The sequence below is a fragment of the Roseateles sp. PN1 genome (assembly GCF_038419725.1).
Taxonomy (GTDB): Bacteria; Pseudomonadota; Gammaproteobacteria; order Burkholderiales; family Burkholderiaceae_C; genus Paucibacter_A.
The window spans coordinates 112922-227458 of sequence record NZ_JBCARA010000004.1 but is presented as its reverse complement, the minus strand read 5'-3'; the positions used below and the strand labels follow the sequence as shown (position 1 = coordinate 227458).

Below are 114537 nucleotides of genomic sequence, written 5' to 3'. Positions count from 1 at the left end.
TGTGCCATAGGGCACCGATGGCTTCGTATTGTGGCGGCGTCGAACCGCAGAGTTGGCAATATTGTTGCGATCCTGCTACAGCCGCAGGCCTTTAGAATCACGGCTTCCGTCTCTAACGATGCAGGCTCACCTGATGGGTGCGGCCGCGCACAAGCGCATGACCCAGTTCGCCAAGGAAACATTGCCCATCAGCCTCGAAGAGGAAATGCGGCGCTCATACCTCGACTACGCCATGAGCGTGATCGTTGGCCGTGCACTCCCCGATGCTCGCGACGGCTTGAAGCCGGTGCACCGCCGCGTTTTGTTCGCGATGCACGAGTTGAACAACGATTGGAATCGGGCGTATAAAAAATCGGCTCGTATCGTTGGCGACGTGATTGGTAAATATCACCCACACGGGGATACCGCCGTCTACGACACCATCGTGCGTATGGCGCAGGATTTTTCCTTGCGCCATATGTTGGTTGATGGTCAGGGCAATTTCGGTTCGGTGGACGGCGATAACGCTGCAGCCATGCGATATACCGAAATCCGCTTGGCCAAAATCGCCCACGAAATGCTGGCCGATATTGACAAGGAAACCGTCAATTTCGGACCCAACTACGACGGCTCGGAAAAAGAGCCGCTGGTCTTGCCGGCCCGACTGCCCAACTTGCTGATCAACGGCTCCACCGGCATTGCCGTGGGCATGGCCACCAACATCCCGCCGCACAACCTCAACGAGGTGGTGGATGCTTGCCTGCACTCGCTGAAGAACCCGGATTGCACCGTCGATGAGTTGATGGAAATCATCCCGGCGCCAGACTTCCCGACCGCCGGCATCATCTACGGCCTGTCCGGTGCCCGTGACGGCTACCGCACCGGCCGCGGCAAGGTGGTGATGCGCGCCAAGGTCCACTTCGAGGACATCGACCGCGGCAATCGCCAGGCCATCATCGTTGACGAGATTCCATATCAAGTTAACAAGAAGACCCTGCTCGAGCGCATTGCCGAGCTGGTGCACGAAAAGAAGATCGAAGGCATCAGCCACATCCAGGACGAGAGCGACAAGTCCGGTATGCGCGTGGTGATCGAGTTGAAGCGTGGCGAAGTGCCCGAAGTGGTGCTGAACAATCTGTACAAACAGACCCAGCTGCAAGACACCTTCGGCATGAATATGGTGGCGCTGATCGACGGTCAGCCCAAGCTTTGCAATCTGAAAGACCTGATCACGGTCTTCCTGGAGCATCGCCGTGAAGTGGTCACGCGCCGGACGATTTTCGAGCTGCGCAAAGCGCGCGATCGCGGCCATGTGCTGGAAGGCCTGGCCGTGGCCATGGCCAATATCGACGAGTTCATCGCCACCATCAAGAACTCGCCCACACCGCCCGTCGCCAAGGCCGCCTTGATGGCCAAGAGCTGGGATTCCTCGCTGGTGCGCGAGATGCTGGTGCGCGCCGAGGGCGACACGCCTGGCGGCCGCAATGCCTTCCGCCCCGAAGGCTTGGAGCCGGTGTTCGGCATGCAGTCCGACGGCCTCTATCGCCTGTCTGACGACCAAGCCAGCGAAATCCTGCAGATGCGCTTGCAGCGCTTGACCGGCCTGGAGCAGGACAAGATCGTCAGCGAGTACAAGGAAGTGATGTCGCAGATCGCCGACTTGCTGGACATCCTGGCCAAGCCCGCCCGCGTCACCGCCATCATTGGCGAAGAACTGGTGCAAGTGCGCCAGGAATTCGGCCAGACCAAGATCGGCGCACGCCGCAGCGCGATTGAACATAACGCCCAGGAACTAGGCACCGAAGACCTGATTACGCCCACCGATATGGTGGTGACGCTCTCGCACACCGGCTACATCAAGAGCCAGGCGCTGAGCGAATACCGCGCGCAAAAACGTGGCGGCCGCGGCAAGCAAGCCACGCAGACCAAGGACGACGACTGGGTCGACCAACTCTTCATCGCCAACACCCACGACTGGATTCTTTGCTTCAGCAATCGCGGCCGTGTCTACTGGCTGAAAGTGTGGGAAGTGCCGCAGGGTTCGCGCAATTCGCGCGGCAAGCCCATCGTCAATATGTTCCCGCTCCAGCAAGACGAGAAGATCACCGTCGTGCTGCCTTTGACCGGTGAGTTCCGCAGCTTCCCAGAAGGTCACTTCATCTTCATGGCCACTGCCCTCGGCACGGTCAAGAAAACCTCGCTGGAAGACTTCTCCAACCCCCGCAAGGCCGGCATCATCTCCATCGCACTGGACGAAGGCGACCATCTGATCGGCGCAGCGCTGACCGACGGCAAGCATGACGTGATGCTGTTCAGCGATGGCGGCAAGGCCGTGCGCTTTGACGAAGACGATGTGCGTCCGCTGGGCCGCACCGCCCGCGGCGTGCGCGGCATGATGCTCGAGCCCGAGCAGCGCCTGATCGCCATGCTGGTGGCAGAGGACGAAACGCAAAGCGTGCTGACCGCCACCGAAAACGGCTATGGCAAGCGCACCTCCATCACCGAGTACACCCGCCACGGCCGTGGCACCAAGGGCATGATCGCCATCCAGCAGACCGAGCGCAACGGTCGCGTGGTGGCCGCCACCCTGGTGCGCGCTGAAGACGAGATCATGCTGATCACCGACCGCGGCGTGCTGGTGCGCACCCGTGTTTCGGAAATCCGTGAACTGGGCCGCGCCACGCAAGGCGTCACCCTGATTGCGCTGGATGATGGCTCTAAGCTCTCGGGCTTGCAGCGCATCGTCGAGAACGACGCCAACGAAGGCAATGCCGCTGAAGCCAGCGACGCTGCTGACGCCTCCAACGAACCAGCCAACCCGACCGACGACGCTGGCGACGACACCACCAAGGAATAAGCTTGAACATGACCACCAAGTCCATGAAGATCATCGCCGCCACCGCCTTGGCTCTGTGCGCCAATCTGAGCTTTGCGCAGTCCGCCACCTCGACCGCCTCGCCGGCCAAGAAGGAAATCATCGCCAAGCTGCTGTCCCTGCAAGCGCAGAGTTATGAACAGCTGGCCCGTGGTGTGCTGCAACAGCCACTGGGCAACCTGATGCAGGGCGCGGGTGCGGCCTTGCAGCAAGTGCCAGCCGAGAAGCGCGAGGCCACGGCCAAGGCGATCGAGGCCGACATCAAGAAATTCGTCGAAGACAACACGCCGATGATTCGCGACAAGGCCGTCAAGCTGGCCCCGTCCACCGTCGGCGCAGTGCTGGACGAGCGCTTCAGCGAGGATGAGCTCAAGCAATTGCTGAACTGGCTGGAGTCGCCGGTCAACAAGAAGTTCGGCCAAGCCAGCGGCGAGATGCAGAAGTCTTTGATGGACAAGCTGATGGCCGAGACCGGTCCCACGCTGGAGACCCGCTTCAAGACACTGCAGCAGTCGATTGGCAAGCAACTGGGCATCCAACCGGCCGCGTCAGCACCGGCCTCGGCCGCCAAGCCCGCAGTCAAGAAGTAAGCCCGCTTAGGCTTGCGACACAAGGCACCCAGCCAAGCTCGGTGCCTTGATTCGCGAAAGCACCCCTCATCTGCCGCCCTCGCCCCAAGTCCATGACCCAGCGCCCTTTCAATTTCTCCGCCGGCCCGGCCGCTCTGCCTGAAGAAGTCTTGAGCCAGGTGGCCGCCGAGATGCTGGACTGGCATGGCAGTGGCATGAGCGTGATGGAGATGAGCCACCGGGGCCCCGAGTTCACGGCGATCTGCGCGACGGCAGAGCGCGATCTGCGCGAGTTGCTGCAGGTGCCGAGCAATTTCCACATCCTGTTCATGCAAGGCGGCGGCTTGGCGGAGAACGCCATCGTGCCGCTGAACTTGTCGCGTGGCGGCGAAGTCGATGTGGTGGTCACCGGATCCTGGTCCAAAAAAAGCGCCGAGGAAGCGCGGCGTTATGCCGACGTTGGCATTGCCGCCGATGGTGCACCGGCCAAGTACAGCGCCATTCCCTCACCGGCCAGTTGGCAGCTGCGCAAGAACGCGGCCTATGTGCACATCTGTAGCAATGAAACCATCGACGGCGTCGAATTTCACCAACTGCCCGATCTGAAGGCGTTGGGCAGCGATGCACCCTTGGTGATCGACTGCTCGTCACACCAGCTCTCGCGCTCGATTGACTGGTCCAAAGTCGGCCTGGCCTTCGGCGGGGCGCAAAAGAATATCGGCCCTGCCGGCCTGACCCTGGTGTTTGTGCGCGAGGACCTGCTGGACCGCGCCCTGGCCATCTGCCCTTCGGCCTTTGAGTTCAAGACCGTGGCCGCAGCCCAGTCCATGTACAACACCCCGCCGACCTTTTCGATTTACGTGGCAGGCCTGGTGTTCCAGTGGCTCAAACGGTTTAGCTATGCCGGCAAGACCGGCGTGGCCGCCATCGAGCAGCGCAATATCGACAAAGCCGCCCTGCTCTACGGCGCGCTGGACGCTTCGAATTTGTTTGAGAACCGTGTGGCGGCCGATTGCCGCTCACGCATGAACATCCCTTTTTATCTGCGCGGCGAGTACAACACGCCGGCGCTGAACGCGGCCTTCCTGGATGGCGCGAAAGCACGACAACTGCTGCAACTCAAAGGCCACAAGTCGGTGGGCGGCATGCGTGCATCGATCTATAACGCCATGCCACTGGAGGGCGTGCAAGCCCTGGTGGCATACCTGAAGGATTTTGAGGCACAACATGGCTGACACTCCGGCTGGCAGCGAAGGCACGAACGCCGCGCCAGCAAGCGAATTACTGGCATTGCGCGATCAGATTGACGCGCTGGACAAGACACTCCTCGATGTATTGAACCGCCGCGCCAAGGTGGCCGAGTTGGTGGGCGAGGTCAAGCGCCGCGAAGGCACGCCCTTCTTCCGCCCCGACCGCGTGGCGCAAGTGATCGAGAAAATCAAGGCCGCCAACCCCGGCCCGCTGCAAGGCGAGCATGTGGCCGCCATTTGGCGCGAAATCATGTCGGCCTGCCTGGCACTCGAGTCGCCACAGCGCGTCGCCGTGCTGGGCCCGGTGGGCACCTTCTGCGAGCAAGCGGCGATCGAGTATTTCGGCGGCGCCGCCGATCTAATTTACTGCGCCAACTTTGACGAAGTCTTCCACGCCACCGCCAGCGGCAGCGCCCAATATGGCGTGGTGGGCGTTGAGAATATGACCGAGGGCGTGGTGACTCGCTCGCTGGACTTGTTCCTGCACACACCCACCCATGTGGTCGGTGAAGTCAGCCTGCTGATCCGCCACAACCTGATGTGCAAGGAAAATTCCTTGGCTGGCATCAAGGCCGTGCTGGCGCATCCGCAAGCCCTCGCGCAATGCCAGAACTGGCTCAATAAACATTTACCCGACGCCGAACGCCGGGCCGTCAGCAGCAATGCTGAGGGCGCCCGTCTGGCAGCCAGCAACCCCGAGTGGGCGGCCATTGCCGGCGAGCGCGCCTCCACCATTTTCGGTCTGCACATCGTCGCCCACGCGGTGCAGGACGAGGCTTACAACCGCACCCGCTTCGCCGTCATCTGCCTGCCGCAAACCATGGCCACGCCACCGGCCACGGGCCGCGACTGCACCAGCCTGATCGTCTCGGTGCCGAACCGACCTGGCGCTATGCATGATCTGCTCGTGCCACTGAAGACCCATGGCGTGTCGATGACGCGCCTGGAATCGCGCCCAGCACGCACCGGCCAGTGGGATTACTATTTCTACATTGATCTGGACGGCCACCCGACGCAGCCCCATGTAGCGGCAGCCTTGGCGGAGTTGCGTGAGTTGTGCGCCTTCTTCAAGATCATTGGCGCTTACCCAGTGAAAGCCTAAGTGCCTAAGCAAGGCCCGAAAACCCGAAGCAGTATGTACAAGCAACTTGGCGTGATTGGCTGTGGCCTGATGGGCGGATCGTTTGCCCTGGCGATGAAGAAGGCCGGCCTGCTCAAGCGCGTCATCGGCTATAGCAAATCCCCCTCCACCACCGAGACCGCCAAGCGCCTCGGTGTGATCGACGTTGCCGCTGAATCAGCCCTGCTGGCCGTGGCCGGCTCGGACATCGTGCTGGTGGCCGTTCCCGTGTCCGCCACCGAAGCGACCTTGAAGTCGATTCGCGACCTGATCACGCCGCAGATGCTGGTGATGGATGTCGGCTCCACCAAGTGCGATGTCAGCGATGCCGCCCGCGCCGCCCTGGGTGACCGCCTGCCCAGCTTTGTGCCGGCCCACCCGATTGCCGGCAAGGAAAGCGGCGGCGTTCAACATGCCGAGGCCACGCTTTACCAAGGCCGACAAGTCATCCTCACGCCCTTGCCCGAGACCAGCCCGCTCGCAGTGCAAAAAGCCACCGATGTGTGGTCTAAGCTCGGCGCGCAGGTGTTGAAGATGACGCCCAAGAATCACGACGCAGCCTTTGCGGCGGTCAGTCATTTGCCTCATCTGCTGGCCTTCGCCTATTTCCAGTCGGTAGCGACCCAGGCCTCCGGGCGCGATTTTTTGAGCCTGGCCGGCCCCGGCTTTCGCGACTTCACCCGCATCGCCGCCAGTGACCCGGCGGTCTGGCGCGATATCTTGATGGCCAACAAGGCCGAAGTTCTGGTGCAGGCCCAACGTTTTCGCCAGACCCTGGATGCGCTGGAAGCCTTGATCAAGGCCGACGACGCCGCCGCGCTGGAGGCACGCATCCGTTTGATCTCCGAAGCGCGCGCGCAATGGCAAATGGGCGCGCCGCGTTTGCTCAAGTAGCCGCCAGCTATTTCCGCACCGCTTTTCGCCGCCCGCCCAGCAGCAGACGCCGCAGCCGACACCGCCGTAGATAAAACCACGTGAACCACCTGGTTTGCGCCCCAACTGTTCACGCCCATGTTCAAGACTCCTTTCCTCGACCTCCCTCCGCTGCGCAGCGCCGCCGGCACCGTGCGTTTGCCGGGTTCCAAGAGCATTTCCAACCGCGTGCTGCTGCTGGCGGGCCTGTCGGAAGGCCGCACCGCCGTGCACGACCTGCTGGATTCGGACGACACCGCCGTGATGCTGGCTTCGCTGAAAGAGCTGGGCTGCGTGCTGGACACCGGTCACGACGGCGTGCTGCATGTCACCGGCATCGGCGCGCAACTGCGCCAGCGCGAAGCCAAGCTTTTCCTCGGCAACGCCGGCACCGCCATGCGCCCGCTCACCGCGGCACTGGCCCTGCTGGCCGCAACCCAAGGCGCCAGCTTCGAGCTCAGCGGCGTGCCGCGCATGCACGAGCGGCCCATCGGTGATTTGGTGGACGCCCTGCGCCTGCTGGGCTGCCACATCGACTGCCTGGGCAATGAGGGCTACCCACCGCTGCGGCTGAGCGGCCCCTCCGCGCTCAAGCTGGATCAGCCCGTGCGCGTGCGCGGCGACGTGTCCAGCCAATTCCTCACCGCCCTGCTGCTGGCACTGCCCTTGGTGGCGACCGAGCAAGCCGTGGTAGTCGAGGTGACGGGCGAGCTGATCTCCAAGCCCTATGTTCACATCACCCTGGCCCTGCTGGAGCGCTTCGGCATCCAGGTGCAGCGCGAGGGCTGGCAACGCTTCACCATCCCGGCCGGCAGCCGCTACCGCTCGCCCGGTGATATTCACGTCGAGGGCGACGCCTCCTCGGCCTCCTACTTCGTTGCTTTGGGCGCCATCGCGGCCAATGACGAGGCGCTGCGCATCGAGGGCGTGGGCCACGCCAGCCTGCAGGGCGATGTGCGCTTTGTCGAAGCCGCCCAGTCCATGGGCGCGCAAGTTGAGATGGGGCCGAACTGGCTGGAAGTGCGGCGCGGCGCCTGGCCGCTGCGCGGCATCGAGCTGGACTGCAACCACATCCCCGACGCCGCCATGACCCTGGCCGTGATGGCCTTGTACGCGGATAGCCCGACAACCTTGCGCAATATCGCCAGCTGGCGGGTCAAGGAAACCGACCGCATCGCCGCCATGGCCACCGAGCTGCGCAAGCTGGGCGCGGAGGTGGAAGAAGGCAGCGACTGGCTACGCGTTCACCCGCTGCGCGAATGGCAGCCTGCCGCCATCCACACCTACGACGATCACCGCGTGGCGATGTGCTTCTCCTTGGCGGCCTTCAACGGCTTGCTGGCGGATCGCGCCCCGGAGCGCATCAAAAACGACCCGCAGCAAGCGCTCAAGCGCGGTGCAGGTGGCGAGCAACAGGGTGAGCCCGACGCCGCCGTGCCGGTGCGCATCCTCGACCCGCAGTGCGTGGCCAAGACCTTCCCGGACTATTTTGAAACCCTGTTCTCGGTGGTCGAGGCGCGCGCGCAAGACATCCCGGTCATCACCATCGACGGCCCCACTGCGTCCGGCAAAGGCACACTCGCCGACCAAGTCGCCCACGCCCTGGGTTACATCATTCTCGATTCCGGCTCGCTCTATCGCGCTTGCGCGCTAGCGGCTGACCGGGGCGAGGTCGACCTCAATGATGGCGCGGCCGTCGCGGCCGTGGCCGGTGAGCTGAATCTGAGCTTCAAGAATGGCCGCGTCTGGCTGGACGAGGAAGACATCACCGACGAGCTGCGCCGCGAAGCCACCGGACTGATGGCCTCCCAGGTAGCCGCACACCCGGCAGTGCGCACCGCGCTGAACCAATTGCAGCTCAATTTCCGCCGTTTGCCGGGCTTGGTGGCTGACGGGCGCGATATGGGCACCGCCGTCTTCCCTGACGCCCAGCTCAAGGTATTTCTCACAGCCAGCGCCGCAACGCGCGCCGAGCGGCGGTATAAGCAATTGATTTCCAAGGGGTTTTCGGCTAATATCGTGGGCTTGCGTGAAGATTTGGAGAGTCGGGACGCACGGGATAAAAACCGCGCCGCATCGCCTCTTCTAGCTGCCGCAGACGCACAAATGCTCGACAACTCGGCCCAAACGATTGAGGAATCACTCGATTTGGTGTTGGATTGGTGGGCACAAAAAAGGCCATTTGCCGTTCAGCGTTGAACGACAAATGACCCGGCCAAGGCCTTAAAAACCGAAGCCAAAACGTCGCCAGGGCTCCAGTGCCCCGGCGCTGTCAACAACCTAACCCGTAAAGCCCTCACAGGCCTTGCACCCACCGCCTGCGAACAAACGCTTGTTGCAGCAGGTCCAGGAAACCTCATGTCCCAAACCCAAACCGCAGCTTTCGCTCCTGACTCTTTTGCCGCCATGTTCGAGGAGTCGCTGCAGCGCTCCGACCTGCGCGCCGGTGAAGTGATCTCGGCCGAAGTCGTGCGCGTTGAGCACAGCTTTGTGGTTGTGAACGCCGGCCTCAAGTCTGAAGCCTACGTGCCAATCGAAGAATTCAAGAACGACCAGGGCGAGCTGGAAGTTCAAATCGGCGACTTCGTTTCCGTGGCGATCGACGCCATCGAAAACGGCTACGGCGACACCATCCTGTCGCGCGACAAGGCCAAGCGTCTGGCCTCGTGGCTGTCGCTGGAAACCGCACTGGAGTCGGGCGACTTCGTGACCGGTACCGTGTCGGGCAAGGTCAAGGGCGGCCTGACCGTTCTGGTCAATGGCATCCGCGCTTTCCTGCCGGGTTCCCTGCTGGACACACGTCCGGTCAAGGACATGAGCCCGTACGAAGGCAAGACCATGGAGTTCAAGGTCATCAAGCTGGACCGCAAGCGCAACAACGTCGTGTTGTCGCGTCGTGCTGTGGTTGAAGCTTCGATGGGCGAAGAGCGCGCCAAGCTGCTGGAAACGCTGGCCGAAGGCGCCATCGTTCAAGGCGTGGTCAAGAACATCACCGAATACGGTGCGTTCGTGGACCTGGGCGGTATCGACGGCCTGCTGCACATCACCGACATGGCATGGCGCCGTGTCCGTCACCCGAGCGAAGTGGTCACGGTTGGTCAGGAACTGACCGCCAAGATCCTGAAGTTCGATGCTGAGAAGAACCGCGTTTCGCTGGGTCTGAAGCAGCTGGGCGACGATCCTTGGTTCGGCGTTGCTCGTCGTTACCCCACCAGCACCCGCCTGTTCGGCAAGATCACCAACATCGCTGACTACGGCGCATTCGTTGAAATCGAGCCGGGCATCGAAGGTCTGGTGCACGTGTCCGAAATGGACTGGACCAACAAGAACGTTGCTCCTTCCAAGCTGGTCACCCTGGGCGACGAAGTCGAAGTCATGGTCCTGGAAATCGACGAAGACAAGCGTCGCATCTCCCTGGGCATGAAGCAGTGCAAGGCCAATCCTTGGGAAGATTTCGCTGAAACCGTCAAGCGCGGCGACCGCGTCAAGGGCCCCGTCAAGTCGATCACCGACTTCGGCGTGTTCGTTGGCCTGGCTCAAGGCATCGACGGCCTGGTGCACCTGTCCGACCTGTCGTGGAACGAAACCGGCGAAGCTGCTGTGCGCAACTTCAAGAAGGGCCAAGAAGTCGAAGCCCTGGTTCTGGCTGTGGACGTCGAGCGCGAGCGCATCTCCCTGGGCATCAAGCAGCTGGACAGCGACCCGTTCACCACCTACACCACGGTCAATGACCGCGGCATGACGGTGACCGGCAAGGTCAAGACTGTTGACGCTCGTGGCGCCGAGATCGAACTGGCCGACGAAGTGCTGGGCTACCTGCGCGCTTCCGAAATCAGCCGTGACCGCGTTGAAGACGCACGCAATGTGCTGAAGGAAGGCGACGAAGTCTCCGCCCTGATCGTGAATGTGGATCGCAAGACCCGCAACATTCAACTGTCGATCAAGGCCAAGGACAACGCCGACAACCAAGAAGCCATGCAGCGCCTGAGCGCCACTGCTGAGCGCGAAAGCGCCGGCACGACCAGCCTGGGCGCCCTGCTGCGCGCCAAGCTGGACAACCAAGGCTGAGACCGGACATAAATCCCGGAAGGGATTTATGCCTGTCGAAGGCTCAAACGCGATACGCGCGTTTGAGCCGGGCAAGCAAGGGTGAGATCAGTGCGCTGTGCTAATCTCGCCTCGCTCAAAAAAGGGCTCGTCACTTCCAAGTGCGAGCCCTTTTCAATCCTGTAGCCCCAGGTTTTGCGCAAGAGCTTCTGCCATTGATTTCTTGCGCAAGTCCTCGGACCCTCCATCGACCGTTTCAGACAACACCACAATGACTCGCTCCGACTTGGTTGCTCTGCTGTCAGAGCGCTTTGGCCAATTGGCCCAGCGCGACACCGAATTTGCCGTCAAGACGATTCTGGACGCCATGTCCGACGCCCTGGCGCGCGGCCATCGCATCGAAATTCGCGGCTTTGGCAGCTTCACCGTCAATCGCCGCCCGCCGCGCAAGGGCCGCAATCCACGCAGCGGCGAACAGGTCTTGATCCCTGAAAAACTGGTGCCTCACTTCAAGCCCGGCAAAGCCTTGCGTGAAGGCGTGGACGCCAAAAGCTCGCTCGAAGCCAGCGCGCCTTAAAGTCGGATCAGCGCCGACAGAGGCTTTGCGCGGAGGTGTGCCGCGGCACCCGTAGAATGCCTACTCCATGCGCATCTTCATCTGGCTTTTCAGAGCCTTCCTCTTCTTCACGCTCTTCGCCTTCGCGCTGAACAACAGCCACGAAGTCGTGGTGCGTTGGTTCTTTGGCCATGAGTGGCATGCCCCCTTGGTCATCATCGTGCTGACGGCCTTCGGTCTGGGCTGCGGCTTTGGCGTACTGGCCATGGTGCCGGCCTGGTGGCATCACCGCCGGGTTGCCAAACGCGCGCCGCTTGAAGACAACGCGGCGGCCACGCCAACCGCCACCGATCCCCTGCCCCCTACCGCGATCCACGATGGAATTTGACCTGCGCTGGCTGCTGTTCGCGCTGCCGGCGGCGTTTGCGCTGGGCTGGTTAGCCTCTAAGCTCGATGCCCGCCAGTGGAAGCGCGAACAGCGCGATGCCCCCAAAGCCTATTTCAAAGGACTGAACCTGTTGCTCAACGAGCAGCAGGACAAAGCCATCGACGCTTTCATTGAAGCCGTCCAGAACGACCCCGACACCTCCGAACTGCACTTCGCGCTAGGCAATCTGTTTCGCCGCCGCGGCGAATATGAGCGCGCCGTGCGGGTGCACCAACATCTACTGGCCCGCGGCGATCTGCCGCGCGCCGAGCGCGATCGCGCCCAACATGCACTGGCGCAAGACTTCTTCAAAGCCGGCCTGTTTGACCGTGCCGAGGAAGCCTATGCTGCACTGCGCGGCAGCGCTTTCGAGAACGAGGCGGAACTGGCTTTGCTGAGCCTGTTTGAGCGCTCGCGCGAATGGCGCAAGGCGGTCGAGGTCGCACGACATTTGGAGCAAGCCGGTACGGCATCTTTTGCCACCCGCATCGCCCACTATTTGTGCGAACTGGCGCTGGAAGCGCTGGCGCGTGAGCAGATCGACGAAGCCAAGGGTCTGCTGCAAGAGGCCCGCAAGGCTGCGCCCCAAGCCGCCCGTGCCCATGTGTTGACCGGCCAAATGCTGGCCCGCCGCGGCCATGCCGAAGCCGCCATGGCCGCTTACGCCGAGCTGCTGGCCTTGAACCCCGAGGCCTTCAATCTGGTCGCCAAGGATTACGCCGAGGCTGCCTTGGCTTGCGGCAGCGGCAGCGCTGAACGCGCGTTGGCCACCCTCAGCGCCCAATACCAGCGCACGCCGGGCTTACATCTGCTGGGCGCCATCGCCAAGCTCGAGCCCGCCGCCGCACAGCAACGCCAGCGCCTCACCGAACACTTGCGCGAGCAGCCCAGCTTGAGCGCAGCGCGCAGCCTGCTGGCTGTCAGCGCCTCCAAGCTCAGCGAAGAGGAAGCGCCCCTGGTCGGCGTGGCCCTGGACCGCGCCGCCCGCCCGCTGCAACGCTATCGCTGCGCTGCCTGTGGCTTTGAAGCCCAGCACTATTTCTGGCAATGCCCCGGTTGTTTGAACTGGGACACCTATCCGCCCCGTCACGTCGAAGAACTATGACCCACCCCCGAAGCGCTACCGCGCGTCCCCCTCAAGGGGGCGGCGCCAGCAGCCCGGCAAAGCCGGTTCTGCGGCCCCTACTTGGCTTGGACATGAGTTCCGCGAAAGATTGAAATGAGCGCTACACGAGTCATCCTCTGCATGAAATGGGGCACCAAGTACGGCCCCGAATATGTGAACCGGCTCTACGCCATGGTGCGCCGGCACCTCGTGGGCGAATTCAAATTCGTCTGCCTGACCGACCGCACCGAAGGCATCCGCGCCGAGGTGCAGTGCTTCCCCATCCCCGAACTGACCTTGCCTAACGGTGAGCCCGAGCGGGGCTGGAAAAAGCTGACCACCTTCAGCCCCGACCTGGGCCAGCGCTACGGCCTGCAAGGCACGGCCTTGTTCCTGGACTTGGATGTGGTGATCGTGGACGACATCACGCCCTTCTTTGAAGTGCCGGGCGAGTTTTTGATCATTCACGACTGGAAGCGCCCTTGGCGCATCACCGGCAATTCCTCGGTCTACCGCTTCGAGCTGGGCGCGCACGATGACGTGCTGACGCAGTTTTGCGCCAACCAAGCCCAGGCCAAGGCCGATTTCCGCAACGAGCAGGCCTTTTTGACCGATGTCTTGCACAAGCAAGGCAAGGTGAAGTACTGGGAGTCCAGCTGGTGCGCCAGCTACAAATACCACTGCTTACCCGTCTGGCCGACCAGTTACTGGCGCGAGCCCTTCATCCCCAAGGGCGCGCGCATCCTGATCTTCCACGGCGTGATGAACCCGCCCGATGCCCTGGCCGGCCGTAACAACGGCAACTGGCGCCATGCGCGCCCGGCGCCCTGGATCGCCCAGCACTGGTGCGAGTGAAAGTAGAAGGCGTGTTGGTATGACGGTCTGGGCAGTTCTGCTGGGCGTGCTGCAACTGCTTGCGGCCGTGTTGCTGCTGGTATTGGGCTGGGAAGTGTTGCGGGTCTTGCGCGCCCGGGTGCCGGCGAATGCGCAACAAGTAGCCATCGGCAAGGTCCCGCAGCAAGCACCTGCCGCCATCCCCAAAATCATCTGGGCCTATTGGCATGAAAGTCCACCGCCGGCCTTCATTCAGCAATGCCAAGCCAATTGGCGCCGCTTTGCACCCGACCATGAATTGCGCCTGCTGCACCAGGGCAATTTCCGCCAGTGGCTGAAGGACGAGGACGGCGACCTACTGAGCCGGCTTGATGCCCTGCCGCATTACCGCCAGGCCGATTGGCTGCGCCTGCAATTGCTGGCGCTCCATGGTGGCCTGTGGGTCGATGCCTCGATCTTGCTGTGTCAAAGCCTGGACTGGGTGCATCAAGCCCAGCGCGAGCACAAGGCCGAATTCGTCGGTTTTTATATTGACCGCTTCACGACCCGGCCCGATCAGCCCATCGTTGAAAACTGGTTCATGGCGGCCCCGCCCGAGAGCCCGTTTGTCAGCGCGCTGGCCGCAGAGTTCGAACTGGCCATCAGCTTGGGCGAAGCGGCCTATCTGGACCGCTTGCGAGAGCAAGGCAAGCTCGCCCGCGTGGTTCAGGGTCTGGGCCCCAAGGACCAGCAATACCTCATCATGCATGTGGCTGCCGCCGTGATTCTGGATGCGGGTGAACAGGCCTATCGCCTCGCCCTGACCCGCGCGGAAGACTCCGCCTTCGCCTTTCACAAGGCCCTGGGCTGGCGCAAGCGGCATTTGTTTGCGCGTCTGGCCTGGACGCCCTGCCCCAACCGCCTGCCGGTGTTGATCAAGCTGCGTGGCGGCGACCGGCGCGTCTTTGAGCGCGGCGTGGCCAAGGGTCAGGTCTTGCCAGGCAGCGCACTGGCCAAACTGCTGCAGCGCTGATGGGTCAAACGCCCACGCCCTGGCTCAGCATTCTGCTGCCGGTCTACCGGGTCGAAGCCTATCTGCTGGCCTGCGCTGACTCGATTCTTCAGCAGGCCGATGCCGGTGTGGAGCTGGTTTTCGTGGACGACGCCTCACCCGATGGCTCGGGCGCCTTGCTGGCCCAACTCCAACAAGCCCACCCGCGCCACGTGCGCGTGCTGACGCAAAGCCATAACCAAGGGGTCAGCGCGGCTCGCAACCGCTTGCTCGACGAAGCGCGTGGCGACTACCTCTGGTTCATTGACCCGGACGATTTGGTCGAGCCCGGCGTGATCCCCAAGCTCAAGGCCTTGATTGAGGCCGAGGGGCCGGATCTGATCATGTGTGACTTTCGCGCCTTCGAGGATGAGAGCGGCCGCGTACGCAAGCCGCGCCTGGCCCATGTCAGCACTTTTGAGGACCAAGCCGGCAGCACAGGCCATTTGTGCCATGACCGGAATCCCTTGATTCAGGGCCTGTTCAAGGCGGGGCAACTGCACCCCTGGTCCAAGATCATCCGCCGCGCCATCTGGCCGGCCGAGCTGCGTTTCCCCCTGGGCCGCATCTTCGAAGATCTGGCCGTGTTGCCGCGCCTGGCTTTGCAGGTCAACAGCTACCACCACGTGCCCGAGGTCTGGGTCGGCTATCGCCAACGTCCCGGCAGCGCGCTGGCTAATTTGTCGGCAGCCCGCATCGATGACTGGATGCAGGCCCTGCTGGGTTACGGCGCAGCTATGAAGGCGAGCGGCACACCCTTCCATGCACAAACCGAGTTTGAAGTGGCCCATTTCAGTGCCCGCACCTTGTTGCGGGCCTGCAAGCGGCGGCGGGCGCTCGGCAACACCGATGCCAACAGCGATGCCGCAGGCGACCTGAAGCGATTTATTCAGGAGTGGCGCCTCTCTTCGCCGCTGACGACAGACCAACTGCTGCAAGCCTATCTGCGCCGTGGCATGGTGCTGCGCGCCCTGCAGTTCTGGCTGTGCCTGCGCCACGCGGCTTAGAGCGAGAGCAACAAGTCCTCGTAGCGCTGGGTCATCAAGGCCACGCCATGTTCACGAAGAGCCTGCTCGCGCGCTGCCGCGCCCAAGGCGGCGGCGAACCGCGGATCGCGTAGCAAACGCGCCAAAGCCTCAGCCAAAGCCGCAGCATCGCCTTCGGGCACCAGCAAGCCGGTTCTCTCGGCGTCCAACAAGCCCTCTACCCCCGGCACCAGGCTGGCCACGCAGGCACAGCCGGCCGCCATGCCCTCCACCAAGGCCAAGGGCATGCCCTCGTAATGGGTGGATAGCACGCATATCTGCTGGCTCATCAGCAGCTGCGGCATCTGCGCGTAATGGCCAAGAAATTCCACCTGGGCGCCCAGGCCCAACTCGCTTACCAGCCGCTCTGCGGCCTGCCGGTAGCTGGCCTTGCCCGCGCCAGCCAGAAAGAGCTTGGGGCGCAGGCCTTGCTGGCCCAGCAGGTGCAAAGCGCGAATCAAGGTGAGATGGTCCTTCTGGCGCGCAAAGCGGGCCGACATCACCAACCCCGGCGCGCGTTGCGTAAAGTCTTGCTGCGCAGCGGCCTCAAAGCGCTCCAGCTTGACGCCATTGGGAATGGCCAGGGTCTTGGCCTCAGGCAAGCCCATCTGCACCAGGCGCCGCCGCACGCCTTCGGATACGCCCACCAGCTTGGCCGTGTAGCGGCTCAGCCAGCGCGACTGCGCGGCACGCCAGACGCTGTAGCGTTCGCGGCTGTTGTGCTCCACCTGCGCTAATGCCGGCACCTTGGCCCACAGCCCGGCCCAGCGGCCGATCAAATGCTCGGGGAAGCCATGCGCCATCAACACGGCAGGCCGCCACTCCACACACAAGCGTCGCAAAGCCCAGATCGTGGCCAGATGCGACCAGCCCGGCAGCACCACCACCCGCAAGCCGCGCTCGCGCAGCGCCTGCACGCGGGCGGCATCGGTATTGCGTTTGCGGCGCAGCACCAGCATGGGCTCGATGCGCGAGCCGGCCAGCGAGGCCAAGCACAAATCAACGGCCACTTGGGTGGCACCGGAAAACCCACCGGTCACGAAGTGCAGCACACGCACACGATGCGTCGGCGCGACGCTTGAATTCTCTGGAACGCTCATGCCGGGCAGTATAGAAACAGCGGCGACAATGGCCGGCTATGAGTGAAGATTCTTCCGACCTGCGACCCATCGCACGGCGCTTGTCCGTCTACGTCAAGCCTTACAAATGGGGCGTTGTGCTGACCGTCTTGGCCTATCTGGGCCTGGCGGCGACCGAGCCGCTGATCCCCGCGCTGATCAAGAACGTGTTTGGCGATGGCTTTGCCAAGCAGTCCTTTTCGGTCTGGTGGGTGCCGGTCGTTTTGATCACCCTGTTCGCCCTGCGCGGCCTGTTTGGCTTTCTGGGCCAGTACCTGCTGAACTGGACGGTCACGCGTTCGGTGATGGATTTCCGCGCCGCCTTGTTCGACGCCCTGGTCCGTGCCGACGCCCGCGTCTTCACCAGCTTGCAGCCGGGCACCGCAGTGACCAAGGTGGTCAACGACCCGCAGCAAATCATGTCCATGCTCAGCGGCCCGATGCTGAGCATCTTGCGCGACGGCTTGCCTGCCCTGGCCATGCTGGGCTATCTGTTCTTCTTGAACTGGCAGCTGACCCTGATGTCGCTCGTGACGACGCCGGCCATGGCCTGGGTCGTGCAGCAAGTTAACAAACGCATCCGCCGCATGGGCAGCAAGACCTATGACGCGCAATTGCACTTGGTCAACAAGGTCGACGATGTGACCCGCGCCTGGCGCGTGGTGCGCAGCTTCGATGCCGCCGACCATGAGCGCGCGGCCTTCAAGGGCTTGGCCGAGGAAGTGCAGCGCAATGCCTTGAAGACGGCCGCCGCCGGCGCGCTGAGTCAGCCGCTCTCGCAGCTGATTGCCAGCGTGGGCCTGTCGGTCATCATCTGCCTGGCCTTGCTGCAAGCGCGCCAGGCCAATACCGGCGTGGGCGAGTTTGCCGCCTTCATCACCGCCCTGCTCTTGCTGACCTCGCGCCTGCGCCACCTCAGCGACTTGATGCCCCCCATCACCAACGCCTTGGTGATCGCGCGCGGCTGCCTGAGCATCATGGACATGCCGGCCGAGCCTGACCACGGCCAGCGCACGCTGAGTAAGGTGCGTGGCGAGCTGGCCTTGCAAGACGTGCGTCTGCAATACCCCGGCGCCGAGCGCCCGGCCTTGAACGGCCTGACTATGCACTTCAAGGCCGGCCAGACCACAGCCCTGGTTGGCAGCTCAGGCGCGGGTAAAAGCTCCATCATCCACCTGCTGCTGGCCTTCGGTGAGCCGGATCAGGGTCAGGTCTTGCTGGACGGCGTGCCCATCAACGAATTGAAGAAGGGCAATCTGCGCCAGCAGTTTGCGGTGGTCTCGCAAGACATCGTGCTGTTTGACGCCTCGGTGGCCGACAACATCGCCTACGCCCAGCCGCGCGACGACGCCAAGCTGGAGCAAGCCCTGCGCGCTGCCCATCTGTGGGACTTTGTGCAAAAAGAGCTGCCGCAAGGCCTAGACACCCTGGTCGGTGCCAACGGCAGCAAGCTCTCAGGCGGCCAGCGCCAGCGTCTGGCGATTGCCCGGGCGCTGTATCGCGACGCGCCGATCTGGGTCTTCGACGAAGCCACCTCGGCGCTGGACACCGAGAGCGAGCGCGCCGTGCAACAAGCCCTGGAGCAATGGCAGGGCCGCAAGACCCTGATCGTGATTGCACACCGCCTGTCCACCATCCGCGCGGCGGACACCATTCAGGTGATGAGCCAGGGCCGCGTCACCGAAAGCGGCACCCACACCGAACTGCTGGCCCGCGACGGCGCCTATGCCGCGATGGTGCGAGCGCAAAACGGCGAGTGAATAGCTGGGTGAATTGAACCTGGTTTGCCGAGCAAGGCGAGCAGGTATTGCGGCTACACCCGTGCCGGCTCGCTCGCCAAGCCGGCCGCTTCCACAAAGCCGCCGCGCCGGCGGCGCATGGCCGCCGCATCGATCTGCGGCGGCTGGGTCGGCCAGCCAAAGAAGCGTTGAACTTCGGTTCGCCGGGCCAGCGTGTCGCTCATGCCCAGATTGATCAGCTCATTGGTGAAGGGCGGCTCGAACAGCAAATAGCTGGTCAGCGCCGAGCCGCTGGCGCCTTTGCCCTCACCGGCCACACCCACACTGCGAAGCAGGCCTTTGATGGCGGGCGGCAAAGCGCCCTGATGCTCGGCCGCCAACTCATCCAGGCGGCGGCTGGGCGCGATCACCATCACATCAATCGGCCGCAACGGCGTGTTTTCGCGCGCACTGGCGGGCAACAGAGATAGCGTGTTGTTGATGCGCTGCAGGCGCTCAACGTCCACTGCCAGCGCATCCAAAAAGATGTTCGATAAAGCGTGCCCAGCAATTTGCGCCATGCTGGGCGCGCCCTCCACCAGGGTGCGGCGCTCTTCCTCGCCTTCGGGCTCATTCATGCGGCCGGCACCAATCACCAGCACCCGTTCGGCCCCCAGATGCACGGCGGGCGAAATGGGCGCGCTCTGGCGCATCGAGCCATCGCCAAACCACTCCATCTTTTTACCCAGCGTCAGCGGCTGGGCTGGAAAGATGAAGGGAATGGCCGAGGACGCCAGCAGATGCTCCACCGAGATCTTGGTGGGCGTGGCAATGCGTTGCGAGCGAAACCAGGGCGTGACCGCCTCTCTGGCTTGATAAAAGGTCACATGGTGGCCCGAGGTGTAGCTCGAACCGCTGATCGCCAAGGCCCGCATATGGCCGTCAGCCAGCATCTGCTCGACCCGGTCCATCTTGATCCACTTGTGCAGCAGTTCACCCAGCGGTGAGTTGTCCAGCAAGCTTCGTGGCCGGGTGCGGCGCCAGCGCGCCACCGCCCAGCCCAGGCTCATCATGGTCATCCAGCGCGCGCCGGTGCGAATCACACCAAAGGCATCTGCGCAGTAAATGTCTTCCACATGCAGGTTCTGCCACAGATGCACCAAGCCATCCACGGCGGAATCAAAGTCGTCGGCATAGCAGGCCAAGGTGCCGGCATTGATGGCACCGGCCGAGGTGCCGGCCACGATGGGGAACGGCGTTGGGCCGGCCAAACCCGCATCACGCCGAAGCTGCGCCAGAGCAGCCAGCACGCCGACCTGATAGGCCGCACGCGCGCCGCCGCCGGTCAGGATCAGACCGGTGGCGGGTGTTGTCCGAGCAGTCGGAGCGGAGTCGGGGCTTGGCGTGTTCTGCACAGGGTGGATGAATGGCTATGCAAGCCATCATCGCTGAATTTGCGCGCCAATCGCCCGGAAAAGCAGGGTAAGCCGGGCCCTTGTTCTAGGTCACGCAGCTTCACCCAAGCAATTTATCGAGTCAGGCCAGCAGGCGAAAGAACTGAGGGTGCGGCGCATTTGACGCCGGCTCAGCGCGCCCGCCATCAAATGCTTTCGCGCGCTTACTCGTAGGCAATCTGCGCTGGCGGCATGGCCGCAGCGGGCGCCTGCTTAGCCGCCGCTGCAGCAGCGCTGCTACTGAGTTGCGCCAAGCGGGCCAGCGCCTCATCACAAGGCCAGAAGCGGCTTTCTTCGCCGAGATCAATCCTGAACTCGGCGCCCTCTTGCTCGCCGGTCAAGAAGTGATGGGTGACGATCTTCAAGCCCTGGATCAAGGTGCCGGCCTCGGTTTCCACCCGCTTGGCCGGCCATTGTTTAACGACGTCTTGCAGCGGCGGCAGGGCCGTGCGCACCGGCACATAGAAATGCTTGCCATTGCGGGCGCGTGCGCTGGCCAGGTCCATCACCTCCAGCACATTCATGCGGAAGCCGCCCGAGAAGCGGTCCATCTGCACCTTGCCGCGCATGATCAGCAGCTCGTCATCCACCAGCAACTCCTTGGCGCTGTTGAGCAGCTCTTCATTGGCCACGCATTCGATGGAGTCGCTCTTGTCGTCGAGCTTGAACAGCGCCACCCGGCCGCGGTTGCCGTTGATGATGCGCAGATCGCTGACGATGCCGGCCACCTGCACCGGTTCGCGGATCTCGGTGCAGTTGGCAATGCGCAGGCGCACCATGCGGCGGACTTCTTCGCCGCTCTGGTCGAACAAATGGCCGCTGAGGTAGAAGCCGATGGCGGTCTTCTCCAGCGTCAGCCGTTCCTTGATGCTCCAGCTCGGCACATCCACCAAATCGGGCTCGGCGGTACTGGAAGCATGGCTATCGCCAAAGTCGAACAAGCCGCCCTGGTCGGCATTGGCCTCCAAGGTTTCGGCATGGGTGTAGCCACGCGCCACGCTGGCCAGCAAGCGGGCGCGGTCGGGCTCCAGGCTGTCAAAGGCGCCGGCCTTGATGAGGGCTTCGACCACCCGCTTATTGCAGGCCTTGCGGTCGATGCGCGAACAGAAGTCGAAGAAGCTCTTGAACGGCCCGCCTTCGGTGCGCTTGGCAACGATGGAATCGATCGCCCCCTTGCCGGTGCCCTTGATGGCGCCCAGGCCATAGTTGATGCGCTTGGGCCGCGCACTGCTGACGGTGGGTTGCGCCCAGTTCGGGAACACGCCGTCGCCGGGCATGATGGGCTCAAAGCGGTGCACACCCAGATTGACGTTAGGCGGCTCGAAGTCGATGCCGAACAGCTTGGCGTCATTCAACAAGACCTTGAGCTTGTCGGTGTCGTCCATTTCGATGGTCATATTCGCGGCGAAGAACTCCGCCGTGTAATGCACCTTCAGCCAGCCGGTGTGATAGGCCAGCAGTGAGTAAGCAGCAGCGTGCGACTTGTTGAAGCCGTAGCCCGCGAACTTTTCCATCAGGTCGAACACATCGTCGGCCTGCTTCTCATCCAAGCCGTTGACGGCCGCGCCCTTGCGGAAGATGGCGCGGTGCTCGGCCATCTCCTCGGCCTTTTTCTTACCCATGGCGCGGCGCAACATGTCGGCGCCGCCAAGGCTGTAGCCGCCCAGCACCTGGGCGGTCTGCATCACCTGCTCCTGATAGACCATGATGCCGTAGGTCTCGGCCAGCACCGGCTCGGTCAGCGGGTGCGGATACTCCACCACCTCCTTGCCATGCTTACGCGCGACGAAGGTGGGGATCAGGTCCATAGGGCCGGGTCGATACAGCGCATTCAGCGCAATCAGGTCTTCCAGGCGCGAAGGCTTGGCATCCTTCAACATGCGCTGCATGCCGGGGGATTCAAACTGGAACACGCTTTCCGTCAAGCCGTCGGAGAAGAGCTTGTAGGTGCGGCGGTCATCCAGCGGGATGGTCTCAAACGCAAAGCTCTTCTGATCGGGGTAGCGGGCAACGATGAAATCCTTGGCCAGCTCCAAAATGGTCAGCGTGGCCAGGCCCAAAAAGTCGAACTTGACCAGGCCGATCGCTTCAACGTCGTCCTTGTCGTACTGGCTCACCGCGCTGGTGCTGCCGGGCTGTTGATACTGCGGGCAGAAGTCGGTGATCTTGCCCGGCGCAATCAGCACGCCCCCAGCGTGCATGCCGATATTGCGCACCATGCCTTCGACGCGAGCGGCCAGCTTGAGCAGCTCGGCCACTTCTTCCTCTTGGGCCTCGCGCTCATTGATCTCGGGCGCCTCGTGGCGGGCGTATATGACTTTTTCTTTGTCCGGGTCGAAGTTCTCGGGCAGCTTGGCCAGTGTGACCGTCTTGCCCGGAGGCGCCGGAATCAGCTTGGCGATGCCGTCCACCTGGCCGTAACCCATGCCCAGCACGCGGCCGATGTCGCGCAGCGCCGCCTTGGCCGCCATGGTTCCGAAGGTGGCAATCTGGCTCACCGCCGGCAGGCCGTATTTGCGCTTGACGTAATCGATCACCCGGTCGCGATTGCCCTGGCAGAAGTCGATGTCGAAGTCGGGCATGGAAACCCGCTCAGGGTTCAAGAAGCGCTCGAACAGCAGGTTGTACTGCAGCGGGTCCAGGTCGGTAATCAAGAGCACATAGGCCACCAGCGAACCGGCACCCGAACCCCGGCCCGGCCCCACCGGGCAGCCATTGAGCTTGGCCCACTTAATGAAGTCACCCACGATCAGGAAGTAGCCGGGGAAGCCCATCTTGATGATGGTGCCCAGCTCGAATTCCAGCCGCTCGACATAGCGCGCGCGCTGCGCCTCGCGCTTGGCCTCGTCCGGGTAAAGCATCTTCAGCCGATCTTCCAGGCCCTCGTAGGAGAGCTGGCGGAAGTACTGCTCCATCGGCATCGGCGTGACGCCGTCTTCCAGCAGCGGCGTCGGGAAGTTGGGCAGCTGCGGCTTGCCCAGCACCAGGCTGATGGAGCAGCGGCGGGCAATCTCCAACGTGTTGGCGATGGCCGAGGGAATGTCGGCAAACAGCGCCTCCATATCGGCCTGGCTGCGGAAATACTGGCCCGGCAGGAAGCGCTTGATGCGCTTGGGGTTGGCCAGGGTTTCGCCTTCGGCCACGCACACGCGCGCCTCATGGGCCTCGAAATCGTCCTCGCCCAGGAATTGGATCGGGTGGGTGGCCACCACCGGCAATTGCAGCTCGGCGGCGAAAGGCACGCTGGCTTGCACCAAGGCCTCTTGGCCGGCCAGGCCGGCGCGTTGCAACTCGATGTAGAAGCGATTCGGGAAAATCTCGGTGAAGCGCCGCGCCCATTCCAGAGCGCGCGGCTTGTCACCCGCCAGCAGCGCCGCACCCAGACCGCCAAACTGCGCACCCGAGAGGCAAATCAAGCCCTCGTTCAACTCACGCAGCCACTCCCATTTCAAGCAGGCCTGATTGCGCTGCACGTTCTGAATCCAGCCGCGCGAGAGCAACTCGCACAAGTTCAGATAGCCCTGTTTGTTCTGCACCAGCAACAGCAAGCGGGAGGGGTTCTTGTCCGAGCCTTCGGGCTCCAGCCAGCAGTCGGCGCCCAGAATCGGCTTGACGCCCTTCTTGCGGCAGGCGTTGTAAAACTTGATGCCGCCGAACATATTGGCCAGGTCAGCAATGGCCAGCGCCACTTGCCCGTCTTTGGCCGCGGCAGCCGCCGCATCATCGGTTCTAAGGGTGCCGTCAACGACGGAAAATTCGGTGTGCGTGCGCAGATGTACAAAAGCCATAGAGCATTGTAGGCAATGGGCCAGTCCGTAACGCCTGAGCAAGGTCCTGGCCGGCGCCCACGCGCGGCGCTAGACGGTGCCAACCGAGCTTGCAGCTGCCGCCAAGATGACAGGCGAGCGACGCGTCCATCAAGGGCTCAGACACAGATGGAAGGACTGGCACATCCAAAACTGAAGGTCCTCGCGCAAGGACTTCTGTTCGGACTTCATCGCTATCGCGCCACTGAACGCAAATGCCTCGCATTTCCTTCATCGAACCGAAGGTTTTTACCCCCCCTCAATCACGGGGTATCAAGGTGATTTCTTGCTTTGTGCGATTGCCGGATCGCTTTTGAAGTCGCACGATGGCTGCGCTGTCGCTGCGGTCGCAGTTGCGGTTCGAAATACGTAGGAGTTCGCCATGGAATTTCAGTTCGTCCGCCCCTTGAGCCAGCGCGCTCGTCAGGCCGCGGCCTTAACTCTTGTTTGCCTGCCGCTGCTGTGTTCGGCGCAAGGCATTGCGATTGCCAAAGCCCCCGCCCCCAGCTTGGCCGGACCATCGCTGGTGCAGGCCGCCAAGGGCGCGGTTTTTGAAGGCCGCGGTTACCCGCCGAACACCGCGGTGTCGATCGCCATGCAGGCACCCAATGGCGTCGAGTCCCAGTTTTCGGTCATGGTCACCCCGGCGGGCACGCTCAGCTACCGGATCCCCGCCAGCATGGCCGGGCCCCACAAGCTGAGTGTTCTGGACAGCTCGGGCAAGGCCTTGGCCAGCACCAATTTCATCGTGACTCAGTGAGGCCGCGATGATGCAGTCTTGGCGAACGCAACTCTTGAGCTGGCAGCCTCGAAATCGACTCAACCGAGTGGCTACTGCAGCTGCCTTGCTAGCAGGCGCGACGCTTGGCCAAGCGAGTGAGCCCGCGAGCGGCGCTGTTGCCGGTGCAGCGGGTGTCGCTGGCGCATCGATGGCGAGTGTGGCCTATGTGTCCCTGCGCGGTGGCGACCCGCAAATCTGGATCCAAAACAGCCAGGGGCGTGAGCAGGTCCTCACCCAAGGCAAGTCGCTCTATGCCCAACCCGCTTTGGCCAGCGATGGTCGTTTGGCCTTTGTGGCGCGAGAAGCGGGCCGCCCCGTGGTTTACACCATGAACGGCGACGGCTCCGCACAGCAGCGTATCTCCACGGGAGCGGATGCTGAGATGGCGCCCAGCTGGTCGCCGGATGGCCGATCACTGGCGTTCTTTGCCTTGGATTTGCAAAGCGGTAAATCTGTGCTGCGCCTGGTCAATCTCCAAACCCGCACAAGCACCACCGTCGCGGGCCCTAGCACGTCCATGGGACCAGCGCCAGCAAGCTGGTCTGCCGACGGCAAACGGCTGTGTTTTCTGGGCCAAGATGCCAAAGGTCGCACCCAGGCATTCGTCGTCCAGCATGACGGCAGTGGCTTGAAGGAGCTGAGCAGCAAATTCGCGCCACGCGGCGCGGCTTGGGCTGAGTTGTCCCCCGATGGCAAGAAGGTCGTTTGGGTTGCCGATCTACGCGAGAAGCGCTCACACCTGATCGTCACCGATGTCGACACGGCTCAATCCACCGACCTCACTGCCGACGTCGTGGCCTCGCACGAATCACCCCGCTGGTCAGCCGACAGCCAGTACCTGGTTTTCTCCAGCACCCGTGATGACCCCGCCGGCACGCGCACCGACATTCACACCATGAAGCTCGACGGCAGCGAGTTGCGCAACCTCAGCCACCACCCTGCAGAGGATTTCGATCCGAAATGGAGCAGCGACGGGCGCCACATCATCTTTGCCAGCTTGCGCAGTGGCACCTCGCTGCTCTACCAAGTGGACCTGCAAGGCAACAAGACCGAGGCACTGGCGCAGCATGCCTCGCATGACATGGAACATTCGGTGCGGCCTGTGGCCCTGCTGGCGCGCTGATCAGGCTGAGCTTTAAACCAACCCAGCCAGGCCGCTTTCACGAGCGAGTCCGGCGACGACAAGGATCTCACCATGAACACCACTGCTTCAAGGCCCACAAGCCGCCAGATTCGCAGCGCCACCCGTGACGCCTCACTGGCCATCGGGCTGCTCACGGCGCTCAGCCTTTGTACTGGCGCCAATGCCGCATCCAAGACCTACACGCTGGACGCTGATTTCGATCTGGGCATTCTGTCCGGCGTCAATCACACCGCACCCAACAACAATCAACTGCAACTGAACACCACGGGGACAACGTTTCCTGTGATGTGGATCGCCAATGCCGGCGAAGACACCGTGAGCAAGTTCGACACCAATGCCAACGTCGAACTGGCCCGCTACCGCACTTGGTTCGGGCCGGCCGGTCAAGCAGGCCATATCAACCATCTGGGCGACGCCTACTCGGGCCCCGCACCATCGCGCACCGCGGTGGACATCAACGGCAATGCCTATGTGCTGAACCGCTGGTTTGCCAACCGCAAGCCGGTGCTGCTGAAGCTGCTGAGCGAAGGCTTTATCGACCGCAATGGCAACGGCATCATGGACACCTCGACCGGTGCGGTACCGCTGCCCATGGCCGACACCAACGGCAACGGCCAAATCGATGACAACGAAATCACCGATGAGCGCATCGCCTGGGCCGTGCAGGTCGGCGATCAGAATGGCCTCGGCCGGGCCTTGTGCATTGGCACCGATGGCAATCTGTGGGTAGGCATGTTCAATACACAGCGCTATTACAAATACAGCTCTGCCGATGGCAGCGTGTTGGCCGGGCCGGTGCAGACCACACCGACGGCGGGTCAGCCGAGCTCTGGCTCGTGGCAGCCCTATGGCTGCTTGATCGACAAGAACGGTGTGCTCTGGAGTGCCTCGCTGGGCGGCCCCCTGGGCAAGATCAGCAACACCGCTAGCAACACCGGCCCCTATACCGTCGCCTCTTTCCCGGGCGGCATGTACGGCATTGCTTTGGGCAATGACAAGGTCTATACCGGCAGCAACAACCGCGTTTTTGACCCCGCTACCAATACCTCCGCAGCGATCGGCGGGCTAGGCGTGAGCTCAGCAGGCATCGTCGTTGATGGTTCCGGCAACATCATTGCCGGAACCAACACCGTGCAGAAGGTCTCGCCAGCAGGGGTCACCTTGTGGACAGCGCCACTGCAAGCTGGCGGCGCCTACTCCGTCGGCATCCAGGTAGACGCCAACAATGACATCTTCCAGATCGGCTACGGCTCCAACCGGGTACACAAATACCGTGGCAGTGACGGTGCACCACTCGGTACCTTCCCCGTCGGCAGCGTGCCTTACACCTATAGCGATGCCGCCGGATTTGCCGCACGCAACTCCACCACGCCCACAGGAACCTGGACGGTGACCCATGACGGCGGCGCTGCTGGCGCCGCTTGGGATCGCATCAACTGGACCGATTCAGTTCCCGCAGGTGGCGCCGTCATCGTCCAGTACCGCAGCGCCGATCTAGCGGCCAACCTGCCCGCGTTGCCCTATCAGACCGCCAGCAAGAATGTGCCCTTCACGGCCAGCGGCCGCTTCATTCAGGTCTTGACCCGTTTGAATGCCAACACCAGCAACGACTCGCCCCTGCTGTACGACCTGACCATCAGCGCCAAGATCAGCGCCTGCGATGTGGATTCAGACGGCGATGTGGACACCATCGACCTGGCCCTGATCCGCGCCGGCATCGGCCAAACGCCTACCGCCGGCGATACCCGCGATGGCAATGGCGACGGCCGCATCGATGCACGCGATGTGCGCGCCTGCACCTTCAAATGCACTCGTAGCAACTGCGCAGCGAACTAACCCTCCATCCACATGTGAGTCACTTGCGACTTGAATCAAGCTGTTACCTCAAGGAGTTTGAAATGAAGATGAAAACACTTGCCATCGCCGCTAGTGCGCTGGTCTTGCTGGTCTCGGGTGCGCAGGCGGCACCGGTGCTCAGCCTCAGCCCTGTCGTGTCCTCCCAACTGGTGGGCAACACCTTCTCCTTGGACGTCAAGATCACCGGCCTGGGCAGCGAGATTGTTTCGGTGTTCGATCTGAACATCTACTTCAACCCGGCCCAACTCCAAGCCGTCAGCTACAGCCTGGGTGCTGGCCTAGGCGGCCCCTGGACAGACATTCCGGCGGTACCAGGGTCACCCAACTCGTTCGATCTGTTCGCATTCTCTAACCTGGTCGACCCAGATAACCCGCTGACCGACGATGACTTGGCTGCGGTGCAAACAGACGACAGCTTCGTCCTGCTGACCCTGAACTTTCAGGCTGTTGGCGCCGGTGTCTCACAAGTCTGGTTCGGAGCCGGCGCCAATGAGCGAGACCTGGTGGGCCGCAATGCGGAGTTCCTAAGCGGCGTGCAATTCCAAGATGCCTGCGTTGCCGTTAACAGCCCCACCGGCGGCAACAATAGCTGCAATCAGATTCCCGAGCCCAATAGCTATGCCCTGCTGGGTCTGGGCCTTTTTGCGGCCTTTGCGCCGACTCTGACACGGCGGCGCAAGGCGGACTGATTTCGCTGAAGCCGATCGACCACAACAAAACCGCGGTACAGTCCGCGGTTTTTTTTCGACAGCACAGGCCTGCGCGTCGTGGACTCGGGCATCTCCATGCCCGTTCAACAGACTGCGGTTCGCGTCCTTTGTGCAAGCCAGGCATTCGGCCATTGCCGGCGCGCTGGCGCAGCGACGCTAGGCGTATCAAGCAACTGGTGCCGCACGGCCGCAGCACGTATGCTGCGGCCCCAAAGGAGAACCGCCGTCATGCCCAAGACCCACGCCGCGTTTCAACCGGCACCCTTCTGCTTACGAGCCATTCACACAGCAGCGTTGAGCGCAGCCGCCGCAGCCGCCCTGCTCTTGGCCATCACGGCGCCAAGCCCGGCGCAGGCCGCGACGGACAAGAGCGCCTCGCTGACAAAGCACAACGCAAAGACCAAATCAAAGTCTCCCAGCACCAACAAGGCCAAGCCACTGAGCAGCAGCGAAGTGATCAGCCAGTCGCCCGACAGTGATTGGCGCGATCTGGATCCGCAGAACACCGTGGCGATGACCTTGCCCCAGGGTCAGGTCTTGATCGAGCTGGCGCCGCGCTTTGCGCCGCGCCATGTGGCCAATATCCGCAGCCTGGCGCAGCAAGGCTATTACGACGGCCTGGCCATCGTGCGGGTGCAAGACAACTTCGTCACTCAGTGGGGCGACCCGGACGGCGATGACCCAGCCAAGGCCCGAAGCCTGGGTGCAGCCAGCGCCAAGATTCCGGCCGAGTTCAGTGTTCCTTATCGTGGCCTGCCCTTGACCCGCATGGCCGAGGCCGATGGCTGGGCGCCGGTCACGGGTTTTGTGGACGGCTTCCCCGTGGCCGCTGCGCCCAAGCAAAACAAGGCCTGGCTGGCGCACTGCTACGGCATGGTGGGGGCTGGCCGCAATGAGGCGGCAGACTCCAGCACCGGCGCGGAGCTTTACGCCATCATCGGCCACGCCCCGCGCGCCCTGGACCTCAACATCACCGTGGTGGGCCGCGTGCTCAAGGGCATGGACTTGCTGGCCAGCCTGCCGCGTGGCAGTGCCGCCATGGGCTTTTACGACAAGCCCGAGCAGCGTGTCGCCATCCAATCAGCACGCTTATTGGCCGACATGCCAGGTTCTGAGCGCCCTGCCCTGCAAGTGATGCGCAGCGACAGCAAGAGCTGGGCGCAGCTGCTGGACGCACGCCGCAAGCGCGGTGGCTGGTATGTGCACAACCCCGGCCGCACCGAGCTTTGCGGTGGCCTGCCACCAACGCGACCGGCCAAGGTGGCCGGGTGATTGGGCGGCTTCAGTCGAAGATCTAAGTCAGTGGATGGAGGCGGCCGCTCACAACGGCCGCCCAAAACACCCAGAACATGCGCCGAGCTGGTTCAGTATTCAGAGTCCGAGCCTCAGGCCAGCGCCTTACGCAGCCGATCACTCGCCGCATCCACCAACAAAACCAGAATCAGCATCGCGCCCACCAGCGTGGCCGTCTTCCCCATCTGGAACAGGCTCAGATGGAAAGACAACATCTGCCCCAGGCCGCCCGCCCCCACCACGCCCAGCACGGCGGCGGCGCGGATATTGTTTTCCCAGCGATAGAGGCTGTAGCTGATCAGCTGCGGCAAGACCTCCGGCAGGCTGGCGTAGCAAAACACCTTCAAGCCGCCCAGGCCTTGGTTGCGCAAAGCGCGGGCGGAGTCGGCCGGCGCGTTCTCCAGCGCGTCAGCAAACAAGCGCCCCAAGACGCCCGAGGTGTGCGCCGCCAGCGCCAAGGTGCCGGCCATGGGCCCCAAGCCAGCCGCAATCAACAGCAAGCTGGCCCACACCAGCTCAGGAATGGCACGCAAGGCGTTCAGCAGCCAGCGCAGCGGGCGGCGCAGCCATTGGGAGGGCTGACCCGCCAACTCGGGCGGATGCGCGGCGCCCAGGGCCAAGACCAGACCCGCCAATACGGCCAGCAATGTGCCCAGGGCCGACATGGCCAAGGTCTCCACCCCGGCCCACAGCACGCGGCGCAAAAAGTCCGGGCTCAAGTCGGGCGGGAAAAACTCGCCTACAAAGCGCCCCATGCTTTGGGCCGAGCCGGCCGAAAACATCTGGCCCCACTGCAAGTCCAGCGACCAAAAACTGGCCAGCACCAAGACCAGCAGCGCCAGCACCAGCAGCATGGCTTGGCGGCGTGCGCGCCGAAGTGCCGCGGGCATGGTCAATAGCGCTTGATTCATGCTCATGCCAAGCTCCGCCGCAGCCACACACCCAGGCCATCGGCCAGGGCCACCAGCAGCACAAACACCAGCAGAATGGCCGACACCTCGCCACCGCTGAACATCTTCATGGCCGAATCCAGCTGCTGACCCAAGCCACCCGCACCCACCATGCCCAAAACGACGGAGGAGCGGATCGCGCATTCCCAGCGGTAGACGGTGTAGGAACTCAGCTCCGCCGCGTTCTGCGGCAGCAAGGCAAAGAAGAAGGCCTGCAAGCGGCCGCTGCCATTGCGCAGCAAGGCCTGGGTGGGCGTGGCGTCACCGCTTTCCAGCACCTCGGCGTAGACCTTGCCAAGCATGCCGGCGTAGCTCAGCGCAATCGCCAGCACCCCGGCAGTCGGCCCCAAGCCCACCACGCGCACGAAGATCAAGGCCCACACCAGCTCAGGCACGCTGCGCAGCAGCACCAGCAAGCCACGCACCGCTTGGCGCAGCAACGCACTGCCCCAAGCCATGCGCCCGCTCAAGGCCGAGACCGACAGCACCCGTGTCGCCAGCAGCGCCAGCGGCACGGCCAAGAGCAGGCCCAGGGCCAAGCCGGCAGTGGCCATGGCCACGGTGCGCCAGGCCTCGCGGGCCAGCATCAGCAAAAACTCTGGGCTGTGGGCGGGCGGGAAAAAGTCGGCCAGAAAGCGCCCGGTGACCCGCAAGTTGTCGGCGTCCAGCAGTGTCCAGGGCTTGAACTCGCTCAGCTGCAGCATCGGCCAGAGCAGCAAGGCCGCAAAGGCCAGACCCAGCAAGCGGCCGCGCCAGGCGGGATCCTGCAAGGGCAGTGTCGAAGCCCCGACAGGCGGCTGGCGCAGACTCAACGGCATGGGTAGACCACCTGGGTGGCGGCGCCCTGCGCCAGCGCGTCCACCGGCTGCAGCGAAGGCAAGGCTGCGGCCGGCGCCAGCAACTCATCCTCATGCTGAGCGTAAAGCTCGCGCAGCAAGGCCGGGCTGACTTCGGCCGCAGGCAGGTCGAACAAGACCTGACCCTCGCGCAAGCCCACCACACGCGGGAAATGCGCCAGCGCCAGCTCCACATGGTGCAAAGAGGCCAGCAGGCTAACGCCACGCTCGCGCGCCTCATCGCTCAATGCCTGCAAGGCTTGCTTGGCACGTTGCGGGTCCAGGGCCGACAGCGGCTCGTCCAGCAACCACAGCCGCGCCGGGCTCACCAAGACGCGGGCCAGCGCCACCCGCTGGCGCTCACCGCCAGAGAGGCGATCCACCCGCTCAAACAACTTGTCGGCCAGATCAAAGCGGGCCAGGGCCGCATGCGCGGCCGGCAAATCGCGCGGAGCGAAAAGCGAGATCAGGCTGGCAGCCAAGCTCCAGCTGGGCAGGCGCCCGGCCAGCACGGCTGTGACCACCCGCTGGCGCGGCGGCAAGGGTGGCGTCTGCGGAGCCAGGATCAGCTGGCCCCGCAAGGCCTTCAAGGCCTTCGACGTCAAAGCCCAAGGATCCTGGCCTGCGACACGCAGCTGACCACCCCGCGGCGGCAAAGCTGCGGCCAGCAATTGCAGCAAGGTGGTCTTGCCAGCGCCCGAGGGGCCGATTAGAGCCAGTTGCTCGCCCGGCTCCACGCGCAGGTTCAGCCCGCGCAGCACGTCAGCCTGTGAGGCCGTCCGCCCCTGCGGGCTGGCCTGCACGCCCTGCAGATCCAATATCGGCATCGCCATCCTCAACGCTGCATCATCACAGCAGATTGGCGCTGCGGGCAGCGGCCTCGATGCCCTTGTAGTTTTCGGCTTGCGTAGGAATGAAACGGCTGGCGCGTTGCAAGTCCAGAATCTCCTTGCCTTCGGCCGTGTCGGGGCTGAGCTTCAGGAAAGCCGCCTTGAGCTTTTCGCGCTGGGCGGCGGGCATATCGGCATGCACGGTCCAGTTGTAATCAAAGTAAGCGGGCGTGGTGTAGAAAACCTTGACACGCTCGGTATCGACCTTCTTCTCGGCCACAAACTTGTCCCACACCGAGATGTTCAAGGCACCGGCCTGCACCTTGCCGGCGGCCACTGCGGCGATGGTTGCGTCATGCGCGCCGCTGAAGGCCACACGGCGGAAGTCGCGCTCCGGGCTCAGGCCGGCTTGCAAGATGAAGCTGCGCGGCATCAGATGGCCGGAGGTGGAGCTGGCGGAGCCGAAGGACACATCCTTGCCCTTCAAATCGGCCAGGCTCTTGATACCGGGCTCGGCGGTGATGAAGACCGAGCGGAACTTGGTGTCTTCCTCGCGCTGCACCAGCGGAATCACTTTGCCACCCGAGCGGGTGTTGGCCTGCACAAAAGTGAAGCCGCCGAACCAAGCCAGATCCACCTTTTTATTGACCAGGGCTTCAACCGCCGCCGCGTAGTCGCTGACCGGGGTGAACTCGACCTTGACGCCGAGTTGCTGCTCCAGATAACGCACCAAGGGTGCGGCCTTGCGGGCCAACTCGGTGGGCGATTCATCGGGAATGGCGGTCACGCGGAACACCGTCGTCTGAGCCATCGCCGGCAAAGCCAGCACCGTGCTGGCCAGCAGGGCTTGGAGAAGGCTGCGGCGCAGGGAAGAAGTCGATGTCATGGGAATCCTCGTTTGAGTAAATTTCGCTGGAAGCCCGGTATTGGAACTCATCTGGCAGGCCTTCGCTGGGCACTGCTACATTTTGGGCAATAGCTTTTTGCGCCCCTACCCCATGACTGAGTCCAATCACAAAACCGAACCCCGCCTCACCTCCTTGTCGCACGGCGGCGGCTGCGGTTGCAAGATCGCGCCGGGCGTCTTGTCCGAGATCCTGCGCGGCACCACGGCCATGCCGGTACCACCTGAGCTGCTGGTGGGCATTGAAACGGCCGATGACGCCGCCGTCTACCGCCTCAACGACGAGCAAGCGCTGATCGCCACGACCGACTTCTTCATGCCCATCGTCGACGACCCCTTCGACTTTGGCCGCATTGCTGCCACCAATGCCATCAGCGATGTCTATGCCATGGGCGGGCGGCCCATCATGGCACTGGCCCTGGTGGGCATGCCCATCAATGTGCTGTCAACCGCCACCATCGGCCGCATTCTGGAAGGCGGCGCCAGCGTCTGCCGCGCCGCGGGCATCCCGATTGCCGGCGGCCACACCATCGACTCGGTGGAACCGATTTACGGCCTGGTCGCCATGGGTCTGATTCACCCTGGCAAGGTCAAGCGCAATGCCGATGCGCGGCCGGGCGATGTGCTGGTGCTGGGCAAGCCGTTGGGCGTGGGCATCATGTCCGCGGCGCTGAAAAAGGAGGCCCTCTCTTCAGAAGGCTATGCCTTGATGATGGCCACCACGACGCAGCTCAACACCCCCGGGCCGGACCTCGCGGCCTTGGACGGCGTGCATGCGCTGACCGACGTCACCGGCTTCGGCCTGGCCGGCCATGCGCTGGAGCTGGCGCGCGGCTCGGGCCTGCAAGTGCAGATCGATTGGCCGCAAGTGCCGCTGTTGTCTGGCGTGGCCGATCTGGCCAGCCAGGGCTTTGTCACCGGTGCCTCCGGTCGCAACTGGGCCGCTTATGGCCACGAGATCGAGCTAGCGCCTGAGTTGAGCGGCATCCCGCAAGCCCTGCTGAGCGACCCGCAAACCAGCGGCGGCCTGCTGGTGTCTTGCGACCCAGCTTGCCTGCCCGAGGTGCTGGCCATCTTCGCCCGCCACGGCTTTGCCCAGGCCACGGTGCTGGGTCAGGTGCAAGAGCGTGCGGAAGGGGCCAAGCCCTTGCTGGTCAAGGCTTGATACCGGCTTAAGCAAGCAGCCAAGCCAGCTGCAAGAAAAGAAAAAGCCGCCCGAGGGTGGCTTTTTTGTTCCTGGCTGCGAGTCGACTGCATGCACGGCCAACTCGACAGCGAGAAAGCTCAACACTCAGTCGATCAAACGGATTTCCACACGGCGGGCTTGCTCGGCCGGGCCGTCAGCCAAAGTCGACTCAGGCTTGCGCAACAGCACGCGAGCAGATTCCACGCCGGCATCCTTCAAGGCATTGCGGGCTGCCACAGCGCGGGCCTTGGCCAGTGCCACGTTCTTGGCTGGGTCACCGCTGGCGTCATGGAAGCCGGCGATCACGATCTTGCGGCCAGGCGCAGCCAGCAGCACTTCGATGGCCTTGGCCAGATCGGCAGCGGCCTCGGCCGGCACGCTGTACTCGGCGGTGGCGAAGAACACGGTGCCGACCAAATCGCCGTTCAACGGGATGTCGATCAGCTCAACTTCTTCGACTTGCGCCACAGCGGCGGGCGCGGCCGAGCCACGATGCATTTGATTGAACACGATGCGACCCAGCAGCACCAGCAGCACTGCAGCCACCACCAGGCCGACGATCCACAGAGCGGCGCGTTGACTGTCGTCTTGTTGTTCAGATGCCATGAAAACTCCCATAAAAAGTGAATGAAAACCGGTGAAAAACTCGAATTCAAATCTGATTCTAGAGGCCCGGCCAAGTTAGGCCGTGGCCTAGAACAAGGTCAGAGCCACATCCCGGCCCCGCAACGCTTTATTGCCTGAAAAATCCTGAGCGTAGATGCGCAAGATGTAGTCCCCCGGAGGCAAGTCGCGGGTCAACCAGCGCCCTGTTGAGACCTGACCCCCGATGGCCGTGTTCGTCGCCACATAACGGAAGCGGGTCACGGCTGCGCCATGCACGGTGATGCCGCTGCTGGGTGCATAAATCAGCTTCACTGCCTCGTCGTCCACCGGCATGCGGTCGAAGTTCTGCGTCATGCGGGGCTGCTCAAAACCGGGCGCAGGCAGGCCATCGGGCAACAGGACTTGATAGCCCAGGCTGTGCAGGCCTAAGCGGCGGCGCGGCTCGTTGTCGTCCACCTGATCCCAGGCTTCCACCACGATCTGCAGCCCCGCCTCGTCTCGCTGAACTTGCAAACGAGCGGGTAGTTTGGCCTGGGCCTGGGCCTGGGCCTGGGCCTGGGCCTGGGCCTGGGCCTGGGCCTGTGCTTGCGCTTTGTTGCTACCCTTGCCAGGCTTAGCGGGCTTGGCGGGTTTTGGCTCAGGCGCGCCCAGCTTGCGACCCGAGGCGTCGTAAAGCGCCACCGCCTCGATCACAGGTGCCACCGTGTCCCGCATACCCGCAAAGCCCAGCTGAAGGGGATTGAGCTGGTAGCCACCGACACCCAAAGCCAGATGCACATGGGCCATGCTGTTGATGCTGCCGAGCTTGTCGCCCGCCGCGAAACGGGTGCCGCGCCGCACCCGCATGCGCTCAGGCTTGCCCGCCTCGTTGACTTGCAGCAGGAAGCGCGTTGGATCGAAGACCCGGCCCTTGGCGTCACGCCCCACCTTCATATGGATATAGCTCAAGCGGTCCAGGGCCAAGCCCTCACCCTGGGCGCCAAAGGCCCAGGTCGCCAGCGGGCTGGCCACTTTGGCGTCGGCAATTGCCAGCACCTCACTGCCCACATCGCCGCGCACATCCAGGCCTTCGTGCAGATGGTCGCGGCTCTCGCCGCGGTAATTGCCGCGCACCTCGCCGGGCGTGCCTACCACCTCATGCCAGCCCAGCTGCGGCCGCACGGGCCAACGCTGCGCGGTGGCCGGCAAGGCCAGATCACTGGCCGGGCCGATGCCAGCAACGGCACCCGCACCGGCCGCCAACGTCGAGTTCGGCAATTCCGCCGAGGGCATTTGCGGCAAGAGGCGGTGCACCCGGTAGCTGGCAGCGTCTGCCAAATAGACCGGCCCGGCCGGGTCCAGCGCCAAGCCGGTGATGCGGCTAAAGCGAACGCTGGGGCCACGGCTCAATACATGTACCTCACCGGCCGGCGACACCTGCAGCAAGGCGCCGTTTCTTTGCACGCCCACATACAAAAAGCCGTCATGCGCCACCGCAATACTCATCGGCCGCCACAAGGGTTTGTCTTGATCGGCAGGCAAGTCAGGGTCGGTGCGCAGCAAGGTACTGACCTGGCCCTCGGGCGTGATGCGGCGCAGGGCGTTATTACGCGCATCGCTCACCCACAACTGGCCCTGCGCATCCAGCGCCAAGGCGGTGGGCATATCGAAGCGGGCTTGCTCGCCCTGCCCGTCCTGATAACCAGGCATGCCACCGGCCAGGGTGCTGACCTGGCCCTGCGGTGAGATGACGCGAATGCGGTCGTTATAGCTGTCCGCCACGTAGACGCGGCCTTGGCCGTCCACCGCCACACCTAGTGGGCCATTGAAGCGGGCCTGATTGGCCGGGCCGTCGCGCCAGCCGGCTTGGCCATCACCGGCCAGAGTGCTGACCACACCTTCGGGCGTGATTTTGCGAATCAGGTGATTGCCGGTATCCGCGACGAAGAGATTGCCCTGGCGGTCCAGCGCCAAGCCGCTGGGGGTGTGGAACGCCGCTTGCGCGGCCGGGCCGTCCCGCCAGCCCTCCACCCCGCTGCCGGCCCAGTTGCTGACCTCACCACTGGGCAAGACGCGGCGGATGCTGTTGTTGTCGCCACCATCGGCGACAAACAACACGCCCGTTGCGCTCAGAGCCAGACCGTAGGGGTCAGAAAAGCGCGCAGAGCTGGCTGACCCCGCGCTCCGGTCAAGCTTGCCGCTGTGGCCGTCACCGGCCAGCAGGCCCATGGACGCAACCCCACCGAAGGGCGTGGGCACGACCAGGGGCAGCACCTTTTTGAATATCGGCTTGGCGGCCTGTTCAGGATTGTGGCCAAGCCAGATTCGCCACGCCAGCCCGACGGCCAGCAGCAGCGTGAGGATCAGTGCGAGGGGAATAAGCCAGGGTGAACGTGAGCGTGAGCGACTGCGGGAACTCGAAGCAAACGGGGCCAAAGCCATGTCCTCACTTGCCCTTTTTTCTGGCCTTGGGATCGATCTGGCCCAGCGCGTCCATCGAACGGGCGCGGCGTTGCGCCTTTTTTTCGTCCATTTGGCGCATGGCATTGCGCTGGGTCAAACCGCTGGCGTCGGCAAAGGTCCACCATGCCGCGGCCAAAGCGAAGGGGATGCACAAGGCCCACCAGCTCCAGTCGGCCACCGGCGACACATCAAAAATCTTCAGCGCCAACAAGACCACACCGATCAATACAAACCACATGATTTCCGCTCTCCAAGCCGCTTGACCGCGCCAGGTCAAAACAAGTTCCGCTGCCGCCCCTCATGGGCGCACACCGCGCAGTCCAAACACAATGCAACTCGCCGGCCACACTACACTGAGGCCGGCATCGCCGTGTTGAACTAATTGGCACAAGACTGTAGTCCACATCTCCTCGAACCCGTTTTTTGCTGTGCCTTTTGAAAGGAAAAAAATGAAACTGTCCACGTTCTCCCGCACCCTGTCGCTGGCCTGTGCCGGTCTGAGCATTGGCCTGGTGGCCGGCCCGGCCTTGGCCAATGCCGAACTGGCGCAAAAGAAGAACTGCATGGCCTGCCATGCAGTCGACAAGAAGCTGGTCGGCCCGGCCTACAAGGATGTAGCGGCCAAGTACGCCAAGGACAAGAATGCTGTGGCGACCTTGTCGGCCAAAATCATCAAGGGCGGTTCCGGCGTCTGGGGTCCCGTGCCCATGCCTGCCAATGCCCAGGTCAATGAGGCCGAAGCCAAGCAATTGGCCACCTGGGTGCTGTCGCTCAAGTAAAGCTCATGCGAGCGGCGCCGCTTGGGCGCCGATTCAGCAGCCAGACAAGTAAAAGGCCCGCCGGAGTGATCCGGCGGGCCTTTTTTCTGGCCTAGCAAGAGCGATTGGTTCGCCCTGCCTATTCAGTCAATCAGTAAGCCTGGCCGAGTTGATCGAGGATGGCCGGATTCTCCAAAGTGCTGGTGTCCTGGGTGACGGACTCGCCCTTGGCGACCGAGCGCAGCAGGCGGCGCATGATCTTGCCGCTGCGGGTCTTGGGCAAGTTGTCGCCAAAGCGGATGTCCTTGGGCTTGGCGATGGGGCCAATCTCCTTGGCCACCCAGTCGCGCAATTGCTTGGCGATGGCTTTGGCTTCTTCGCCTTCAGGACGAGCGCGCTTGAGCACCACGAAGGCGCAGATGGCCTCGCCGGTGGTGTCGTCCGGGCGGCCGACCACGGCGGCTTCGGCCACCAAGTCGGTGCAGCTCACCAAGGCCGATTCGATTTCCATCGTGCCCATGCGGTGGCCGGACACGTTCAGCACATCGTCGATGCGGCCGGTGATGGTGAAGTAGCCCGTCTCGGCGTCGCGGATGGCGCCGTCGCCGGCCAGGTAGTAGCCTTTCAGCTCTGCCGGGTAGTAGCTGCTCTTGAAACGCTCGGGGTCGTTCCAGATGGTGCGGATCATCGACGGCCAGGGCTTCTTCACCACCAGAATGCCGCCGGTGCCGTTGGGCACATCATTGCCCATTTCATCCACGATGGCGGTGGTGATGCCCGGGAAGGGCAAGGTGCAGCTGCCCGGCACCAGCGGGGTAGCACCCGGCAGCGGCGTGATCATGTGGCCGCCGGTTTCGGTCTGCCAGAAGGTGTCGACGATGGGGCAACGGCCGCCGCCGACATGCTTGTGATACCACTCCCAGGCAGCGGGGTTGATGGGCTCGCCCACCGAACCCAGCAAGCGCAGGCTGCTGAGGTCATAACGATCAGGGTGAACGGCGGCATTGCCTTCGGCGGCCTTGATCAGCGAGCGGATGGCGGTCGGCGCGGTGTAGAAGACGGTGACCTTGTGCTTCTCGATCATCTGCCAGAAGCGGCCGGCATCGGGGTAAGTGGGCACGCCTTCGAAGACGATCTCGGTGCCGCCCAGGGCCAGGGGGCCGTAGGTGATGTAGCTGTGGCCGGTGACCCAGCCGATGTCAGCGGTGCACCAGAACACATCGGAATCCTTCAGGTCGAAGGTCCATTTGGTGGTCAGCGCAGCGAACAGCAAGTAGCCGCCGGTGGAATGCTGCACGCCCTTGGGCTTGCCGGTGGAGCCGGAGGTGTAGAGCAGGAACAGCGGATGCTCTGCCTCCACCCACTCGGGCTCGCACACCGAGGCCTGGCCTTGCAGCACATCGTGCAGCCAGAGGTCGCGGCCTTCCACCCAATTGATCTTGCCGCCGGTGCGCTTGTAAACAATCACGTCGCGCAGGGTCGGGCAGACGCCGCCTTCGAGGGCTTCGTCCACAATGGCCTTCAAAGGCAAAGCCTTGCCGCCACGGGCTTGCTCATCGGCGGTGATCACCATCACGGCGCCGGCGTCCTGGATGCGGTCACGCAAGCTCTGGGCCGAGAAGCCACCGAACACCACCGAGTGGGTGGCGCCGATGCGGGCGCAAGCCTGCATGGCGGCCACGCCTTCGATGGACATGGACATATAGATGACCACGCGGTCACCCTTTTTGACGCCTCGCGCCTTCAGCGCATTGGCCAACTGGGCCACGCGTCCGAGCAGTTCGCTGTAAGTGACCTTGGTCACGGCGCCATCGTCGGCTTCAAAAATCAGCGCGGTCTTGTCGCCCTTGCCGGCCTCGATATGACGGTCCAGGCAGTTGTAGGACACATTGAGCTTGCCGTCTTCAAACCACTTGAAGAAGGGGGCTTCGCTGCTGTTGAGCGTCTTGGTGAAAGGGGTTTGCCAGCTGACGAACTCACGCGCCAGACGGGCCCAATAGCCTTCGTAGTCCTTCTCGGCCTCGTCAACCAGGGCTTGGTAGCCCGCCATGCCCTTGACGTGGGCGTTCGCCTGCCATTCGGCGCTGGGCAGATATTGGGCGTTCTGAGTCATGAGCTTGTCTCCTCTGAGGGGTTAATCTGCGATCCGTGCTCGCGCTGAATGTCATTCAATTCGCAAGGCATTGACGCGACTGTGCATCGCATCTCTGACGAAGCGCTTACTCAAATCGACACAATGCTGACCCAGCGAACTTCTCCGTCAATGGCCGCGCACGGCAGTTGACGGACAAGTTCTTAGAATCGCTCACCCCAAAGACTCGAGGAATCCATGTCCACGCCCCCCACCCACCTGCGCCCACTCCCTAATTTGATCTTCGCCAGCCGCTGGTTGCAGCTGCCGCTCTATCTGGGCCTGATCTTGGCGCAAGCCGTGTATGTGTTCCAGTTCTGGACCGAGTTGGTGCATCTGATTGAGTCCGCTTTTGGCAACCAAGAGGCCTTGGCCACGCTGGTGAAAAGCATTGGCTACAAGGCCACGGCGATCAAGGATATGTCCGGCGCGGTGATTGGCTACGAGCCCATCGCCAAGCTCAACGAGACGATTTTGATGCTGGTCGTGCTGGGCCTGATCGACGTGGTGATGATCTCCAACCTGCTGATCATGGTGATCGTGGGTGGCTACGAGACCTTTGTGTCGCGCATGAATCTGGACGGCCACCCGGATCAGCCGGAATGGCTCAGCCATGTCAATGCCTCGGTGCTCAAGGTCAAGCTGGCCACCGCCATCATCGGCATTTCCTCTATCCACCTGCTCAAGACCTTCATCAACGCCGACAACTACAGCGAGAAGACGCTGATGTGGCAGACCTTGATCCACGTCGCCTTCCTGGCCTCGGCGTTGGCGATTGCCTACACCGACAAGCTGCTCAGCAGCGGCCACCCGCCGGCCGAGCACTGAGCTGGTTCAGGAGGCTTGATTGGCGGCCTTGTGCAAGATCCAGGCGCCAATCACACCGGCGAGCAGCGAGCCACCCAGGACACCGAGCTTGACCTGAGTTTCAAACTCCGGCCCCAGGCCCTCAAAAGCCAGGCCGCCGATGAACAAGCTCATGGTGAAGCCGATGCCGCAGAGCACGCAGACGCCAAAGAACTGCGTCCAGCTGGCACCCGAGGGGCGGCTCGCCGCCCCGAACTTGATCAGCAGCCAGGAGCTGCCAAACACCCCCACCGCCTTGCCGACCAGCAAGCCCATGGCAATGCCCATGGGCAGCGGCTGCAAAAGTGCCGCCGGGCTCATGCCGGCAAACGACACGCCGGCATTCGCAAACGCAAACATCGGCAGGATCATGTAGGACACCCAGGGGTGCAGGCCATGCTCCAGCGTTTCAAGCGGCGAACCGCCGTGCTTGTCATGCATGGGGATGAACATCGCCGTGGCCACCCCGGCCAGCGTGGCATGCACGCCCGACTTCAACACGCACAGCCACAACAGCAGGCCGACGGCCAGATAGACATCGCTGCGCGTCACGCCGGAAAAATTCAGCGCCCACAGCAAGAACAAGCAGCCGCCCGCCGCCGCCATCATCGGCAGTGAGAGCTGCTGGGTGTAGAAGAGCGCGATCACGACGATGGCGCCAAGGTCGTCGATGATGGCCACCGCGGTCAGAAAGATCTTCAGCGAACTCGGCACCCGCGAGCCCAAGAGCATCAAGATGCCGATGGCGAAAGCAATATCCGTGGCCGCCGGAATCGCCCAGCCGCGCAAGGCCTGCGCATCGCTCCAGTTAAAGCCCACATAGATCAGAGCCGGCACCACCATGCCGCCCAGGGCAGCCACCGCCGGCAGAATTGCCTGCTTCAGGCTGGCCAGCTCGCCGGCCACGAACTCGCGCTTGATCTCCAGGCCCACCAGCAAGAAGAACACCGCCATCCACAAGTCATTGACCCAGACGATCAGCGGCTTTTTCAACACCAGGGCATCGGCGCCGACACGCACTTCGCCGCTGATCTGGGTGAAGCCTTGGTAGAGATGGCTCAGGGGGCTGTTGCTGATGATCAAGGCCAAAATTGCCGCCAAAGCCAGCACGATGCCGCTGCTGGATTCGCTGGCAAAAAACTTTCGTAGTGACTGTGTCATCAGCATAGGTCTCTCCAGGCGCACCGACCAAGGGCGCGGTATTCAGTAAACTGGCGGGCAGTGTCTCAGAGTTTTTTGTCAGCGCGACCCAGGCTTTGGCTCGCGCGGACACGGTCTCCCCTAAGCCCAGCGCACCTATGACTACCTCAAGCTCCACCCCCATCCGCTACGCCGACCTGGTTGAAAGCGTGGCCGCCGCCCTGCAGTACATCAGCTACTACCACCCGGCCGACTACATCGCCCATTTGGCGCGCGCCTACGAGCGCGAGCAAAGCCCGGCCGCCAAGGACGCGATCGCGCAAATCCTCACCAACTCGAAGATGTGCGCCGAAGGCCGCCGCCCGATCTGCCAGGACACCGGCATCGTCAATGTCTTCCTCAAGGTCGGCATGAATGTGCGCTGGGAAGGCTTCCCCGGCTCGCTGGAAGACGCCGTCAACGAAGGCGTGCGCCAGGCTTACAACAACGCCGACAACAAGCTGCGCGCCTCGGTGCTGAACGACCCGATCTTTGAGCGCAAGAACACCAAGGACAACACCCCCGCCGTCATCAGCGTCAGCATCGTGCCCGGCAACACGGTGGACGTGATGGTGGCCGCCAAGGGTGGCGGCAGCGAGAACAAGAGCAAGTTCATCATGATGAACCCGGGCGACAACCTGGTGGACTGGGTGCTCAAAACCGTGCCTCTGATGGGCGCCGGCTGGTGCCCGCCGGGCATGCTGGGCATTGGCGTCGGCGGCACCGCCGAGAAGGCCATGCTGCTGGCCAAAGAGTCGCTGATGGAAGACATCGACATGTTCGATCTGCTGGCCCGCGGCCCGCAGAACAAGCTCGAAGAGCTGCGCATCGAGCTGTACGAGAAGGTCAACGCCTTGGGCATTGGCGCCCAAGGCCTGGGCGGCCTGACCACGGTGCTGGACATCAAGATCAAGACCTACCCCACCCACGCGGCCAGCAAGCCCGTGGCCATGATCCCCAACTGCGCCGCCACCCGCCACGGCCACTTCGTGCTGGACGGCTCCGGCCCCGCCTTCATGACCCCGCCCAGCCTGGACCTGTGGCCCGATGTGCAGTGGGCGCCCGACTACAACAAGAGCCGCCGCGTTGACTTGAACAAGCTCGACAAGGCCGAAGTTGCCAGCTGGAAAGCCGGCGACACCCTGCTGCTGAACGGCAAGATGCTGACCGGCCGCGACGCCGCCCACAAGCGCATTGCCGACATGCTGGCCAAGGGCGAGCCGCTGCCGGTGGACTTTGCCAACCGGGTGATTTACTACGTCGGCCCGGTTGACCCGGTGCGTGAAGAAGTGGTTGGCCCCGCCGGCCCCACCACCGCCACCCGCATGGACGGCTTCACCCGCATGATGCTGGAGAAGACCGGCCTGATCGCCATGGTCGGCAAGGCCGAGCGCGGCCCCGTCGCCATCGAAGCGATCAAGGACAACGGCAGTGCTTATCTGATGGCCGTGGGCGGCGCCGCCTACCTGGTGAGCAAGGCCATCAAGGCCGCGCCGGTGGTGGGCTTTGCCGACCTGGGCATGGAAGCGATTTACGAGTTCGACGTGGTGGACATGCCGGTCACCGTGGCGGTGGACGCCAGCGGCACCAATGCCCACAGCACTGGCCCGGCCGAGTGGAAAGAGCGCATTGCCAGCGGCAAGAGCGTCAACATCCCCATCGCCAGCGCTTAAGCGCATTCAGCGCATTGAGCGCATTCAGCCGGCTCTGAATTGAGCCGCTGCCAAGGGCAGGAGGCATCGCGATCCGCGAGGCCTCCTGCCTTTTTTTTATTCGCCCTAGCCGGCCGATTTATTTGAACTTGTGTGTTTGAACGTGCGAACTTGGGCGTTTGAACTCGATCGTCTTGGCGCAAATTGCCCCGTAACTCACTCAAGCGGCGCAGAATCTTCCCTGCACCCTTTCGTGCCACACACGCCCCTTCCAGCATGGAACTCCCCTCAAGCGATGACTTGGCCCGCCACCTGATGGCGCTGCATGAGGACAGCCCGGCGCCTACGGCGCTGTTCGATCAGGACGATGTGCTGCGCTATGCCAACCCGGCCTTTTGCCAAGCCTTTGACACCCGGCCGGACGGCCGCACCCGCTGGATCGACCTGATGCGCGCCAATCTGGCCAAAGGCCGCGGCAATGTGGTGTCTTCACTTGATCAGGAAACCTGGTTGGCGGCGGCCGCGTCGCGGCGGGGCAAGCAAGCGTTTCGAGCTTTCGAGGCCGATTTGCACGATGGGCGCTGGATTTGGATGAGCGAGACCACCCACGCCAATGGCTGGATGCTATGCAGCGCCTGCGACATCAGCGCGCTGAAGGTTGATGACCGGGCCTTGCGGCAAGAGCGCGACAAGGCCTTGCGCGCCGCGCAGAGCGACCCCTTGACCGGCATCAGCAATCGTCGCCATGTGCTGCAGCAGTTGGAGCAGCATGTGACCGCACTGAACGACAACGCGACGCCCCTGGCCCTGGCCGTTCTGGACCTTGATCACTTCAAATCCATCAATGACAGTCTTGGCCATGACGCCGGCGATGCGGTGATTCGCGACTTCTCCCGCCTGCTGCAGCAAAGCAGCCGGCGCGGTGACGGCTGCGGCCGCATCGGCGGCGAAGAGTTCATGCTGGTGATGGGCGATGTCGATGAAACCCAGGCCCTGGCCATTCTTGATCGCCTGCATGCCGCGGTGAGCCAGTCACGGCCATTGACCGCGCAGCCAGAGCAGGGCTACACCTACTCGGTCGGGCTGGCCCTGGCACGCCCCGGCGAGTCAATCACACAGCTGTGCAAACGCGCTGATCTGGCGCTCTACCAGGCCAAGGCCGAGGGCCGCGATCGCTGCTGCCTGAGCCCTTGAAGCAGCGCCTGCGACGAAGCAGGCACAGAAGAGAAACAGGACCAAAGCACCAGGCCGTTGCTTGAGAACGCCGACGCAGCCAAGCCGGGGAAACACCCAGAGCGCAAACGCCGGCTTGATCTATGCGATCAGGCAGGCCCGCCCTATCATGGCCCGACCGCCTCGTCTGCCGGAGCCAGCCATGCTGAAGACCATCAAGTCCCGCTTGATTGCGGCCTGTATCGGTATCGTGTTTGTCGCCATCGCCCTGGCCACAGCGATCAGCTATCACACGGTGAAAGCCACTGTGCTGCAGCAGATTGAGGAAGAGCTGAGCGAGCAGGGCCGCACCCATGCGGACATGATCTCGATCTGGGTGCGCTCGCAGAAGAACATCGTCGCCTCCCTGGCGCCCGCGATGCAGGCCAGCGACCCCGCCCCAGCCTTGCAACAAGCGCTGAGCGCCGGCGTGCTGGATCTGGCCTATCTGGGCGGAGCCGACAAACGCATGGTGTCGGTGCCCGACCGCAAACGCGCCGCCGACTACGACCCCACCGGCCGCCCCTGGTACAAGCTGGCCGCCGGCTCCGACAAGCCGGTGCTGACCTCGCCCTATATCGCCGCCTCCACCAAAAAGCTGGTGGTGACTTTCGCCGCGCCGATCCGCGAGGGCGGCGAACTCAAAGGCGTGGCTGGCTCGGATGTGCCCTTGGATGAAGTGGTGGCCGATCTGGCCAAGGTCAAACCCACACCCAGCGGCTTTGCCTTCTTGATCGACAAAAGCGGCAAGGTCGTCGCCCACCCCAAGGCCGAGCTGGCTCTGAAACCCGCCAACGAGGTGGCGCCCGGCATCGAGGCTTTGATGGCGGGCAAGGCCCAGGCCGACGCCCTGCCCGTCCTGCGCATTGGCGAGCAGGACTTCTTTTTGAAGTTCTCACCGGTCAGCGACACCGACTGGACCTTGGTCACCGCGGCCGAACACACGGAAGCCTTGAAGGCGCTCTCACATTTGCTGCGCAATGCCAGCATCGGCCTGATTCTGGTGGTGGCAGCGGCGGCGGTTTTGGCCACCCTGATGGTCAGAGCGCTGCTATCTCGCTTGGTCAGTGTGCGCAATGCCATGGATCAGATTGGTTCGGGCTCCGGTGATTTAACCCAGCGCCTGGGCACCGAAGGCGAAGATGAGCTGACCGAGATCTCCCGCGCCTTCAACCAGTTTGTCGGCCAGATCGAGGATGTGATGCGCGATGTGCGTCACACCGCCGAATCCATCGCCGTGGCTTCACGGGAAATTGCCGTCGGCGCCCAGGATCTGAGCGCGCGCACCGAGCAGACCGCCAGCAATCTGGAGCAAACGGCCTCGGCCATGGAAAGCCTGACCGAGACGGTGCACCGCAGCACCGACAGCGCCAACGCTGCCAGCGGGCACGCCAGCTCCTCGGCAGACATTGCCAATCGTGGCGGCGTCGCAGTGGGCCGGGTGGTGACCACCATGAACGACATCAGCAATAGCTCCAAGCGCATTGCCGACATCATCGGCACCATCGACGGCATTGCCTTCCAAACAAACATTCTGGCCTTGAATGCCGCCGTTGAAGCGGCCCGGGCCGGGGAGCAAGGGCGAGGATTTGCCGTGGTGGCGTCTGAAGTGCGCTCGCTGGCTCAGCGCAGCGCGGAGGCGGCCAAAGAAATCAAAGGCTTGATCGGCACCAGTGTGGAACGGGTGGAGGACGGCGCCCGGCAGGTCGCGCAAGCGGGCAGCACCATGGACGAGATCGTCGGCAGCGTTGCCAGCGTCACCACCATCATTGCCGACATCAGTGCCGCGGCAGCCGAGCAGAGCCGGGGCATCGATGAAATCAATCTGGCCGTGTCACAGCTGGACCAGATGACGCAGCAAAACGCCGCGCTGGTGGAGCAATCGGCCGCGGCCGCGGAGAGCCTGAAGGATCAAGCCGCCCATCTCAGCGATGTGGTGAGCAGCTTCAAGATCAGCTGAACGCGGCGACCTGCGCCATACGCCCAGGTGAATGGAAAGGCTTTGCCGCTCTCCTGGCAAGGCCTGTCTGACGCCTACATCTCTTTGAACAGAGACAAATAGCTGCGACTCACCGGCAGGCGCTCGCTGCGGCCCTTGAGCTCGATGTCGGCAGTCTCGTTCTCGCCCCGGGTGACGCGGCGTATTGAGCGCAGATTGACCACCACCGATCGGTGCACCTGGGTGAAATGGTGTGGATCCAGTTGGCCGAGCAAATCCTTCAGCGGCATGCGGATCAAGGCCTCGGCCACCTGCCCCTCGTCACGGTAGGCGACCAAGGTGTATTTGCTATCGCTCTTCAAGTAGTCGATGTCATCGACCGGAATCATGCGCAGTGAGGCGCCGACGCTGGCGCGCACCCAGCGCAGCGCCTCGGGTTTGTCGAGCTTGAGCCGCTCGGCCAGTTGCGTCAGCAAGGCTTCCGAATGCACGGCGGGCTGGGCCTGCTGCAGGCGGGCCTTCAGGCGCTCCACCGTTTCGCTCAAGCGCGCCGCGGTGACCGGCTTGACCAAGTAGTCCAGCACGCCATGCTCAAAAGCCTCCAAGGCATATTGGTCAAAGGCGGTGACGAAGACCAGGTGCGCGCGTTTGCCAATGTGGCGGGCCACTTCCACGCCACTCAGGCCCGGCATGTGCACATCCAAAAAACAGATCGTCGGCTGATGCTGTTCGAACATCTCGATCGCCTGGCGGCCATTGCGGGCCTGCGCGACGATTTGCAGCTCCGGCCAGGCAGCGGCCAGGCGCGCCTCGAGGATCTCGCGCAGCAGCGGTTCGTCGTCGGCAATCAGGGCAGTCAAGTTCATGGCTTGGGCTCGCTAAATTCAATCGTCACTTGCACACCATGAGGCGCCACCTCGCACAGTTCCAAACTGGCCGTGCCTCCGTAGGCCCAGTGCAGGCGTTCACGCAGCGCCGCCAGGCCGGTGCCCAGACCACCGCCGGTGGCCTGCAGGCCCACGCCGGTGTCCACCACGCGCAGGCGGCAGCGGCCAGCTTCCAGCAGCTCCGCATATACATCGATACGGCCGCCCTCTTCGCTCGGGTCAATGCCGTGCTGCACGGCATTCTCCACCAGGGTCAACAAGCTCATCGGCGGGCAGCGCAGCAGATGCACACCGGCGCCGATATGCAGCGCAAAAGCCAGCCGGTCCGGCATGCGCATCTGCATCAGCTCCAGATAGGCCCGCACCAGTTCCAGTTCCTGACCCAGCGTATTGGCCGAGCCGTCCAGGCGCGGTACGGCGGCGCGCAAATAGTCCGTTAGGCTTTGCAGCAGCTGCGGCGCGCGCGGCGAACCAGCCTCGACCAAAGCCTGCACATTGGCCAGGGTGTTGAACAAAAAATGCGGCTGGGCCTGGGCCGTCAACAAGCGCATGCGGGCGTCGAGCGCCTGACGGGCCAATTCGCTGCGTTCCAGCTCAAAATCGACGGCTTGCTTTTCCACTTTGGCCTCACGTTGGCGCAGCAAGGCGGTCAGGGCCACCCAGGGTGCCAGCAACATGCCGGAGAACGCCAGCGTCATGAAACCGTTCAGCCGCTTCTCGTCCGCCCAAAACACCGGAGCCCCCGCAGGCGTGCCCCATGTGTAAAAAAAGAAAACGGTGACGGGTACCACCGCGCCGACGGCGACCACCTGCAGCACCCAGCGCGCCAGCCATTTCGGCAGCCGCCTTGGCCACTGCTCAAACACGCCGAAGGCCAGCAGCACCATCAAGCCAACACCGAACACCCGCATCGCCAGAAGGTGATAGCTCTTGACGTTCCAGTTGATGCTGAACAGCAAAGTCAGCAAGAAGCAGGTGATGGCGACGGTGCGCACGCGGCGCCAGCCGAACAGCGACCGCCAATGGAAGGCCGGTGATAGCGGCGCTGCTTCGATGGGAGTGGTGGGTGACATCACGGCAGAATACTCGAGTGATTGGCTGGAAGGCTTGAGCGTCAAAAGCGCGCGGCCATCAACGCCAGCGCTGCGCCGGCTTGCGAAAGTAGTGGTGCACGATATAGCGCCAGGGCAGCACCAGCGGTGTCAGCACCAGGCCCATCAAGCAGGCGAAAGCAGACTCCTGCACATTCGGCGTCATCGCCCCATCCAGCCACAGCGGGTAAGCAATGAGCAGCAGCCAAATGCTCTTCCAGAGCAGCTCGAAAATCAGCAGCGGCAACATCTGCAAGGGGTAGCGCAGGCCCCAGACACAGAGGATGGCCAAGCCGATCAACATCGCGCCCAACTCACCCCTGCGTTGCGCCCACAGGTCACTGTGCTGCAAGAGGCTCGGCCCCCAGCTGATGGCCAGGCCCACCGTGATCAGCAAGTAGAAGGCGCGCAACAGATTCAGGCGCCAGAGGGGAAGGTCTTGGTCGGTCATGTTCAGTACTCCTTCAGCCGAGTTTGGCCAGGCTGAGGCATTCGTCGTGTTAACTGGCCCAAAGCGCTCGCCGGCAGCTTGCCCTTACGGGTCCTGTCTATTGAAGAGTTAGGTAGCGCCATGCGATGCAGGCGATACAGCGGCCTGCCTGGGCCAGCGCCATGCCAGCCACACAGCAGCAAAGGTGAGCATGACCTCAAGCAAAGCGTAGTACTTGTAGTACAGCCAGACACCCGGGCTTAGCAGGAACACAAGCATGATGAGCGTGAACAGCGCACCGAACAGCAGGTTGACGACACGGTTGACGCCCGCCGGCAAAAACGCCGACAGGAAGACCATGAGTGCTGGGATGGAGACCACGATGGACGCCCCCAAGAGCACGCCTTGACTCGATTCGCCCAGAGGGCCCATTCGGCCGGCGAGCATGGCTTGAAGCTTGCCCGCTTGATAGAGCTCGAAGTAGTCGCAATAGAGGTAGCACAACGTGACTGAGGCCCAGACGGCGGCCAGTTTCACTTTGATGTCGACGGCTGAATCACATAACTGCTTGTCATTGGCTTGAGTGATCAATTTGACCTCCACCTTGGGTTTCATAGCGGGTGCGCTGCAACTGCTGGCTCCGTCGCCTGAGCTTCAATTGAATGCTTTGGCAGCAGATTTGGAGGCAAAGCCTCATTGAGCCTTTCATTCGCCGAGCTTGGCCAGGCTCTTGCGAGCGTCGTCGACATTGGCTGGGTTTGCCCGTTTGTTGGCAATGAAGCGCTCGTAAGCCGCCTTGGCCTGCGCCTTGTCGCCCTTGGCCAGATAGGCATCGCCCAGGCGGTGATCGACGGGCAGTTCGTCAGCGCCGCCCAGCGTCCTGGCCCGCTCCAGGTAGCGAATCGCTTCGTCTGTTTGGCCCTGCGCGGCGTAGACCCGGCTCAAGCCATAGCTGCCACTGGCTTTGTTCGGCTGATCGCGGTGCAGGCCTTCATAGAGACTCTTGGCCTTGGCCAAGTCTTTGCCGTCCTTCAAATAGACCCGCGCCAATTGCACCGTGGCCTCGCGCAACTCCTCCAGCATGGCGCCATCCTTGCTCGGCTTGACGCCCAGTAACTCGCGCTCCATCTCGGCCCATTTCTTGTCTTCGGCGGCAATATGGACGCGGATGATGCGCGCCGTTTCGGGCTGGCTGTTGCGCACGGCGACCTCCAGCTCCTTGGCCTTGGACACGCTGCCGCCCATCATGCCGGGCACGGTCAGATAGAGCTTGGCCAACTGCACCCGGGCCGTGAAGCTGCTGGGATCCAAGTCCAGCGCGCGGATCCAGGTCTCTTTCAAGGTCCCCACATTGCGCATGGCCTTGGCCATGCCCATGCTGAGCATCTGCAAACCGAGGTTCTGCGCCGAAGCCAGGTGGCAAACCGCCACATTCGGGTGCTGCTCAACACAGAGCTTGGCCTGCTTGGCACCGGCCTCGAGACGCTTGCCGTCACCGGCGTCGCTGAAGCTCAAGGCCAAAGAAAAGGCCGCGCTGGCCTCGGCGTCGGCGGCGTTGGTCTTCAATCGTGTTTGGGCCTGCTGTTCCAGTTCCAGAAACTTGCCGGCATCTTGCAGCGATTCCAGCTGCGCATCCTTAAAGACGGCGGCGTGGGCACTGCCGAGGGTGGCCGCCAGGGCCAGCGTCAGCATGGCTTTTTGAATTGAAGAACTTTGGCGCGCTGGAAGAAATTGGGTAGTCATGGGCGGTTGAGACTTGAGTGATTGATGGGTCTGAAACAGCAGGCCTTAGAACTCGCCTGCGTTCCTGACTTCGTGAAGGCAGGGCCATTGTGTTGAGCGAACCGCCCGCCCAAACAGCCGCTCAGACGAGCCACGCGGCGCAGGTTTTCAGGCACGATGCGGCGGGATGAATGGCGCGATTGGCCGATCAACAGCGGCTTGCGCCATTGATCGCGGCGGGGCGTCGCTCGTCCCTGCAAGGCCGTCACCGATCCGGCCTCGCTTGGCTAGGCCGGGCCGCAAAGGCACAGTCGACCCCGTTGTTCCACAGAGAGCCTTGCCATGAAGAGAGTTTTCCGTTTCCTGCTGCGAGGCTTCTTGACCCTGACTGCGCTGCTGGCCGTGCTGGCCGGCCTGTTTGCCTACTTCCTCTACACACCCGATCCCGAGTTGCCGCAGCTGTCCGGTCAATGGACCAAGGGCACGATGGAAGTGGCCGGCGTGAAGCGCAGCTACCGCACCTATGTGCCCAAGGACCTGCCCAAGGGTGCGCCGCTGGTCTTGGTGATGCATGGCTCGGGTGAAGGCCCGAACCAGATCCGCGTCGGCACCGGCTACGCTTTTGAGCGCCTGGCCGATCAGCATGGCTTCGCCCTCCTCTATCCCAAGGCTTTTGCTTCGGACTGGAACGACTGCAGCCGCATCGGAGACAAAGAGCTGAACGGCGTGCGCAACGACGATGTGGGTTTCTTGGCCGCCCTGGTCGACAAAACAGTCGCCGAGCTGACGCTCGACGCGGCGCGTGTGTTTGCGGCCGGCGTTTCCAACGGCGGCTCGATGGCGATGCGCTTGGCGCTGGAGCAGCCCAGCCGCTACAAGGCGGTGGCCGCCGTGGTCGCCAATGTGCCGACGCCTGAAAACTTCCAATGCCAGCCGGCGACGCAAAAAGCCACCTCGGTGATGATCATGAACGGCACAGAAGACCCGCTGGTGCCCTATGCCGGCGGCGAAATCAATTTGCTGGGCCTGTTCTACAAGGGCGGCCCCATCATTTCATCCCGCGCCTCGGCGCAGTACTTCGCCGATTGGGCTCAGCTGACCGGGGCAGCCCAGACGAGTGAGACAACCGTGGCCGAGGGTGTGCGCGTCGAGCAAAACCGCTGGAGCCAGGATGGCAAGGCCGAGGTGGAACTGGTGAGCATTCATGGCGGTGGCCACGGCCTGCCGCAGCCTTACTCGAAGCGCCCACGCCTCTTGGGCCCCTCCCCGATGGAGCCGAACGGCCCGGCCATGATCTGGGCCTTCTTCGAGCGGCAGCCCAAGTAAGCAGAACGACAAAAACACGCCAAGCGATCCACCGAATTAAGAAGTTATCAAGAAAATGGCCATCCTCTACATCGCCCCCGAGAGTTCTCCCCTGGTCCACGCCGCTGCTGCGGCGCTGCTGTATCTGCATATTGGTGCCGGCAGCGTCGGCATCTTGTCTGGCGCGGCGGCCTTTGTGTTCCGCAAGGGCACGCCGCTGCACCGCCTGATCGGCAAGATTTTTGTCATCTCGATGCTGATCATGTCCGGCATCGGCGCTGTCGTGGCGCCCTTCTTGCCAACGCCCGAGCGCGCTTCGGTGATTGCCGGCATCTTGACCTTCTATCTGGTCTTGAGCTCGTGGATGACGGTCAAGCACAAGCCCGGGCAGCTCGGGCGCTTCGACCATGGCTTGCTGCCGATCTCCTTGAGCGTGGTTGCCGCCAGCGCCTATTTGTTCTGGCTGGCCATGCAAAACCCGCGCGGCATGCTGGACGGCCAGCCGGGCGCGGCGTTCGTGATGTTCCTGATCATCGGCAGCCTGGCCGCCGTGGGCGATCTGCGCTTGATTCTGAATCGCGGCGTCACGGGTGCGACCCGGCTGGCGCGCCATCTCTGGCGCATGACCGTCGCCTTGTTCATCGCCGCCAACTCCCTGTTTCTGGGCCAGCCGCAGGTGTTCCCGAAGGCGGTGCAAAAGTCCGGCGTGTTGATGCTGCCGGGCTTGCTGATCCTGGCCTTGCTTTTGTTCTGGCTGGGCCATGTGAGCTACGGCGCCTTCAAGCGCCGCAGGCTGCACAAGCCGGCGGGCCTACAAGGCACTTCGGCTTGATGCCAGAAGCCTGCTCGCCCCCCGTGGTCGCTGCGCCCCGACTTCAGGCCAACAAGCTGGGCACCAGCCCGGTCCAGCGTTTGAAGGAGCGGCGGAAGTTGCTGCGGTCGTGAAAGCCCAGTTGCAGGGCCACTCCCTCGTTGCTGCGCCCTTGCAGCAAAAGCAGATAGAGCGCCACATGGGTGCGCACCTGATCGATCTGGGCTTGGTAATGCGTGCCATGCTGGGCCAGGTGGCGTTTGAAGGTGGCGCTGCTGACGCCAAAGAACGCGGCGGCCTCATCCAGCGAGGGCGCTTCGCGGTAGCGCGGCAGCAGGTGATCGTAAAGCGCCGCCAGCAGGCCGCGCGCCCGCGCCGCCGGCTCAGCCCCTTGGGCCAAGGCCTGGGCGGCCATGCTGCCCGGCACCCCACGGGGCCAGGTCTTGCCCAAGCAGGTGGCGGGCAAGCGCATCGCGTCCACTTGGCAATCGAACTGCAAATCGGGCCCTAGAAACACTGCGTGCTGCGACAGGTCACGCGGCTGAGTACGGTTGAAGCTGTAACGCCAGGGCAGGCGTTCACCGCCCAGCCACTGGCACATGGCCGTGACCGCGCTCATCAGCAAATCCACCACAAAGCCGCGCTGCGCGGCGGACACGCCGCAAGCCTCGGTCCACAGCAGAATGATCTCGTCACCATGGCGCAGCAGGCGCGGTGTCAGCAGCGGCGACAAGCGGCCAGCGTGCGAGACCAGCACCTGCAAGGCCTGGCCCAAATTCTCGGCCTGACTCAGCGCATGGCTGGGCAGGCCGTAGTGGCCCGGCAGACTCAGCTGGCCCAGCACAAACGCCGTGTCGGCCGAGGCCAGCTCCTGCTGCACCACGGCCATCAAACGCAAAAGCTGCTGCGGGCTGAGCAAGGCTGGCACCGTACCTGCGACGCCCAGGCCGGCCGCCTCTTGCAGCTCAGCCGGTTTCAGGCCGCGGCTGCGCGCAAACTCCAGCAGCAGAACCGGCCAATGCTCCCAGGCCAGGCAGGGGCTGCTGAGTTGATAGGGCTTGTGGTCCACCGGCGCCTGCGGCGGCAGCAAACCTCGCAGGGCGGCAGCCAGTGCCAGGTCTTGCGGCGAGTCGACCGCAGGGGGCTGCGCCAAGGCCAGATCGCTCATGGCGTTTGCCGCAATGCCTGCGCCAGGGCCAACAACTGCTGCTCGGGCGGGCGGCTCAAGCATATTTCGGCCCAGGCACTTTGCCCGCACAGCTGCAGGCGCTGGCCGCTGCGGCTGTGATGCGCCAAGGTGTTCAAGGCCTGGCGCAGATGGTCGGCTTGCACACGCGCAGCCTGGCCGTCGGAGCCGGGCATCAAGACGCAAAAGCGGTCGGCCGCGTAGCGGCACAGCAAATCGTCCGGGTGCAAATTCAAGAGCAGCAGGTGACTGACCGCTTGCAACAAGCGGTCGGCCTCGGCCAAGCCCAGTTCGCGCGCCACCGAGTCAAAGCCCTTGAGGCTCAGCATCAGCAAAGCGCCGGGCCGGCGCATGCCTTGCTCCAGGGCGATCTGGGCCTGCAGATAGTTGGCGTCTCCCAGCTGGGTGATGCCGTCCATGCTGCGATGCTCACGGAACAAGCGCTCGCGCTTGAGCAATTGCTCGGTCAGCGCGCGCTGCTCCTGCCGCCAGTGATGCAAGCCAAGCGTCAATAGCAAGGCACCCAGTGGCACGAGGGTGGACTCCAACCAGTTGTCCCAGTAAACAGTTTTGGGCAGATGCCAGAACTCATCCAGCAAGTCGACCCACTGCCCCAACAAGATCGCCGCCAAGCCCAGGCAGAACAGATCGGTGACGCGGCCGCCCGGCCGGCTCAGGCGCAGCTGGAGCAACCAGATGCCGGCCATCAGCCCCATGCCGCCCTCGCCCACGATATCGACCCAACGCCACTGCGCCATTGCCTTGGGTTCACCCAAGGCCGCGAAGGCCCAGAGCAGTCCCACCATGGGCAGGGCCAAAAGATGAGCAATCTGATTCAGGCCCAGCACCGGAGCCAAGGGGCTGGGCTGCAGGTCTTTGAGGAGGGTGCGAAGCGAAGTCATCGCTGCGCATCCTAGTGAATGAATGTGACAGGGTCGTCACAAAGCCAGGCTGTGTCCAGACGGGGTGCCAAAAGCTCATCGCCACCACCACCCATGCGCCGATCAGTCTCCCCTCGGGACTTGGTGACAGCTTGTCACGGAGCCGCCACATGGCCTGCCTAAGGTGCGAGCCCAAGGCAGGCAAGACCTGCCCCCTGACTCCTGAACTCCACACAAAACCGACAATGTCCACCACCATGAACTCACACCGCCCTGCCTGCGCTGCCCGCCCACGCCTGAGTGCCCTCAGCCTATGCCTGTTGACGGCCCTTGCCGCGCAAGCCCAAACAACCAGCACGCCAGCCAAAGAGACAGCCAAGCCCGCCACGGGTGCTGCCGCCGGCAGCGCCAAAACGCTGGACACGGTGGTCGTCACCGGCCAAGCCGCCAGCCTGCGCAGTGCGCTGGACAAGCAGCAAGCCGCGCAAGGGGTGATCAGCGTGGTGCATGCCGACGGCATCGGCCAGTTGCCCGATACCAATGCCGCCGAGGCCTTGGCCCGCATCCCCGGCGTGTCGGTCGAACGTGACCAGGGCGAAGGCCGCTTCATCCGCATCCGCGGCTTGGGGCCAGATCTGAACGCCATCAGCATCAACGGCACGCTGGTGCCCTCGGCCGAAGCCGACCGCCGCGCCGTCGGCCTGGATGTGGTGCCCGCCGGCTTGATCCGTTCGCTGGTGGTGACCAAGACGGCCTTGCCCGAGCAAGATGCCAACTCCCTGGGCGGCTCGGTCGAGGTGAACACCTTGTCGGCCTTTGACCAGCCCGGCCGCTTCCTGACCCTGTCGGCCGGCGCCAACCACTCCAGCCTGACCGGCAAGGCCCGCCCCACGGCCGCGCTGATCTACAGCGAGCGCTTCTTCGCCAACACCTTGGGTGTGGCCGTGGCGCTGAGCTCGGACGAGCGCAGCTTTGGCTCCAACAATGTGGAAAGCGGCGGCGCCTGGGACCTCAGCGGCGCCCAGCCGGCCCTGAGCAAGCTGGAGCGACGCAGCTACACCATCACCCGCGAGCGTCGCGGCGGAGCGCTCAACCTCGACCTGCGCCCCGATGCGACTCAAAGTTACTACCTGCGCAGCTTCAGCAGCCGCTTCACCGACACCGAGACACGCCAAGCCCAGACCCTGGAGTTCTCGCCCGCACTGACCGTGGGCGCCACTGGCACGGCCAAGGCCGCTCGGAGCCTGAAGGCCCGCGAAGAAATCTCGCAGATCGACTCGCTGAGCCTGGGCGGCGAACGTCGCTTTGGCGACTGGAAGCTGCAAGCCGCCGTTGGCGCCGGCCGCGCCAGTGAGAACAAGCCCGACACCTTGTCCGGCGCCACCTACAAGAACGCCAGCACCCTGAGTGGCATCTCTTTTGCCGACAGCCAGCAACCCATCATCAGCGGCCCGGCCGCCCTGTCCAGCGCCAGCGGCTTTGCGCTCGACAAGATCAAGCTGGAGAAGAGCCTGGCCACCGACCGTGAACGCAATCTGAAGCTCGACCTCTCGCATGAGCAAGAAGTCAATGGCGTGGAGCTGGAACTCAAGGGCGGCATCAAGCTGGCGCGCCGCCAAAAAGACAATGAGCGCGATGTGTGGAGCTATGGCAGCAAGGCGCTGGCCAAGGCACCCTACAGCTTCAGCAAGGACAAGCTGGCCCTGAATGCCGTGGTGGCCGAGGGCTCACCGCGTTATCCCTGGGGCGACTTGGGCCCGACTATGAGCGAGACCGCCGTGCGCGACTTGGTCGCCGCCCTCAAGCCGGCCGACTTCCTTGACCCCAGTGATTCCGCCGTCAACGACTACCGCATCAAGGAAGACAGCGACGCGGCCTATCTGCAAGCCCGCATCGAGTGGAAGTCCACCCAAGTCATCACCGGCCTGCGCCACGAATCCCTGGCCATGGACGCGTCGGGCACCGGCAATAAGAAGGGCACGCTCAGCCCGCAGCAGACCAGCACCAGCAGCCATCACTGGCTGCCGGCCCTCTTGCTGCGCCATGATCTGCAGAAAGACACCCAGCTGCGCGGCGCCTACACCCAATCGGTGGTGCGCCCGACTTTCGGCCAGCTCACTCCCGGTTTCGTCATCGACGACAAGACGGCCGAGTTCGGCAACCCCGAACTGAAACCGCTGCGCTCGCAAAACCTGGACTTTGGCATCGAGCGTCGCCTGGACCGCGACGGTGCGGTGTCGGCCTATGCCTTCCATAAAAACATCAAGGACTTTGTCTACCGCAGCAATCTGGCCGGCCAAGGCGCTTGGGTCGGCTTCGACTCGGCCCTGACCTATGCCAATGGCGACACCGCCAAGGTCAGCGGCCTGGAACTCGCTTACGGCCAGGCCTTGCGCAGCCTGCCCGCGCCGTTCAATGGCTTGATCGTTGGCGCCAATGCAACGCTGGTGAGCTCCGAGGCCACGATTGGCGGCTACAAGGCCGGCGTTTGGCAGCAGCGCAAGCTGGCCCTGCCCAGCCAGTCGGACCGCAGCGTCAACCTCAGCCTGGGCTGGGAAGGCTATGGCTTCAGCAGCCGCGTGGCGGCCAATTACAAGTCGGCCTATCTGCTGGAAGTGGGCGATGTGCTGAACGCGGCCAAAGACATGTGGGTGGACGCGCAAACCCAAGTCGATCTCTCGCTGCGCTATGACATCACACCCAAGCTGCAAATCAGCTTCGAAGCGCTGAATCTGCGCGACACGCCTTACTACGTCTACGCCGGTCAGCGTGCCCTGAACACGCAGTACGAGCAATATGGCCGCAGCTACAAGCTGGGCCTGAAGCTGGCGGTGTTCTGATGCGCGGCCGCCCAAGTGTGAAGACTCTGCTCAGCGCCGCCTGCGCGCTGAGCCTCGTGATCGGCGGTGCGGCCGGCGCCGTCGGCCCGGCCACGACCTTGAAGCTGGATAAGGCTGGCCTGCACCTGCTGGACGAGCAAGGCCGCGAACTCGATCGCCTCAAACTGCGCGCCAAACGCTGGGATCAGCGCAGTGAAGTGGGCGAAGGCAACCTGAAAGGCCAGGCTGACAAAGTCGCCGTCTTGCTGGACGCGGACCGTGGCCGTCCTGTACTGGTACGTTCAAAGGGTCAGGTCTTGCGTGCCCATGATTTGCCCGAGCCCGGCTTCCAGGTCGAGGCCTTGTGCCTGCATCGCGACCCACAAGGCTTGCTCCATCTCTTCTTGCTCGGCGAAGAAGGCTTGAGCGAGCAATGGCTGATCAGCGAGGACAGCGCCCGCCCCCTGCGCCGCCTGGCCACCGCGCCGGGGCCTGAAGGCTGCCAGGTCGATGACGCACGCCAGGTGCTGCAAATGCAAGAGCCCGGCGTGGGCTTGTGGGAGCATGGCACCGAGGTGGAGGGCAAGCCGCAGCGCCGCTTGCAGAAGGCGACCGCGCCTTCTCCAAAATCGGCGACAGCGCCTTCTCCAAAGTCGACAGCCGCGGCCAAGCGCTATGACTGGCCGGTGCTGCACGCCAGCGCACAAACCGACCCGGTGGCGCGCTTCGGCGACGCCGCCGACGACCCTGCCATCTGGGTCCACCCCGCTGAGGCCAGCCGCAGCCGGGTGCTGGGCACCAACAAGAAGCAAGGGCTGCTGGTCTATGACCTGCAAGGGCGCGAGCTGCAATTGCTGGAGGTTGGCCGCATCAACAACGTCGACTTGCGTCAGCGCATCCAGACCGGCGGCCAGAGCTTCGATCTGGCCGTGGCCACCCAGCGTGATGAGAACGCCCTGGTCCTTTTCGGCATCGACCCCAATGGCCAAGTGCGCGAGCTGGCCCGCCTGCCCACCGACTTGAAGGACATCTACGGCCTTTGCGTCGGACGCACGCCGGACGGTCAGCTGGACGCCTTCCCCAACGACAAAGACGGCCGGGTGCAGCAGTACCGAATCGAGCTCAATGCACAAGGCCAATGGCAGGCCCGCCTCTTGCGCGCTTTCAAACTGGCCAGCCAGCCCGAGGGTTGTGTCGTCCACGAGGCGGAGCAGCGGCTGTTTGTGGGCGAGGAAAAGCGCGGCATCTGGGCGGTCGACGCGCGCGCCGGTGTGCCGGCCAAACCCTATCTGGTGATGCCGGTGGGCGCAGAGTTGCAGGCCGATGTCGAAGGCTTGGCGGTCTATGAAGGCCGGGACGGCAAGCCCAGCTATCTGCTGGCGTCCTCGCAAGGCAATCACAGCTATTTGGTGCTGGATGCCAAGCCACCGTTTGCCTTGCGCGGCGGCTTTCGCATCGGTATCAATGCCAAGCTGCAGATCGACGGCGCTTCGGAAACCGATGGCTTGGATGTCAACTCGACCAACTTCGGTGGTGTCTATGGCCAGGGCCTGATCGTGGTGCAAGACGGCCACAAGCGCTTGCCGGACGGCCCGCAGAACTTCAAGTACCTGCCCTGGGCAGATGTGGCGCGCGCCCTGAAGCTACCTTGATGCTGTCTTGAGAGGCCTGGCCGCCATACGCGCAGGCCACTTCTCTTAGGACTCGCAAATGAAAAGCGGGGCAAGCGCACAGCGCTTGTCCCGCTCAGGCATTTCCTTCTGGCAATTTAAGCGCGACGACGCCGCGCGGCGGCCCCCACCAGACCCAAGCCGGCCATCAGCAAGGCGTAGCTGGCGGGCTCGGGCACGGCGGCGATGCTGCCCAGCGTCAAGTCATTGCCGGCCACCCAGGTCTGGCCACCGTTGGGCTGCACGGCGCTGACTTGGAAGGCATCCAAGCGGGTGCTTGACACGAAACCGAAGAAGCTGCCGGGCGAGGTGTTGTCCACCGTGAGCAGGATTTCGGTGCCATCGGCGTCCAGCACATTCAAGCGAATGGACTGGCCGGGCATATAGGCGCCGTTTTCATCGGTGCCGAAGAAGAAGCCACCGACGGCATTGACCTTGCCGGAGAAGTAACCAAAGGTCAGATAGTCGGTCGCGGCGTCGGTGGACAGCCAAGCATCGGTGTCGTCGCCGCCGGCATACAACAACGAATCCTTGCCCTGGCCGGCCACCGACCATGCCACATAGTTGTGCTCGCCCGCCGTGCGTTCGACATAGCCAGGCCCTTGGGCCCAGAAAGGCAGGTTATTGAATGTGTCCAGGCCAGGCGCGGCGATGGCAGCCATGTAGGCGGCTTGCGAGTTGTAAAACTTGATCTCGGCCTGGGCGTTGGAACTGCAGCCCAGCAGCGCGGCAATGGCCAGGACTGGGGCGGTGAAGTAATGGGTGGCGTGCATGGGTTTCCTTGCGGTTCTGTACAAATTGACTAGAGCAAGCCGGCGCTTTTCAAGCAGCAAAAATCGCCGAGCTTTGCTCACTAGGACTTAGCTAGTCCGGGGATCAGAGAAGTTCGCAGCGGCCCAGGCGGGCACCCGCCTTGACCTTGGCGGCGGCCTGCGCGGGGAAGGCCACCAAGCTCGTGCTGCCGCCGTCACAGACATAGACCTTCTTCATGTCGACATACCAGGTCATCTGCAGGCCGGTCACACCGCCGACCAAGGTGTTACCCGGGCCGTTGATGCTCAATGGGTTCTCCATGCCGTACTTCTCGGCCTCGACCACGCCTTGCTTGCGGAAGAACTCGTTCAGACCGAGCCAGCCGATGTCTTCCACCCACATAAAGCCGGCAATGCTGCTGAAGAAGCTGCCGATGCGGGCGATGATGACGCGGCCGTCGTCGGTGATGCCGTTGAGTTGCTGCTCAGGCACGCCGAAGTTGGCTTCGACCCAGGCCGGGCCTTCGACCTTGCAGTGGTCAATGCCGTCCCAACTGCTGAAGGGGAAGTCGATGCAGTACTTGGGCGAGCTGATGCTGCGGAAAGCGCTGGGTTCGGTCCCCATGGTGGGGTTCCAGATCAGCACGCCCTTCTCGGTGGCCAGGGGCACCCGCAAGCCATCGTTGCTGACCAGATCCGCCGCATAGGCACCGGTCAGAGGCGTCAGATCGATCGGAGCGCCTTCCTTGACCCAGGCATAGGCATTCGTGCCATTGCCTTGACCCACCACGACGCCGCCATCACCGGACACACCAGCGGCGCGGATCCAGGGCATCCACTCCATATTCAAGCCATCCAGGCGCAGCGGGCGGCCACCCTTCTTCGCGGTCCACAAATACGGCGCCACGCTCAGCGTGCCGAGTTGCGGGTCAAAGTCACCGCAGCTGCCATCAGCATTTTCATAAGTGCTGAAGCCGACGGCGGCCGTGCCCTTGCGGTTCATGCCCCAGCCATAGCTGCTGATGTGACCACCCCAGCTGTCGCAGCGGTTGCTCAAAGCACCCAGCGGCTTCAAGGCATTGGTGTCGTAGTCCCACAGCGCCATCTGCTTGAGCGTGAAGGGCTGGCCATCGGGGTCCACTTGAATCTGGCCGTCGAAGTTGGCTTCCACCATCATGAAGCGGCCATCACCCGTGATGTTGCTCATGGCCGAGGAAAGCAGATCCAGCTCCTGCGGCAGCAAGCGTGGGCCGGTCTTGACGTCCCACACAAAGGGCGTATCAAAGCCCACCATGCCACCAGCGCGCAGGCCGTCGTCCGACAAGCTAGTCAAGTAGCCGGCCGTCAGAAAGCTGTATTGCACGCCCTCGGTACTGCCGTTGAAGATGAGTTTGGCGGTCTTGGTGACACCGGCTTCGGCCTTGATGGCGCTGGCCACACAAGGCTTATCGGCTAGGACGTCGTTCGACTCGCCCTCGTTCCAATACTCGGCCTGCGACATCAGCATGGTGGGCTGGGTCGGGTAACCGCCGCGGTTGATCTCTTCGGTGTAGAGCTGATAGCTCTCGCCCGGTTTCAGATTGTTGATGCGGAAGCGCCCATCGGGGCCAATCTGCCCTTGGGTCTGGTCACCGGACATCACCGAGATCGCGTCACCCAGCGGGTCCTTGACGTTGCGCGCAATGATGTTGATGCCGCTGAAGCCTGTCTGGCCGTCCTTGAGCACCAGGGTGCCAGCGATCGAGCCGGTCTTGCTGAGGTAGTCCGCCGTGGGGTAGAGATTGGAGATGCTGGCGATGTCGTCGGCGCGGTCCACCGTGCTCATCTCATAGCCGGCTGAGCGACCCTTGGCCACGCTGTGCGAGTCGATGTAGGGGAACATCGTCTCGATGTGCTTGGGATCAATGTGGCTGGCGACGGGGCCGCGCAACCAGTGGTGAACCGGCGCCACGCAACCGGGCACGCCGGGATAGAGGTCGCGGCCGAAGCCGGGCTCGCTGAAGTAGGCGAGTTGGCCATTGGTCTGCGAGTGCGACAAATTGATCGCGTGGCCGAATTCATGCGTGAAGATGCCGGCGTAGCGCGTGCCGTTCACGTCAGCCGGCGGCTGGCTGCGCTGCCCGGCTGGCGGCGCTTCATGATCGACCATCCAGCCATTCATCACCGCCGTGGCCTTGACGATGGTCTCGGGGAAGCCGTCACCGTCGCGGTCTTCGGCGATCTCGGGCATGGCAATGCCCAGCACCTGGTCGCGCGGCGCGCCGAAGTATTCCTCCAGCACGCGGCCGTCCACGTCATAGATCACATAGAAGCCACCTTCGTTGTATTGGCCGTAGACCAGGCTGGCCGTGGCGCCGTCCTTGACGTCTTGCCCAATGCTCGGCACCTTGCTGAAGGGGATGAACTTGGCCGGGTCGGTCTCGGCGCGCCAAGTGGATGTGGCGACCGAGCTCCACTGCTTCAGGCCGAAGGCGGTGATCTTATTGGCCTGCGCTTCGCTCAAGAAGACCGTGCCGTCGTTCTTGAGGCTGAAGGCGCCGATGTCGGTGTAGACCTTGATCGGGCCTTGCGTGGTATCCCAGCGCAGCGGCTGCAGATTCGCCGGGTTGTTGTTGAGAAAGAGGGGACCGGCCGCTTGGGCGCTGCCCACCAGGGCCAGGACGCAGCTGGCAAGCGCACAGCGTTTGAAGTTCTTGTTCATCAGCGCATCTCTCCCGTGCCAATCCAGTTGTTCTTCACCGCACGGCTGACCAAGCCCTGCAGCACATTCACATCCACAGCGCCCGAGGTCGTGCTCAGCATGCTGGTCTCAGGGGCGCGCAGCAGCTCGCGCTTGGAGACCTGAACGCCTTCGAACAGGCCGACGTTGTTGAAGCTATTGGCAGCCTTGCCACCATTGATGCTGAGCTTGCCTTGGGTCAGGCCGACCGGGGTCGTGAGACCGGTTTTGCTGGAGGGCTTGTTCATGAAGGTCATGACGCGCTCACCCACACGCCAAGAGGGCATGCCTTCGATCTTGGCCGGCAGCAGGTAGCGGCCGTCATCCAGCTTGCGAGCTTTCAGAAGACCGAATTGGCGGAAGGTGTAGTTGCTCTTGAGGGCCAGGTCTTGCTTGGCACTGCCGGTGACCTTGAGCGTGACCTCGGTGTAGGGCACGCCGTCCTGAATGCCGTCTTTGACCGAGGTCACCTCGCCACTGACGATCACGTCGGACTTGGCAATCATCTGGCTGAGGTTTTGCGTGGGCAACTGCATGGCCTGGGCCTGGGGCGCCAGGCTCGCTGCGCCCAAGGCCAGCAGCCCAGCCAACAGGCCGCGCCTTGGCGTCTTGGAATAGGGAGCAAAGAGTTTCATCGGGTGTGACTCCAGTAGTGGAAGCGTTTTTGTTCGCGACAAGGTCAACCTTATCGACTCGACCCCGCCTCATCCCCCCCCGCCGCGGGTGGATGAGGGGGGCGCAGCCCAGGGAAACCCTGGCGGCAATGGTTCGCACCCCTGAATTGAGGGGAGGCAAAACCCGAGTAACGCAGGGTTCACACGGGGTGTTTGGGGTGGCTCGCCGGGGCGTTTGAGCGGCCAAGTCCGCCTAGACTCAAGCCATGAAGTACTTGGTGAGCGAACAAGAACTCCTGAGCCTGGAATTGGCTGTGGCCAGCGCCACTGCCGCCGCGCGCCCGCAAGCTTTATTGGCCCTGGCCTGGCAGCTGCGCCAGCGTGACAGCCAGCGCGCGCTCGCTCTGCTGGCGGACCTGAAGCAGCACTTGTCTCAGCAGCCCTTGCCAAGCCCAGACAGGCAAGTCCTGCTGCTTTGGTTAGCCCTGACCGAATGCGAAGTGGCCACGCTGCACTGCGAGCTGGACGCCGCGCAAACCTGGCTGGATACCGCGCGGGAAGCTTTTAACCCTGCAACTGATCACATCGCCGCCGGTGACGCCTGCTTGGCCGAGGCCGGGCTGGCCAAAGCCTTGGGCCAGCGCGAGCGCGAAATGCTGGCCCTGGAGCGCGCGCTGTCCTATTACGCCACTGCCAGCGATCCGCAACGCAGGGGCTTGGCGCTTGGCTTGCTCAGCTGCGAGCGTGGCGTCACCCAAAGCGGGCCGGCCAAAACGGACGAGCGGCCCGCAGAGCCCATGCCAGGTGCAGCCGATGACGCCACTGCGGCAAACCTAGCGACGCAAACCGACGCCATCAGCCAAGCCCTGCAGGCGGCCTCGCGGGCCTACGCCTTGTGCATGCGCCAGCCGGCCGAGGCCGCCGCCCTGTTCACCCAAGCGGCGCGGACCTGCCTGGACATGGGGATCATCAGGTTCTACTGCATCCTCAGCATGAATGCCAGCAACTGCAAGCTAGCACTCGGTGAGTTGGAACAGGCCTCGCATTGTTTTGAAGCCGCCGCCGAGCGCGCACGCCACACCGGCTGGCCCCTGCTGATCGGCATGACGCAGACCCAGGTCGGCAGGCTCTTGCGCTTGCTAGGCCGGGGGCAGGAGAGCCTGCAGGCACTCAACCAAGCGCTGCTGCAACTGCGGGTGGCCCCGGCTGGCCTGGCCACCGCCTTTGCTTGCAGCGAGTTGGCCTACACCTTGTTCGATGTGGAGCGGCCGCTGGACTCAATCGAGGTGATGAAGGAGGCCATGGGTCTGTACCGCCAATGGCACTCAGACATCAATCTGGCGCTGGCTTCGGCGCGGCAGGCGCGCAGCCTGGCCACGGTCGGGCGCATCAGCGAGGCCTTGGCCGCGGTGCAAGAGGCGCAATCCCTGGTGGCCCAGCATGACTACGCGGCACTGACGGTCGACATCAACGAAGCGCTGGCTGAAGTGCACCGCCGCAGCAAGCAGCCGCTGCCCCCGCCACCCGAGATGAGCGCCCCCACCGCCACCATTCATTACGCGCAATGTGCCCTGAATCAAGGCATGGACATCAAGGGTTGGAGGCCGCCACCGGCCTTGCTGGACTATCTGGCCGACGCCTGGGCCGAGGCCGATCAGATGGCGCAAGCCTATTCCTACTCGCGCATGGCGCGGCTGGCTGATCAAGAGGAATGCGCCGTCAAAGCCAAGGATCCGCGCGCGCTGGTGCAGTTGCTGAGCTATCAGACCTTGGACGCCGGCAGCGCCAGCTCCTTCGCTGACGGGACGCCTGAAAGCACGCCATTCCTTTCTTCCCCCATATCCTCCACACCCCCGCTAGCCTCCAGGCTGCCTCAGCACGGCGAGCTGTTGACCAGCAAGGAACAGGCCGTGCTGCATTTGCTGGCGCGCAATTATTCGAACAAGGAAATCGCCCAGTCCTTGGGCGTCAGCGCTGAAACCATCAAATGGCGCTTGAAAGGCATGTTCGCCAAACTCGAGGCGGGCTCACGCCGACATGTGGTGACGCGTGCACGCACCTTGGGGCTACTGGTCAGCAGAGTTTGAGCCCTGGCTGATGCCTGCTTTGCTGGCGCCCTTTTTACCAAGGTGACTTCCCGCACCGTCCGTTGAACAGCCCCCCCCCCCCCCCGCCGTGGGTAGGCAGGATTTCCCTGCTTTGGTCGCCGCCGCACTAGCCCACATCCCTGGCCTTGCCTAGCATCGCCTGTGCCCGTGTTGGGATGTTCCCACTGCGGTATCACTGAAGGGAAGCGAGCATATGAGTCAAATCTCCAAGCTGATTTTTGCCGGCCTACTGGCCGCTGCCGTGAGCGCGCCGGCCATGGCCGCCAGCGTTCGAGTTGAGTTGGGCGGCAGCGTTGAATACAACGCAGTCCAGGGCGGGCTCAGTGGCGTCGGCACCGGTGACCGGGCGGTCATGAGCTTCATTGTGGATTCAGACAATTTCCTCAACAGCGCGAGCTTTCCCACCCGAGGCTATCGCATCGACCTGAAATCCTTTGACCTCAATATCGCCGGCGTCCATATGAAGCTGGAAATTCCTCAAGCTGGCTCAGGCGACGCCTTTTTCGTGCTGCGCGACAACGACCCAGGGGTCGACGGATTCTTCCTGTCTCTGGGCACCGATGACCGGGTGCCTCTGGCTCTGCGCATCCCTGGCTTAGAGCCCGCGCATGAGCTCGAATTCGGCCGCACCTTCAGCGTCGACACCACCTTGCACTCGCTCAATATTCTTGATGCGGTGGGCAAGTACGGCTTTGAAGACATGGCCTCCTACCAGTGGACGATAGGCCGCTTCGGCAACTACGGGCTTGAAGTGAGCTACGAGACCATCACCATCTCCGCGGTGCCGGAGCCGAGCACCGCGGCGCTCTTGGGGCTTGGCGCCTTGGTCTTGCTGGGCGCCAAGGCTCGGGCCAAGCGCCCTGCCCGCCCAGCCGAGCAGGGCTAGGGCTTGCAGCGGCCCGGCAGGGTCGCGGGTGGGGTGCCGCGTGCCAAAGCCAATCAGCGCCCTGCCTTCTTGCCCTCAGACTGGGCCTTGGCGTCCGCTGGGCTGGCCGCAACAGCTTTGCCGGTCCGGCCAGCCTTGCCGGTCTTGCCCTTATCGCCTTCAGCCGACTTCGGCCCGGCGGCCGTGGGTTCAAACACAAGCCGGCGCGCGAAGTTCTTGGCGCGCTCCTCGGTGGCCGGGTGCTCGGCGTCATAGCCGCCGGTGGCAAAGGCGCTGCGGAAGGAGTCCCAGGCCGAGCTGGGGTCGACGGCGGCCAGACGCAGCCATTGCGCGGCGCAGGCATCGGCCTCCAGCTCTTGCTCACCATTGAAGTGCAGCTGCATGCCGCGCACATAACTGAGCAGCTGCGGGATGGTGAAGGCGGCAAACATGCCGTCGCGCAGCGGATCAAAGCTAGCGCCGCGCTGGGCCCGCGCCAGCAACTTCTTGCCCAGCTCCCAGCCATCCTTGCTGGACAGCAGCGAGAACTGCAGATGCTTGAGCGCATGACGCTTGTAGATATGGGCCATTTCATGGGCCAGCACGAACTCGGCGCCCAAGGTGTTCTCGGACATGAGGTTCAGCATGCTGGTTGAGATTTGAATGCGGCCGCCAAACTTGGCAAAGGCGCCGTCAGCCAACTCCGGGTTGACGCGAATCCCCACCTCGCCCGGGAAGTCCTGCGTCAGCTGGCGGAACTTTTGCGACTGCTGTTGCAACTCATCCAGCGCCAGGCGCTGCAAATCCTTCAACTCCGGCGGCCGGCCACTCAACTCGTCTGCCAGGGAGCCCAGGCGCTGCTCCACGCTGGCCGGCACCCAGACCGTGGTCTGGGCCAGATAGCGCAGCATGCGGCGGTCGTCATCGCTCAGGTCGGAATACTTGAAGTCGCTGTCCACCAAGGCTTGCAGGCGCAGGCTGGCCTCGGTGCCGCCGTAATCCATCAACTTCTCGCTGATGTCAAACTTCTCTTGCACCTTTTGGCACTGGCGGTCGGGGGCCAACTCGGCGGCGATTTCGGCCGCGCTCTTCTTGCCGCGCATGGCCGGGGCCTGGCCAGGGGCAGCAAGGGCCGCAGGCCCCGCAGCGCCGGGTCCACTGGCTGCGGTGTCGGCTTGCCGTATCACGCCTGCCGAGGTCGGTGCCAGCATCTTGAAGAGATCAGACAGCTGAGCCTGGGCCGCTTCGGCCGCCAGCAAAAACACACTGCCCGCGAGTAGCGCGGTGAATGACGATGTTTTCATGGTGCACTCCCTTGTTCGAGCAGCAGGGCATCCCACCACAGCTCGTTGTCCACCAGCGCGTCGTACCAGGCCAGTGCCGGGTCTTGCCCCTGGGCGCTGCGCTGCTTGGCCAGCTGCTGCAGCTGCTGGGCGCTCTTGCCGGAAACGGTGGAAAACTCGCCGCGCGCCAACACCTGGCCGGCGCCGTCCAGCAAGCTGTATTCATAGACCGAGCCAGCTTGCAAGGCATTGCCCGGCATTTGCAGCCGGCCTTCGCTGACGCTCAAACTTTGCTGCGCCGCATAAGGCGGACGTGCCTGGCCGCGGGCGATGCGCAGTTGCAGCTGTCGCGCCTGCAGGCCGGCATTGCTCAAACGAACCTCACGAGGCTGCTCGGCCGGCAGCACGGCGCCGCAGGGCAGACCCAAAGTGCAGGGTTCGCCTTCACCGCCTGGCAGTGCGGCGCGGCTGTCGATGCCATGCCCCCCTACCGCCGCCGTCTTGGCCATGGCTTGCTTTTGCACGCACTCGTTGGTGATGATGGCGCAGGGCTTGTCCGGTGGTTTGGCGTCGAACTGGGCTTGCGCCTTGCCCTGCAAAGTGAGGCGCAGCCAGCGGCCTTTGTGCAGATAGCCCAGCTCCACTTTCCCCAGCTTGGCTTCGATCTTGTTGCAATCGGCAAAAGGCGTCCACTTTTTCGCTGGCACCGGCGTGCTGCTTGAGCTGGCCGTCGAAACAAGACAGCTTGCCTCACGCTCACTGCAAACCAGCATGCAATGGCCGGAGACGTCGATGCCGGATGATGCCTTGGCCAAGCCAGTCAGGCCCATCAGAAGCATGGCCATCAGCGTCATCGAAGCAGCGCCGTGACTGACTGCCCGAGTACGTTGGCAAGGGCTTGGCGGGATGTTCATAGCGGATTCCCTCACTTGATTTTCAACAATAGATTGAAGAAGCCGGCCAGCACGATCAGCAGGTAGAGCGCCCAAGCCAGAATTCGATCAGAACGCCGGGCGCGGTGCAGGCGGAGCTCGCGTTGATCCTTGTTGTGGGATCGATGCGCGCCGTGGGCATGGTGCTCGCGCCCATGCTCAGCCGCATGCGCGGATGAATGCGCAGCCTCGCTCCAACCTTCGACATAGGTATGCAGCAAGAGCCCGATCAAGACATAGATCGGGTTGAACCAGAAAGAGCAGTGCAGCATCACACCGGCTGCTAGGTAGAGACTGGCCCAGAACAGCAAAGCACCGAGCAGCATGGGCGTTAGCGCACTCAGCACCATCCAGAGCTGCGGCCAGCCTGGCTTGAGGCGGTGCAGCAAGACCATGGCTGGCGTCACCAGCAGCACGAAGACGAGGCCGATAAAAAGGTCAAAGGCGGCGCCCAGCCAGGCATATCCCCCGTCATCACGCAGTGGCCTGTCTAGGCTCATGGCCTGCAAGGCATGAAAGGTGGCGCCGTTGATCGGTGCGGGCAAAGCCGCAGGCGTCGGCAACTGGTCGTAGCCAGCACCGCCATCGACCGAGAGCAGCAGAATCGGCGCCGTCAGCGCCATGGTGCGAAGCTGCGTCACAACATCATTGCGAACCGCAGCCGGATCATCCCAGCCTTTTTGCAGCACTCGCCGATCGGACTCGACAGGGCTGAAGACCAAGCGCTCGCTCTGCAGCAGAGGCCAGTTGTAGTAGCGGGCTTCCCACTTGTCCGCATCGGCCTTTTTCTCCTCAGCGACCGGTGTAGGGCAGCTGCCCGCGGTCAGTTGGCCTCTGGCTTGGCGGCAGGCCATGGTCAAAGCGCAGGCCTTGGCTTTGTGCTCGGCATTGCCAGCATTGCTGGCATCACCAGGCTGCCACAGCGCATGGCTCAGCGTGCCCAGCGCCGGGAACCAGATGGGTGGCTCGCCCGATGGGCGGTGTTTCTCCTCGGTCGCAAAGCTCAGCGGCCCCTCGGCTTGGCGGCGGTGCACCAGCGGTGAAGCGACGTAGAGGCCATATTGACCGTCACCCGTCGGGACCGTGAGGCTGCAATTCGCCGGGCCGCTCATGAAGCCTGCCACCCTGTCTTTGTCGGCTTTGCTTTCGCCATGCGGCAGGGTGATCACCACCACATTGATGAGCTTGCGAAGGCGCTTCAGCACCTCGCTGGCTTGGTCGACAGGCTCGCCGGGGAGCGGCGCCAGGTCAAAGTCGATGGCCAGCACTTGAGGCAGCGCACGGCGCGCCTGCTGCGTCGTCGCAGCAAGGTGGGCTTGCGCCAGGTTGTCGGCCAACGCGTTCAACATCGCGATCTGGCCCGAGCGGTCCAGCGGGCGCGCGCCCTGCAGGCGTTCGACCGTCGCGACGTCCGGCTTGGCGGCTTCAAATGCCTGCATGCGCGCATGGGCGCCAAGCTCGATCAATTGCACCGACAAGGGCTGCTCCGAGGTCTCAGCCACCGTCGGCATTTCTCGGCTGAAGACCGCACCGCTCAATCCGTGCGTTCGCACCAGCACGGCAGAAGTCACCCGGTAATCGATTTGATGGATGGCGTCCCAATGAAAGGCATGGAGCAGCACGGTGAGCGCCGTCATCAACAAGGCCGCCAAGCCGCCCTTGAACCCATGCTGCAAGCAATGGGCGAAAAAGCCTTCACCCCCATCCCTGTTCTTTTCGAGGCCGCTCATCCGCATCCTTGATGTGGCCGGCCCGATCGGTACGTCGGGCCTGGCGCTTAGGCGCGACTGTAGACAGCGATAAAGACAGCGCTTGACGGTGTCTTTCCCAGTTTGTCCTCAATTTTGAGGATGCCTCCCGTTGGCCGCGGCGTCTGTCAGCGAGCAAGAACCACCAAACACGAACTCAGTCCCCTTCCCGGCCCCGCCTCGACGAGCTGCCTTGTTGGCGCTCGCCGCCCATGCTGACTTCACCGTCCGCGCTGCGGTGGCAGCGCACGCAGTTGTCCAGATCCTGAATCCCTTCTTCCTCGTGCTCGGCCCGTGTATTGGCCGGAGTATGTTCGTGGCAGCCAAAACAGGTGTAGCGGCGATAGTCGCCATTGCTGTGACAGGTCTTGCAGCTCGCATTGTGGTCGGCGTCAAGTCGAAACAGCTTGTCGTGATCAAAGGTGGCGGGCTTCCACCCCTGCGAGCGGTGGCACTGGCTGCAGCTGCCCTCGCCTTGGCGATGCAGCGGGTCGCCCGGCGCTTGGTGACAGCTCTCGCAGCGCTCTTGGGTCTGGGGGCGCAGCATGTCGTGCGAGAAAGGTTTGTGGCTAAGCTGCACCAGCTTTGGCCCGGCATGATCGCTATGACAGGCGACACAGTTTTGCACCGCCAACTCCTGGTGAAAGGCCAACTTGATCCGGCCTGAGCTGGGTGCTGATGCGCTCGCCGAGACGTTCGCTGCTGCGGCTACTGACACGGCCTTGATCGCCACCCCCTTGCTGGTACGCAGGCCGATGTCGGCGAGCGCATGGCAGGCCATGCAGCGATCGGCGCTGACGCCGAGCAAAGGCGCATGGCAGGCAAAGCAATCGGTGCTCAGCTCGGCATGCGCGGGCACAAGCGGGCCGGGGCCAAGCATCAGATGCGGGTAGACAAAGGCCAACACCAGCAAAGCCAGCAAGTTGGCAGCGATCACCCACCACAGCCAGCGGCGCTTCACTTCCAGCCCCAAAAGAGAAACACCGCCACGATATGGGCCAGCGCCAACACGGCAAACGCCAGGGTGATGGGGAAATGCACCGCGCGCCATTGCTTGACGGCGTCAAAGGTCAGGCTGTCCCAGTAGCTGCGCTCGGCCAGTTGTTCGGCACTGAGGCCCTCCGCACGCATCTGCTGCCGCGCGGCTTCAAGGCGGCGGCGCGAGCGTTCGAGCAAATACTTGCCGCTCAAACCGCTGGCCACATTGATCAACATCGCCCAAACGGCCAGCCAGGCCAGGATGGCATTGAAGTGGATGCCAGCATGAACCAAGACCAGCAATGAGCCCGCCCAAGCCATGAACTCATGCCAGCGCAGCAACTTGGCCGGCTGGCCCCAAAGAATCACTTTGCGCTTGCGCAGCGAATAGACCAGTGAGGCCAGGATCAGCAGCGTGCCCGGAATACCAAGCCAGCGCCCAATCCAAACGGCATTGAGCAAATGCAGCGCGGCATCGCACAGCAAGGCCAGCGCCCCCAAGGCAAGCAGCGACAGGAAGAAGGGCAAGACTTCGCGGCTGAACAGGCGCGCTTGCATGGCGCTCAGGCCTCCAGCACCAAGGCCGAGGCCGGTTTGCCCACGCACAGCAGGCAAGCCCCTGGGGCGATGTCGTAATCAGGCAGCTCGGCATAGTCCACCGTGCCAGCAAGAAGTTTGGTGGCGCAAGTGCCGCAGCTGCCCGAGCGGCAACCTGAGTCCACCGCCACGCCATGGCGCTCGGCAAAGTCCAGCAGATTGGCGTCCCCGCCATCCCAGAGCAGGCTGCGGCCGGAACGAGTGAACTTGATGTCCAAGGCGACCGACGCTGCCGACAAGGGCTCATTCGTCATCGGCAAAACAGGCCGCATGGAGGCTGGACCGAATGCTTCGAAATGGAGATCCTCCTTGCTAACACCCCATTCGCGCAGCGCCGGCACCAGGCTTTTCATCATCGGCGGTGGCCCGCAGACGTAGAACTGGTTTCGGCCCGGCGGCAGGTGCATGCGCAAGAGCGGCATGTCGATATAGCCGCGGTGCTGATAGTCCCGGCCGAGTTCGTCATCAGGCTCAGGCCTGCTGTAAACCACATGGAGCTTGAAGGCCGGGTGCGCCTGGGCCAGCGCCTCCAGCGTCTGCTTGAAAGCATGGTCGGCGCTGCTGCGCACGCCGTAGAAGAGCAGGACCATTCGCTCGGGCTGCTGCGCCACACACCAGCGCAGCATGCTCATCATGGGCGTGATGCCAATGCCGCCGGCGATCAGAATGGCTGGCACCATGGCATCGGGGTCGATGTAGAAGTGCCCCGCCGGCGCCTTGACCTGCAGCACCGCACCGACCTGCACATCATCATGAAAATGCGTGGAGGACAGGCCTGGCGGCAGTGTCTCTTGACCGAGCGGCGGCGGCACGCGCTTGACGGTGATGCGGTACTCGGCCGGGTCGGGGCGATCGGACAGCGAGTAGCAACGGGTCAGCCGAAATTCGGCCCCCGTTGCAGCCTCAGCGGCAGCCCCAACCGCAGCGCCAGCAGCCACATCGGCTGGCCGCGCCAGTTGCAGCGCAAAGCTCAGGTACTGGCCTGGCCTGAAGGCAGGCAGTGGCGCGCCATCCAAGGGCTGCAGATGAAAAGAGCATTGCGTCTTGGCCTCGTCCTCAAATTGCCGGCGCGTCACGCGGAACTCACGCCACCCTGGCCAGGCGCCGGCGGCCCACAAGCCCTGCGGGGCATCGACTCGCTGCGGCTCCGGCTCCGGCTCGGCTAACAAGGCACGCCTGCGCCACAACACCACGCCCAACCCCGCGGCCACTTGAAGCAGCAGCGCGGTGCAGATAATGCTCAACAAGTGCAAGGCAGTCATGCTGGTCGTTCGCTTGGATTCACCGGCTTGCTTATGCGGTACGCATGGCGCCTAGCCCTCGCGGGGAATGCCTGTCGGCCCGCTCGGCGCAGCCGCTGGGGCCGCTGGGGCCGCTGAAGCCAACGAAGGCGGCGCAGCCAGCGCCAGATGCCAAACCGCAATGAACAGCGCCGCGATGGTGGGGCCGATGATGAAGCCGTTGAGACCGAACACCGCCATGCCACCCAAGGTCGTGATCATCACCACATAGTCCGGCAGGCCAGCATCTTTGCCGACCAGTACCGGCCGCAGTAGGTTGTCAACCAGCCCGATCACCAAGCTGCCGTAGGCCAGCAGCGCCAGGCTCTGCCAGATCTGCCCGCTGAGCAAAAAATACGCGGCCACCGGCACCCAAACCAGGCCAGCACCGATCATCGGCAGCAGCGACAAGAACGCCATCACCACCGCCCATAGCAGCGCACCCTTGACCCCCAAGAACCAGAAGGCAAGGCCACCCAAGATGCCCTGAATGCCGGCAATGAGCAGGCTGCCCTTGACCGTGGCGCGCACCACGGCCATGAACTTAGCCAGCAATTCCTGTTTGAATTGCGGCGGCACCGGCAGCGCCAGCACGGCAATGCGTGCCAACTCGACCCCGTCGCGCAGCAGGAAAAAAGCCAGATACAGGGCCACGCCCAGGCTGGCGACAAAGCCAAAGGTGTCAAGCCCGATGCCAAAGGCTTGTCCGGCAATGAACTGACTGCCCTGCGCCAAGGCGTTGGTGAGTTGCTGCAGCAGCTTGTTGAAGTCCGCCACACCGGCATGCTGCAGGAGTGCTGTGACCCAGTCGGGCAGCGCATCGAACTGCGTACGCAGGTAGAGGGCAGGATTCCATTCGCCGGTGGCGATGTGCTGATACACGATTGACGCTTCGCGCCCCAGTGACGCGGTCACCACCGCGAAGGGCAAAACCCCCGCCACCAGCACCAGCAGCATGACTAGGCCTGCCGCCACATTGCGGCGCCGCTGCACGCGTGGCAGCAGCCACCGATAAAGCGGCGCGAACAAGATGGCAATGATCAGCGCCCACAGGATGGCGCCGTAAAAGGGCTGCAGAATCCAGCCCAGGGCCAGCGCACTGAGGGCCAGGAGCAGCGGCGGCATCACACCGTTGAAACGGCGGTCGTGCTGCCGGACAACCGGGCGCAGGCGCTGCGTAAATGCTGTTCGGCCGCGTCTGCGACGGCCTGCAATTCGGGGCCGACCATGCTGCCAACGAGGCGCACCATGATTTGCGGATCTAAAAAGCCCACCACGATTTGGCCCGGTGAGGCTTCACGCACGATCACATTGCAGGGCAGCAGCAGGCCGATGTCCGGCGCCGCCTGCAGGGCCTGGTGAGCCAAAGTGGGTTTGCAAGCGCCGAGGATGCGGTAAGGCCGCATCGCCAGGCCGAGCTTGTCTTGCAGCGCGGCCTGAACATCGATCTCGCTCAAGACCCCGAAGCCTTCGCTTTTGAGCGCATCAACCGTCCGAGCCAGTGCCTGCTCGAAGCTGGTGTCGGTCAAGGTCGTCGTGAAGCCGTACATGGTGCTGCCCTTCCTGCCGGTGGATCCGTCGGAGCCTCCACCCTAGGCGCGTCTCCAGCAGGGGTCTGTTCGGCAGCGCACACAAGGGCGAGCGCGCACGCGGCGCAACTAGCGCGGCGGCGCCATCCATCCCTGCACGATGGCAGCCCAGTTGAGCGCCAAGATGGGCTAGTTGGGCGGCCCAGGCTCAGCGCCCGCGCGGGCCGACGCACTGCGCTCAAACTCACGGGACAGGCGCTGGGCGGCTTGCCTTTATGGCCGCCGGCAAAGATGGAGCGAGCTGAGGCGAAGGCATAAGGGCAGATTGCCCACGCCACTCAGCCAGCGCCCCATTCCCGCCGAAGCAGGAGGCGGCTCAAGACTGGCGAATCACCCGCTGCGGGAAGGGGATCTCCACATTCAGCTCATTGAGCAGACGCAGCAGGGCCATATTGACGTCGGAGCGGGGCCCGCCTTGGCCGTTTTGCGGGTCGGCAATCCAGAAGTACAGGGTCAACTCCAGGCCATCGGCGGCGAAATTGCTCAGCTGAACAGCGGGCTCAGGTATGCGCAACACACGCTCCACGCTCAGGGCTGCGGCGATCATTTTGGGGAACAAGCTGTCGAGGTCGGTGCCATAGGCCACCGTCACCACCGTGTTGAGCAGCACCTGCGGGTCGGCCAGCGACATGTTTTCGACCCGCTGGGTGATCAGCATCTCATTGGGCAGAATCGCTTCGCGGCCGCTGAGCGCGCGGATGACGGTGTAGCGGGTGTTGATATCGCTGATGCGGCCTTCGAAGTTATCCACCTTGACCATATCGCCGATGCGCAGCGAACGCTCCGCCAGGATCACAAAGCCCGACACATAGTTGGACGCCAGCTTCTGCAAGCCAAAGCCGATACCCACACCCAGCGCGCCGCCCAGCACGCCAAGCGCCGTGAGGTCGATGCCGGCCGAGGACAAGGCGATCAGCAAGCCGCCGAACAAGAAGATCGCCCGCGTCGCATTGGCGGCAATCTTGCGCAAGGACAAATCCATCGTGCCGCCGCGCAGCAAGCGAGCCTCGATCAAGGAAGAAATCCACAGCGATACCACCAGGACGATGACGGCCGAGAAGGCGCCTTCGACCAGATTGCGCAGCGTCATCTGCGAGCCGCCCATCTTCCAGCGGATGTCCTCAAACTCCTTCAGCACAAAGGGCAGGATGCCGGTGACCCACAGGATCGAGCCGCCCCAAGCCAGCCAGGAGACGGTGCGCTCCAGGGTCTTGAGCATCTTCGAATCGGGGAAGGCCGCGCCCAGCACCCGCACGCTCAGGCGAATCAGCACCAGCGACACCAAGACCGGCACCGCCAGCTTGAACACCGCCGGCGACACCCCCACCAGCGGCAAAAAGCGCTTGGCAATGATGGCCAGCACCAGGGCCAGCACCGGGAACAAAACGCCGTCAACCACATGGGTGCCGAATAGCACCGAGTTAGTCCGATGCGGCACCCGGCGATTGATCAGGTTCACCACCAGCCACGACACGCCCAAACAGGCCAGAAAGACACCCAGGCCCAGCAAGGCGGTCGGCGTCAGCAGAGATTGCAGCAAGCCCTGGAGTTCGGCGAGGTCGAAAGTGCTGTTGGTCTGATTCATGCGAATGAGTGGGGGCGAACAAGAAGTGCGCCATTTTCACCGACTCGCCGAACGGCCTGTGCGGCCCATGCACGCTGGGCTTCACACGGGGCCGACATCAGGCCTAGCTCAGGCTAGGCTCTGACTGAGCCCGGCCTCACTCAAACGCCGGACATCACGCGCAAATGCACGCCCACGCTGCGCGCCAGGGCGCCGAGGTGGTAGCCGCCTTCCAGGCAGGAAACGACGCGGCCCTGGGCATGGGCTTTGGCCACATCCATGATGCGCAGGGTCAGCCATTCGTAGTCGGCCTCGACCAGGCCGAGTTGGCCCAGATCATCATCGCGATGGGCATCAAAGCCAGCCGAGATGAAGATCATCTGCGGCTTGAAGCGCTCCAGCGCCGGCAACCACATGGCCTCGACCATCTCACGCACCTCGCCGCCACGGGTATAGGCGGGCACCGGCACATTGACCATGTTCTCGCCCTTGGGCACGGCGCCGCTATAGGGATAAAGCGGGTCCTGGAAGATGCTGACCATCAGCACCCGGTCATCGCCGGCAATGATGTCTTCGGTGCCGTTGCCGTGGTGCACATCAAAGTCCACGATGGCCACGCGCTTGAGGCCGCGCACATCCAGGGCGTAGCGGGCGGCAATCGCCACATTGTTGAAGAAGCAAAAGCCCATGGTCTGGTCGCGCGTGGCGTGGTGGCCGGGCGGGCGCACCGCGCAAAAAGCGTTCTCATGCGTGCCGTCCAGCACCAGCCGGGTGGCTTGCACCGCGGCGCCGGCGGCGCGCAGTGCCGCCGCCCAGGTATACGGATTGGCCACCGTGTCGGGGTCCATGGCGTGGTGGCTGCCGTTGGCGGCGCAGGCTTGCAACACCTCGGCCACCTCGCTGACATAGCCGTGGGTGTGGGCGCGCTCCACATCGGCCATGCTCACTTCTTCGGCCTCCAGGCGCACCAGGGTCTCGCCGATGCCGCTGGCAATCAGCCAGTCTTCAATGGCGTCCAGCCGCTGCGGGCACTCGGGGTGGCCTGCGCCCATATCGTGGCGGCGGCAGTCGGGATGGCTCAGGTAGGCAGTGGACATGGGGCGGGCAGCTCTTAACTGTTATTCCGAGGGATGGCCCGTCATGAAGTTTGCTATGGTGTGACGCATGAGTTCCGCATCACGCCAACAAAGCACTGCACTTCTGACAGCCCTTCAGCAGCAGATTAGCACGATCATCAAGGGCAAACCGGCACAGATCCGCGACTGTGTGGCCTGCTTGATCGCCGGCGGCCATTTGCTCATCGAGGACTTACCCGGTGTGGGTAAAACGACCCTGGCGCATGCCTTGTCGATTTCCATGGGCTTGAAGTTCTCGCGCCTGCAGTTCACCGCCGACCTGATGCCCTCGGACCTGCTGGGCGTGACGATTTACGAGCGCGAGAAAGCGGCCTTCGAATTCCACCCCGGTCCGGTATTCGCCCAAGTGCTGCTGGCCGATGAGATCAACCGCGCCGGGCCGAAATCGCAAAGCGCCTTGCTCGAGGCGATGGAGGAGCAGCAAGTCAGCGTGGACGGGGTCAGCCACCCCCTGCCCCAACCCTTTTTCGTCATTGCCACCCAAAACCCCAGCGAGCAGCTCGGCACCTACCCCCTGCCCGAGTCGCAGCTGGACCGCTTTTTGATGTGCATCTCGCTGGGCTACCCCGACCGCGCCGCCGAGCGCGAACTGCTCAGCGGCCAAGACAGCCGCGAGGCCATGCGCGCCCTGCAGCCGGTGATGTCGCCCGCCGCCGTGCTGCAGGCCCAAGCCGATGTGCGTGAGGTTCACGCCTCCGCCGCGCTTCTTGACTATTTGCAGGCCCTGCTCGCCGCCACCCGCTCGGGCCAGTGGTTTGCCGAAGGGCTGAGCCCGCGTGCCGGCCTGGGCGTGCTGCGCGCGGCCCGCGCCCGCGCCCTGCTGGACGGGCGCGACTTTGTGGCGCCCGAAGACGTGCAAGCCATCCTGCCCCAGACCATTGCCCACCGCCTGGTGCCCAAAGCGGGTGCGGGACGCGGCGCGCGTGAGCAGGTGCGCGCGATGATCGAAGCCATCGCCCTGCCCTGAACCTCGGCCAGGCACTAGCGCCATGCTCAAGCAAACCTGGCAAGCCTGGTGGCTGGCCCGCCACCCGCGCAGCGACACGACCGAGCTGACCCAGCGCAATGTCTACATCCTGCCCAGCCGCCCCGGCCTGTTTTTTTGCGCCACCCTGGCTCTGCTGCTGGTGGCCTCCATCAACGACCAGCTCAGCCTGGGCTATTTGCTGACCTTTTTGCTCACCGGCGCCGGCCTGGCCTCCATGCACCTGACGCATGCCAATCTGCACGGCCTGAGCCTGGACCTGAAAACCCCGGAGCCGGTGTTTGCCGGCGATGAGTTGCAGCTGGAGCTGCGCCTGCACAACAGCGGCCGCGCCCGCTTCGGCATCGGCGTGCATGTGCAAGGCGGCCCCGAGCAAGACATCGCCTGGACCGATGTACCCGCGCTCGGCCACGCCTTGCTGACCCTGCGCCTGCCCGCCGGCCCGCGCGGCCACCAGCCGCTGCCGGGCTTGCAAATCGTCACCCGCTTTCCGCTCGGCCTGTTTCGGGCCTGGAGCATCTGGCGGCCGGCCGCCAAAGCCTGGGTCTACCCACGCGCCGAAACACCCGCCCCGCCCTTTGCCTCGCCTCAAGCGGCCGGCGAAGATGGCCAGCAAGATTCGCAGCCCGCCAGCGCCACGCCCTCGGCCCAAGGCCAGGACTTTGAAGGCGTGCGGCCCTATCGGCGCGGCGACGCCATGCGCCAGGTGATCTGGAAGAAAGCGGCGCTGAGTTTTGAGCAAGGCACGCCCTTGTGGGTGCGCCAGACCCAGGCCCCTGCCAACCGCGCCCTGTGGCTGGACTGGCGCGACTGCGCCGGGCTGGACAGCGAAGCCCGGCTCTCGCGCCTGAGCGCCTGGGTGTTGGCGGCGGAGCGCCTGCAACAGCCCTATGGCTTGCGCTTGAATCAGGGCGCGCCCCTGGCGCAAGACCTGGGCCCCGCCCACGCGCGCCAGTGCCTGGAAGCCCTGGCCTCCTTCGGAGTGAGTTCATGAGCCCGCTCAGTGCCGACAGGCACGGCCTGGCTCGCGCCTGGCAGCAGCAAACCCGCGACAGCCGCGACACCTTGTTCCTCCTGCTGGGCATTGCTGCCACGCTGGCGCCCCATTTCGCGCATCTGCCGCTCTGGGCCAGTGCCATCACCGCCTTGATTCTGGGCTGGCGCGGCCTGCTCGCCTGGACCAGCCGGCCGCTGCCCGGGCGCTGGATGCTGGTGCTGGTCTTGAGCATTTCGGTGGGGCTGACCTGGCTGAGCCACCGCAGCCTGATCGGCCGCGAAGCCGGTGTGACCATGCTGGTGATGCTGATGGCGCTGAAAACCCTGGAGCTGCGCGCCCGGCGCGATGCGTTTGTGGTGTTCTTCCTCGGCTTCTTTCTGGTGCTGACCAACTTTCTCTACTCGCAGTCCCTGCTCACCGCCGCCTGGACCCTGCTGTGCGTGTGGGCGCTGCTGAGCGCGGTGGTGCTGGCGCAAATGCCGGTGGGCCAGCCCAGCATCAAGCTGGCCGCTGGCCTGGCGGCGCGCAGCACCTTGTACGGCTTGCCGGTGATGTTGCTGCTCTTCATGCTGTTCCCGCGCATCGCGCCGCTGTGGGGCGTGCCGGCCGATTCGGTGGGGCGCACGGGCTTGTCCAATCAGCTGGATTTCGGCGCCATGTCCGAGATCGCAAATGACGACAGCATCGCCATGCGCCTGCGCTTCCAGGGCGAGCCGCCGCCCCCGGCAGCGCGCTACTTCCGTGGCCCGGTGCTGGCCCAGTTTGATGGCCGCAGTTGGCGGCCTGCCGCGCTCAACTGGCCCGGCGCCAGCGACAACTTGGCGGTGCAAGGCCCGGCCTTGAACTACGAGCTGACGGTGGAGCCGCTGCGCATCAAGGTGCTGCCATTGCTGGAGATGAGCCCGCAGGCGGTGGGCAGCGACATGGATCTTGGCGGCATCAGCGTGACCCGCTCGCCCGAGCTGCAATGGACGGCGCCCCGGCCCATTACCGAGCGCCTGCGCCTGAATGCGCAAGCCTTTTTGGACTATCGCCACGGCCCACTGCAGCCCAGATTGGCGCTGCAAAACTACCTGGAGCTGCCGCCCGGCCGCAATCCGCGTAGCCTGCAATGGGCCTCCGACCTGCGCCGCCAGCCCCGCTTTGCCGACATGAGCGCGGAGCAAATCAGCCCCGCCCTGGCCGCCGCCGTGCTGCAGCATCTGGCCACGGCTGACTTCGCTTACACCCTGGCGCCGGGGCGCTACGGTGAAGTCACACCGCACCTGATCGACGAATTCTGGTTCGACCGCCGCCTGGGTTTTTGCGAGCATTTCTCTGCCGCTTTTGTGGTGATGATGCGCGCCATGGGCGTGCCGGCCCGCATCGTCACCGGTTTTCAAGGCATGGACCCGCTGCCGCAAGACGGCTACTGGATCGTGCGCAACAGCCATGCCCATGCCTGGACCGAGATCTGGGTCAGCGGCCGGGGCTGGCAGCGCGTTGACCCCACCGCTGCGGTGGCGCCCGAGCGTATACGCCAGGGTCAGGCCTTGCAGCCCGCGCCCGGCGCCTTGGGCGCGGCCCTGGGTCAGCTCAACCCAGACCTGTGGCGCAGCCTGCGCGGCGGCTGGGAAACGCTCAACAACCGCTGGCAACAATTGGTGCTGAACTATTCGCGCCAAGACCAGTTCGATTTGCTGAAAAGCGTGGGCATCGCCAGCCCCGACTGGCTGGCCCTGGGCCGCGTCAGCGCCGTCGTGATTGCCTTGCTGGCCCTGGGCGGCGGCGTCTGGTCGATCTGGAGCAGCCGGCCGCGCGATGCCTGGTCACGCCAGCGGGCGCAAGTCGTGCGTGCCTTGCGAGGGCTTGGCCTGGACGCCGCCCCACACCAAGGCCCGCGCCACTGGGCCACGCTCTTGCAGCAGCGCTTCGGCGCCGAAGCCGCCGCGCCCAGTCTGGCCTTGCTGGCCGAACTGGAACAAAGCCGCTACGGCCAAACCACAGCGCCACAGCACTGGCGCGACCGCCTGCGCTGGCGCCTGGCTTTGCGCCAAGCGCTGCGACGCCTGCGCCCTACTGCCGCCCCCGCATCCGGCCCTAGCGCCCCACCTCCTTCTTCTTCGCACTGAGCCTCATGCCCGTTTCATTCGCCAACTGCCGCCGCCCTTTGAACCACATCAAGTCAACAAAGCGGCTGCTTGCTATGCTGGCCGGGCTTGGATTGGCACTCGGGCTAGCCTGCGGCCAGGCCAATGCTGCGGCGAACACGACAGCCAAGAAGAAACCGACGAACACCAGCAAGTCCGCCAAGGCCCATAAGAGCGCGGCAGGCAAAGTGAATGACAAAGCCCCGCAGCCCTTCGGCCAGCGCCCCGAGCCGATGCAGTTCGCCGACGACTTGGCCGCCGCTCAGGGCTGGGACGAGGCTGCCCGCCTGCAGCTGCGCCAACAGCTGGCCCAGGCCAAGAGCATGCCGGTAGTGCAGCGCCTGATCATGCCGGCGGCGGCAGGCACGGCCAAAGACTGGGCGGCTTACCGCGCCCGCTTTGTCGAACCCAAACGCTTGCAAGCCGGCCTGGAGTTCTGGGAGCGCCATGCCGCCGCCCTGGCCCGCGCGGAAAGCCAGTACGGCGTGCCGGCCGAGTTGATCGCCGGACTGATCGGGGTGGAGACCTTTTACGGCCAGATCACCGGTGGCTTTCGCGTCATCGACGCCCTGGCCACCCTGGCCTTTGACTTCCCCAGTGGCCGTAGCGACCGCAGCCCCTTCTTCCGCAGCGAGCTGGCCGAGTTCATCAAGCTGTGCCAGCGCGAAGGCCTGGACCCGCTGAGCGTCAAGGGCAGCTTTGCCGGCGCCATGGGCTGGCCGCAATTCATGCCCAGCAGCTGGAACAAATACGCCATCGATTTCGACGGCGATGGCCATGTGGACCTGCTGAACAGCCCGGCCGACGCCATCGGCAGCGTGGCCCATTACCTGGCCGAATTCGGCTGGAAACCCGGCATGCCCACCCACTACAGCCTGGCCATGCCGGTGGAGACCTCCGCCCGCGCCGCCCTGCTGGCGCCCGACATCAAGCCCACATTCAGCCTGGCGCAATTGCAAGCCCTTGGCGCCGTGCCCTCGGAAGCCGCCATGGAGCACCACGGCCCCTTGGCCGTGGTGGAATTGCAAAACGGCAGCGCCGCGCCCAGCTACTGGCTGGGCAGCGAGAATTTCTATGCGCTGACGCGCTACAACTGGAGCAGCTACTACGCCTTTGCCGTCATCGACCTGGGCCGGGCTCTGGCTGATTTGCGCAAGGCGCGGCCCTGAGGCAAGCGGATTTCGGGTGAGTGGGGGCGGCTGATCACATCAAGGCGCCGTCAGTCCCTCAAGCCCACATCGCCATCGGGCCAAGGCCCCATCTCAGCAGTCACCGGTGCAGGCCGCCAGTGCCAAAAACGCAGGCCCAGCTCGCGCTGGCATTCGCCAAGGTAGACCGGCCGAGATGTTGGCGCTGCCTCGCTGCGCCAACGACAGGCGCCACATTCATCCGACCGAAGCAGCGCAATACCCTGGGCCTGATAACGCGCCGCCACGCCGGGCGCGGGGTGACCGAAGCGATTGCGATAGCCCATCTGCGCCATAGCCACTTGCGGCGCCACGGCGGCCAAAAACTCCGCGCTGCTGGAGGTCTTGCTGCCGTGGTGCGGCACCAGCAGCACGGTGCTGCGCAGGGCCTGCGGGCCTAGTTGTTGGACGAGCTCAAGCTCTTGCGCCGCCTCCAGGTCGCCGGTCAGCAACGCGGTCTTTCCTGAAGCCAAGCTGCGTAATCGCAGCACGCAAGACATGGCATTGCTTTTGAGACCTTGCGGGTAGTGCTCGGCACGCGGGTGCAGCAGCTCAAACGCCACGCCGTCCCACACCCAAGTCTGACCTTGCGTGCAGGTTTGCAGCAAAACGCCTCGAGCGGAAGCCTCGCCCAGCAGGCCATGCTCCGGCTCCAGCGAGCTGTGCAGCAGGCCCACAGGCATGCCGGCCAGCAGCGAGGCGGCGCCGCCCACATGGTCGCTGTCGCGATGGCTCAGCATCAAGCGGTCCAGGCGCGCCACGCCCAGCGCCCGCAGCAGAGGCAGCAACACGCGCTGGCCGGCATCGATGCCGGGCGCGAACTGCGGGCCGCTGTCGTAAAGCAGGCTGTGCGTGGCGGTGCGAACCAGCACGGCATTGCCCTGGCCGATGTCAGCCGCAAGCAATTCGAACTCGCCCTGGGCCGGCTGCCAGGGTGCCGGCCACAGCAGCGGCAGCGCCATCGGCAAGCCCAGCAGACGCAGGCGCCAAGGCAAGGGCAACACCAGCAATGCCCCTGCACACAGGCCCGCCGCCTGTGCCCACAGCGGCGCCACCGGCAGCGTCCACACAGCCCAAGGCAGCTGCGCCAGCCCATGCAAATAGGCCATCAGCCCGCGCACGCAGCCTTCTGCCAGCCACCACAGGCTGGGCAGCAAGGCGCCGGCCAAGGACAGCGGCGCGATCACAAAGCTGACCAGGGGAATCGCCAGCAAATTGGCCAGCAGGCCGACAACCGAAATCTGCTGGAAGAACAGCAAGCTCAGCGGCGTCAGGCCCAGGGTGGCCACCCACTGGCTGTGCAGGCCAGCCCTGAGCTGGGCGCGCCAACCGCCCGCAGCGGTCTGCTCGCCGCCGTCGCTGCCGCTGGCCATCAACAAACCAACCGCAAAGAAGGACAGCCAAAACCCCGCCTGGCTGATGGCAAAAGGATCGATGGCCGTCACCACCACCGCCGCCGCCAACAAGATCAAACTCCAGGGCCAGCGCAGCCCCAAGCTGCGCAGCAAGGCCACGCTCAGCAGCATCCACACCGTGCGCTGCGCAGGCACGCCCCAACCTGAGAACAGCGCATAGCTCAGGGCAGCCAGCACCCCGGCCCAGCGTGCCGCCGTCACCGCCGGCAGCATCAGGCAAGCCCTGGCACTGCGCCGCCACAACCAGCCGAACAAGCCCTGAATGCCCCAAGCGAACATGGTCACATGCAAGCCACTGACCGAGAGCAAATGCGCGACCCCGGTGTCGCGGAATAAGCCCCAGTCGGCCTTGCTGATGGCCGCCTGGTCACCCAGGCTCAGCGCCGCCAGAATGCCGGCCACGGCGGGGTCGCTGACCTGAGCTTGCAGAGCTTGTCGCAAGCGCTGGCGCCAGCTGTCCAAGCTCCACCAGGGCGCGGCCTGCCGCCGTTTGTTTTGCGCTTGAGCCCGCGTTTGAACTTCACGCACCACACCGGTGGCGCGCAGATCCTGTTCGAACAGCCACAACTCGTAATCAAAGGCATGGGGGTTCATCAAGCCATGCGGCTGTTTGAGGCGGGCGAGCAGCTGCCAACGTTCGCCCGCTTGTAACGCCGGCGGGGCTTGCTCCGGCGCGGCGTACCAACTCAAGAGCAGGCGGCGCGGCAATTGAGAGGTCAGCGCCTGGCCGCTTTGGGGGTCCAACCCTGCGTCCAGCTCAAACTCAAAGCGCCAGCCCGGCGCACCGCCAATGCCTTGCACCGCCGTGGGCAGTGAGGCCACCCGGCCTCGCAGCAGCAGGTCACGCCCTTCCCAGGCGGCCGGCAGGGCTTCATCCAAACGCAGCTGGGCGCGCCAGGCGGCTTGGGCAAAGGCCAGCATGCTGATAGCAAAACACAGCGCCAGCAAGGCCAGCAGCCTGCGGCGGCGCCAGATAAATGCCAAAGCCAGTGCAATTAGCCCCAGCAGCGCCAAACCCGCCAGCGTCAATACCGTGGGCAAGGTCCGCAATTGCTGCAGGCCCGCCAAGCCCAGCAGCCAAGCAATGGCCGGCAGCGTGGCCTGCCAAGCGGTCGGCAATGATGAGCTGGGCTGCATGGCGGCGCCGAGTTCCTCGCGTTGCACGGTGTAGGATGCCCGCCATTCATCCTAAGCCAGAGTCCACTCATGAGCACCAACGCCAACACGACTGCCACTTCCGTCTACGAGCAACTCAGCAAGCTGGGCATCGAATTGCCGCCCGTGGCTGTGCCCGCTGCGGCCTATGTGCCCTTTGTGCGCACCGGCAATCTGATTTTTGTTTCCGGCCATATCGCAAAAAAGGACGGCAAGCCCTGGGTTGGCCAGCTGGGCCGCGATGTGGACACAGCCACCGGCAAGGCCGCGGCGCGCGCCATCGCCATCGACCTGATGGGCACCCTGCACGCCGCAGTGGGAGATCTGAACAAGATCACCCGCATCGTCAAGCTGATGAGCTTGGTCAACAGCACCAGCGACTTCACTGAGCAGCATCTGGTCACCAACGGTTGCTCCGAGCTGTTCGCCGAGGTCTTCGGCCCGGTCAAGGGCGCACATGCCCGCAGCGCCTTTGGCGTAGCGCAGATCCCCATGGGCGCTTGCGTTGAGATCGAGATGATTGTCGAAGTCGCTGCCGACTGAACTGACTGAATCTCACCCAAGCCGACGAAGCCCGAGCCCGCCCCCTATGTTCCTCACGCCCTCGAAAATGCCCGGCAAAGTGCTGGGCGGTATTTGCCTGGCCAGCGTGGCCAGCCTGGCCTGCGCGCTGATCGCCCAACATGGCTTCGGCATCAAGCCATGCCCCTGGTGCGTGTTGCAACGCGGCATCTTCATCTTGATCGCCCTGGCCTCAGGCCTGGGTTGGCTGCTGCAGAAAACCCGCCCGGCCCGCCAAGCGTCCCTGGCACTGGTGCTGCTGCTGGCCCTGGCCGGCTTGGCCGCCGCCTGGTACCAGCATGATGTGGCGGCCAAGATGGCCTCCTGCGACCTGACCCTGGCCGACCGCATCCTCACCGGCCTGGATCTGGAAAACCTGCTGCCCTCGGTTTTCATGGTCACCGCCTCGTGCAGCCAGGCCGCCGCTTACCGGCTGCTGGGCCTGCCCTACGAGTTCTGGAGCGGCTTGCTTTACCTGAGTTTTACGCTGCTGAGCCTGCAGGCATTGCGCAAGCGCTGATCCGCATCAAGCCCGGCGCCGCCGGGCCTGATTAAGCTGCGGGGCTTGTGCACCCCGAGTCCGCAGCATGCCCAGCTCCAACCCCTCCCCCGAAGTTCTGATCATCGGCGCCGGCCCTGCCGGCCTGAGCATGGCCTGCGCCTTGGCCGACGCGGGCATCCGCAGCTGCGTGCTGGAAGCCAGCCCGCTGAGCCACTTGGCCGATCCCGCCGAGGACGGGCGTGAGATCGCGCTGACCCATCGCGGCATGGGCATCTTGCAAACGCTGGGCCAGTGGCAGGACCTGCCCGCGGCCGAAATCGCGCCGCTGCGCCAAGCCCATGTCTTCAACGGCCAAGGCGAGGCGCTGAACCAGGGCTTTCTGGGCTTTGACGCCATTGGCAGCGGCCGCGACGCGCTCGGTTATCTGGTCGCCAACCATTGGCTGCGGCGCATTGCCTATCAGGGCGCAATGCGGCGCAGCGAGATGATCAACATCCGCGCCGATGCCCGGGTCAGCGGCATCAGCTTGCAGCCACAAAACGCCACGCTGAGCCTAGCCAGCGGCGAGACCCTCAGCGCCCCTTTGCTGATTGCCGCCGACAGCCGCTTCTCCGCCGCCCGCCGCTGGGCCGGCATTGGTGCTGAGATGCGCGACTTCGGCCGCAGCGTGATCGTCTGCCGGGTGCGGCACAGCCTGCCCAACCAAGCCACCGCGCTGGAGTGTTTTCACTACGGCCACACCTTGGCCATCTTGCCGCTCAACGGCCTGTGCAGCTCGGTCGTGCTGACCCTGCCGGCCGACCAAGCCAACACCATGCTGGCCTGGGACGAAGCCCAGTTCTGCCACTGGGTGGGCGAACAATTGCAAGGCCGATTCGGTGAGCTGAGCCTGGCCGGGCCACGCCACTTCTACCCACTGGTGGCCACCTACGCGCACCGCTTTGCCGGCCAACGCCTCGCTTTGGTGGGCGATGCCGCCGTAGGCATGCACCCGGTGACGGCCCATGGCTACAACTTCGGCCTCTACGGGGTGGAGTTGTTGGCTGGCATCTTGGGCCAAGCCCACAAAGCCGGCGCAGATCTGGGCGCCAGCGCCGGCCTGCAAGCCTATGCCCAAGGCCATCGGCGCCAGACCTGGGCCATCTACCAAGGCACCAACACGGTGGTGCGCTTATTCACCGATGAACGCCCAGCCGCCAAGCTGCTGCGCCGCGGCGTGCTGCAAGCGGCCCAGCACCTGCCGCCGCTCAAGGCTTTCATCACCGCCCAGCTGACCGGCCGTCAGCCACCACTGCTGCGCCAGTTGCAGCAGCTGCGTGCGATGAACCCCTTGCGCAGGGCCTAAAGGCCTGACTACCCAGTGGCGGGTAGCCGCCTCGGCAGCGACCCGTCAATTGCCCTGCACCACCCCATCGCGGCGCGGGTCGGCCGCGCCGAACCAGCCCGGGCCACGCCGCTCAATGGCTTGCAAACCACTGGGCAGATCGGTCTGGATGACGCGGTGGCCCAGGCCCTGCAACTCGCTCACCGTGCTGGCCGGGAAGAAGCCTCTTTCCAGCAGCAAAGGGCCGTTGAAGGCGCCGAAGTTCGGCAAGGCCACGGCTTGCTGGGCGTCCATGCGCCAGTCATGGCTGGCCAGCAAGGTCTTAGCGACGTAATGAATGATGGCCGGCCCGCCGGGCGCGCCCAAGCTCATCAAGAGCCGGCCGCTGGTGCGGTCGAACACCAGGGTCGGGCTCATGCTGGAGCGCGGGCGCTTGCCCGGCTCGACCCGGTTGGCCACCGGCAGACCCTGCGCATCGCGCGGCTGCAGGGCAAAGTCGGTCAGTTGGTTATTGAGCAGAAAGCCGCCGGCCAAGCCGGTGCCGCCATCGCTCATGATGCGGGCACCAAAGCCGGCTTCGATCGAGGTGGTCATGGCCAGGGCGTGGCCGCCAGCATCGATGATGCTAATGTGGCTGGTGCCGAACTCAGGCTGCTCGGCCTGCGGCGCCCAGCTCAGGCGCAGCGGCGCGGGCTGGCCGGCCGCCACCTCGCCTTGGCTGCGCGGGCCGATCAGGGCCGCACGTTGGCTCAGATAGTCGCTGGCCAGCAGGCTGCGCCAGTCGCCACCCGGCGCGGGCACGAAATCGGGGTCAGCGATGTACTTAGCGCGGTCCGCGTAGGCCAGATTGGACGCCTCGGCATAACGGTGCAACCAGGCGGCACCCGGCAGGCCCTGACTCAAAGCTTGAGCAGCTTCCTGCTGCGGCAACATGCCCAGAATCTGCATCAGGGTCAGATGGCCCGAAGACGGCGGGCCAAAGCCGCAGATTTGCCAGGGGGCGCTACTCTGCGCACGCCAATCGGTGCACAAGGGCTGGCGGAAGATGGGGCGGTATGCGGCCAGATCAGCCTCGCTGAGCAGGCCTGGATTACTGGCGTGCCCACGCACCCGGCGCACGATGTCTTGCGCCACCGGCCCGGTCAGAAATGCATCCGCCCCGCCCTTCGCCACCCGTCGGTACACCGCCGCCAGGGCCGGGTTGCGCAGCTGATGACCTGCCGGCAAAAGCTGGCCTTGGGCATCGTAAAAATAGGCTGCGGCTTGCGGGTCTTGACGCAGCGCCGTGTCGCCCTGCAGCAGCTTGACGCTGCGGGCCGAGAGCGGATAGCCCTGCTCACACAAGCGGATGGCTGGCTCAAACAAACGCGCCCAAGGCAGCTTGCCGAAGCGGGCATGGGCTTGCTCCAGCATGCGAAGCAGGCCCGGGGTGCCGACCGAACGGCCACCCACCACCGCTTGGCGATAGCCCATAGGCTTGCCGTCTGGGAAAAGGAATAGGCGCTCGTCAGCCGCGGCCGGCGCGGTCTCGCGCCCATCGACGGCACTGACCGATTGGCCGTCCCAGTACATCAGGAAGGCGCCGCCGCCGATGCCGCTGGATTGCGGCTCCACCAGGCTCAGCACCAGCTGCACCGCAATGCCGGCGTCAAGCGCCGAGCCGCCGGCCTTGAGCATTTCCAGTCCCGCCGCTGCCGCCAACGGATGGGCGGCGGCGACGGCTTGGTGCGCATTGCTCCAGCCCGGCTTGTCTTGCCAGCCGCTGGCAGCTTCGGGCATGACGGGCGCCGAGGCCGGTGCTGATGCTGATACGGCGACAGGCTGCTTTGGAAGCGGCCCGCCGATGGGCTGAACCGAGCCGGCACAGCCCGCCAGCGCAGCGACCAGCAGCAGAGAAAGCTGCAGTGACAGTGACTGAGGAAGTCGCGTGAAACTCATCGGGGCGCCCGCGCTAGCGCTTGATTAAATCAGCGCCACACCGGTCTTGCTCTGCACAAACTCACGGGTCACGCCGTCGGCCAGTTCGACCAGCTTCAGGCCCGCAGGCGTCACGTCCATCACCGCCAGGTCGGTGATGATGCGATTGACCACGCCCACACCGGTCAGCGGCAAGCTGCATTGCGGCAGAATTTTCAGATCCTCGCTACCGTCCTTTTTGCGCGCCACATGCTCCATCAGCACGATCACGCGCTTGACGCCGGCCACCAGGTCCATCGCACCGCCCATGCCCTTGACCATCTTGCCCGGAATCATCCAGTTGGCCAGGTCACCCTTTTCGCTCACCTGCATGGCACCCAGGATGGACAAATTGATCTTGCCGCCGCGAATCATCGCGAAGCTGTCGTGGCTGCCGAAGATGCTGCTACCGGGAATGGTGGTGACGGTTTGCTTGCCGGCGTTGATCAGGTCGGCATCGACCTCTTCCTCGGTCGGGAAAGGGCCAATGCCCAACATGCCGTTCTCGCTTTGCAGCCAGACTTCCTTGTCGGCCGGCACGAAGTTCGCCACCAGGGTCGGGATGCCAATGCCTAAATTGACGTAGAAACCGTCTTCCAACTCTTGGGCCGCGCGGGCGGCCATTTGGTCTTGGGTCCAGGCCATCACTTCTCTCCCTTGACGGTCAATGTGCGTTTCTCGATGCGTTTTTCAGGGCTGGCGTTGACGACGATGCGGTGCACATAAATGCCGGGCAAATGCACGCTGTCGGGGTCGATGCTGCCGGTTTCCACCAGCTCTTCCACCTCCACCACCGTCAGCTTGCCGGCCATGGCCACGGCCGGGTTGAAGTTGCGCGCGGTGCGGCGGAACAAGAGGTTGCCGCTCTTGTCGGCCTTCCAGGCCTTGACCAGGCTCACGTCCGGGTTCAAGGCGCGTTCCATCACATAGGTGTGGCCGTCTTCAAACACGCGCAGCTCTTTGCCTTCGGCCACCAGGGTGCCGACGCCGGTGCGGGTGTAGAAGGCAGGAATGCCAGCGCCACCGGCGCGCAGCTTCTCGGCCAGCGTGCCCTGGGGCGTGAACTCCAGCTCCAACTCCTTAGCCAGGTATTGGCGCTCGAACTCCTTGTTCTCGCCCACATAGCTGGAAATCATCTTCTTGATCTGGCGCGTTTCCAGCAGCTGGCCGAGGCCGAAGCCGTCCACGCCGGCGTTATTGGAAATAACGCTCAGGTCTTTGACGCCGCTGTCCCGCAGGGCGGCAATCAAGGCCTCGGGGATACCGCAAAGGCCAAATCCGCCCACCGCCAGCAACTGCCCGTCACTGACGATGCCCTGGAGCGCGGCTGCCGCGCTGGGGTAAATCTTGTTCATCGATGCGCTCTTTCGCTAGTGCATTACAGCCCGCAAGCGTACTACCGAAGGTGGCGCTACGGGCTTACGTAGATTCGCCTAAGCGGAGCACCCGATGGGCAAACCAGGCTGGACGGGCGGCTGGCCAGCTGAGACTGGCTGCCGAGTCCTACGCAAGTCGGGCGCCGGGAATGCGCTGTCAGCGCACGGACTGCGGGCCAGACAAGCCTTCGGTATAGGGCAGCAAAGCCTTGGCAGCCTCGATGCGCAAGGCCAGCGGCGCGGCCTCGTCGTTCATGACCTTGAGCAAAAACTGCTTGGCGTTGAGATTGCCGGGCGGAAGTGCTGGGGATGACTGCGGCCCGGCGGAGTCGGCATTTGAGGCGGCAGAGGCCGTCGGCTCCGGGTATAGCAAGGACATGGCAGCCTCAAATTCGGCGGGCTTGATGGCACTCAAGGATCGCAGCAAATCGGCCTGCCCTTCTTCGCTGGGCGGAATGTCCAGCCAAGGGGTTTCGGCAAAGACCGGTGCCAAATCGGGCGCCACAAAGGCGGACCATTGCTCGCTCTTGCGCTGCTGGGGCGGCAAAAGTTCGCCCGAATCGGTGGTCACAACTGAAGCCGGCCAAACGCTGATGCGGCGCAGCGCAAGCTCGGGCAGATAACGCTGGCGCAGAGCCTCCAAAAACGCTTGCGCTTGGGCCACGGCCACCGGCTGCGCGAGCGAAAACCAAAGCTCAATCGCCTCCAGACCCGAGACGGCAATCGCCGGCGCAGGCAGGCCCAGATCGAGTTGCACACCGCGCCAGACCAGGCTCAGCTCGCGCCAGTCGGCCGTTTGTGCCAAGCCCAAGCGCATGGCGCGCACGCGACCTTGCGCATCGAGCAAGCCGCCAGCGGCGTGCTCGGCGCCCGTGGCCGCAGCGTCGGGCACGGGCCTGAACAGACGATTCAATTCGGACTGCAAACGATTCATGACAGGGAGCAAGAGGGGGAAGGCACAGAAAAATTAGAGACAAACGCCGACTCGGCGCTGGCGGCCCAAGGCACACACTGCCCAGGCGATGATAGCCCTGCGCTCTGCCCTGTCTGCGTATGCCGCAACCGGCGCATCAAGCCGGAAATCAACGGGGCAGCAAGGTCAATAGCACTAAGCACCAAGCCACTCCCCCCCAAGTTCGGGGCGGGCTGAGATGGCAAAACCGCCTCACAGCTGCCAGACTAGCGCTGCCGCTTTCGCGGCCGCGGCGCCTGCCGGGCTCAATTTGCCAAGTTAGGCATGAGCCACACGGCCCCAAGCGCTCAACCTTCACCCAAACACGAGCCCATCCGCCGCCCATGTCCACCCCCATCCGTCTGCTGCTGTGCTGGAGTGCTTTCAGCCTGTGGCTGGGCCTGGCCTCGGCCCAAGTGCTGACGCTGGAGTCCCTGCCCCGGCCCAGCACGCCGCCGGCTGAAACCGGGCCGGTGGTGCCGGCCCAGGTGGAGCGCTGGCGTCGGGAAGGTGAGGCTTATGAGCACGGCAGCGACGGCATGCCCCGCGACGCGGTGATGGCCGCCCAGCTCTACTGCCGCGCCGCGCGCTATGGCGACCCTGTGGCCCAGTTCAATTTGGCCTGGATGCTGACCAACCCGCGCGGCATCGCCCGCGACGATGCCCAGGCCGCCCATCTCTTCGCCGCCGCAGCCGAGCAAGGCATGCGGCAAGCGCAGAATATGCTGGCCGCTATGGGCACGCCACAGGGCCCGCCGCCGGCCTGCCTGCGCCCGCCCGACAGCGACCCCGCCCCTTTGCTGGCGGCAGCCAAACGCCCCCGCCAAGCGGCTTTGCCGCCACCCGCCCCGCCGGCCAATGCGCCGCAGGTGATCGTGCACTACGTCGATTTGGTAGCGCCGGATTACCAACTCGCGCCCCATCTGGTGCTGGCCGTGATGGCGCGGGAGTCGAACTTCAACCCGCTGGCCGTGTCGCCCAAGAACGCGCAGGGCTTGATGCAGCTGATTCCGGACACTGCCGCCCGATTCAAAGTAAGCAAGCTCACCGACCCGACGCAGAACATTCGCGGCGGCATGGCTTATCTGCGCTGGTTGCTGGCTTATTTCGAGGGCGATTTGAGCCTGGTGCTGGCGGCTTACAACGCCGGCGAGCGTGCAGTGGAGCGCTATCGCGGCGTGCCCCCCTATGCCGAAACACGCAACTATGTGCAGCGCATCATCGGCGCGCTGAACGGGCAGCGCTCCCATCCTTTCGACGCCAGCATCACGCCGCCCTCACCTGTGCTGGGACAGATGCGCGCGCATTTGCCGGGGAAATAAGGAGCGTCGCGCGCCTGGAGCGCCTGGCGCTTGGCAAGAATTCAGCGGCTCAGGCTTGCGACGACGTCCGCTTGAAGGCCTTGAAGGCTTTGGCAGCAATGCCGTCCGCCACGCCGCGCGCCAGGCCACCCAAATGGCGGCTCAAGAACACCGTCAGCTTGGGCCTGAAGCCCGGCACGATCTCAAACTCACGCCGTGCAATGCCTTGCAGCATGGCGCGGCAAGCCGGCCCCACCTTCAAGCAGCCGGCAAAGCCCTTCATCGCCGCCGACACGGGGTGCAGCGTACGGCGCTCCTCTTGCATCAGCGGCGTGTCGATCTCACCCGGGCAGCACACGCTGACGTCAATGCCCTTGAGCCGCCACTCGATGCGCAGCACCTCGGCCAGGCCCACCGTGCCGTACTTGGAGGCGCAATAAGCGGCATAGGCGAAATTGCCCACCAGGCCGGCGAGCGAGGCCACCAAGACCAGGTGCGCGCCCTGGGAGAGATGCGGAAAAACGGCGGCCGCGAAATTGCGCGAGCCAATCAGATTGACCTGAATCACCCGGTTGAACTCCGCTGCGCTGAGTTCCTCAAAAGGCTTGGCGATCTGCATGCCGGCCGAGTTGATGGCCAGATCCGGCGCGCCTAGGTCTTGAACTGCCTGTTGAATCACCTGCTGCAAGGCCACGTCGTCCGAGACGTCGGCGCTATAGCTTTCAAAACGCTGGTCAGCGCGCAGCGCCAGGGCACGCAACTCAGCCACCACCTGCGGTGCCAGCTTGCGATTGATGAGGGCGATATCGGCGCCTTCACGCGCCAGTTGCTGGGCCATTTCACGCCCGATGCCGCTGCCACCGCCGCTGATGAAGACGGTACGCGGGCGCTGATGTTTCCAGGGCAGACTCATGGGTAAAAGCTCTCTCTCGACGGGCAATGAATGACGGGGTCGGCAAGGGCAGGCCCTGAGCGGATCTTTGGGGCGCTGGCCAAAAACCGCTGACACAGCGCGCGGATCATGCCTGATGTGCGCCATGACATAGCCTCAAGCCAGGGCTTGATCCGTGCCGATCCAGCCCCTGTGCAGCGAGCGCTCGGCCCCAGGCGCACAAAGCAGCAAGCTTGGCTTCAAGCCCGCTCGCCCGGCTGCGCCTAAAATGTCGCACCCCCGCCCGGGCTCATCCAGGGCGGCAAGCCAGCCCACTCAAGACCTCAGCACATGGAATATCCAGGCAATCTCTTCGTCGTCGCAGCCCCCAGCGGGGCCGGCAAATCCAGCTTGGTCAAGGCCTTGCTGGAACTGGACTCCAAGCTGGATGTGTCGATCTCGCACACCTCACGCGCGCCGCGTGGCCAGGAGCAACATGGCCGCGAGTACTGGTTCACCAACGCGGATGAATTCCGCGCCATGGCCGCGCGCGGCGAGTTCTTTGAATGGGCCGAGGTGCATGGCAACCTCTACGGCACCTCGCGTTCGGCCATCGAAGCGCGCATGGCCCATGGCGACGATGTGGTGCTGGAAATCGACTTCCAAGGCGCGCTGCAAATCAAGCAGCTCTTCCCCTACGCGGTGCTGATCTTCATCTTGCCGCCCAGCTGGGAAGAGTTGGAACAGCGCCTGAACCGCCGTGGCGATACCGACCCGGCCGTGATTGCCCAGCGCATGAGCAATGCCCGCATCGAGGTCGCGCAGGCGCAAAACTTCGATTTCGTGGTGGTGAATGCAGTGTTTGACACTGCAGTTTTCGATTTGAAGTCGATTGTTCACGCGCAGCGGTTAAAATACGCGGCTCAGCGCCGGAATCGCTCTGCCGTGTTCCGCGCTCTCGAACTTCCCTGATTGACCTTTGGACTGGAAAAACACATGGCCCGCATCACTGTCGAAGACTGCCTGGTAAAGATCCCCAACCGCTTCCAGTTGGTTCTGGCCGCCACCTACCGTGCTCGCATGCTGAGCCAGGGCCACACGCCTAAGCTCGAAAGCAAGAACAAGCCCGGCGTCACCGCGCTGCGCGAAATCGCCGCCGGCGAAGTGGGCATCGAGATGCTGCGCAAGGTGCCGGTCTAAGCCTCAGCGCTTACCAGTTTGCACAGAGGGCGCCTGCGGGCGCCCTTTTTCTTGCCCGCAACAACCCTGCATCGCATTCACCCGGGTTTGATGCTGTAAATTCGGCGCATGGGTTTCCGAACTTTTGCCTTTCCCCGTCTGCCTGCCGCTTTGAGTGGCCTGCCCGGCCTGCGCGCGGCCTCAGCCCCTGAGCCCACCACCGCCGAGGCCGCCTCGTTTGACGCCCTGGTGCACCTGCTGCACTACCTGCCCAAGGCCGACATCAAGCGCATTCGCGAGGCCTACAAGTTTGCCGACGAGGCCCATCTGGGCCAGTTCCGCGCCAGCGGTGAGCCCTACATCACCCACCCGATCGCGGTGGCCGGCATTTGCGCCGAATGGCGCCTGGACGCCCAAGCGATCATGGCCGCGCTGATGCATGACGCGATGGAAGATTGCGGCATCACCAAAACCGAGTTGATCGAGCGCTTCGAGGCGCCCACCGCCGAGTTGGTGGACGGCCTGACCAAGCTGGACAAGCTGCAGTTCTCCACCAAGGAAGAGTCGCAGGCGGAGAGCTTTCGCAAGATGCTGCTGGCGATGGCGCGCGATGTGCGCGTCATCCTGATCAAGCTGGCCGACCGCTTGCACAATATGCGCACCATGGACGCGATGGCGCCGGTCAAACGCCGGCGCATCGCCCGCGAGACGCTGGACATCTACGCACCCATCGCGCACCGCCTAGGCCTGAATCAGATCTACCGCGAACTGCAGGAGCGCAGCTTCTCCCACATCCACCCCTGGCGCCACGCGGCCTTGAGCAAGGCCATCGCCAAGGCGCGTGGCAATCGGCGTGATTTGGTTTCGCGTATCGAGCGCGATGTGCTCAAGGCCTTTGGTGAGTCGGACGTCAAGGTCGAGGTGCAAGGGCGCGAAAAGACCGTCTATTCGATCTACCAGAAGATGCGCGACAAGCACCTCAGCTTCGCGCAGGTCAGTGACATCTTCGGCTTTCGCATCGTTGTGCACGAATTGCCGCAATGCTATTTGTCCCTGGGCGTGCTGCACCAGCTCTACAAGCCGCAGCCGGGCCGATTCAAGGACTACATCGCCATCCCCAAGCCCAATGGCTACCAGTCATTGCATACCACCCTGGTGAGCCCGCTGGGCACGCCGGTGGAGTTCCAGATTCGCACCGAGGCCATGCACCTTGTGGCCGAAAAAGGCGTGGCCGCGCACTGGCTTTACAAGAACACCGCGCACAGCCAAGGGGCACAGAACGCGCAACAACTGGGCTCGCGCTGGCTGCAGTCCCTGATCGATATCCAAGACGAAACTCGTGACGCCAACGAGTTTCTGGAACACGTCAAGATCGATCTCTTCCCCGACGCGGTCTACGTCTTCACGCCCAAGTCCAAAATCATGGCCCTGCCGCGCGGTGCCACGCCGGTGGACTTTGCCTATGCCATCCACTCCGATGTGGGCGACCATTGCGTGGCCGCGCAAATCAACGGCGAACCGGTTCCCTTGCGCACCGAGCTGCGCAGCGGCGATGTGATCGAAATCGTCACCGCCACCGGCGCCCGCCCCAACCCGGCTTGGCTGAGCTTTGTACGCACAGGCCGGGCACGTTCCAAGATTCGCCATTTCTTGAAAAATCTGGAGCAAGACGAATCCCGCGATCTGGGCGAAAAAATGCTGGCGCAAGCCCTGCGCGCCGAAGGCCTCAGCCTGCCTAGCCTGGATGATGAGGACAACGCCGCCGCGCAGCTCTGGCAGCAGCTGGCGCGCTGGGCCGGCAACCGCCACATCGACGAATTGCTGGTTGAAATCGGCCTAGGCCGCAAGATCGCCACCATCGTGGCCAAGAAGCTGGCCCGCATGCTGGCCGAGCAAGGCCAGCGCCCCGATGCGGTGATGCTCACCATGGGCCGCTTCAGCAGCGAGGAATTGCCCGCCCAGGGTCAGGTCACGCTGGACGGCAGCGAAGGCGCATCGGTGCGCCTGGCCGCCTGCTGCAGGCCGATTCCCGGCGACGAGATCAAGGGCTATCTGGGCCGCGGCGAAGGCCTGCTGGTGCACACGGCGGAATGCCAGGTCGGGCGCAAGCTCTTCCAACGCGACAGCGAGCATTGGATCGCCGTCAATTGGGCCGAGGAACTGACCCGCCCCTTCGAGGCCGCCGTGTCCCTGCTGCTCAACAATGGCAAGGGTGTGCTGGCCCAAGTGGCGCAAGCCGTCAGCAGCGCCGAGGCCGACATCACGCACATCCAGATGAGCGATGAATCCCAACACCGCGAAACGGCCGAAATGAGCTTGCTGCTCTCGGTGCGCGACCGCCTACATTTGGCCGATGTGCTGCGCACGCTCAAGCGCTCGCCCGCCGTGCTGCGGGTCTGGCGGGTTAAGCCGACCTAGTACTTATCCGGCAATCTCCGGCTCAGGCCGGAGAACCGTGGCTCAGGCCTTGCCTTCGGCGCTGGGCGCCGGGTACGTCACCTCCAGCACTTCGATCTGCTCGATGCCGCCCGGCGTCATCAGCTGCAGCTCGTCCCCCTCGCGCGCCTTCAGCAGCACCCGGGCGATCGGGGCAATCCAGCTGACCTCGCCGGCCAGGTTGTCGGCCTCGTCGATGCCTTTGATGGTGATGGTGCGCTCATCCCCCTTGGCGGTGGCGTAGGTGACAGTGGCGCCGAAGAAGATCTGGTCGCTGCCGTAGTGCAAGCTGGGGTCGGCCACCTCGGCGATGTCCAGGCGCTTGGTCAGAAAGCGCAGGCGGCGGTCAATTTCGCGCAAGCGCTTCTTGCCGTAGAGGTAGTCGCCGTTTTCTGAGCGGTCGCCATTCTTGGCCGCCCAAGAGACGATCTCGACAATCTTGGGCCGCTCCTCGTCCAGCAAGCTCATGAACTCGGCACGCAGCCGTGCATAGCCCTGCGGCGTTAGGTAGTTGCGCGTGCCCGGCGGTATGGCGGGCAGTGAGGGAGAGCCGTCCTCGTCATCGTCGGGCCCATCGTTTTCCTTGGTGAATGCCTTGTTCATGCCGTGTATTGTCTGCGCTGTGCAAAGGCAATCAAGGAGGCATCTTGCAAGAACAAAAAACGATAGGCCCGCTGACGGGAATGAAGATTGTTGAAATGGCAGGCATCGGCCCCGCACCCTTTTGCGGCATGCTGCTGGCCGACCTCGGCGCCGAAGTCACTGTTGTGGAGCGCCCCGCCGCCCTGCGCAGCCTGAACACCGGCGACGCGCTGAACCGCGGCAAGCGCTCCATCTGCCTGGACCTCAAAACCGAGCTGGGCATGCGCGCTGTGACCGCCTTGATCGAGCAGGCGGATGCGCTGATCGAAGGCTACCGCCCCGGCGTGATGGAACGTTTGGGGCTTGGGCCTGCGGCATTCGAGGCCAGCAACCCCAAGCTGGTCTACGGCCGCGTCACCGGCTGGGGCCAAAGCGGCCCACTCGCGCATGCCGCCGGGCATGACATCAACTATGTGGCCCTGACCGGCGCCTTGTCGGTGGCAAGCCGCGCCGGCCAAGCGCCTAGCCTGCCGGCCACCTTGCTGGGCGATATGGCGGGTGGCGCGCTGTTTTTGGCCCTGGGCCTGCTCAGCGCCTTGCTGGAGTCACAACGCAGCGGCCGCGGCCAGATCATCGACGCCGCCATGGTTGACGGCGTGGGCTGCATGAGCGCGCTGATTCATTCCCTGCGCGGCACCGGCATGTGGCCGGACGCGCCGCAGCACAACTTCTTCCTGCACAGCTCGCCCTTCTACGACAGCTTTGAATGCGCCGATGGCCGCTACGTCACCCTGGGCGCCATCGAGCCGCAGTTCTATGCCGAATTGCTGCAGCGGCTTGATCTGCAAGACGTCGACCCGCAAGCCCAGTTCGACACCCGCCAATGGACCGCCCTGCGCGCCCGCGTAGCGGCCTGCATCAAGGCCAAGACGCAAAATCAGTGGCAGACCCTGCTGGAGGGCACAGACGTCTGTTTTGCGCCCGTCCTGAGCCTGGAGGAAGCCGCCAGCCACCCACACAATCTGGCGCGTGGAAATTTCAGCCGCATCGACGGGAAATTGCAGCCCAGCGCGGCCCCGCGCTTTTCACGCAGCCAATTGCGGCCGGCACAGGCTGGCACACAGCCCGGCGCGGACACGGAGGCGATTCTGCGCGAATTGGGTTTAGCGAGCTGAAATTGAAAAAGCCTCGATGAGTAATCATCGAGGCTTTTCGTTTTCTTCTTATTTTGGTGCGGCTGGCAGGATTCGAACCCACGACCCCTTGGTTCGTAGCCAAGTACTCTATCCAACTGAGCTACAGCCGCTTCAAGCCCTCTACTATAGCATGCTTTTTTTGAGTGAATTCAAATATTTTTGAATTTCAAACATTTCTCAGAAATTTGAACTTTTGCCAAGCGCCTGGGTATCTGTAGATACTCAAACGCCCTAGGCTTCAAACCCTGTGAAACTGCAAACTACAGAATCAGACCCTTACATAAAAAGGGCCCGACTGATTTCTCAGTCGGGCCCTTCTATTTTCTTCTTCAATCCGAAACTTGATTCAGTAAGTTACCGATCAAGTTTCTTCTTTGTTGGTGCGGCTGGCAGGATTCGAACCCACGACCCCTTGGTTCGTAGCCAAGTACTCTATCCAACTGAGCTACAGCCGCGAAGCCTTGCACTATAGCATGGTTTTTTCCGCTTGCACAGAAATTTCAAATAATCGACACATCAATGCACGCCGGCGGCCGCCTCGAAGCAGCGCGCGCGCCGCTCCATATCGCCATCCTGCGTGGCCAATTGCGCCAGGGTGAGCCAGCTGCGGCGGCGTGCGCTGGCGGCCACGCTGTGGTCCTCGCAGACCTGTTCCAGGATCAGGCGCGCCTTGCCCCACAGCTGGCGCTCGGCCAGGGCGTGTCCCAGGGCATAGGCCAGATGCTTGTCACGCGGGAAGCGCTGCACGGCAGACTCCAGGCGTTGCAGCCATTCCGGCGCCAAGCCCGGCAGCACCGGCACCAAGGCCTCGGCCAGCACCGCGCGCTCATCCGCCGGCAGCTCGCCAATATCGTCCCAGAAGGGGCGCAGCCAGCCGCGCCCGTCATCTGGTGAGCCCAGCGCCGCTGAGCGGCTGGCAGCCCGGCAGGCCACCAACACATCGCGCCGGTCGGCGCTATCGAGCTGCTGCCAGACCTGGCGCAGCTGATCCACATCGCGGGCGCCTTCCAGCGCCTCGAAGGCCAAGGAACGCAAGAGGCCCTGCGCCGCCACCTTGGAGAAGCCCTGGTGCTTGGCCAGCAGGCGCGCCGTGCGCAAGGCTTCGAGGTATTGCTTGGACAAACGGCTGGCCTGCAGTTTCAGGCGCAAGGCCTGGGTGCGGCGTGCCACGCCAGGGCTCAGATCGGCCAGCAGGTCGAACGCGCGTTTGGCGTCCCGGTCATCCAAAGCCCATTCCGCCGCCAACAGCAAAGCGCCCTCTTCCTGCGCCTTGCCGGCGGAGCTGCGCTTGGAGAAGTCCAGCGCCAGCGCCAGTTGCTCGTCGCGACGCTTACGGTCTTGCATGCGGTGGGCGCTGCTGGCGGCCAGCAAATGGCCCAGCGCCAAAAAGCCGTGGTCGCGCTCCAGCTCAGGCGTCTGCGCATGGATGGTCAAGGCACGCTGCGCCGCTTTTTGCGAGCGACCGTAGCGGGCGCCAAAGAACTCGGCCAGACCTTCACGCAAAGCCAGTTGGGCGCTGCGCTCGCGCTGCGCCAAACGCCATTCCTTGGCGCGCTGGGGCAAGTTGATCAGGGCGTTGATGGTCTGAATGGCGGTGACCAGGGCGAAGCAACTGCCCACCAGCACCAGCAAGAACAGATTCAGCGACACATCCAGGCGCCAGCCGCTCCAGTAAAAGCTCGCCAGCCCGTCGTTGCGGCCCAGGGCCAGGGCAGCCACCACGGCCACCGTGAAAAGCAAAACTAACCAAATGATGGTGCGCATGAGACTCAAGCTCCCATCATCATCAACGGCCGGCCGCAGCGGCGGACAAGGCGGCCAGCGTGTCGTCCGGGCGCGGCACCACCACCTGGCGGGCCTGGCCCGTCACCTGGCGCAGCAAATCGCTGGCGGCCTTGACCTTCAAGGCGCGGCCATCAAAGTAGCGGGCCAGCATCTCCTGGCTATCGCGCAGATCGGCCTGCGCCGTTTCGAACTGCCGGCTCAACAGGGCCAGGCGCGCATTCAGCAAGCGCAGCTTGAGGTTCTCGCGCAGGAAGAAGGCCTGTTCAGGCGCCAGCAACACAGCTTCTGGATGATCGATGCGGGTGACGCGAATGAGGCTGCGGGTCTCGTGCCAGACCAGGGCCGCGGTGTCGCTGAAGGTCTTGCTGGCCTGCGCCCACCACAGCGCCAGGCTGCCACTGTCTGCGGTCTTGTCGCCCGCGCTCCCAGCCTTGGCAGGCTTAGCGGCAGACTTGCTGCGGTCGTCCTGGGGCTTGGGCTTCACGGCCTCGGCCTGTTCGGCATTGACGATGAGCGGCAATTCGTCGACGAGGCGCACCACCTCGTCGAGCTTGATGGTCAGCGTCGACACATCGACCACGCTGACCGCCTTGACGCGGTCCAGATCACGCGCCACGGCCCGGCGCACGCCTTCCATGCGCGGCTGCTTGTAGCGTTGCAGGCGCTCGTCGGCCAGCTTCAGGGTAATGACCAGGGGCTCGGCGCTGCCGGTGATGGCCGTTTGCTGCAATGCCACGCGGATCGAGGCCTCGATGTCACCAATCACGTTTTCGTCCCGCGAGCGCGACATGGACTGGATCAGCTCCTCCAACTGCCCGCGCTGCAAGGCCACTTCGGCCAGGCGTGCGTCCAGCAAGGCCACTTTGGCGGCGGTGTCGCGGGTCAGGTCTTGCGAGCTTTTGGCGGCGCTGCGGGCTTCGCTGGCATTGCTTTGCACCAGCTCTTGGCGGCGCACCAACTCCTGCTCCAGGCTCTGCTGCCGGCTCATGCTTTGCCAGGCCAGGCCCAGGCCGCCCAGGCTCAGCAGGGTCAGCAGCCCCGCGGTGACCGGCAGCCACATGGGCAGTGCAGGCTGAGGTGCGGGCAGCGCTGCGCCAGCTCTTGAGGCGCCAAGCTCGGGCGCCGACTCGATGGGGGTTTGTTGGGTATCACTCACGGTGAAAATGATTGTAGGGGTCGCCCTGCAGACGGCGCAGGGCGTGCTGGACTGCTTGCGGGTCGGGTCGCGTCAAAACCACATGTGTCAAACCCAGCTCGCGGGCGGCGGCGGCAATCCGCTCATGGGTGCAGATGCACAAGGCTTGCGACCAATCCTGACCCGGCTCGGTCAAGCTAGCCAGATGGCCCACCCCTTCGGCGCTGCTGAACAGCCAGACATGCTCGCGCGGCTGCGCCAGGATGCGTGCCAGCAAGGCCTGCTCGGGCGGCGCCAGCACCGGGCAACGGCGGCGATAAATGCAAAAAGCCTGCGTCTGCGCGCCGCGTTCACGCAAGCGCTCGGCCAACCATTCACGCCCGCCTTCGCCGCGCAGCAGCAGCACCGACTTACCTTGCCAATCCAAGCCACTCAGCAAGGGCCAGAGATGTTCGGAATCCAGGCTAGCGGCGTCCGCCGGCGGCTGAACAATCAGCGCGGCCGGCACGCCGAAGGCCTGCAGCGCCTTGGCGCTACCCGGCCCGACGCAGGCGGCCAGGGTTTGCGCAGGCCAAGCCTGGCCCGGCGGCTGGCTGGCAAAAAAGTGCTCCACCGCATTGGGGCTGACAAAAAAAGCCAGCGCCGCTGCCGGTAAGGCCACCCAGGCCAGGGCCGCGTCGCGGCCATCGCTGGGGGCAATTTCCAGCAAGGGCAGGCTCTCGGCCTGCACGCCCAGGGCCGCCAGCTTTTTCTGCCACTCGGGTGCCTGACCCTGAGGGCGGGTCAGCACCAGGCGCATGCTCAGCAAGCTTGCGGCAAGTAGCCCGCCGCGCCCTGCTCGCGCAAGGCTTGCGCTGCTTGCTGGCCCAAGGCCTCGGCCTCGGCCTCGCTGGCCACTGCTGCTTGCAGTTGGGTGCGCAGCAAGGGGCTGCTGGGCAACTCGGCATTGCCCAGGGCCGTGGCCAGGATCAGCTGATCACCCTGCCAATGGCCGTGAGCCGCCAGCGGCACGCTGCAGCTGCCACCCAGCGCGCGCGACACAGCGCGTTCAGCCAAGGTGGCCAGCCAGGTTGGGCGGTGGATCAGGCTCTGGATTTGCGCCTTCAATGCGTGGTCATCGGCACGCAATTCCAGGCCCAAAGCGCCTTGGCCGGCACAGGGGATCATGGTGTCAATGCCGAAGCGGGCGCGAATGCGCTCACCGGCGCCCAGGCGCATCAGGCCGGCGGCGGCCAGCACGATGGCGTCGTAGCCGCCGTCGTCGAGCTTGCGCATGCGGGTGTCAAGGTTGCCACGCAAAGGTTCGATGCGCAGGTCCGGCCGCAAGGCCAGCAACTGCACCACGCGGCGCAGGCTGGAGGTGCCGACCACCGCGCCCTGCGGCAGTTCGTCCAGGCTGGCATAGCGGTTGGACACCAGGGCGTCGCGCGGGTCTTCGCGTTGCAGGATGGCGGCCAGCTCGAAGCCCTCGGGCAGCTCCATGGGCACGTCTTTGAGCGAATGCACGGCCAAGCGGGCGCGGCCCTCTTCCAGCGCCGTTTCCAGCTCCTTGACGAAGAGACCCTTGCCACCCACTTTGGACAGGCTGCGGTCCAGGATTTGATCGCCTCGGGTGGTCATGCCCAGCAGGCTGACGCTGAGGCCCAGTTCGCCCTCCAGCCGGGCTTTGACATGTTCGGCTTGCCACAGAGCCAGGCGGCTCTCACGGGTGGCAATGATGACGGCTTGATTATTGGTTTCGCTCATGCCCGGATTATCAAACAGGCCGCGCCCGCATCGCAGCGCCGAAGAAACTGATAAAGTCAGAAACAAGTAACTTCGTTACATCGCGGCGAGCGCCCATTGGCGCCCGCCAGGTATCTCCGGTCCCCAACCTCGAGCCTCGCCATGCGTTCCAAGTCCAGCCAGCCCGCCAAACCCGCTTCAGTGCCCGCCAAAAAGGCGCAGCAGCGCAGCGCGGTCGACAAAAACCAACCGCTGACCGATGACATCCGTCTGCTGGGCCGCATTCTTGGCGAGGTTATTCGCGAGCAAGAGGGCCGCGAGGCCTATGAGCTGGTCGAAAAAGTGCGCCAGCTCTCGGTGGCCTTTCGCCTCAAGCACGATGCGCAAGCGGGCAAGAGCTTTGATAAATTGCTCAAGAGCTTGAGCGGCGAGCAAACCGTCAGCGTGATTCGTGCCTTCAGCTATTTCTCGCACCTGGCCAATATCGCCGAAGACCGCCACCATGTGCGCCGCCGCGAGGTGCATGAGCGCGCCGGCAGCCTGCAAGCGGGCTCACTCGCTTTCGCGCTGGAGCGCTTGCATGAAGCCGGCGTGCGCCCGGCCGAGATCGCCAAGACTTTGCAACACGGCTTTATCTCGCCGGTGCTGACGGCCCACCCCACCGAGGTGCAGCGCAAGAGCATTCTGGACGCCGAGCGCGCCGTGGCCCAGTTGGTGGAGCAGCGCGACAGCCTGCACACCGAGCGTGAGTTGGCCGCCAACGAGGCGCTGATCCGCGCCCGCGTCACCCAGCTGTGGCAGACCCGCATGCTGCGCTACAGCAAGCTGACGGTGGCCGACGAGATCGAAAACGCCCTGTCCTACTACCAGGCCACCTTTTTGCGCCAAATCCCCAAGCTCTACGCTGAGCTGGAAGAAGCCCTGCCGGGTCATGACTTGGCGAGCTTTTTGCGCATGGGCCACTGGATTGGCGGCGACCGCGACGGCAACCCCAACGTCACCGCCCAGACCCTGCGCCATGCGCTGAGCCGCCAGTCGGAAGTGGCGCTGCGCCACTATCTGACCGAGCTGCATGAGCTGGGTGCGGAGTTGTCGATCTCCTACCGCCTGGCCCAGGTCACGCCCGAGATGCAGGCCCTGGCCGAGCGCAGCCCGGACCGCAACGAACACCGCATGGACGAGCCCTACCGCCGCGCCCTGACCGGCATGTATGCGCGCCTGGCCGCCAGCCTGACCCAGCTCACCGGCACCGAGGCCTTGCGCCACGCCGTTGCACCGCAAGCGCCCTACACCGGCCCCGAGGAGCTGCTGGCCGATCTGCGCATCATCGAAAGCTCGCTGCGCCAACATCATGCGCAAGCTTTGATCGCGCCTCGCTTGGCGCCGCTGATGCGCGCCGTGCGCGTGTTCGGCTTCCACCTCGCCACCCTGGACCTGCGCCAAAGCTCCGACCAGCACGAAGCGGTGCTGGCCGAGCTGCTGCAAGTGGCCCGCCTGCAAGCGGACTACAGCGCGCTGGACGAGTTGCAGCGCCGCGATCTGCTGATCCGCCTGCTGCAAGACGCCCGCCCCTTGCGCGTGCATGGCGCCGCCTACAGCGAGAAGACGCTGGGCGAGCTGGACATCTTTGAAGCCGCGGCGGAATCGCTGCAGCGCTTTGGCCGCGAGTCGCTGCGCCACTACATCATCTCGCACACCGAATCGGTCAGCGACCTGCTGGAAGTGCTGCTGCTGATGAAGGAAGTGGGCCTGCTGCGCGGCACCCTGGATGAGCCCGAGGGTGCCATCTGCGACTTGATCGTCTCGCCCCTGTTCGAGACCATTGGCGACCTGCGCCTGGCGCCGCAAATCATGGCCGAGTTTTACGCCTTGCCCGGTATCGCGGCGCTGATCAAGCGCGGCGGCGCCGAGCAAGACATCATGCTGGGCTATTCCGACTCCAATAAAGACGGCGGCATGTTCACCAGCAGCTGGGAGCTGTACCGCGCCGAGATCGCGCTGGTGGAGTTGTTCGACGACTTGCGCGCCCAGCACGGCATCACCCTGCGCCTCTTCCACGGCCGCGGCGGCACCGTGGGCCGAGGCGGCGGCCCGAGCTACCAGGCCATCCTGGCCCAGCCACCTGGCACCGTGAACGGCCAGATCCGTTTGACCGAGCAGGGTGAGGTGATCGCCTCCAAGTACGCCAACCCCGAGATCGGCCGCCGCAATCTGGAAACCCTGGTGGCCGCCACCCTGGAAGCCACCTTGCTGCACCCGACCAAGAGCGCGCCCAAGAGCTTTTTGGCGGCGGCGCAAGCCCTGTCTGACCTCAGCTACAGCGCCTTCCGCGGCCTGGTCTACGAGACGCCTGGTTTTGCCGAGTACTTCTTCTCCGCCACGCCGATCCGCGAGATTGCCGAGCTGAACATCGGCTCTCGTCCGGCCTCGCGCAAGCCCACGCAGGCGATTGAAGATTTGCGCGCCATTCCCTGGGGCTTCAGCTGGGGCCAGTCGCGTGTGGCGCTGCCGGGCTGGTGCGGTTTTGGTTCGGCAGTGCTGAACTTCCTGGGCGAGCCCGGCAGCGATCAGCACAAGCAAAACCTGGCCTTGCTCAAGCGCATGGACAAGCAGTGGCCCTTCTTCCGCACCCTCTTGTCCAATCTGGACATGGTGCTGGCCAAGACCGATCTGGGCATTGCCCAGCGCTATGTCGACTTGGTGGTGGACAAACGCCTGGGCAAGAAGATTGCCGCAGCGATTCAGACCGAGTTCGACCGCACCGGCCAGGCACTGGCCTTGATCACCGGCGAGGGCAAGCGCTTGTCCGGCAACCCGGCGCTGGCGCGCTCCATCGAGCACCGCTTCCCCTACATCGACCCGCTGAACCATTTGCAAGTCGAGCTGCTGCGCCGCTACCGCGCTGCTCCGGCCGACACCCGCGCCCAGGACCCGAGCCTGGAGCGGGTGCAGCGCGGTATTCATCTGTCGATCAACGGGATTGCGGCGGGCTTGCGCAACACGGGCTAAGTTTTTGGCCAGGGCGGTCGATAGCAGGGGTTCACTGGGAGCAATCACCATGGACCTCAGCAACACCGCCCTCGTCAACAATGCCGGCAACGCAAGCGCCGGCACGGTTCAGGCCGCCGCCCAGCTGATGGTCTTGCGCAAGGCCATGGACATTCAAAGCCAGGGCGCGCTGGAGCTGCTCAACTCGGTACCGCCCGCGCCTGCCCTGGCCAGCTCGGGCAACTTGGGCACGCGGCTGAACGTCTACGCCTAGGCGACAAGCGCAGCCGGCCCGCTGGCCAGCCCTCAAGCGATCAATCAGTCAGTCCTCACCCGACTCCGGCAAGTGAATCATGCCGGTGTGGTAGTTGTACTCGAACACCTCGCCGTAGCGCGCCCATTCAATGGCCACCTTGAGCACGCGCTCGGCTTCCTGCGCGTCCATGCTTTCCTGCAAAAGTTTGAGGAAGGGCTCTTCGCGCAGCTCGCCGTCGTCTTCTTGCTCCAGGCTGTGGCGAATGAAGGCGGCCAGGGGCACATGGGCCAGCAACTGCTGGCCGAAGATTTCGCGGCGAAACTCGTGCTCGCCGGCCACATAGCGCTGACCCAGAGGCGTAATGAGGATGTCGCCATGCTCCAGCGTGGCCAGCCCTAAGCGATGCAGCGCATCGGTGAGTGGCAGCAACTCGTCGTCGGTGAGCTCACTCTCCTCGGCCAGTTGCGGCAGGTCGGCGCGGCCCTTGAAACTGTCCTCGGACAACAGCTCCAGCAGGCTTTCCATGCGGCCCACATCGGCCTCGGGCAAGCGGTCGGACAAATGCGGGCGCAGGGCGTGGGCATGGCCCATGTCGGTGGGCGCGGCGCCCGCCGTCATCAGGCCGTAGACCTCGTCGATCAGGTCGCGAACTTCGGCGCTATCGGCATCCCGCGGATGCGGCAGGCGAATCGGCAACTCGGCGCGCACCCGGCCCGGGTTGCTGGAAAAAATCAGCACCCGGTCAGCCATCATCACCGCCTCTTCGATGTTGTGGGACACCACCAGCATGGCCTGCGTGGGCATTTCGCCGCCCACCCAGAGCTCCAGAATTTCATTGCGCAGGCGCTCGCCGGTCAGCACGTCCAGGGCCGAAAAGGCCTCGTCCATCAGCAGCACGGCGGGCTCCATCACCAAGGCGCGGGCCAGGCCCACGCGCTGGCGCATGCCGCCCGACAACTCGCGCGGCAAAGCGCCCTCAAAGCCGGCCAGGCCGATCATCTCGATGGCCGCCTCGGCGCGCTTGGCCCGCTCGGCCGGGCTGATGCCACGGGCCTCCAGGCCGAGCTCAACGTTTTGCTGCACCGTCAGCCAGGGAAAGAGCGCGAAGGACTGAAACACCATCGACACCCCCGCCACCGGGCCAAAGATGGGCTGCCCCTGGTAGCGCACATCACCGCCATCGGCCGCAATCAGGCCGGCCATGATGCGCAGCAGCGTTGATTTGCCCGAGCCGGACTGGCCCAGCAAGGCCACGATCTCGCCCTTTTCCAGCCGGAAGTCCACGCCTTCAAGCACCGAGCGCTGGCTGCCGTCCGAAGACTTGAAGCTCTTGGCGACGTTCTTCAGTTCAATCAGGGTACTCATCAATCACATCGCTCTCGATCAAAAATGCATACGGGCTTCGGCCAGGCGATATAGGCGTCGCCAGACCCAGTGGTTCAAGGCCATGACGAACACGCACATCACGCCAATGCCCAGGGCGATGCGGGGGAAGTCGCCGATCGCCGTCATGTGCTGGATATAGCTGCCCAAGCCCTGGGCCTGCAAATTGGTGTCGCCCCAGCTCACATACTCGGCCACGATGCTGGCGTTCCAGGAGCCGCCGCTGGCCGTGATGGCGCCGGTGACAAAGCTGGGGAAGACGGCCGGCAGCAAATAGCGCCGCCACAGTAACCAGCCCTTGAGGCCCAGATTCTTGGCCGCGTAGCGCAGCTCGGCAGGAATCGTCGACGCCCCCGCCACCACATTGAAGAGCAAATACCACTGCGTGCCCAGAATGATCAGGGGCGAGAGCCAGATGTCGGGATTGAGCTGCCACTTGACGATCAGAATCACCGCCACCGGGAAGACCAGATTCGAGGGGAAAGCCGCCAAAAACTGCGCCAATGCCTGCACCCGCCCGGCGATGCGAGGGTTCAGGCCAATCCACACGCCGATGGGCACCCAGATCAGCGAGGCCACGGCAATCAACACCAGCACCCGGCTCAGGGTGTAGAGGCCCAGTTTGAAGACATGGCCCACCTCCTGCCAACCCACCTCGCTGTGGATGAAGATTCCCAGCCGCCACACCGCAAACAGCACCAGCGCCGCCAGCACCGCGTCCCAGCCGCGCTCCCACAAGGGATTGACCGGTTTGACGCGGGCGCGGATGGAGCTGCCATCAAAGCGCCGGCGCGTGAGGCGAAAACTCGCCCCCAGCCAGCGCGCCGGGATCAGGCCGATGCGTTGAATCAAATCGGTGCGGCGCAGCCAGGTCAGCAACCAAGAGCTGGGCGCGTTCTCATTGCCCGATTCCTCAAAACGGAACTTGTCGGCCCAGGCCAGCAGCGGGCGGAAAAACAATTGGTCGTACAAGAGAATGCCGATCAGCATGGCCAGGATGGCATAGCCAATCGCCTGCAGATCGCTGGCCGCGATGGCCATGGCGATGTAGGAGCCCACGCCCGGCAGCTTGATGTCTTGATTGGCCACCGAGATGGCTTCGGAGGCCACGACGAAGAACCAGCCGCCGGACATGCTCATCATCATGTTCCACAGCAAGCCCGGCATGGCAAAAGGCAGCTCCAGGCGCCAAAAACGCTGCCAGCCGGAGAGCTGAAAGATGCGCGCCGCCTCCTGCAACTCGGCCGGCACGGTGCGCATGCTTTGGTACAGGCTGAAGGCCATATTCCAGGCCTGCGAGGTGAAGATGGCGAAGATGGCTGCGCACTCCACGCCCAGCAAGCTGCCCGGGAACAGGGCGATGAAGCCGGTCACGGTGATGGACAAAAAGCCCAGGATGGGAATCGACTGCAGGATGTCCAGCATGGGCACCAGCACTTTTTCCGCCGCCCGGTACTTGGCCGCCAGCGCCGCGAACACGCAGGCAAACACCACCGAGGCGGCCAGCGCCAGGAACATGCGCAAAGTGGTGCGCAGCAAGTAATAAGGCAGGTAAGCGGGATCCAGGCTGATCGGCAAGGCCTCGCCCACATGAAAGGGCTGAGCCATCTGCGAGCCCGCCAGCGCCAGCAAACTCAGCAGGGCCAGCACCAAGGGCAGCAAGGCCCAGTCCCAGCGGTTGCCGCTGGTCTCCACCACCTGGCGGGGGAAAAAACGCTTGTCAATCATGGCGGCCCGATCAGGAGGCATGCGCGGCGCAAAGGCTGCGCACAGGCAAAAAATCAGCTGCCGGATAGTAGCGGGGCCATGTGAAGAACTGTTGCCTAAGCCAAGCTCAGCTGAGGCCTTGCAAGGCCACGCACAACCGATGGGCCGAATGGGGCCAGATCGTGCTGCTTGGCCGACTCAGGCGAGCGGTGTTCGCGATCAATCCCCGCCTTGGCGGCTGGCCAGCGCTTCACGCACCGCGGCCACTTGGCGGCGCGACACGCTCAACCATTCATTCACCGTTGCCACCCGCAAGGCCCAGCCTTCGCTGGCTTCCGCGGCCTCGGCCGCATCCTTGTCCAGCGGCGACTCCAGCGTGGGCTGCGGGCCGCCGCGCAACAACTCGCGCACGGCCGACTTGGCCACCAAGGCATTGCGATGCACGCGCAAAAAGCGCCCTTCCGGGCCGCCGAAGCGAGACTCCAGCTCAGACAAGCTGCCGTCCATCACATAGCTCTGCGTGGCGGTGCGCAAGGTCAGGTATTTGAGGTCGGCCTTGAAGTACAGCACCTCGGCCAGGGGCACGCGGATCAGGCGGCCGCGCAAGGTGATGGTGATGAACTCGGCCGGCTCCAGTTCGTCCAAATCACCGCGCTGGCTGTGCGCCGCCGCGCGCTCCTCCAGGCGCTGAGCGACGCGCTGCAGCGCGGCCTGCAGGCGTTCACGGCGCACCGGCTTGGTCAGATAGTCCATCGCATCCAGCTCAAAACCGCGCAGCGCATATTCGGCATGGGCGGTGACGAAGACCACGGCCGGCTGGGCCGGATGGGCGGCCAGGGCTTCGGCCAGTTGCAGGCCATCGGCGCCGGGCATTTGGATGTCCAACAAGATCAGGTCGCACGCATGATCACGCAACCAGGACTGCGCTTGCGAGGCCGTGCCCGCCTCGGCCACCACCTGGGCGCGTGGCTCGGTGCAAGCCTCCAGCAAGCTGCGCAGGCGCAGGCGGGCCAGGGGCTCATCGTCAACCAGCAAGACGGACAGGTTTGCAGTGGCAGCAGTCATCGCGGAAAAGATTGCAAAAGCGTGCAGAAAAGGAGATTGGGTGAAAAACGTCGCCAGCCCTATTTTCAGCTCGGCAGCACGATGCGCACCGTGAAGCGGCCGGGCTCGGACGACAGCTCAAACCGGGCCGACACATCATGCATCAAGCGCAGGCGCTGGCGCACATTGCGCAGCGCCATGCCGTGGCCTTGCGTCTTCGCCGGCAGGCCCACAGTGTTGATGACGCGGATCTCCACCTCGCTGCCGCGCCGCAGGGTCTGCACCGTCACATCACCGCCCTGCTCATTGGGCTCCACGCCGTGGCGCACCGCATTTTCGACCAAGGGCTGCAAGAGCAAAGGCGGCACGCGCGCACCACGCGCTTGCGGATCGAGTTGCCAGCTGATGCGCAAGCGCTCGCCAAAGCGGGTCTGCTCAATGTGCAGATAGCGCCGCGCCAGCTCGATTTCTTCATCCAGGCTCACCGCCGTGCTGGCATCGGCCAGCGCCACCCGGAACAACTCACTCAAATCTTCCAGCAAGTCTTCGGCCTTGCTGGGGTCATGGCGCACCAGGGTGATGGCGCTGTTGAGGGTGTTGAACAAAAAATGTGGGCGAATGCGCGATTGCAGCTCCACCAGCTGCGCCAGGGCCGCGGCCGGGCGCTGCGCACGTTCCCGCAGTTTCAGCCAGGTCAGCAGCAGTGCCGCCATGGCGGCGCCCGCCAGCCCGACGCTGGCCAGGCGAAAGCCGCTGCTGGGCTCCAGATTGGCAATGGTCAACAAGCCCCAGCCCAGCCAGGCGCTGACGGCGCCCAACGCGCTGAGACTGAACCATTGCCAGGGCTCGGGCAAATGGGCCAGCACCCGCCGCGCCCCGCACACCACCAGCAGCCAAAGCAGAACCGCCGACATGGTCACCACCGAGGCGCTGGCCATCCAGCCGGCCCATTGCACAAAACCACTGGCCGCCTGTGCCAAGCCCAGGGCCAGCAAGCCCTGCACAGCCAACACGGCGCGCAGCACCAGGCCGACATGGCAGACATCAAAGGCGCGCTCGGGGTCGAACAGAGGCAGCACCGCCGCCTCGTCCGCCGGCTTCATGCTCGTCGTGGCGGGGAAACCGAGGATGCTGGTGAGGCTGGTGCTGTCGGGCCACTCCGATTCCGCCTCAGCTGGGCGCTTGGTTTTTTTGTCAGACATCGTGCCTCGTTAGAATTGCGAGCTTCCTGCCGGGATTGTGCGTCAGCACCGCCCGCGCCCTTTCCCTCCCCTTCAGCTCGCCACCATGACCGCTTCCGCCGACAAGCCCAGTGACAACCAACTCGCCAACAAGTCCCAAGCCTGGTCGGCCCTGTTTTCGGAACCCATGAGCGAGCTGGTCAAGCGCTACACCGCCAGCGTGTTTTTCGACAAGCGCTTGTGGGCCGCAGACATCCAAGGCAGCTTGGCGCACGCCGAGATGCTCTTGGCCCAAGGCATTCTGAATGCGGAGGACCATGCCGCCATCGAGTCCGGCATGGCGCAGATCAAGGGCGAAATCGCCGCCGGCCAGTTCGACTGGAAGCTGGACCTGGAGGACGTGCACCTCAATATCGAAGCCCGTCTGACCGAGTTGGTCGGCCTGCCGGCCAAGCGCCTGCACACCGGCCGCAGCCGCAATGACCAAGTGGCCACCGATGTGCGCCTGTGGTTGCGCAGCGAGATCGACGAGTTGCTGCAGCTCCTGAGCGCCTTGCAGCTGGCCCTGGTCGAGGTGGCTGAGAAAAACGTTGAGGTGATCCTGCCCGGCTTCACCCATTTGCAAGTGGCGCAGCCGGTGAGCTTCGGCCACCACCTGCTGGCCTATGTGGAAATGTTCGCCCGCGATGCCGAGCGCTTGGTGGACGCACGCCGCCGCGTCAACCGCCTGCCCCTGGGCGCAGCCGCGCTGGCCGGCACCAGCTACCCGCTGGACCGCGAGCGCGTGGCTCGCACACTAGGCATGGAAGGCGTCTGCCAAAACAGCCTGGACGCCGTCAGCGACCGCGATTTCGCGATTGAGTTCAGCGCCGCCGCCGCCCTGGTGATGGTGCACATCTCGCGCCTGTCCGAAGAGCTGATTCTGTGGATGAGCCAGAGCTTTGGTTTCATCGACCTGGCCGACCGTTTCTGCACCGGCTCCTCCATCATGCCGCAGAAGAAAAACCCCGATGTGCCCGAGCTGGCGCGAGGCAAGACCGGCCGCGTGGTCGGCCACCTGATGGGCTTGATCACCCTGATGAAGGGCCAGCCCCTGGCCTACAACAAGGACAACCAGGAAGACAAGGAGCCGCTGTTCGACACGGTGGACACCTTGAAAGACACGTTGCGCATCTTTGCCG

Annotated in this window: 93 protein-coding genes and 2 tRNA genes (1 of these 95 running past the window's edge); 46 read left to right on the top strand and 49 right to left on the bottom strand. The window is 64.1% G+C overall.

Annotated features, from left to right (window positions below; translation table 11 throughout):
* Positions 1 to 157: 157 nt before the first annotated feature.
* The 13 genes from gyrA to AABB87_RS08160 all read left to right on the top strand — a co-directional run bounded on the left by gyrA (position 158) and on the right by AABB87_RS08160 (position 15711).
* A complete protein-coding gene (gyrA, locus tag AABB87_RS08220; protein WP_341970961.1) occupies positions 158 to 2836 on the top strand; it encodes a DNA gyrase subunit A in 2679 nt (892 codons plus the stop codon).
* A gap of 8 nt (positions 2837 to 2844) precedes the next feature.
* Positions 2845 to 3444 (top strand): DUF2059 domain-containing protein, encoded by a 600-nt coding sequence (locus tag AABB87_RS08215; RefSeq protein WP_082679816.1) that lies wholly within the window; start codon positions 2845 to 2847, stop codon positions 3442 to 3444.
* A 92-nt stretch (positions 3445 to 3536) separates the two neighbouring features.
* A complete protein-coding gene (gene serC / locus AABB87_RS08210; RefSeq protein WP_341970784.1) occupies positions 3537 to 4658 on the top strand; it encodes a 3-phosphoserine/phosphohydroxythreonine transaminase in 1122 nt (373 codons plus the stop codon).
* On the top strand, positions 4651 to 5775 hold the full coding sequence (gene pheA / locus AABB87_RS08205) for a prephenate dehydratase (RefSeq protein WP_058719253.1): 1125 nt from the start codon (positions 4651 to 4653) through the stop codon (positions 5773 to 5775). Before serC ends, pheA begins: the two co-directional genes overlap by 8 nt.
* Before the next feature lie 33 nt (positions 5776 to 5808).
* On the top strand, positions 5809 to 6687 hold the full coding sequence (locus tag AABB87_RS08200) for a prephenate dehydrogenase (protein ID WP_341970783.1): 879 nt from the start codon (positions 5809 to 5811) through the stop codon (positions 6685 to 6687).
* 117 nt (positions 6688 to 6804) lie between these two features.
* Positions 6805 to 8904 (top strand): 3-phosphoshikimate 1-carboxyvinyltransferase, encoded by a 2100-nt coding sequence (gene aroA, locus AABB87_RS08195; protein WP_341970782.1) that lies wholly within the window; start codon positions 6805 to 6807, stop codon positions 8902 to 8904.
* Between the two features lie 159 nt (positions 8905 to 9063).
* Positions 9064 to 10773, top strand: coding sequence for a 30S ribosomal protein S1 (gene rpsA / locus AABB87_RS08190; protein WP_058719250.1), 1710 nt, complete (start codon positions 9064 to 9066; stop codon positions 10771 to 10773).
* Positions 10774 to 11023: 250 nt separating this feature from the next.
* Entirely contained in the window at positions 11024 to 11329 is a 306-nt protein-coding gene (locus AABB87_RS08185; RefSeq protein ID WP_341970781.1) for an integration host factor subunit beta, read from the top strand.
* A 67-nt stretch (positions 11330 to 11396) separates the two neighbouring features.
* Positions 11397 to 11696: a LapA family protein gene (locus AABB87_RS08180; RefSeq protein WP_341970780.1), complete on the top strand. Its 300-nt coding sequence runs from the start codon at positions 11397 to 11399 to the stop codon at positions 11694 to 11696.
* Entirely contained in the window at positions 11686 to 12840 is a 1155-nt protein-coding gene (gene lapB / locus AABB87_RS08175) for a lipopolysaccharide assembly protein LapB (protein ID WP_341970779.1), read from the top strand. Before AABB87_RS08180 ends, lapB begins: the two co-directional genes overlap by 11 nt.
* Positions 12841 to 12954: 114 nt before the next feature.
* The gene (locus AABB87_RS08170; protein WP_058719246.1) at positions 12955 to 13695 is read left to right on the top strand and encodes a hypothetical protein; all 741 of its coding nucleotides are present in this window, start codon (positions 12955 to 12957) and stop codon (positions 13693 to 13695) included.
* Positions 13696 to 13714: 19 nt separating this feature from the next.
* Positions 13715 to 14686 carry a glycosyltransferase family 32 protein gene (locus AABB87_RS08165; protein ID WP_341970778.1) on the top strand — a complete coding sequence of 324 codons (972 nt, stop codon included), beginning with the start codon at positions 13715 to 13717 and terminating at the stop codon, positions 14684 to 14686.
* A complete protein-coding gene (locus AABB87_RS08160) occupies positions 14686 to 15711 on the top strand; it encodes a glycosyltransferase family 2 protein (protein WP_341970777.1) in 1026 nt (341 codons plus the stop codon). Before AABB87_RS08165 ends, AABB87_RS08160 begins: the two co-directional genes overlap by 1 nt.
* On the opposite strand, the gene AABB87_RS08155 is transcribed toward AABB87_RS08160, so the two are convergent.
* A complete protein-coding gene (locus AABB87_RS08155) occupies positions 15708 to 16829 on the bottom strand; it encodes a glycosyltransferase (RefSeq protein WP_341970776.1) in 1122 nt (373 codons plus the stop codon). The genes AABB87_RS08160 and AABB87_RS08155 overlap by 4 nt on opposite strands.
* A 38-nt stretch (positions 16830 to 16867) precedes the next feature.
* On the opposite strand from AABB87_RS08155, the gene msbA reads away from it, so the two are divergent.
* Positions 16868 to 18607, top strand: a complete 1740-nt coding sequence (gene msbA / locus AABB87_RS08150; RefSeq protein ID WP_341970775.1) for a lipid A export permease/ATP-binding protein MsbA — start codon at positions 16868 to 16870, stop codon at positions 18605 to 18607.
* Positions 18608 to 18660: 53 nt separating this feature from the next.
* Here msbA and AABB87_RS08145 read toward each other — a convergent pair whose 3' ends face one another.
* Together AABB87_RS08145 and dnaE are read right to left on the bottom strand one after the other, a co-directional pair.
* Complete coding sequence (locus AABB87_RS08145) at positions 18661 to 19980, bottom strand: patatin-like phospholipase family protein (RefSeq protein ID WP_341970774.1); 1320 nt, start codon at positions 19978 to 19980, stop codon at positions 18661 to 18663.
* Between the two features lie 203 nt (positions 19981 to 20183).
* Positions 20184 to 23807 carry a DNA polymerase III subunit alpha gene (dnaE, locus tag AABB87_RS08140; protein WP_341970773.1) on the bottom strand — a complete coding sequence of 1208 codons (3624 nt, stop codon included), beginning with the start codon at positions 23805 to 23807 and terminating at the stop codon, positions 20184 to 20186.
* A gap of 400 nt (positions 23808 to 24207) precedes the next feature.
* Here dnaE and AABB87_RS08135 point away from each other — a divergent pair, with 400 nt between their 5' ends.
* The 5 genes from AABB87_RS08135 to AABB87_RS08115 all read left to right on the top strand — a co-directional run bounded on the left by AABB87_RS08135 (position 24208) and on the right by AABB87_RS08115 (position 29589).
* Positions 24208 to 24585 (top strand): hypothetical protein, encoded by a 378-nt coding sequence (locus AABB87_RS08135; RefSeq protein ID WP_341970772.1) that lies wholly within the window; start codon positions 24208 to 24210, stop codon positions 24583 to 24585.
* Positions 24586 to 24754: 169 nt separating this feature from the next.
* Positions 24755 to 25729, top strand: a complete 975-nt coding sequence (locus tag AABB87_RS08130) for a TolB family protein (RefSeq protein ID WP_341970771.1) — start codon at positions 24755 to 24757, stop codon at positions 25727 to 25729.
* A 72-nt stretch (positions 25730 to 25801) separates the two neighbouring features.
* Positions 25802 to 27586 (top strand): dockerin type I domain-containing protein, encoded by a 1785-nt coding sequence (locus tag AABB87_RS08125; RefSeq protein WP_341970770.1) that lies wholly within the window; start codon positions 25802 to 25804, stop codon positions 27584 to 27586.
* 62 nt (positions 27587 to 27648) lie between these two features.
* Positions 27649 to 28296 carry a PEP-CTERM sorting domain-containing protein gene (locus AABB87_RS08120; protein ID WP_341970769.1) on the top strand — a complete coding sequence of 216 codons (648 nt, stop codon included), beginning with the start codon at positions 27649 to 27651 and terminating at the stop codon, positions 28294 to 28296.
* A 249-nt stretch (positions 28297 to 28545) separates the two neighbouring features.
* The gene (locus AABB87_RS08115) at positions 28546 to 29589 is read left to right on the top strand and encodes a peptidylprolyl isomerase (RefSeq protein WP_341970768.1); all 1044 of its coding nucleotides are present in this window, start codon (positions 28546 to 28548) and stop codon (positions 29587 to 29589) included.
* Positions 29590 to 29702: 113 nt separating this feature from the next.
* Here AABB87_RS08115 and phnE read toward each other — a convergent pair whose 3' ends face one another.
* The 4 genes from phnE to AABB87_RS08095 are packed head-to-tail and all read right to left on the bottom strand — an operon-like array spanning position 29703 to position 33112.
* Complete coding sequence (gene phnE, locus AABB87_RS08110; RefSeq protein WP_341970960.1) at positions 29703 to 30521, bottom strand: phosphonate ABC transporter, permease protein PhnE; 819 nt, start codon at positions 30519 to 30521, stop codon at positions 29703 to 29705.
* Positions 30522 to 30523: 2 nt separating this feature from the next.
* Complete coding sequence (locus tag AABB87_RS08105; RefSeq protein ID WP_341970767.1) at positions 30524 to 31378, bottom strand: PhnE/PtxC family ABC transporter permease; 855 nt, start codon at positions 31376 to 31378, stop codon at positions 30524 to 30526.
* Positions 31369 to 32223 (bottom strand): phosphonate ABC transporter ATP-binding protein, encoded by an 855-nt coding sequence (locus tag AABB87_RS08100; RefSeq protein ID WP_341970766.1) that lies wholly within the window; start codon positions 32221 to 32223, stop codon positions 31369 to 31371. The genes AABB87_RS08105 and AABB87_RS08100 overlap by 10 nt, the downstream gene beginning before the upstream one ends.
* A 22-nt stretch (positions 32224 to 32245) precedes the next feature.
* Positions 32246 to 33112: a putative selenate ABC transporter substrate-binding protein gene (locus AABB87_RS08095; RefSeq protein WP_341970765.1), complete on the bottom strand. Its 867-nt coding sequence runs from the start codon at positions 33110 to 33112 to the stop codon at positions 32246 to 32248.
* A gap of 112 nt (positions 33113 to 33224) precedes the next feature.
* Here AABB87_RS08095 and selD point away from each other — a divergent pair, with 112 nt between their 5' ends.
* Complete coding sequence (selD, locus tag AABB87_RS08090) at positions 33225 to 34295, top strand: selenide, water dikinase SelD (protein ID WP_341970764.1); 1071 nt, start codon at positions 33225 to 33227, stop codon at positions 34293 to 34295.
* A gap of 126 nt (positions 34296 to 34421) precedes the next feature.
* Here the strand turns inward: selD and AABB87_RS08085 are convergent, their stop codons facing one another.
* From AABB87_RS08085 to AABB87_RS08075, 3 genes are all read right to left on the bottom strand, one after another.
* Positions 34422 to 34922 carry an OmpA family protein gene (locus AABB87_RS08085; protein WP_341970763.1) on the bottom strand — a complete coding sequence of 167 codons (501 nt, stop codon included), beginning with the start codon at positions 34920 to 34922 and terminating at the stop codon, positions 34422 to 34424.
* Positions 34923 to 35009: 87 nt separating this feature from the next.
* Complete coding sequence (locus tag AABB87_RS08080) at positions 35010 to 37175, bottom strand: NHL repeat-containing protein (RefSeq protein WP_341970762.1); 2166 nt, start codon at positions 37173 to 37175, stop codon at positions 35010 to 35012.
* Between the two features lie 172 nt (positions 37176 to 37347).
* The gene (locus tag AABB87_RS08075; RefSeq protein WP_341970761.1) at positions 37348 to 37602 is read right to left on the bottom strand and encodes a TIGR04438 family Trp-rich protein; all 255 of its coding nucleotides are present in this window, start codon (positions 37600 to 37602) and stop codon (positions 37348 to 37350) included.
* A gap of 211 nt (positions 37603 to 37813) precedes the next feature.
* Here AABB87_RS08075 and AABB87_RS08070 point away from each other — a divergent pair, with 211 nt between their 5' ends.
* A complete protein-coding gene (locus tag AABB87_RS08070; RefSeq protein WP_341970760.1) occupies positions 37814 to 38143 on the top strand; it encodes a c-type cytochrome in 330 nt (109 codons plus the stop codon).
* Positions 38144 to 38273: 130 nt separating this feature from the next.
* Here the strand turns inward: AABB87_RS08070 and acs are convergent, their stop codons facing one another.
* Positions 38274 to 40235: an acetate--CoA ligase gene (gene acs, locus AABB87_RS08065; RefSeq protein ID WP_341970759.1), complete on the bottom strand. Its 1962-nt coding sequence runs from the start codon at positions 40233 to 40235 to the stop codon at positions 38274 to 38276.
* Positions 40236 to 40451: 216 nt separating this feature from the next.
* Between acs and AABB87_RS08060 the strand changes: the two genes are divergently transcribed.
* Positions 40452 to 41081, top strand: a complete 630-nt coding sequence (locus AABB87_RS08060) for a TIGR00645 family protein (protein WP_058719229.1) — start codon at positions 40452 to 40454, stop codon at positions 41079 to 41081.
* A gap of 6 nt (positions 41082 to 41087) precedes the next feature.
* On the opposite strand, the gene nhaA is transcribed toward AABB87_RS08060, so the two are convergent.
* Positions 41088 to 42260, bottom strand: coding sequence for a Na+/H+ antiporter NhaA (gene nhaA, locus AABB87_RS08055; protein ID WP_445944847.1), 1173 nt, complete (start codon positions 42258 to 42260; stop codon positions 41088 to 41090).
* A gap of 137 nt (positions 42261 to 42397) precedes the next feature.
* Between nhaA and AABB87_RS08050 the strand changes: the two genes are divergently transcribed.
* The 3 genes from AABB87_RS08050 to AABB87_RS08040 all read left to right on the top strand — a co-directional run bounded on the left by AABB87_RS08050 (position 42398) and on the right by AABB87_RS08040 (position 47102).
* Entirely contained in the window at positions 42398 to 43951 is a 1554-nt protein-coding gene (locus tag AABB87_RS08050) for a fumarate hydratase (RefSeq protein ID WP_058719227.1), read from the top strand.
* A 255-nt stretch (positions 43952 to 44206) separates the two neighbouring features.
* Entirely contained in the window at positions 44207 to 45124 is a 918-nt protein-coding gene (locus AABB87_RS08045) for a GGDEF domain-containing protein (RefSeq protein WP_341970757.1), read from the top strand.
* A gap of 181 nt (positions 45125 to 45305) precedes the next feature.
* Entirely contained in the window at positions 45306 to 47102 is a 1797-nt protein-coding gene (locus tag AABB87_RS08040) for a methyl-accepting chemotaxis protein (RefSeq protein WP_341970756.1), read from the top strand.
* Between the two features lie 74 nt (positions 47103 to 47176).
* On the opposite strand, the gene AABB87_RS08035 is transcribed toward AABB87_RS08040, so the two are convergent.
* The 5 genes from AABB87_RS08035 to AABB87_RS08015 form a co-directional block, all read right to left on the bottom strand.
* A complete protein-coding gene (locus AABB87_RS08035; protein WP_341970755.1) occupies positions 47177 to 47947 on the bottom strand; it encodes a LytR/AlgR family response regulator transcription factor in 771 nt (256 codons plus the stop codon).
* Positions 47944 to 49041, bottom strand: a complete 1098-nt coding sequence (locus AABB87_RS08030) for a sensor histidine kinase (RefSeq protein ID WP_341970754.1) — start codon at positions 49039 to 49041, stop codon at positions 47944 to 47946. Before AABB87_RS08030 ends, AABB87_RS08035 begins: the two co-directional genes overlap by 4 nt.
* Positions 49042 to 49099: 58 nt before the next feature.
* Positions 49100 to 49510, bottom strand: coding sequence for a hypothetical protein (locus AABB87_RS08025; protein WP_341970753.1), 411 nt, complete (start codon positions 49508 to 49510; stop codon positions 49100 to 49102).
* Positions 49511 to 49618: 108 nt separating this feature from the next.
* Complete coding sequence (locus AABB87_RS08020; protein WP_341970752.1) at positions 49619 to 50104, bottom strand: DUF6326 family protein; 486 nt, start codon at positions 50102 to 50104, stop codon at positions 49619 to 49621.
* Positions 50105 to 50194: 90 nt separating this feature from the next.
* Positions 50195 to 51232: a tetratricopeptide repeat protein gene (locus AABB87_RS08015; RefSeq protein ID WP_341970751.1), complete on the bottom strand. Its 1038-nt coding sequence runs from the start codon at positions 51230 to 51232 to the stop codon at positions 50195 to 50197.
* Positions 51233 to 51553: 321 nt separating this feature from the next.
* Between AABB87_RS08015 and AABB87_RS08010 the strand changes: the two genes are divergently transcribed.
* Together AABB87_RS08010 and AABB87_RS08005 are read left to right on the top strand one after the other, a co-directional pair.
* Positions 51554 to 52537 (top strand): extracellular catalytic domain type 1 short-chain-length polyhydroxyalkanoate depolymerase, encoded by a 984-nt coding sequence (locus tag AABB87_RS08010; RefSeq protein WP_341970750.1) that lies wholly within the window; start codon positions 51554 to 51556, stop codon positions 52535 to 52537.
* A gap of 55 nt (positions 52538 to 52592) precedes the next feature.
* Positions 52593 to 53348, top strand: coding sequence for a hypothetical protein (locus tag AABB87_RS08005; protein WP_341970749.1), 756 nt, complete (start codon positions 52593 to 52595; stop codon positions 53346 to 53348).
* A 43-nt stretch (positions 53349 to 53391) separates the two neighbouring features.
* On the opposite strand, the gene AABB87_RS08000 is transcribed toward AABB87_RS08005, so the two are convergent.
* The gene (locus tag AABB87_RS08000) at positions 53392 to 54495 is read right to left on the bottom strand and encodes an AraC family transcriptional regulator ligand-binding domain-containing protein (RefSeq protein WP_341970748.1); all 1104 of its coding nucleotides are present in this window, start codon (positions 54493 to 54495) and stop codon (positions 53392 to 53394) included.
* The gene (locus tag AABB87_RS07995) at positions 54492 to 55415 is read right to left on the bottom strand and encodes a GGDEF domain-containing protein (RefSeq protein ID WP_341970747.1); all 924 of its coding nucleotides are present in this window, start codon (positions 55413 to 55415) and stop codon (positions 54492 to 54494) included. Before AABB87_RS07995 ends, AABB87_RS08000 begins: the two co-directional genes overlap by 4 nt.
* Before the next feature lie 236 nt (positions 55416 to 55651).
* On the opposite strand from AABB87_RS07995, the gene AABB87_RS07990 reads away from it, so the two are divergent.
* Both AABB87_RS07990 and AABB87_RS07985 read left to right on the top strand, forming a co-directional pair.
* On the top strand, positions 55652 to 58234 hold the full coding sequence (locus AABB87_RS07990; protein WP_341970746.1) for a TonB-dependent receptor: 2583 nt from the start codon (positions 55652 to 55654) through the stop codon (positions 58232 to 58234).
* The gene (locus tag AABB87_RS07985) at positions 58234 to 59865 is read left to right on the top strand and encodes a phytase (RefSeq protein WP_341970745.1); all 1632 of its coding nucleotides are present in this window, start codon (positions 58234 to 58236) and stop codon (positions 59863 to 59865) included. The genes AABB87_RS07990 and AABB87_RS07985 overlap by 1 nt, the downstream gene beginning before the upstream one ends.
* Before the next feature lie 116 nt (positions 59866 to 59981).
* Here the strand turns inward: AABB87_RS07985 and AABB87_RS07980 are convergent, their stop codons facing one another.
* From AABB87_RS07980 to AABB87_RS07970, 3 genes are all read right to left on the bottom strand, one after another.
* Positions 59982 to 60656 carry a PEPxxWA-CTERM sorting domain-containing protein gene (locus tag AABB87_RS07980; RefSeq protein WP_341970744.1) on the bottom strand — a complete coding sequence of 225 codons (675 nt, stop codon included), beginning with the start codon at positions 60654 to 60656 and terminating at the stop codon, positions 59982 to 59984.
* Between the two features lie 103 nt (positions 60657 to 60759).
* A complete protein-coding gene (locus AABB87_RS07975; RefSeq protein ID WP_341970743.1) occupies positions 60760 to 63336 on the bottom strand; it encodes a hypothetical protein in 2577 nt (858 codons plus the stop codon).
* Positions 63336 to 63989, bottom strand: coding sequence for a hypothetical protein (locus AABB87_RS07970; RefSeq protein ID WP_341970742.1), 654 nt, complete (start codon positions 63987 to 63989; stop codon positions 63336 to 63338). Before AABB87_RS07970 ends, AABB87_RS07975 begins: the two co-directional genes overlap by 1 nt.
* 245 nt (positions 63990 to 64234) lie before the next feature.
* Here AABB87_RS07970 and AABB87_RS07965 point away from each other — a divergent pair, with 245 nt between their 5' ends.
* Positions 64235 to 66055: a response regulator transcription factor gene (locus AABB87_RS07965; protein ID WP_341970741.1), complete on the top strand. Its 1821-nt coding sequence runs from the start codon at positions 64235 to 64237 to the stop codon at positions 66053 to 66055.
* A gap of 214 nt (positions 66056 to 66269) precedes the next feature.
* The gene (locus AABB87_RS07960) at positions 66270 to 66962 is read left to right on the top strand and encodes a PEP-CTERM sorting domain-containing protein (protein ID WP_341970740.1); all 693 of its coding nucleotides are present in this window, start codon (positions 66270 to 66272) and stop codon (positions 66960 to 66962) included.
* A gap of 53 nt (positions 66963 to 67015) precedes the next feature.
* Here the strand turns inward: AABB87_RS07960 and AABB87_RS07955 are convergent, their stop codons facing one another.
* The 10 genes from AABB87_RS07955 to AABB87_RS07910 all read right to left on the bottom strand — a co-directional run bounded on the left by AABB87_RS07955 (position 67016) and on the right by AABB87_RS07910 (position 78009).
* Positions 67016 to 68245, bottom strand: a complete 1230-nt coding sequence (locus AABB87_RS07955; RefSeq protein WP_341970739.1) for a M48 family metalloprotease — start codon at positions 68243 to 68245, stop codon at positions 67016 to 67018.
* Complete coding sequence (locus AABB87_RS07950; protein WP_341970738.1) at positions 68242 to 69069, bottom strand: hypothetical protein; 828 nt, start codon at positions 69067 to 69069, stop codon at positions 68242 to 68244. The genes AABB87_RS07955 and AABB87_RS07950 overlap by 4 nt, the downstream gene beginning before the upstream one ends.
* An 80-nt stretch (positions 69070 to 69149) precedes the next feature.
* Positions 69150 to 70886, bottom strand: a complete 1737-nt coding sequence (locus AABB87_RS07945) for a hypothetical protein (RefSeq protein WP_341970737.1) — start codon at positions 70884 to 70886, stop codon at positions 69150 to 69152.
* 175 nt (positions 70887 to 71061) lie between these two features.
* Positions 71062 to 71811 (bottom strand): class III cytochrome C family protein, encoded by a 750-nt coding sequence (locus AABB87_RS07940; protein ID WP_341970959.1) that lies wholly within the window; start codon positions 71809 to 71811, stop codon positions 71062 to 71064.
* Between the two features lie 50 nt (positions 71812 to 71861).
* A complete protein-coding gene (locus tag AABB87_RS07935; protein WP_341970736.1) occupies positions 71862 to 72440 on the bottom strand; it encodes a hypothetical protein in 579 nt (192 codons plus the stop codon).
* A 5-nt stretch (positions 72441 to 72445) separates the two neighbouring features.
* Positions 72446 to 73741: a 2Fe-2S iron-sulfur cluster-binding protein gene (locus AABB87_RS07930; protein WP_341970735.1), complete on the bottom strand. Its 1296-nt coding sequence runs from the start codon at positions 73739 to 73741 to the stop codon at positions 72446 to 72448.
* 51 nt (positions 73742 to 73792) lie between these two features.
* Entirely contained in the window at positions 73793 to 74884 is a 1092-nt protein-coding gene (locus AABB87_RS07925) for an AI-2E family transporter (protein WP_341970734.1), read from the bottom strand.
* Positions 74884 to 75309, bottom strand: a complete 426-nt coding sequence (locus AABB87_RS07920) for a DUF302 domain-containing protein (protein WP_341970733.1) — start codon at positions 75307 to 75309, stop codon at positions 74884 to 74886. Before AABB87_RS07920 ends, AABB87_RS07925 begins: the two co-directional genes overlap by 1 nt.
* 355 nt (positions 75310 to 75664) lie before the next feature.
* A complete protein-coding gene (locus AABB87_RS07915) occupies positions 75665 to 76933 on the bottom strand; it encodes a mechanosensitive ion channel family protein (RefSeq protein WP_341970732.1) in 1269 nt (422 codons plus the stop codon).
* 140 nt (positions 76934 to 77073) lie between these two features.
* Entirely contained in the window at positions 77074 to 78009 is a 936-nt protein-coding gene (locus AABB87_RS07910; protein ID WP_341970731.1) for a histone deacetylase family protein, read from the bottom strand.
* Between the two features lie 67 nt (positions 78010 to 78076).
* Here AABB87_RS07910 and AABB87_RS07905 point away from each other — a divergent pair, with 67 nt between their 5' ends.
* The 4 genes from AABB87_RS07905 (at position 78077) to mltB (ending at position 83328) form a co-directional block, all read left to right on the top strand.
* The gene (locus AABB87_RS07905; RefSeq protein WP_058719200.1) at positions 78077 to 79015 is read left to right on the top strand and encodes an AAA family ATPase; all 939 of its coding nucleotides are present in this window, start codon (positions 78077 to 78079) and stop codon (positions 79013 to 79015) included.
* Positions 79016 to 79037: 22 nt separating this feature from the next.
* On the top strand, positions 79038 to 80027 hold the full coding sequence (locus AABB87_RS07900; RefSeq protein WP_341970730.1) for a DUF58 domain-containing protein: 990 nt from the start codon (positions 79038 to 79040) through the stop codon (positions 80025 to 80027).
* Positions 80024 to 82141: a transglutaminase family protein gene (locus tag AABB87_RS07895; RefSeq protein WP_341970729.1), complete on the top strand. Its 2118-nt coding sequence runs from the start codon at positions 80024 to 80026 to the stop codon at positions 82139 to 82141. Before AABB87_RS07900 ends, AABB87_RS07895 begins: the two co-directional genes overlap by 4 nt.
* A 74-nt stretch (positions 82142 to 82215) precedes the next feature.
* Complete coding sequence (mltB, locus tag AABB87_RS07890; RefSeq protein WP_445944846.1) at positions 82216 to 83328, top strand: lytic murein transglycosylase B; 1113 nt, start codon at positions 82216 to 82218, stop codon at positions 83326 to 83328.
* Between the two features lie 50 nt (positions 83329 to 83378).
* On the opposite strand, the gene AABB87_RS07885 is transcribed toward mltB, so the two are convergent.
* Entirely contained in the window at positions 83379 to 85925 is a 2547-nt protein-coding gene (locus AABB87_RS07885; protein WP_341970727.1) for a DNA internalization-related competence protein ComEC/Rec2, read from the bottom strand.
* 42 nt (positions 85926 to 85967) lie between these two features.
* Between AABB87_RS07885 and AABB87_RS07880 the strand changes: the two genes are divergently transcribed.
* The 3 genes from AABB87_RS07880 to ubiM all read left to right on the top strand — a co-directional run bounded on the left by AABB87_RS07880 (position 85968) and on the right by ubiM (position 88324).
* On the top strand, positions 85968 to 86459 hold the full coding sequence (locus AABB87_RS07880) for a RidA family protein (protein ID WP_058719198.1): 492 nt from the start codon (positions 85968 to 85970) through the stop codon (positions 86457 to 86459).
* 46 nt (positions 86460 to 86505) lie between these two features.
* Complete coding sequence (locus AABB87_RS07875) at positions 86506 to 86997, top strand: disulfide bond formation protein B (RefSeq protein ID WP_341970726.1); 492 nt, start codon at positions 86506 to 86508, stop codon at positions 86995 to 86997.
* 67 nt (positions 86998 to 87064) lie between these two features.
* Positions 87065 to 88324, top strand: coding sequence for a 5-demethoxyubiquinol-8 5-hydroxylase UbiM (gene ubiM / locus AABB87_RS07870; protein WP_341970725.1), 1260 nt, complete (start codon positions 87065 to 87067; stop codon positions 88322 to 88324).
* Between the two features lie 45 nt (positions 88325 to 88369).
* Here the strand turns inward: ubiM and AABB87_RS07865 are convergent, their stop codons facing one another.
* The 4 genes from AABB87_RS07865 to AABB87_RS07850 all read right to left on the bottom strand — a co-directional run bounded on the left by AABB87_RS07865 (position 88370) and on the right by AABB87_RS07850 (position 92569).
* Complete coding sequence (locus tag AABB87_RS07865; RefSeq protein ID WP_445944845.1) at positions 88370 to 90241, bottom strand: gamma-glutamyltransferase family protein; 1872 nt, start codon at positions 90239 to 90241, stop codon at positions 88370 to 88372.
* A 24-nt stretch (positions 90242 to 90265) separates the two neighbouring features.
* The gene (locus AABB87_RS07860; RefSeq protein WP_341970723.1) at positions 90266 to 90904 is read right to left on the bottom strand and encodes a CoA transferase subunit B; all 639 of its coding nucleotides are present in this window, start codon (positions 90902 to 90904) and stop codon (positions 90266 to 90268) included.
* On the bottom strand, positions 90904 to 91614 hold the full coding sequence (locus AABB87_RS07855; protein WP_058719194.1) for a CoA transferase subunit A: 711 nt from the start codon (positions 91612 to 91614) through the stop codon (positions 90904 to 90906). Before AABB87_RS07855 ends, AABB87_RS07860 begins: the two co-directional genes overlap by 1 nt.
* A 178-nt stretch (positions 91615 to 91792) precedes the next feature.
* Positions 91793 to 92569 carry a hypothetical protein gene (locus tag AABB87_RS07850; RefSeq protein WP_341970722.1) on the bottom strand — a complete coding sequence of 259 codons (777 nt, stop codon included), beginning with the start codon at positions 92567 to 92569 and terminating at the stop codon, positions 91793 to 91795.
* 362 nt (positions 92570 to 92931) lie between these two features.
* Between AABB87_RS07850 and AABB87_RS07845 the strand changes: the two genes are divergently transcribed.
* Positions 92932 to 93909: a lytic transglycosylase domain-containing protein gene (locus tag AABB87_RS07845; RefSeq protein ID WP_341970721.1), complete on the top strand. Its 978-nt coding sequence runs from the start codon at positions 92932 to 92934 to the stop codon at positions 93907 to 93909.
* A gap of 49 nt (positions 93910 to 93958) precedes the next feature.
* Here AABB87_RS07845 and AABB87_RS07840 read toward each other — a convergent pair whose 3' ends face one another.
* Positions 93959 to 94801, bottom strand: a complete 843-nt coding sequence (locus AABB87_RS07840; RefSeq protein WP_341970720.1) for an SDR family NAD(P)-dependent oxidoreductase — start codon at positions 94799 to 94801, stop codon at positions 93959 to 93961.
* A 309-nt stretch (positions 94802 to 95110) separates the two neighbouring features.
* On the opposite strand from AABB87_RS07840, the gene gmk reads away from it, so the two are divergent.
* The 3 genes from gmk (at position 95111) to AABB87_RS07825 (ending at position 98356) form a co-directional block, all read left to right on the top strand.
* Positions 95111 to 95731 (top strand): guanylate kinase, encoded by a 621-nt coding sequence (gmk, locus tag AABB87_RS07835; RefSeq protein ID WP_058719189.1) that lies wholly within the window; start codon positions 95111 to 95113, stop codon positions 95729 to 95731.
* Positions 95732 to 95755: 24 nt separating this feature from the next.
* Positions 95756 to 95959, top strand: a complete 204-nt coding sequence (rpoZ, locus tag AABB87_RS07830) for a DNA-directed RNA polymerase subunit omega (protein ID WP_058719188.1) — start codon at positions 95756 to 95758, stop codon at positions 95957 to 95959.
* Positions 95960 to 96067: 108 nt separating this feature from the next.
* The gene (locus tag AABB87_RS07825; RefSeq protein ID WP_341970719.1) at positions 96068 to 98356 is read left to right on the top strand and encodes a RelA/SpoT family protein; all 2289 of its coding nucleotides are present in this window, start codon (positions 96068 to 96070) and stop codon (positions 98354 to 98356) included.
* A 42-nt stretch (positions 98357 to 98398) separates the two neighbouring features.
* Here AABB87_RS07825 and greB read toward each other — a convergent pair whose 3' ends face one another.
* Entirely contained in the window at positions 98399 to 98977 is a 579-nt protein-coding gene (gene greB / locus AABB87_RS07820) for a transcription elongation factor GreB (RefSeq protein WP_341970718.1), read from the bottom strand.
* Between the two features lie 44 nt (positions 98978 to 99021).
* Between greB and AABB87_RS07815 the strand changes: the two genes are divergently transcribed.
* Positions 99022 to 100131, top strand: a complete 1110-nt coding sequence (locus tag AABB87_RS07815; protein WP_341970717.1) for a CaiB/BaiF CoA transferase family protein — start codon at positions 99022 to 99024, stop codon at positions 100129 to 100131.
* A 54-nt stretch (positions 100132 to 100185) separates the two neighbouring features.
* On the opposite strand, the gene AABB87_RS07810 is transcribed toward AABB87_RS07815, so the two are convergent.
* The 6 genes from AABB87_RS07810 to hemC form a co-directional block, all read right to left on the bottom strand.
* Positions 100186 to 100262: transfer RNA gene (locus AABB87_RS07810), tRNA-Arg, on the bottom strand.
* Positions 100263 to 100530: 268 nt separating this feature from the next.
* Positions 100531 to 100607, bottom strand: a tRNA-Arg gene (locus AABB87_RS07805).
* Between the two features lie 61 nt (positions 100608 to 100668).
* Positions 100669 to 101916, bottom strand: coding sequence for a heme biosynthesis HemY N-terminal domain-containing protein (locus AABB87_RS07800; RefSeq protein ID WP_058719185.1), 1248 nt, complete (start codon positions 101914 to 101916; stop codon positions 100669 to 100671).
* Positions 101917 to 101938: 22 nt separating this feature from the next.
* Positions 101939 to 103093, bottom strand: coding sequence for a uroporphyrinogen-III C-methyltransferase (locus AABB87_RS07795; protein ID WP_341970716.1), 1155 nt, complete (start codon positions 103091 to 103093; stop codon positions 101939 to 101941).
* On the bottom strand, positions 103086 to 103871 hold the full coding sequence (locus AABB87_RS07790; protein ID WP_341970958.1) for a uroporphyrinogen-III synthase: 786 nt from the start codon (positions 103869 to 103871) through the stop codon (positions 103086 to 103088). Before AABB87_RS07790 ends, AABB87_RS07795 begins: the two co-directional genes overlap by 8 nt.
* 2 nt (positions 103872 to 103873) lie before the next feature.
* The gene (gene hemC, locus AABB87_RS07785; protein WP_341970715.1) at positions 103874 to 104818 is read right to left on the bottom strand and encodes a hydroxymethylbilane synthase; all 945 of its coding nucleotides are present in this window, start codon (positions 104816 to 104818) and stop codon (positions 103874 to 103876) included.
* 141 nt (positions 104819 to 104959) lie between these two features.
* Between hemC and ppc the strand changes: the two genes are divergently transcribed.
* Entirely contained in the window at positions 104960 to 107806 is a 2847-nt protein-coding gene (gene ppc / locus AABB87_RS07780) for a phosphoenolpyruvate carboxylase (protein ID WP_341970714.1), read from the top strand.
* A gap of 49 nt (positions 107807 to 107855) precedes the next feature.
* On the top strand, positions 107856 to 108059 hold the full coding sequence (locus AABB87_RS07775; protein WP_341970713.1) for a putative motility protein: 204 nt from the start codon (positions 107856 to 107858) through the stop codon (positions 108057 to 108059).
* 48 nt (positions 108060 to 108107) lie between these two features.
* Here the strand turns inward: AABB87_RS07775 and AABB87_RS07770 are convergent, their stop codons facing one another.
* The 4 genes from AABB87_RS07770 to AABB87_RS07755 all read right to left on the bottom strand — a co-directional run bounded on the left by AABB87_RS07770 (position 108108) and on the right by AABB87_RS07755 (position 113377).
* A complete protein-coding gene (locus tag AABB87_RS07770; protein WP_341970712.1) occupies positions 108108 to 109406 on the bottom strand; it encodes an ABC transporter ATP-binding protein in 1299 nt (432 codons plus the stop codon).
* A gap of 18 nt (positions 109407 to 109424) precedes the next feature.
* Positions 109425 to 111152 (bottom strand): ABC transporter permease, encoded by a 1728-nt coding sequence (locus AABB87_RS07765; protein ID WP_341970711.1) that lies wholly within the window; start codon positions 111150 to 111152, stop codon positions 109425 to 109427.
* A 198-nt stretch (positions 111153 to 111350) separates the two neighbouring features.
* Positions 111351 to 112196 carry a LytR/AlgR family response regulator transcription factor gene (locus AABB87_RS07760; protein ID WP_341970710.1) on the bottom strand — a complete coding sequence of 282 codons (846 nt, stop codon included), beginning with the start codon at positions 112194 to 112196 and terminating at the stop codon, positions 111351 to 111353.
* A 65-nt stretch (positions 112197 to 112261) separates the two neighbouring features.
* Positions 112262 to 113377 (bottom strand): sensor histidine kinase, encoded by a 1116-nt coding sequence (locus AABB87_RS07755; protein WP_341970709.1) that lies wholly within the window; start codon positions 113375 to 113377, stop codon positions 112262 to 112264.
* A gap of 85 nt (positions 113378 to 113462) precedes the next feature.
* Here AABB87_RS07755 and argH point away from each other — a divergent pair, with 85 nt between their 5' ends.
* Positions 113463 to 114537: the 5' portion of an argininosuccinate lyase gene (gene argH / locus AABB87_RS07750; RefSeq protein WP_341970708.1), read on the top strand. Its footprint extends 347 nt past the window's final position; only the first 1075 of its 1422 coding nucleotides appear in the window; the start codon lies at positions 113463 to 113465; its stop codon lies beyond the right edge, outside the window.

What these genes read in the sequence shown, in the direction of transcription:
- gyrA (WP_341970961.1), top strand. Translation starts at nt 158, where the DNA reads ATGACCCAGTTCGCCAAGGAAACATTGCCCATCAGCCTCGAAGAGGAA.
- AABB87_RS08215 (WP_082679816.1), top strand. Translation starts at nt 2,845, where the DNA reads ATGACCACCAAGTCCATGAAGATCATCGCCGCCACCGCCTTGGCTCTG.
- serC (WP_341970784.1), top strand. Translation starts at nt 3,537, where the DNA reads ATGACCCAGCGCCCTTTCAATTTCTCCGCCGGCCCGGCCGCTCTGCCT.
- pheA (WP_058719253.1), top strand. Translation starts at nt 4,651, where the DNA reads ATGGCTGACACTCCGGCTGGCAGCGAAGGCACGAACGCCGCGCCAGCA.
- AABB87_RS08200 (WP_341970783.1), top strand. Translation starts at nt 5,809, where the DNA reads ATGTACAAGCAACTTGGCGTGATTGGCTGTGGCCTGATGGGCGGATCG.
- aroA (WP_341970782.1), top strand. Translation starts at nt 6,805, where the DNA reads ATGTTCAAGACTCCTTTCCTCGACCTCCCTCCGCTGCGCAGCGCCGCC.
- rpsA (WP_058719250.1), top strand. Translation starts at nt 9,064, where the DNA reads ATGTCCCAAACCCAAACCGCAGCTTTCGCTCCTGACTCTTTTGCCGCC.
- AABB87_RS08185 (WP_341970781.1), top strand. Translation starts at nt 11,024, where the DNA reads ATGACTCGCTCCGACTTGGTTGCTCTGCTGTCAGAGCGCTTTGGCCAA.
- AABB87_RS08180 (WP_341970780.1), top strand. Translation starts at nt 11,397, where the DNA reads ATGCGCATCTTCATCTGGCTTTTCAGAGCCTTCCTCTTCTTCACGCTC.
- lapB (WP_341970779.1), top strand. Translation starts at nt 11,686, where the DNA reads ATGGAATTTGACCTGCGCTGGCTGCTGTTCGCGCTGCCGGCGGCGTTT.
- AABB87_RS08170 (WP_058719246.1), top strand. Translation starts at nt 12,955, where the DNA reads ATGAGCGCTACACGAGTCATCCTCTGCATGAAATGGGGCACCAAGTAC.
- AABB87_RS08165 (WP_341970778.1), top strand. Translation starts at nt 13,715, where the DNA reads ATGACGGTCTGGGCAGTTCTGCTGGGCGTGCTGCAACTGCTTGCGGCC.
- AABB87_RS08160 (WP_341970777.1), top strand. Translation starts at nt 14,686, where the DNA reads ATGGGTCAAACGCCCACGCCCTGGCTCAGCATTCTGCTGCCGGTCTAC.
- AABB87_RS08155 (WP_341970776.1), bottom strand. Translation starts at nt 16,829, where the DNA reads ATGAGCGTTCCAGAGAATTCAAGCGTCGCGCCGACGCATCGTGTGCGT.
- msbA (WP_341970775.1), top strand. Translation starts at nt 16,868, where the DNA reads ATGAGTGAAGATTCTTCCGACCTGCGACCCATCGCACGGCGCTTGTCC.
- dnaE (WP_341970773.1), bottom strand. Translation starts at nt 23,807, where the DNA reads ATGGCTTTTGTACATCTGCGCACGCACACCGAATTTTCCGTCGTTGAC.
- AABB87_RS08135 (WP_341970772.1), top strand. Translation starts at nt 24,208, where the DNA reads ATGGAATTTCAGTTCGTCCGCCCCTTGAGCCAGCGCGCTCGTCAGGCC.
- AABB87_RS08130 (WP_341970771.1), top strand. Translation starts at nt 24,755, where the DNA reads ATGGCGAGTGTGGCCTATGTGTCCCTGCGCGGTGGCGACCCGCAAATC.
- AABB87_RS08125 (WP_341970770.1), top strand. Translation starts at nt 25,802, where the DNA reads ATGAACACCACTGCTTCAAGGCCCACAAGCCGCCAGATTCGCAGCGCC.
- AABB87_RS08120 (WP_341970769.1), top strand. Translation starts at nt 27,649, where the DNA reads ATGAAGATGAAAACACTTGCCATCGCCGCTAGTGCGCTGGTCTTGCTG.
- AABB87_RS08115 (WP_341970768.1), top strand. Translation starts at nt 28,546, where the DNA reads ATGCCCAAGACCCACGCCGCGTTTCAACCGGCACCCTTCTGCTTACGA.
- phnE (WP_341970960.1), bottom strand. Translation starts at nt 30,521, where the DNA reads ATGAATCAAGCGCTATTGACCATGCCCGCGGCACTTCGGCGCGCACGC.
- AABB87_RS08105 (WP_341970767.1), bottom strand. Translation starts at nt 31,378, where the DNA reads ATGCCGTTGAGTCTGCGCCAGCCGCCTGTCGGGGCTTCGACACTGCCC.
- AABB87_RS08100 (WP_341970766.1), bottom strand. Translation starts at nt 32,223, where the DNA reads ATGCCGATATTGGATCTGCAGGGCGTGCAGGCCAGCCCGCAGGGGCGG.
- AABB87_RS08095 (WP_341970765.1), bottom strand. Translation starts at nt 33,112, where the DNA reads ATGACATCGACTTCTTCCCTGCGCCGCAGCCTTCTCCAAGCCCTGCTG.
- selD (WP_341970764.1), top strand. Translation starts at nt 33,225, where the DNA reads ATGACTGAGTCCAATCACAAAACCGAACCCCGCCTCACCTCCTTGTCG.
- AABB87_RS08085 (WP_341970763.1), bottom strand. Translation starts at nt 34,922, where the DNA reads ATGGCATCTGAACAACAAGACGACAGTCAACGCGCCGCTCTGTGGATC.
- AABB87_RS08075 (WP_341970761.1), bottom strand. Translation starts at nt 37,602, where the DNA reads ATGTGGTTTGTATTGATCGGTGTGGTCTTGTTGGCGCTGAAGATTTTT.
- AABB87_RS08070 (WP_341970760.1), top strand. Translation starts at nt 37,814, where the DNA reads ATGAAACTGTCCACGTTCTCCCGCACCCTGTCGCTGGCCTGTGCCGGT.
- acs (WP_341970759.1), bottom strand. Translation starts at nt 40,235, where the DNA reads ATGACTCAGAACGCCCAATATCTGCCCAGCGCCGAATGGCAGGCGAAC.
- AABB87_RS08060 (WP_058719229.1), top strand. Translation starts at nt 40,452, where the DNA reads ATGTCCACGCCCCCCACCCACCTGCGCCCACTCCCTAATTTGATCTTC.
- nhaA (WP_445944847.1), bottom strand. Translation starts at nt 42,260, where the DNA reads ATGACACAGTCACTACGAAAGTTTTTTGCCAGCGAATCCAGCAGCGGC.
- AABB87_RS08050 (WP_058719227.1), top strand. Translation starts at nt 42,398, where the DNA reads ATGACTACCTCAAGCTCCACCCCCATCCGCTACGCCGACCTGGTTGAA.
- AABB87_RS08045 (WP_341970757.1), top strand. Translation starts at nt 44,207, where the DNA reads ATGGAACTCCCCTCAAGCGATGACTTGGCCCGCCACCTGATGGCGCTG.
- AABB87_RS08040 (WP_341970756.1), top strand. Translation starts at nt 45,306, where the DNA reads ATGCTGAAGACCATCAAGTCCCGCTTGATTGCGGCCTGTATCGGTATC.
- AABB87_RS08035 (WP_341970755.1), bottom strand. Translation starts at nt 47,947, where the DNA reads ATGAACTTGACTGCCCTGATTGCCGACGACGAACCGCTGCTGCGCGAG.
- AABB87_RS08030 (WP_341970754.1), bottom strand. Translation starts at nt 49,041, where the DNA reads ATGTCACCCACCACTCCCATCGAAGCAGCGCCGCTATCACCGGCCTTC.
- AABB87_RS08025 (WP_341970753.1), bottom strand. Translation starts at nt 49,510, where the DNA reads ATGACCGACCAAGACCTTCCCCTCTGGCGCCTGAATCTGTTGCGCGCC.
- AABB87_RS08020 (WP_341970752.1), bottom strand. Translation starts at nt 50,104, where the DNA reads ATGAAACCCAAGGTGGAGGTCAAATTGATCACTCAAGCCAATGACAAG.
- AABB87_RS08015 (WP_341970751.1), bottom strand. Translation starts at nt 51,232, where the DNA reads ATGACTACCCAATTTCTTCCAGCGCGCCAAAGTTCTTCAATTCAAAAA.
- AABB87_RS08010 (WP_341970750.1), top strand. Translation starts at nt 51,554, where the DNA reads ATGAAGAGAGTTTTCCGTTTCCTGCTGCGAGGCTTCTTGACCCTGACT.
- AABB87_RS08005 (WP_341970749.1), top strand. Translation starts at nt 52,593, where the DNA reads ATGGCCATCCTCTACATCGCCCCCGAGAGTTCTCCCCTGGTCCACGCC.
- AABB87_RS08000 (WP_341970748.1), bottom strand. Translation starts at nt 54,495, where the DNA reads ATGAGCGATCTGGCCTTGGCGCAGCCCCCTGCGGTCGACTCGCCGCAA.
- AABB87_RS07995 (WP_341970747.1), bottom strand. Translation starts at nt 55,415, where the DNA reads ATGACTTCGCTTCGCACCCTCCTCAAAGACCTGCAGCCCAGCCCCTTG.
- AABB87_RS07990 (WP_341970746.1), top strand. Translation starts at nt 55,652, where the DNA reads ATGAACTCACACCGCCCTGCCTGCGCTGCCCGCCCACGCCTGAGTGCC.
- AABB87_RS07985 (WP_341970745.1), top strand. Translation starts at nt 58,234, where the DNA reads ATGCGCGGCCGCCCAAGTGTGAAGACTCTGCTCAGCGCCGCCTGCGCG.
- AABB87_RS07980 (WP_341970744.1), bottom strand. Translation starts at nt 60,656, where the DNA reads ATGCACGCCACCCATTACTTCACCGCCCCAGTCCTGGCCATTGCCGCG.
- AABB87_RS07975 (WP_341970743.1), bottom strand. Translation starts at nt 63,336, where the DNA reads ATGAACAAGAACTTCAAACGCTGTGCGCTTGCCAGCTGCGTCCTGGCC.
- AABB87_RS07970 (WP_341970742.1), bottom strand. Translation starts at nt 63,989, where the DNA reads ATGAAACTCTTTGCTCCCTATTCCAAGACGCCAAGGCGCGGCCTGTTG.
- AABB87_RS07965 (WP_341970741.1), top strand. Translation starts at nt 64,235, where the DNA reads ATGAAGTACTTGGTGAGCGAACAAGAACTCCTGAGCCTGGAATTGGCT.
- AABB87_RS07960 (WP_341970740.1), top strand. Translation starts at nt 66,270, where the DNA reads ATGAGTCAAATCTCCAAGCTGATTTTTGCCGGCCTACTGGCCGCTGCC.
- AABB87_RS07955 (WP_341970739.1), bottom strand. Translation starts at nt 68,245, where the DNA reads ATGAAAACATCGTCATTCACCGCGCTACTCGCGGGCAGTGTGTTTTTG.
- AABB87_RS07950 (WP_341970738.1), bottom strand. Translation starts at nt 69,069, where the DNA reads ATGGCCATGCTTCTGATGGGCCTGACTGGCTTGGCCAAGGCATCATCC.
- AABB87_RS07945 (WP_341970737.1), bottom strand. Translation starts at nt 70,886, where the DNA reads ATGAGCGGCCTCGAAAAGAACAGGGATGGGGGTGAAGGCTTTTTCGCC.
- AABB87_RS07935 (WP_341970736.1), bottom strand. Translation starts at nt 72,440, where the DNA reads ATGCAAGCGCGCCTGTTCAGCCGCGAAGTCTTGCCCTTCTTCCTGTCG.
- AABB87_RS07930 (WP_341970735.1), bottom strand. Translation starts at nt 73,741, where the DNA reads ATGACTGCCTTGCACTTGTTGAGCATTATCTGCACCGCGCTGCTGCTT.
- AABB87_RS07925 (WP_341970734.1), bottom strand. Translation starts at nt 74,884, where the DNA reads ATGCCGCCGCTGCTCCTGGCCCTCAGTGCGCTGGCCCTGGGCTGGATT.
- AABB87_RS07920 (WP_341970733.1), bottom strand. Translation starts at nt 75,309, where the DNA reads ATGTACGGCTTCACGACGACCTTGACCGACACCAGCTTCGAGCAGGCA.
- AABB87_RS07915 (WP_341970732.1), bottom strand. Translation starts at nt 76,933, where the DNA reads ATGAATCAGACCAACAGCACTTTCGACCTCGCCGAACTCCAGGGCTTG.
- AABB87_RS07910 (WP_341970731.1), bottom strand. Translation starts at nt 78,009, where the DNA reads ATGTCCACTGCCTACCTGAGCCATCCCGACTGCCGCCGCCACGATATG.
- AABB87_RS07905 (WP_058719200.1), top strand. Translation starts at nt 78,077, where the DNA reads ATGAGTTCCGCATCACGCCAACAAAGCACTGCACTTCTGACAGCCCTT.
- AABB87_RS07900 (WP_341970730.1), top strand. Translation starts at nt 79,038, where the DNA reads ATGCTCAAGCAAACCTGGCAAGCCTGGTGGCTGGCCCGCCACCCGCGC.
- AABB87_RS07895 (WP_341970729.1), top strand. Translation starts at nt 80,024, where the DNA reads ATGAGCCCGCTCAGTGCCGACAGGCACGGCCTGGCTCGCGCCTGGCAG.
- mltB (WP_445944846.1), top strand. Translation starts at nt 82,216, where the DNA reads ATGCTGGCCGGGCTTGGATTGGCACTCGGGCTAGCCTGCGGCCAGGCC.
- AABB87_RS07880 (WP_058719198.1), top strand. Translation starts at nt 85,968, where the DNA reads ATGAGCACCAACGCCAACACGACTGCCACTTCCGTCTACGAGCAACTC.
- AABB87_RS07875 (WP_341970726.1), top strand. Translation starts at nt 86,506, where the DNA reads ATGTTCCTCACGCCCTCGAAAATGCCCGGCAAAGTGCTGGGCGGTATT.
- ubiM (WP_341970725.1), top strand. Translation starts at nt 87,065, where the DNA reads ATGCCCAGCTCCAACCCCTCCCCCGAAGTTCTGATCATCGGCGCCGGC.
- AABB87_RS07865 (WP_445944845.1), bottom strand. Translation starts at nt 90,241, where the DNA reads ATGAGTTTCACGCGACTTCCTCAGTCACTGTCACTGCAGCTTTCTCTG.
- AABB87_RS07860 (WP_341970723.1), bottom strand. Translation starts at nt 90,904, where the DNA reads ATGGCCTGGACCCAAGACCAAATGGCCGCCCGCGCGGCCCAAGAGTTG.
- AABB87_RS07855 (WP_058719194.1), bottom strand. Translation starts at nt 91,614, where the DNA reads ATGAACAAGATTTACCCCAGCGCGGCAGCCGCGCTCCAGGGCATCGTC.
- AABB87_RS07850 (WP_341970722.1), bottom strand. Translation starts at nt 92,569, where the DNA reads ATGAATCGTTTGCAGTCCGAATTGAATCGTCTGTTCAGGCCCGTGCCC.
- AABB87_RS07845 (WP_341970721.1), top strand. Translation starts at nt 92,932, where the DNA reads ATGTCCACCCCCATCCGTCTGCTGCTGTGCTGGAGTGCTTTCAGCCTG.
- AABB87_RS07840 (WP_341970720.1), bottom strand. Translation starts at nt 94,801, where the DNA reads ATGAGTCTGCCCTGGAAACATCAGCGCCCGCGTACCGTCTTCATCAGC.
- gmk (WP_058719189.1), top strand. Translation starts at nt 95,111, where the DNA reads ATGGAATATCCAGGCAATCTCTTCGTCGTCGCAGCCCCCAGCGGGGCC.
- rpoZ (WP_058719188.1), top strand. Translation starts at nt 95,756, where the DNA reads ATGGCCCGCATCACTGTCGAAGACTGCCTGGTAAAGATCCCCAACCGC.
- AABB87_RS07825 (WP_341970719.1), top strand. Translation starts at nt 96,068, where the DNA reads ATGGGTTTCCGAACTTTTGCCTTTCCCCGTCTGCCTGCCGCTTTGAGT.
- greB (WP_341970718.1), bottom strand. Translation starts at nt 98,977, where the DNA reads ATGAACAAGGCATTCACCAAGGAAAACGATGGGCCCGACGATGACGAG.
- AABB87_RS07800 (WP_058719185.1), bottom strand. Translation starts at nt 101,916, where the DNA reads ATGCGCACCATCATTTGGTTAGTTTTGCTTTTCACGGTGGCCGTGGTG.
- AABB87_RS07790 (WP_341970958.1), bottom strand. Translation starts at nt 103,871, where the DNA reads ATGCGCCTGGTGCTGACCCGCCCTCAGGGTCAGGCACCCGAGTGGCAG.
- hemC (WP_341970715.1), bottom strand. Translation starts at nt 104,818, where the DNA reads ATGAGCGAAACCAATAATCAAGCCGTCATCATTGCCACCCGTGAGAGC.
- ppc (WP_341970714.1), top strand. Translation starts at nt 104,960, where the DNA reads ATGCGTTCCAAGTCCAGCCAGCCCGCCAAACCCGCTTCAGTGCCCGCC.
- AABB87_RS07775 (WP_341970713.1), top strand. Translation starts at nt 107,856, where the DNA reads ATGGACCTCAGCAACACCGCCCTCGTCAACAATGCCGGCAACGCAAGC.
- AABB87_RS07770 (WP_341970712.1), bottom strand. Translation starts at nt 109,406, where the DNA reads ATGAGTACCCTGATTGAACTGAAGAACGTCGCCAAGAGCTTCAAGTCT.
- AABB87_RS07765 (WP_341970711.1), bottom strand. Translation starts at nt 111,152, where the DNA reads ATGATTGACAAGCGTTTTTTCCCCCGCCAGGTGGTGGAGACCAGCGGC.
- AABB87_RS07760 (WP_341970710.1), bottom strand. Translation starts at nt 112,196, where the DNA reads ATGACTGCTGCCACTGCAAACCTGTCCGTCTTGCTGGTTGACGATGAG.
- AABB87_RS07755 (WP_341970709.1), bottom strand. Translation starts at nt 113,377, where the DNA reads ATGTCTGACAAAAAAACCAAGCGCCCAGCTGAGGCGGAATCGGAGTGG.